General features: G+C 73.4%; 97 protein-coding genes and 1 other RNA gene (1 of these 98 running past the window's edge). 32 read left to right on the forward strand and 66 right to left on the reverse strand.

Annotated elements, in window-relative coordinates:
* Positions 1-160: 160 nt before the first annotated feature.
* Positions 161-1,588, forward strand: a complete 1,428-nt coding sequence (locus IG64_RS14120) for a DHA2 family efflux MFS transporter permease subunit (RefSeq protein ID WP_037855682.1) — start codon at positions 161-163, stop codon at positions 1,586-1,588.
* Between the two features lie 133 nt (positions 1,589-1,721).
* Here the strand turns inward: IG64_RS14120 and IG64_RS14125 are convergent, their stop codons facing one another.
* The 5 genes from IG64_RS14125 to IG64_RS14145 form a co-directional block, all read right to left on the reverse strand.
* On the reverse strand, positions 1,722-2,420 hold the full coding sequence (locus tag IG64_RS14125) for a TetR/AcrR family transcriptional regulator (RefSeq protein ID WP_037855684.1): 699 nt from the start codon (positions 2,418-2,420) through the stop codon (positions 1,722-1,724).
* A 133-nt stretch (positions 2,421-2,553) separates the two neighbouring features.
* Positions 2,554-3,372, reverse strand: a complete 819-nt coding sequence (locus tag IG64_RS14130) for an SDR family NAD(P)-dependent oxidoreductase (RefSeq protein ID WP_037855685.1) — start codon at positions 3,370-3,372, stop codon at positions 2,554-2,556.
* An 89-nt stretch (positions 3,373-3,461) separates the two neighbouring features.
* Positions 3,462-4,214, reverse strand: coding sequence for an SDR family NAD(P)-dependent oxidoreductase (locus IG64_RS14135; RefSeq protein ID WP_037855687.1), 753 nt, complete (start codon positions 4,212-4,214; stop codon positions 3,462-3,464).
* A 128-nt stretch (positions 4,215-4,342) separates the two neighbouring features.
* Positions 4,343-5,392, reverse strand: a complete 1,050-nt coding sequence (locus IG64_RS14140; RefSeq protein ID WP_051812899.1) for an aldo/keto reductase — start codon at positions 5,390-5,392, stop codon at positions 4,343-4,345.
* A 581-nt stretch (positions 5,393-5,973) separates the two neighbouring features.
* On the reverse strand, positions 5,974-6,588 hold the full coding sequence (locus IG64_RS14145) for a TetR/AcrR family transcriptional regulator (RefSeq protein WP_037855689.1): 615 nt from the start codon (positions 6,586-6,588) through the stop codon (positions 5,974-5,976).
* A gap of 139 nt (positions 6,589-6,727) precedes the next feature.
* On the opposite strand from IG64_RS14145, the gene IG64_RS14150 reads away from it, so the two are divergent.
* Positions 6,728-7,738: a hypothetical protein gene (locus IG64_RS14150; protein WP_051812901.1), complete on the forward strand. Its 1,011-nt coding sequence runs from the start codon at positions 6,728-6,730 to the stop codon at positions 7,736-7,738.
* A gap of 353 nt (positions 7,739-8,091) precedes the next feature.
* Positions 8,092-8,817, forward strand: a complete 726-nt coding sequence (locus IG64_RS14155) for a class I SAM-dependent methyltransferase (RefSeq protein WP_420709925.1) — start codon at positions 8,092-8,094, stop codon at positions 8,815-8,817.
* Between the two features lie 13 nt (positions 8,818-8,830).
* On the opposite strand, the gene IG64_RS14160 is transcribed toward IG64_RS14155, so the two are convergent.
* Both IG64_RS14160 and IG64_RS14165 read right to left on the reverse strand, forming a co-directional pair.
* On the reverse strand, positions 8,831-9,463 hold the full coding sequence (locus tag IG64_RS14160; RefSeq protein ID WP_037855691.1) for a response regulator transcription factor: 633 nt from the start codon (positions 9,461-9,463) through the stop codon (positions 8,831-8,833).
* 425 nt (positions 9,464-9,888) lie between these two features.
* Positions 9,889-11,298: a sensor histidine kinase gene (locus tag IG64_RS14165; protein ID WP_037855692.1), complete on the reverse strand. Its 1,410-nt coding sequence runs from the start codon at positions 11,296-11,298 to the stop codon at positions 9,889-9,891.
* 694 nt (positions 11,299-11,992) lie between these two features.
* Here IG64_RS14165 and IG64_RS14170 point away from each other — a divergent pair.
* Positions 11,993-12,895: a MaoC/PaaZ C-terminal domain-containing protein gene (locus IG64_RS14170; protein WP_037855694.1), complete on the forward strand. Its 903-nt coding sequence runs from the start codon at positions 11,993-11,995 to the stop codon at positions 12,893-12,895.
* Between the two features lie 149 nt (positions 12,896-13,044).
* On the opposite strand, the gene IG64_RS41580 is transcribed toward IG64_RS14170, so the two are convergent.
* Together IG64_RS41580 and IG64_RS43255 are read right to left on the reverse strand one after the other, a co-directional pair.
* Positions 13,045-13,203 (reverse strand): hypothetical protein, encoded by a 159-nt coding sequence (locus IG64_RS41580; RefSeq protein ID WP_199811587.1) that lies wholly within the window; start codon positions 13,201-13,203, stop codon positions 13,045-13,047.
* Between the two features lie 105 nt (positions 13,204-13,308).
* Positions 13,309-15,024: a hypothetical protein gene (locus IG64_RS43255; protein WP_037855696.1), complete on the reverse strand. Its 1,716-nt coding sequence runs from the start codon at positions 15,022-15,024 to the stop codon at positions 13,309-13,311.
* Positions 15,025-15,540: 516 nt separating this feature from the next.
* Here IG64_RS43255 and IG64_RS14180 point away from each other — a divergent pair.
* The 3 genes from IG64_RS14180 to IG64_RS14190 all read left to right on the forward strand — a co-directional run bounded on the left by IG64_RS14180 (position 15,541) and on the right by IG64_RS14190 (position 18,685).
* Positions 15,541-16,398 carry a Nif3-like dinuclear metal center hexameric protein gene (locus tag IG64_RS14180; RefSeq protein ID WP_037855698.1) on the forward strand — a complete coding sequence of 286 codons (858 nt, stop codon included), beginning with the start codon at positions 15,541-15,543 and terminating at the stop codon, positions 16,396-16,398.
* A complete protein-coding gene (locus IG64_RS14185) occupies positions 16,395-17,138 on the forward strand; it encodes a zinc ribbon domain-containing protein (protein ID WP_199811593.1) in 744 nt (247 codons plus the stop codon). Before IG64_RS14180 ends, IG64_RS14185 begins: the two co-directional genes overlap by 4 nt.
* 65 nt (positions 17,139-17,203) lie before the next feature.
* Complete coding sequence (locus tag IG64_RS14190) at positions 17,204-18,685, forward strand: bifunctional RNase H/acid phosphatase (protein WP_037855912.1); 1,482 nt, start codon at positions 17,204-17,206, stop codon at positions 18,683-18,685.
* On the opposite strand, the gene IG64_RS14195 is transcribed toward IG64_RS14190, so the two are convergent.
* Together IG64_RS14195 and yaaA are read right to left on the reverse strand one after the other, a co-directional pair.
* A complete protein-coding gene (locus IG64_RS14195; protein WP_037855701.1) occupies positions 18,660-19,307 on the reverse strand; it encodes a bifunctional 4-hydroxy-2-oxoglutarate aldolase/2-dehydro-3-deoxy-phosphogluconate aldolase in 648 nt (215 codons plus the stop codon). The two genes, IG64_RS14190 and IG64_RS14195, sit on opposite strands and share 26 nt — an antisense overlap.
* 170 nt (positions 19,308-19,477) lie before the next feature.
* A complete protein-coding gene (yaaA, locus tag IG64_RS14200; protein ID WP_037855702.1) occupies positions 19,478-20,275 on the reverse strand; it encodes a peroxide stress protein YaaA in 798 nt (265 codons plus the stop codon).
* 411 nt (positions 20,276-20,686) lie between these two features.
* Between yaaA and rnpB the strand changes: the two genes are divergently transcribed.
* Positions 20,687-21,091: RNase P RNA component class A (gene rnpB, locus IG64_RS37620), an RNA gene on the forward strand.
* 156 nt (positions 21,092-21,247) lie between these two features.
* Here the strand turns inward: rnpB and IG64_RS14205 are convergent.
* Positions 21,248-21,655: a MazG-like family protein gene (locus IG64_RS14205; RefSeq protein WP_051812903.1), complete on the reverse strand. Its 408-nt coding sequence runs from the start codon at positions 21,653-21,655 to the stop codon at positions 21,248-21,250.
* 254 nt (positions 21,656-21,909) lie between these two features.
* Positions 21,910-22,461 (reverse strand): DoxX family membrane protein, encoded by a 552-nt coding sequence (locus IG64_RS14210; RefSeq protein ID WP_037855704.1) that lies wholly within the window; start codon positions 22,459-22,461, stop codon positions 21,910-21,912.
* 120 nt (positions 22,462-22,581) lie between these two features.
* On the opposite strand from IG64_RS14210, the gene IG64_RS14215 reads away from it, so the two are divergent.
* The 3 genes from IG64_RS14215 (at position 22,582) to IG64_RS14225 (ending at position 25,655) form a co-directional block, all read left to right on the forward strand.
* Positions 22,582-22,908 (forward strand): hypothetical protein, encoded by a 327-nt coding sequence (locus tag IG64_RS14215; RefSeq protein WP_037855918.1) that lies wholly within the window; start codon positions 22,582-22,584, stop codon positions 22,906-22,908.
* 69 nt (positions 22,909-22,977) lie between these two features.
* Entirely contained in the window at positions 22,978-24,087 is a 1,110-nt protein-coding gene (locus tag IG64_RS14220; protein WP_078883995.1) for an aldo/keto reductase, read from the forward strand.
* A gap of 371 nt (positions 24,088-24,458) precedes the next feature.
* Positions 24,459-25,655 (forward strand): D-alanyl-D-alanine carboxypeptidase family protein, encoded by a 1,197-nt coding sequence (locus IG64_RS14225; RefSeq protein WP_420709930.1) that lies wholly within the window; start codon positions 24,459-24,461, stop codon positions 25,653-25,655.
* 309 nt (positions 25,656-25,964) lie between these two features.
* Here the strand turns inward: IG64_RS14225 and IG64_RS14230 are convergent, their stop codons facing one another.
* Positions 25,965-26,723 (reverse strand): SDR family oxidoreductase, encoded by a 759-nt coding sequence (locus IG64_RS14230; protein ID WP_037855705.1) that lies wholly within the window; start codon positions 26,721-26,723, stop codon positions 25,965-25,967.
* 106 nt (positions 26,724-26,829) lie between these two features.
* Positions 26,830-27,930, reverse strand: coding sequence for a Gfo/Idh/MocA family protein (locus IG64_RS14235; RefSeq protein WP_078883997.1), 1,101 nt, complete (start codon positions 27,928-27,930; stop codon positions 26,830-26,832).
* A gap of 89 nt (positions 27,931-28,019) precedes the next feature.
* Here IG64_RS14235 and IG64_RS14240 point away from each other — a divergent pair, with 89 nt between their 5' ends.
* From IG64_RS14240 to IG64_RS14250, 3 genes are all read left to right on the forward strand, one after another.
* On the forward strand, positions 28,020-29,405 hold the full coding sequence (locus IG64_RS14240) for a multidrug effflux MFS transporter (protein WP_051812905.1): 1,386 nt from the start codon (positions 28,020-28,022) through the stop codon (positions 29,403-29,405).
* Positions 29,402-30,532: a serine hydrolase domain-containing protein gene (locus IG64_RS14245; RefSeq protein WP_078884009.1), complete on the forward strand. Its 1,131-nt coding sequence runs from the start codon at positions 29,402-29,404 to the stop codon at positions 30,530-30,532. The genes IG64_RS14240 and IG64_RS14245 overlap by 4 nt, the downstream gene beginning before the upstream one ends.
* Before the next feature lie 61 nt (positions 30,533-30,593).
* Positions 30,594-31,604: a small ribosomal subunit Rsm22 family protein gene (locus tag IG64_RS14250; RefSeq protein ID WP_037855925.1), complete on the forward strand. Its 1,011-nt coding sequence runs from the start codon at positions 30,594-30,596 to the stop codon at positions 31,602-31,604.
* A gap of 112 nt (positions 31,605-31,716) precedes the next feature.
* Here IG64_RS14250 and ddaH read toward each other — a convergent pair whose 3' ends face one another.
* A complete protein-coding gene (gene ddaH, locus IG64_RS14255) occupies positions 31,717-32,538 on the reverse strand; it encodes a dimethylargininase (protein ID WP_420709927.1) in 822 nt (273 codons plus the stop codon).
* Positions 32,539-32,803: 265 nt separating this feature from the next.
* Here ddaH and IG64_RS14260 point away from each other — a divergent pair, with 265 nt between their 5' ends.
* Both IG64_RS14260 and IG64_RS14265 read left to right on the forward strand, forming a co-directional pair.
* A complete protein-coding gene (locus IG64_RS14260; RefSeq protein ID WP_037855708.1) occupies positions 32,804-33,430 on the forward strand; it encodes a TetR/AcrR family transcriptional regulator in 627 nt (208 codons plus the stop codon).
* A 267-nt stretch (positions 33,431-33,697) separates the two neighbouring features.
* On the forward strand, positions 33,698-34,450 hold the full coding sequence (locus tag IG64_RS14265) for a bifunctional DNA primase/polymerase (protein WP_037855711.1): 753 nt from the start codon (positions 33,698-33,700) through the stop codon (positions 34,448-34,450).
* A gap of 170 nt (positions 34,451-34,620) precedes the next feature.
* On the opposite strand, the gene IG64_RS14270 is transcribed toward IG64_RS14265, so the two are convergent.
* Genes IG64_RS14270 through efeO form a run of 4 tightly spaced genes read right to left on the reverse strand, consistent with a single transcriptional unit; the run spans position 34,621 to position 38,904 of the window.
* A complete protein-coding gene (locus tag IG64_RS14270) occupies positions 34,621-35,640 on the reverse strand; it encodes a hypothetical protein (protein ID WP_051812907.1) in 1,020 nt (339 codons plus the stop codon).
* A complete protein-coding gene (efeU, locus tag IG64_RS14275) occupies positions 35,600-36,472 on the reverse strand; it encodes an iron uptake transporter permease EfeU (RefSeq protein WP_037855717.1) in 873 nt (290 codons plus the stop codon). The genes IG64_RS14270 and efeU overlap by 41 nt, the downstream gene beginning before the upstream one ends.
* 4 nt (positions 36,473-36,476) lie before the next feature.
* On the reverse strand, positions 36,477-37,742 hold the full coding sequence (gene efeB / locus IG64_RS14280) for an iron uptake transporter deferrochelatase/peroxidase subunit (RefSeq protein WP_037855722.1): 1,266 nt from the start codon (positions 37,740-37,742) through the stop codon (positions 36,477-36,479).
* A 10-nt stretch (positions 37,743-37,752) separates the two neighbouring features.
* On the reverse strand, positions 37,753-38,904 hold the full coding sequence (gene efeO, locus IG64_RS14285) for an iron uptake system protein EfeO (RefSeq protein WP_037855725.1): 1,152 nt from the start codon (positions 38,902-38,904) through the stop codon (positions 37,753-37,755).
* Between the two features lie 222 nt (positions 38,905-39,126).
* On the opposite strand from efeO, the gene IG64_RS14290 reads away from it, so the two are divergent.
* Positions 39,127-39,780: a PhzF family phenazine biosynthesis protein gene (locus IG64_RS14290; RefSeq protein WP_037855727.1), complete on the forward strand. Its 654-nt coding sequence runs from the start codon at positions 39,127-39,129 to the stop codon at positions 39,778-39,780.
* 502 nt (positions 39,781-40,282) lie between these two features.
* On the opposite strand, the gene IG64_RS14295 is transcribed toward IG64_RS14290, so the two are convergent.
* From IG64_RS14295 to map, 4 genes are all read right to left on the reverse strand, one after another.
* A complete protein-coding gene (locus IG64_RS14295) occupies positions 40,283-40,861 on the reverse strand; it encodes a hypothetical protein (protein ID WP_158771569.1) in 579 nt (192 codons plus the stop codon).
* Between the two features lie 5 nt (positions 40,862-40,866).
* Positions 40,867-42,753, reverse strand: coding sequence for an alpha/beta hydrolase (locus IG64_RS14300; protein WP_037855729.1), 1,887 nt, complete (start codon positions 42,751-42,753; stop codon positions 40,867-40,869).
* Positions 42,754-42,758: 5 nt separating this feature from the next.
* Positions 42,759-43,136: a hypothetical protein gene (locus IG64_RS37615; protein WP_158771571.1), complete on the reverse strand. Its 378-nt coding sequence runs from the start codon at positions 43,134-43,136 to the stop codon at positions 42,759-42,761.
* Positions 43,137-43,851: 715 nt separating this feature from the next.
* Complete coding sequence (gene map, locus IG64_RS14310; RefSeq protein WP_037855732.1) at positions 43,852-44,709, reverse strand: type I methionyl aminopeptidase; 858 nt, start codon at positions 44,707-44,709, stop codon at positions 43,852-43,854.
* Positions 44,710-44,767: 58 nt separating this feature from the next.
* Between map and IG64_RS14315 the strand changes: the two genes are divergently transcribed.
* Positions 44,768-45,022 carry a hypothetical protein gene (locus tag IG64_RS14315; RefSeq protein WP_037855735.1) on the forward strand — a complete coding sequence of 85 codons (255 nt, stop codon included), beginning with the start codon at positions 44,768-44,770 and terminating at the stop codon, positions 45,020-45,022.
* Between the two features lie 72 nt (positions 45,023-45,094).
* On the opposite strand, the gene IG64_RS14320 is transcribed toward IG64_RS14315, so the two are convergent.
* The gene (locus IG64_RS14320; RefSeq protein WP_037855929.1) at positions 45,095-46,360 is read right to left on the reverse strand and encodes an MFS transporter; all 1,266 of its coding nucleotides are present in this window, start codon (positions 46,358-46,360) and stop codon (positions 45,095-45,097) included.
* 648 nt (positions 46,361-47,008) lie between these two features.
* Positions 47,009-47,608, reverse strand: a complete 600-nt coding sequence (locus tag IG64_RS14325) for a hypothetical protein (protein ID WP_037855737.1) — start codon at positions 47,606-47,608, stop codon at positions 47,009-47,011.
* Between the two features lie 140 nt (positions 47,609-47,748).
* On the opposite strand from IG64_RS14325, the gene npdG reads away from it, so the two are divergent.
* Positions 47,749-48,453, forward strand: a complete 705-nt coding sequence (gene npdG, locus IG64_RS14330; RefSeq protein WP_037855739.1) for an NADPH-dependent F420 reductase — start codon at positions 47,749-47,751, stop codon at positions 48,451-48,453.
* Between the two features lie 115 nt (positions 48,454-48,568).
* The gene (locus IG64_RS14335) at positions 48,569-48,754 is read left to right on the forward strand and encodes a hypothetical protein (protein ID WP_037855740.1); all 186 of its coding nucleotides are present in this window, start codon (positions 48,569-48,571) and stop codon (positions 48,752-48,754) included.
* Positions 48,755-48,977: 223 nt separating this feature from the next.
* On the opposite strand, the gene IG64_RS14340 is transcribed toward IG64_RS14335, so the two are convergent.
* On the reverse strand, positions 48,978-49,778 hold the full coding sequence (locus tag IG64_RS14340; RefSeq protein ID WP_037855741.1) for a site-2 protease family protein: 801 nt from the start codon (positions 49,776-49,778) through the stop codon (positions 48,978-48,980).
* 413 nt (positions 49,779-50,191) lie between these two features.
* Between IG64_RS14340 and IG64_RS14345 the strand changes: the two genes are divergently transcribed.
* Positions 50,192-53,608 carry an AfsR/SARP family transcriptional regulator gene (locus IG64_RS14345; protein ID WP_037855743.1) on the forward strand — a complete coding sequence of 1,139 codons (3,417 nt, stop codon included), beginning with the start codon at positions 50,192-50,194 and terminating at the stop codon, positions 53,606-53,608.
* A gap of 31 nt (positions 53,609-53,639) precedes the next feature.
* On the opposite strand, the gene IG64_RS14350 is transcribed toward IG64_RS14345, so the two are convergent.
* From IG64_RS14350 to IG64_RS14375, 6 genes are all read right to left on the reverse strand, one after another.
* Positions 53,640-54,455, reverse strand: coding sequence for an ABC transporter permease (locus tag IG64_RS14350; protein WP_037855745.1), 816 nt, complete (start codon positions 54,453-54,455; stop codon positions 53,640-53,642).
* On the reverse strand, positions 54,452-55,477 hold the full coding sequence (locus tag IG64_RS14355) for an ATP-binding cassette domain-containing protein (RefSeq protein WP_037855931.1): 1,026 nt from the start codon (positions 55,475-55,477) through the stop codon (positions 54,452-54,454). The genes IG64_RS14350 and IG64_RS14355 overlap by 4 nt, the downstream gene beginning before the upstream one ends.
* A 492-nt stretch (positions 55,478-55,969) precedes the next feature.
* Positions 55,970-57,190, reverse strand: coding sequence for an MFS transporter (locus IG64_RS14360; RefSeq protein ID WP_037855747.1), 1,221 nt, complete (start codon positions 57,188-57,190; stop codon positions 55,970-55,972).
* 90 nt (positions 57,191-57,280) lie between these two features.
* Positions 57,281-58,339, reverse strand: coding sequence for an endonuclease/exonuclease/phosphatase family protein (locus IG64_RS14365; RefSeq protein WP_037855749.1), 1,059 nt, complete (start codon positions 58,337-58,339; stop codon positions 57,281-57,283).
* 195 nt (positions 58,340-58,534) lie between these two features.
* Positions 58,535-59,251 (reverse strand): TetR/AcrR family transcriptional regulator, encoded by a 717-nt coding sequence (locus tag IG64_RS14370; protein WP_199811588.1) that lies wholly within the window; start codon positions 59,249-59,251, stop codon positions 58,535-58,537.
* Positions 59,252-59,320: 69 nt separating this feature from the next.
* Positions 59,321-60,919 carry an MFS transporter gene (locus IG64_RS14375; protein WP_199811589.1) on the reverse strand — a complete coding sequence of 533 codons (1,599 nt, stop codon included), beginning with the start codon at positions 60,917-60,919 and terminating at the stop codon, positions 59,321-59,323.
* A gap of 270 nt (positions 60,920-61,189) precedes the next feature.
* Between IG64_RS14375 and panB the strand changes: the two genes are divergently transcribed.
* Positions 61,190-62,068 carry a 3-methyl-2-oxobutanoate hydroxymethyltransferase gene (gene panB / locus IG64_RS14380; protein WP_037855754.1) on the forward strand — a complete coding sequence of 293 codons (879 nt, stop codon included), beginning with the start codon at positions 61,190-61,192 and terminating at the stop codon, positions 62,066-62,068.
* Between the two features lie 88 nt (positions 62,069-62,156).
* Here panB and IG64_RS14385 read toward each other — a convergent pair whose 3' ends face one another.
* The 4 genes from IG64_RS14385 to IG64_RS14405 form a co-directional block, all read right to left on the reverse strand.
* The gene (locus tag IG64_RS14385; RefSeq protein WP_037855934.1) at positions 62,157-63,911 is read right to left on the reverse strand and encodes an NAD+ synthase; all 1,755 of its coding nucleotides are present in this window, start codon (positions 63,909-63,911) and stop codon (positions 62,157-62,159) included.
* A gap of 524 nt (positions 63,912-64,435) precedes the next feature.
* Complete coding sequence (locus IG64_RS14395; protein WP_037855759.1) at positions 64,436-66,382, reverse strand: S53 family peptidase; 1,947 nt, start codon at positions 66,380-66,382, stop codon at positions 64,436-64,438.
* Between the two features lie 284 nt (positions 66,383-66,666).
* On the reverse strand, positions 66,667-67,410 hold the full coding sequence (locus IG64_RS14400) for a DUF305 domain-containing protein (RefSeq protein WP_037855761.1): 744 nt from the start codon (positions 67,408-67,410) through the stop codon (positions 66,667-66,669).
* Positions 67,407-68,177 carry a DUF3105 domain-containing protein gene (locus IG64_RS14405; RefSeq protein ID WP_037855763.1) on the reverse strand — a complete coding sequence of 257 codons (771 nt, stop codon included), beginning with the start codon at positions 68,175-68,177 and terminating at the stop codon, positions 67,407-67,409. The genes IG64_RS14400 and IG64_RS14405 overlap by 4 nt, the downstream gene beginning before the upstream one ends.
* A 290-nt stretch (positions 68,178-68,467) precedes the next feature.
* On the opposite strand from IG64_RS14405, the gene IG64_RS14410 reads away from it, so the two are divergent.
* Entirely contained in the window at positions 68,468-68,923 is a 456-nt protein-coding gene (locus IG64_RS14410; protein ID WP_037855765.1) for an RrF2 family transcriptional regulator, read from the forward strand.
* A gap of 387 nt (positions 68,924-69,310) precedes the next feature.
* Here the strand turns inward: IG64_RS14410 and IG64_RS14415 are convergent, their stop codons facing one another.
* Positions 69,311-70,519, reverse strand: coding sequence for a globin domain-containing protein (locus tag IG64_RS14415; protein ID WP_037855767.1), 1,209 nt, complete (start codon positions 70,517-70,519; stop codon positions 69,311-69,313).
* Positions 70,520-70,858: 339 nt separating this feature from the next.
* Between IG64_RS14415 and glnA (IG64_RS14420) the strand changes: the two genes are divergently transcribed.
* Complete coding sequence (gene glnA, locus IG64_RS14420; protein WP_037855769.1) at positions 70,859-72,220, forward strand: type I glutamate--ammonia ligase; 1,362 nt, start codon at positions 70,859-70,861, stop codon at positions 72,218-72,220.
* Positions 72,221-72,326: 106 nt separating this feature from the next.
* Here the strand turns inward: glnA (IG64_RS14420) and IG64_RS14425 are convergent, their stop codons facing one another.
* The 3 genes from IG64_RS14425 to IG64_RS14435 are packed head-to-tail and all read right to left on the reverse strand — an operon-like array spanning position 72,327 to position 75,593.
* The gene (locus tag IG64_RS14425; RefSeq protein WP_051812914.1) at positions 72,327-73,388 is read right to left on the reverse strand and encodes a TolB family protein; all 1,062 of its coding nucleotides are present in this window, start codon (positions 73,386-73,388) and stop codon (positions 72,327-72,329) included.
* On the reverse strand, positions 73,385-74,737 hold the full coding sequence (locus IG64_RS14430; protein ID WP_078883999.1) for an MFS transporter: 1,353 nt from the start codon (positions 74,735-74,737) through the stop codon (positions 73,385-73,387). Before IG64_RS14430 ends, IG64_RS14425 begins: the two co-directional genes overlap by 4 nt.
* Position 74,738: 1 nt before the next feature.
* A complete protein-coding gene (locus tag IG64_RS14435) occupies positions 74,739-75,593 on the reverse strand; it encodes an alkaline phosphatase family protein (RefSeq protein ID WP_037855941.1) in 855 nt (284 codons plus the stop codon).
* Between the two features lie 299 nt (positions 75,594-75,892).
* On the opposite strand from IG64_RS14435, the gene IG64_RS14440 reads away from it, so the two are divergent.
* Positions 75,893-78,901 (forward strand): bifunctional [glutamine synthetase] adenylyltransferase/[glutamine synthetase]-adenylyl-L-tyrosine phosphorylase, encoded by a 3,009-nt coding sequence (locus tag IG64_RS14440; RefSeq protein ID WP_037855771.1) that lies wholly within the window; start codon positions 75,893-75,895, stop codon positions 78,899-78,901.
* Between the two features lie 43 nt (positions 78,902-78,944).
* Here the strand turns inward: IG64_RS14440 and IG64_RS14445 are convergent, their stop codons facing one another.
* The 6 genes from IG64_RS14445 to IG64_RS14470 all read right to left on the reverse strand — a co-directional run bounded on the left by IG64_RS14445 (position 78,945) and on the right by IG64_RS14470 (position 86,148).
* Entirely contained in the window at positions 78,945-79,781 is an 837-nt protein-coding gene (locus IG64_RS14445) for a phosphatase PAP2 family protein (protein ID WP_037855773.1), read from the reverse strand.
* 120 nt (positions 79,782-79,901) lie between these two features.
* Complete coding sequence (locus IG64_RS14450) at positions 79,902-80,930, reverse strand: LacI family DNA-binding transcriptional regulator (protein WP_267883405.1); 1,029 nt, start codon at positions 80,928-80,930, stop codon at positions 79,902-79,904.
* Between the two features lie 25 nt (positions 80,931-80,955).
* The gene (locus tag IG64_RS14455) at positions 80,956-82,620 is read right to left on the reverse strand and encodes a glycoside hydrolase family 13 protein (protein ID WP_037855775.1); all 1,665 of its coding nucleotides are present in this window, start codon (positions 82,618-82,620) and stop codon (positions 80,956-80,958) included.
* 118 nt (positions 82,621-82,738) lie between these two features.
* Entirely contained in the window at positions 82,739-83,659 is a 921-nt protein-coding gene (locus tag IG64_RS14460; protein ID WP_037855776.1) for a sugar ABC transporter permease, read from the reverse strand.
* 12 nt (positions 83,660-83,671) lie between these two features.
* The gene (locus IG64_RS14465; RefSeq protein WP_199811590.1) at positions 83,672-84,670 is read right to left on the reverse strand and encodes a carbohydrate ABC transporter permease; all 999 of its coding nucleotides are present in this window, start codon (positions 84,668-84,670) and stop codon (positions 83,672-83,674) included.
* A 188-nt stretch (positions 84,671-84,858) separates the two neighbouring features.
* The gene (locus tag IG64_RS14470) at positions 84,859-86,148 is read right to left on the reverse strand and encodes an extracellular solute-binding protein (RefSeq protein ID WP_037855779.1); all 1,290 of its coding nucleotides are present in this window, start codon (positions 86,146-86,148) and stop codon (positions 84,859-84,861) included.
* A 611-nt stretch (positions 86,149-86,759) separates the two neighbouring features.
* Here IG64_RS14470 and pulA point away from each other — a divergent pair.
* The gene (gene pulA / locus IG64_RS14475) at positions 86,760-92,216 is read left to right on the forward strand and encodes a pullulanase-type alpha-1,6-glucosidase (RefSeq protein WP_037855780.1); all 5,457 of its coding nucleotides are present in this window, start codon (positions 86,760-86,762) and stop codon (positions 92,214-92,216) included.
* A 70-nt stretch (positions 92,217-92,286) separates the two neighbouring features.
* The gene (locus IG64_RS14480) at positions 92,287-92,643 is read left to right on the forward strand and encodes a 5-carboxymethyl-2-hydroxymuconate Delta-isomerase (protein WP_037855782.1); all 357 of its coding nucleotides are present in this window, start codon (positions 92,287-92,289) and stop codon (positions 92,641-92,643) included.
* Here IG64_RS14480 and IG64_RS14485 read toward each other — a convergent pair.
* The 10 genes from IG64_RS14485 to IG64_RS14525 form a co-directional block, all read right to left on the reverse strand.
* The gene (locus IG64_RS14485; protein WP_078884001.1) at positions 92,640-93,332 is read right to left on the reverse strand and encodes a TetR/AcrR family transcriptional regulator; all 693 of its coding nucleotides are present in this window, start codon (positions 93,330-93,332) and stop codon (positions 92,640-92,642) included. The genes IG64_RS14480 and IG64_RS14485 overlap by 4 nt on opposite strands.
* Before the next feature lie 90 nt (positions 93,333-93,422).
* Positions 93,423-95,345 carry a hypothetical protein gene (locus tag IG64_RS14490; RefSeq protein WP_037855787.1) on the reverse strand — a complete coding sequence of 641 codons (1,923 nt, stop codon included), beginning with the start codon at positions 95,343-95,345 and terminating at the stop codon, positions 93,423-93,425.
* A gap of 49 nt (positions 95,346-95,394) precedes the next feature.
* A complete protein-coding gene (locus IG64_RS14495) occupies positions 95,395-95,907 on the reverse strand; it encodes a tetratricopeptide repeat protein (protein WP_234438515.1) in 513 nt (170 codons plus the stop codon).
* Between the two features lie 102 nt (positions 95,908-96,009).
* Positions 96,010-96,663: a response regulator transcription factor gene (locus tag IG64_RS14500; protein ID WP_037855790.1), complete on the reverse strand. Its 654-nt coding sequence runs from the start codon at positions 96,661-96,663 to the stop codon at positions 96,010-96,012.
* On the reverse strand, positions 96,648-97,931 hold the full coding sequence (locus tag IG64_RS14505) for a sensor domain-containing protein (protein ID WP_037855792.1): 1,284 nt from the start codon (positions 97,929-97,931) through the stop codon (positions 96,648-96,650). The genes IG64_RS14500 and IG64_RS14505 overlap by 16 nt, the downstream gene beginning before the upstream one ends.
* A gap of 187 nt (positions 97,932-98,118) precedes the next feature.
* On the reverse strand, positions 98,119-99,129 hold the full coding sequence (locus IG64_RS14510) for an NAD-dependent epimerase/dehydratase family protein (RefSeq protein WP_037855795.1): 1,011 nt from the start codon (positions 99,127-99,129) through the stop codon (positions 98,119-98,121).
* Positions 99,130-99,226: 97 nt separating this feature from the next.
* Entirely contained in the window at positions 99,227-99,862 is a 636-nt protein-coding gene (locus IG64_RS14515; RefSeq protein ID WP_037855798.1) for a winged helix-turn-helix domain-containing protein, read from the reverse strand.
* A gap of 120 nt (positions 99,863-99,982) precedes the next feature.
* Positions 99,983-100,105 (reverse strand): hypothetical protein, encoded by a 123-nt coding sequence (locus IG64_RS42845; protein ID WP_267883406.1) that lies wholly within the window; start codon positions 100,103-100,105, stop codon positions 99,983-99,985.
* Between the two features lie 129 nt (positions 100,106-100,234).
* Entirely contained in the window at positions 100,235-101,272 is a 1,038-nt protein-coding gene (glnII, locus tag IG64_RS14520) for a glutamine synthetase (RefSeq protein ID WP_037855799.1), read from the reverse strand.
* A gap of 287 nt (positions 101,273-101,559) precedes the next feature.
* A complete protein-coding gene (locus IG64_RS14525) occupies positions 101,560-101,922 on the reverse strand; it encodes an arsenate reductase family protein (protein ID WP_037855801.1) in 363 nt (120 codons plus the stop codon).
* Between the two features lie 243 nt (positions 101,923-102,165).
* On the opposite strand from IG64_RS14525, the gene IG64_RS14530 reads away from it, so the two are divergent.
* Both IG64_RS14530 and IG64_RS14535 read left to right on the forward strand, forming a co-directional pair.
* Complete coding sequence (locus IG64_RS14530; protein WP_037855804.1) at positions 102,166-103,059, forward strand: polysaccharide deacetylase family protein; 894 nt, start codon at positions 102,166-102,168, stop codon at positions 103,057-103,059.
* 204 nt (positions 103,060-103,263) lie between these two features.
* Positions 103,264-103,584 (forward strand): hypothetical protein, encoded by a 321-nt coding sequence (locus IG64_RS14535; RefSeq protein WP_037855806.1) that lies wholly within the window; start codon positions 103,264-103,266, stop codon positions 103,582-103,584.
* A gap of 445 nt (positions 103,585-104,029) precedes the next feature.
* On the opposite strand, the gene IG64_RS14540 is transcribed toward IG64_RS14535, so the two are convergent.
* From IG64_RS14540 to IG64_RS14555, 4 genes are all read right to left on the reverse strand, one after another.
* A complete protein-coding gene (locus IG64_RS14540) occupies positions 104,030-105,214 on the reverse strand; it encodes a winged helix DNA-binding domain-containing protein (protein ID WP_037855809.1) in 1,185 nt (394 codons plus the stop codon).
* A 108-nt stretch (positions 105,215-105,322) separates the two neighbouring features.
* Complete coding sequence (gene pspAB, locus IG64_RS14545; RefSeq protein ID WP_037855810.1) at positions 105,323-105,907, reverse strand: PspA-associated protein PspAB; 585 nt, start codon at positions 105,905-105,907, stop codon at positions 105,323-105,325.
* 2 nt (positions 105,908-105,909) lie between these two features.
* On the reverse strand, positions 105,910-106,833 hold the full coding sequence (gene htpX, locus IG64_RS14550; RefSeq protein WP_037855811.1) for a zinc metalloprotease HtpX: 924 nt from the start codon (positions 106,831-106,833) through the stop codon (positions 105,910-105,912).
* 81 nt (positions 106,834-106,914) lie between these two features.
* Positions 106,915-107,172, reverse strand: a complete 258-nt coding sequence (locus tag IG64_RS14555) for a hypothetical protein (RefSeq protein WP_037855812.1) — start codon at positions 107,170-107,172, stop codon at positions 106,915-106,917.
* 279 nt (positions 107,173-107,451) lie between these two features.
* On the opposite strand from IG64_RS14555, the gene IG64_RS14560 reads away from it, so the two are divergent.
* The gene (locus IG64_RS14560) at positions 107,452-107,715 is read left to right on the forward strand and encodes a hypothetical protein (RefSeq protein ID WP_037855813.1); all 264 of its coding nucleotides are present in this window, start codon (positions 107,452-107,454) and stop codon (positions 107,713-107,715) included.
* 108 nt (positions 107,716-107,823) lie between these two features.
* Here IG64_RS14560 and glnA (IG64_RS14565) read toward each other — a convergent pair whose 3' ends face one another.
* Entirely contained in the window at positions 107,824-109,233 is a 1,410-nt protein-coding gene (gene glnA, locus IG64_RS14565) for a type I glutamate--ammonia ligase (RefSeq protein WP_037855814.1), read from the reverse strand.
* Between the two features lie 206 nt (positions 109,234-109,439).
* On the opposite strand from glnA (IG64_RS14565), the gene IG64_RS14570 reads away from it, so the two are divergent.
* On the forward strand, positions 109,440-109,907 hold the full coding sequence (locus IG64_RS14570) for an RDD family protein (protein ID WP_037855815.1): 468 nt from the start codon (positions 109,440-109,442) through the stop codon (positions 109,905-109,907).
* A 96-nt stretch (positions 109,908-110,003) separates the two neighbouring features.
* On the opposite strand, the gene IG64_RS14575 is transcribed toward IG64_RS14570, so the two are convergent.
* The 4 genes from IG64_RS14575 to lipB form a co-directional block, all read right to left on the reverse strand.
* Positions 110,004-110,705: a DUF4191 domain-containing protein gene (locus tag IG64_RS14575; RefSeq protein ID WP_037855816.1), complete on the reverse strand. Its 702-nt coding sequence runs from the start codon at positions 110,703-110,705 to the stop codon at positions 110,004-110,006.
* Positions 110,706-110,779: 74 nt separating this feature from the next.
* Entirely contained in the window at positions 110,780-110,980 is a 201-nt protein-coding gene (locus IG64_RS14580; protein WP_037855817.1) for a hypothetical protein, read from the reverse strand.
* 274 nt (positions 110,981-111,254) lie between these two features.
* A complete protein-coding gene (gene lipA, locus IG64_RS14585) occupies positions 111,255-112,241 on the reverse strand; it encodes a lipoyl synthase (RefSeq protein WP_037855819.1) in 987 nt (328 codons plus the stop codon).
* A 154-nt stretch (positions 112,242-112,395) separates the two neighbouring features.
* On the reverse strand, positions 112,396-113,193 hold the full coding sequence (gene lipB / locus IG64_RS14590) for a lipoyl(octanoyl) transferase LipB (RefSeq protein WP_037855820.1): 798 nt from the start codon (positions 113,191-113,193) through the stop codon (positions 112,396-112,398).
* 244 nt (positions 113,194-113,437) lie between these two features.
* Between lipB and IG64_RS14595 the strand changes: the two genes are divergently transcribed.
* Positions 113,438-114,713, forward strand: the 5' portion of a protein-coding gene (locus IG64_RS14595) for a hypothetical protein (RefSeq protein ID WP_037855822.1). Its footprint extends 260 nt past the window's final position; only the first 1,276 of its 1,536 coding nucleotides appear in the window; the start codon lies at positions 113,438-113,440; the stop codon falls past the right edge of the window.

Consider the following 114,713-nt stretch of genomic DNA (forward strand, 5'->3'; position numbering starts at 1 on the left):
GTCCGGGGTGGGAGGGCAGGGTGCCGGGAGGAGTGGGGGAGTCCGGGGAGGGGGGAAGGTGCCACGGGGGGGCGGGCCGAAGACGTAGGTCCGCGGGACCAGGCGGGACGGCGCGAAATCCCGATGCAAGGGGCACGAGCGGCTTGAGACCATGACATCCATGCTCGAAGCCGCCGGTCTCACCCCGACCGCCCCCCGCCGCACCCCGCCGCCGCCCACCTGGCTCGTCATCGCCCTCGCCTGCGCCGGGCAGTTCCTCGTCGTCCTCGACGTGTCCGTCGTCAACGTCGCCCTGCCCTCGATGCGCACCGACCTGGGACTGAGCGGGCCGGGCCTGCAGTGGGTGGTGAACGCCTACGCCATCGCGTTCGCCGGGTTCATGCTGCTCGGCGGCCGGGCCGGCGACCTCTACGGGCGCAAGCGCATGTTCCTGGTCGGGCTCGGCCTGTTCACGCTGGCCTCGCTCGGCGGCGGCCTCGCCCAGGAGGGCTGGCAGCTGCTGCTCGCCCGCGCCGTGCAGGGACTCGGCGCCGCCGTGCTCGCCCCCTCCACGCTGACCCTGCTCACCGCCGCCGTGCCCGAGGGGGCCGCCCGCGCCCGGGCCATAGCCACCTGGACGGCGGTCGGCGCGGGCGGCGGCGCCGCGGGCGGCCTGGTCGGCGGGATCCTCGTGCAGGGCCTGTCGTGGCGGTGGGTCCTGCTGATCAACGTGCCGGTCGGCGCCGTCGTCCTGGCGGCCTCCGCGCGCCGGCTGACGGAGAGCCGGGCCGGCGACCGCAGACGGCTCGACCTGCCGGGCGCGCTGCTGGTCACGGCGGGCCTGGCCACCCTCGCGTACGGCATCTCACAGACCGAGGCCGAGGGCTGGACCGCCGCGGCCACCCTGGTCCCGCTGCTCGGCGGACTCGCCCTGGTCGCCGCCTTCCTCGCGGTGGAGGCGCGCACCGCCGCCCCGCTGATGCCGCTCGCCCTGCTGCGGGTGCGCTCGGTGGCGTCCGCGAACGCGGCGATGCTCGTCTCCGGCTCGGCGATGTTCTGCATGTGGTTCTTCATGACGCTGTACGCGCAGAACGTCCTCGGCTACTCCCCGCTGGACGCCGGACTCGCCCTCGTCCCCAGCTCGCTGGCCGTCGTCCTCGGCTCCAAGGTCGCGCCGCGCCTGATGCGGGCGGCGGGCGCGCGCAGCGTCGCCGTGCTGGGCACGCTGGTGGCGGCGGCCGGGTTCGGCTGGCAGTCGACGATGCGGGCGGACGGGGCGTACCTGACGGCGATCATGTTCCCCGGGATCCTGATGATGCTCGGCGCGGGCCTGGCCGGGACACCGCTGGCCGCGCTGGCCACCTCGGGCGCCGCCCCCGGCGACGCCGGGCTGGTCTCCGGGCTCATCAACACCTCGCGCACCATGGGCGGCTCGCTCGGCCTCGCGGTCATGTCCACCCTCGCCGCGGCCCGCACCGCCGGACGCACCACACCGGTGGGTCTCACGGAGGGGTACGCCCTGGTCTTCCGGACCGGCACCGCCGTCCTGCTCGCCGGGGCGCTGCTGATGCTGGTGTGGCTGCCGCGCGCGGCACGGAGGGCGCCCTGAGCAGCGGCTGCCCTCGCGGACCGCTCGCCGCCTCTCCGCCGGCCGGGCACAGGGCGGCCCCGCGCACGGCGGTGATACGCCGACGAGGGGCCCGGCGCCGTGGACACCCTCCTGGATCCGGCGCGCCCTGCCGTCAGGTGGCCCGTTCCCCCGCCCGTTCCTCCAGGTCGAGCAGTCCGGTGGCGGCGACATGGAGGGTGCGGCCCAGCCGCTCGGCGAAGTCGACCTTCGTGGAGGCGAGTTCGGGGTCGCGCTGCGCTTCGACGACGGCCTGGGAAGGATGGGCGAAGGGCCACAGTCCGGCCGTGGACACCACGGTGATGGAGACCAGCTCGCGGGCGGCCGCGGGGCTCAGGGCGGTGATGTGCTCGCGCAGCAGCTCCGCCAGAGCGCCCAGCAACCGGCCGTGGGCCCGCTTGAAGTCGCGCGCCGACTCCGCGGAGATGTTCCGTTCGAGTTCGGAGCCCAGCGAGCTGAGCAGTTCGCACAGCAGGGTCCGGCGGCCCAGGGACCGGGCCAGGGCCTGCGCCACGACGCGGGGCGATGCGGCTCCGGTGCTTCCGGCGGACGCCAGGTCGGCGGGCAGCTCTTCGATCCACCGGGCCAGGTCGCGGTTGAGGAGTTCGAAGAAGACCGCCTCCCTGGTCTCGAAATAGCGCACGACGTTCGTCTTCGACAGCCCGACGCGCCTGCTGAGTTCCCGCAGGCTGATGTCGCTGACGGGCATCTCCGCGAGGAGTTCCGCGGCGGCCGCGAGGATGGTCCGCTTCCGGATCTCGCGCTGTTCGGCGCTGCGGGCGCGCTGGAAACCGGTCGGCCGGTCGTCTGTCATCGTCGCTTCCTCGGGAACTCTCGCGGCTCACCGCTGTGCCGCTCGCGGTAACCCTACGACCTGCCGGTGCCGCCGGGAGCGGCGGCGCCGGCAGGGGAGCGGTGAGCCCGGGTGCCGGGCCCACCACCGGGCGTCACACGGATTCGCTCACGTGTCGCCACTTGGCGTCCGACGCGGCGAGGGTCTTGGCGGCGAACCGGCCCACCTCGACGGCGTCCTTGCCGAGCAGCAGGTGCAGCGGCGGCTCCTCGGCCTCCACGATGTCCAGCAGGACCTGGGCGACACGGGCGGGGTCGCCGCTCTGCTTGCCGTCCGAGGCCCGCTGGCGGGCGATGGCGGGTTCGACGACCGGCTTGTAGGGGTCGCTGACCGGCGGAGTGGCCATGGAGGAGCCGGCCCAGTCGGTGCGCATGGCGCCCGGCTCGGCGACGGTCACCTTGACACCCAGAGGGGCGACTTCCTTGGCGAGGACCTCGGAGAAGCCGCCGACCGCCCACTTGGCCGCCTGGTAGGCGCCCAGACCGGGGCCGCCCACGCGCCCGCCGACGGAGGAGATCTGGATGATGTGCCCGCGGCCCTGCGCACGCAGGACGGGAAGGGCGGCCCGGGTGACGTTCACCACGCCGTAGAGGTTGGCGTCGATCTGCGCGCGGAAGGCCTCGTCGGTCATGTCCTCGATGGCCGCCATGTCGGCGTAACCGGCGTTGTTGACGACCACGTCCAGGCGGCCGAAGGCGTCGACGGCGGCCCGGACGGCCCGGCGTGAGGCTTCGGTGTCGGTCACGTCCAGGGTGACCAGGCGGACCTTGTCACCGTACTCGTCGGCGAGGTCGGTCAGGGGCGCGGTGCGCCGGGCGGTGGCGACCAGGTTGTCGCCGGCCTTGAGGACGGCCTCGGCGACGGCCCGGCCCAGTCCGCGGGAACTGCCGGTGACCAGCCAGGTCCTGCTCATGATGGTGCCTCGATTCTGGGGGGTGGGAGGGTGTCTGTCGGAATGGGGTGGAGGGGGAGCCCGAAGGCTCGGGCGGGAGGGGGGCGGGGTCAGATGAGGAATCCGCCGTCGACCGCGAGGTGAGCCCCGGTGACGTAGGAAGCCTCGTCGGAGAGCAGGAAGGCGGCGGCCTTCGCCACTTCCTCGCCGGTGCCGAGCCGGCCGGCCGGGATCTTCCCGGCGATCTTCGCGACCTCGTCGGGATTGCCCTGCTGACGGGGTACCGGGACGACGCCGGGCTGGAGTTCGTTGATGCGGATGCCGTGCCGGGCCCAGTCGGCCGCCGCGGCGCGGGTCAGCCCGCGGATGCCGTGCTTGCTCGCGCTGTAGGCGGCGCGGTGGGGCAGACCGCGGTCGGCGAACACGCTGGAGATGTTGACGATGGCCCCGCCGCCGGCCGCTCTGATGGCCGGGATCTGGTACTTCAGCCCGTGGAAGACGCCGGAGAGGTTGATCCCGATCGTCTTGTTCCACTCCTCCTCCGGCAGGTCGCAGACGTCGTGGTGCACGCCGGAGGTGCCGGCGTTGTTCACGGCCAGGTGCAGGGCGCCGAAGTGGCGGACGGTCTCGGCGACGGCGTGCTCGACGGCACGCGGGTCGCTGACGTCGCAGGGAACGGCGAGCGCCTTGCCGCCCGCCCCGGTGATCTCCTCGGCGAGTTCCCTGAGCGGCGCCTCCTGGCGGCCGAGCAGGGCGACGGCGGCCCCGCGCGCGGCGAGCAGACGGGCGATGGCGGCGCCTATGCCGCTTCCGGCGCCGGTCACGAGCGCGGTCTTGCCGGCGAACTGGGCTTCATGGTCCATGAGGTGTGCTCCTTGTCTGTGAGGCGGCCGGGGGATGACCGGCCGGGGCGGGCGGCTGAGCCGAGCGGCCGGGGCGGGGGCCGTGGCGGCCGCTGCGGCCCCCCGCGCGGGCTGTTCCGCGCCGGGCGTCACTTCGCGGTCTCGTCCGCAAGCGTGTTGAGGGCCCCGTACCGGCCGCCCTTGATCCGAGCGGGGTCGAACATGTCGCTGAGGCGGGCCACGTCGTCGGCGCTGAGCCGGACGGAGGTGGCCGCGAGGTTCGCGCTGATGCGGGCCGGACGTCTGGAGCCGGGGATGGGGACGATGGCGTGGGGCCGCGCCAGCAACCAGGCGAGAGCGATCTGGCCGGCGGTGCCGCCGGTGCCCGCGGCGAACTCCTCCAGCTCGGCGACCAGCTGCCGGTTGTGCTCGAAGTTGTCGCCCTGGAACTTGGGCAGGGTGGAGCGGAAGTCGTCCCGGCCGAACTCGGTGCCGGGGGCGAAGGCGCCGGTGAGCATGCCGCGGCCCAGCGGGCTGTAGGGCACCAGCGTGATCCCGAGCCGCCTGCACTCCGGCAGGACTTCGGCCTCGACGCCCCGTTCCCACAGCGAGTACTCGCTCTGCAGGGCGGCGACGGGATGAACCGCGTGGGCCCGCCGCAGGACCTCCGGGGTCACCTCGCTCAGCCCGATCGCACGCACCTTGCCCGCGGCCACCAGTTCGGCCATGGCGCCCACGGTGTCCTCGACGGGGACGGCGGGATCGAGCCGGTGGTAGTAGTACAGGTCGATCCGGTCCGTGCCCAGCCGCTTCAGGCTCGCCTCGCAGGCGGCCCTCACGTACTCCGGACGACCGTCGAAGAAGCTGCGGCCCCCCGGGCCGGGGCGCGCCGAGAACTTCGTCGCCACGACCGCCCGGTCGCGCCGTCCCCGAAGGGCGCGCCCCAGCAACTCCTCGTTGTGGCCGAACCCGGCGACCGGACCGCCCGGAGTGGCACTGCTCGCACCGTAGTAGTCCGAGGTGTCGAACAGCTCCACTCCGAGGTCGATCGCACTCCGGATGGTGGAGACCGAGGTCTCGGGATCCGCCTCGCCGTAGAACTGCGACATCCCCATGAGCCCGAGCCCGACGGGCCGCACCGAGATGCCGGATCCGCCCAGGGGTGTCCGGGCTGTGTGCGCGGTGCTTTCGATCGACACCTGAACCCACCTTCGCTCGTACCGTCGGCGACCTATAAGAGGCCACTGGAACTTTATGAGGACGAAGTTAACAGACCACTGGCCTCTTGTCGAGCGGGGAGGGTGCGAAGGGCTGCCGCGTCCGGTCGCGCGACCGGGCGGAGGCGGGGTGTTTCCGCTCGATGCGGGCGGCGCCGGAGCGCGGAACCAGGCGCCCCCGGCCGACGACGTCATGTCGGCGGCTCGCGGGCCGGTCGCTGGGCAGGGGGTGACTGAAGGCGTGGGGCGCCGGGTCAAGTCCCGGCCCGGAGCCGGGTGTTCGCCGCTGCCCGTGGTGCAGGCCGGGGGTGACGGCCGGTGTGAGGTGCTGCCTCGGCCGCTGCCGGGGCCGGATCCTGCCGGCCCCTCCGCGGCCCGTAAGTCCACTCGGGGGTTCGGCGGCGGGCGCTGTTCCCGGCCGGGGCGCCGGGGTGCCGGGTCGTCGGGGCCGGGTGCGGGCCGCCTCGGCCGGGTGCGCCCGACCGTCTCGGGCGGGGGTGCTGGACCTGTCGGTCAGGGCGCCGGGCCGTCTTCCGGAGGGGCCGGCGGGCGGGTGCGCGTGGTCAGTGCGACAGGAGCGCCGACGACGCCTGGGCTTGGAGCCATGCTGTCGCCTGGGCGTGGGGCCAGCCCATCTCCCTCATGGTGCTCCAGGCGGAGATGCCGAAGTAGAACCACATGATGTCGCGCGTCTGCCGGCGGGTCAGTCCGGCGCGGACTTCCCCGAGGTCGAAGAGCCGGTCGGCGATGACGTCCAGGACGCCCCGGTAATGCTTGATCTTGTATTCGGCGGCGCCGGCCACGTCGGCGTCGGAGTTGCGGGCGTCCAGCAGCACCGTGAGCGTCTTGGCGTGCCGCTCGATCACCTCGCCGGTACCCGCGGCCGTCAGCCGCAGGATCTCCTGACCGTCGTCGGCCGCCAGCACCTGCTGCCGGGTCAGCTCCGCCCGCTCGTCGCCGGCGCTGTCCGCGGCCAGGGCCAGGATCAGGGCGGACTTGCCGCCGATGCTGGCGTACACCGTGTTCAGCGCGACGTCGGCCTCCGCCGCGATGGCGGCGAGGCTCACCCGGCCGTATCCCCGCTCCGCGAAGAGATCCCTGGCCGCGTCGAGGATCGCCCTGCGGGTCTGCTCCGCGTTCTGGGCGCGGAGCCGGGAGGTGTACGCGCGCGGGCTCATGGGAGAGATCGTACCCAGCGCCGGGTTCGCCGCATGTCGGGAACATTGAGTGTATGTTCATTACTATGAAATCGGCCCGAAGGCGCCGCGTGTGCGGTGCCGTGGCAGCCGATGCCCCTCTGACAGGAAGCGGAAAGTCATGAGAATCAGACTGGCTGTGCTCGCCTGCGCCGTCACGGTCGCGGCGGCGACCGCCGGGCCGGCCCTCGCTCAGGCCTCCGCCCAGGCAGCGTCGCGGCCGACGAGCGGCCCTCGCATAGCCGCCCACTTCGACCTGCCGCACGGCCAGACCCCGGAGAACATCGCTCTGGAGCCGGACGGCACAGCTGTCGTCACCTTCGCCGCCGCCCGCCAGGTGGCCGCCGTCAGCCCGCGGGGCGTCACCCGGATCCTGGCCACCCTTCCCGCGCCCGCCGATGGCGGCGCGCACACCCCGAGGCTCGGCTTCGCCCTGACCGCGGGTGTCGTCCGGGCCCACGACGGAACGCTGTACTTCCTCTACGCCAGCGGCACCGCGGACCTGACCGGCCTGTGGCGACTGCGTCCGGGCCACGCCCCGCACCGCATCGCGGCACTCCCCGCCGACGGACTTCCGAACGGGCTGGCATTGGACGAGCGCCATGACCGGCTCTACATGGCGGACTCCGCGCTGGGAAAGATCTACACGGTGCCCACCAGGGGCGGTACGCCCACCACGTGGTCCGCCGCTCCCGAACTCGCCCCGGCCGGCTTCCTGGGCGTCAACGGCCTGAAGGTCCACCAGGGCGCGCTGTGGGCGACCAACCTGGACCGGGGCACCGTGGTGCGCATCCCGTTCGGCCCCGGGGGCCGGCCCGGACCCGTCAGGATCACGGCCAGGGGGCTGGCAGGCATCGACGACTTCGCCTTCACCGGCCGGGGGGACGAGATCCTGGCCGCTCTCGACGGCCCCGACGAAGTCGTGCTCGTCCAGCCGGACGGCACCTCCACGACCGTGCTCACCGGCGCGGACGGCCTCCAGAACCCGACCTCCGTCGCGGTGCGCCGAAACGTCGCCTACATACCCAGTGCCGCCTACGCCACCGCCTCCGACCCCAACCTCCTGATCGCTCCCGTGCCGGGTCCCGAGGGCAGCACCGGGCACACCCCTGACCACCGCCGGCCGCGGTAGAAAGGAGGGCCGGCGCGGGGGAGACAGGTGCCGGCAGAACCCTGGGCGCGGCCCCCGACGGGACTTCGGCGGGCCGGCGGCACGATCCCCCACCGGGCCCGCGCCACCCCCGCACCGCCCCGCACAGGGCGTGCCGCGCTCGCCGGGAAAGCCCATCTGACCTGGGCTTTCCGGCCGTCCGCCGCTACGGTCGCGGTACCGGAACGGGCCCGGCGGAGGGCCCGGTGAGAGGGGGAGCCCGCATGGGCCAGGACACGGACCGGCACACGGAGCGGAGCGCGAACGCAGACGGGGACGCAGACGGGGACACGGGCGGGGGCGCGGACGGGGACGCGGCCCGTGACATCCGTACCGTGGACGACGTACTCCGGCTGCTGGACGGGCTGTTCGCGCCGGACGCCGACCGGTGGTCGGACGGCGCGGCCGGCTGGTGGGACGGCTTCTACGCCGACCGGACGCGGCCGGTGCCGTTCTTCGCCGCCCGGCCGGACGAGAACCTGGTGGAGTGGCTCGACTCCGGGCTGATCGACGGCCGGCGTGCGCTGGACCTCGGGTGCGGGCCGGGCCGCAACGCCCTGCACCTCGCGGCGCGCGGCTTCGAGGTCGACGCCGTGGACCTGTCGCCGGCCGCCGTGGCGTGGGCGCGGGAACGGGCCCGGGAGGCCGGCGCCGAGGTGCGGTTCCTGTGCGGGGACGCCTTCGCGGCGGCCGGCGACCGGCTCACCGGGCCGTACGACCTGGTCTACGACTCCGGCTGCTTCCACCATCTGCCACCCCACCGCAGGATCAGCTACCTCGCCCTGCTGGAGCGGGTCCTCGCCCCCGGCGGCCGGTTCGCCCTCACCTGTTTCGCCGCCGGTGCCATGGGCTGCGAGCTGCCCGACGCCGAGCTGTACCGCACCTCCCGGCTGCACGGCGGCCTCGCCTACACCCCCGGATCGCTGCGCCGGATCTTCTCGGGGCTGCGGGAGGTGGAGCTGCGCCGGATGCGTGACGAGCCGGACGGATCGCCGTGCTTCGGGGAGGACTTCCTGTGGACGGCACTGTTCCGGAACGAGCCCGCGGGCGCCGGGACCTGACCTCCCGGTCCCTCTACAGCCACCCCTGCTGCCGGGCCTCGCGCACCGCCTCCATGCGGTTGCGGGTGCCGGTCTTGCCGATGGCCGAGGAGAGGTAGTTGCGGACGGTGGACTCCGACAGGTGCAGCTTCGCGGCGATGTCGGCGACCGTCGCCCCGTCCGCGGACGCCTTCAGCACGTCGCACTCGCGGACCGTCAGCGGGTTCGGACCGGCGCTCAGCGCGGCGGCGGCGAGGGCCGGGTCGACCACCGTCTCGCCCGTCAGCACCCGGCGGATCGCGGCCGCCAGCTCCTCCACCGGCCCGTCCTTGACCAGGAACCCCGCAGCGCCCGCCTCCATCGCCCGGCGCAGGTAGCCGGGCCTGCCGAAGGTGGTCAGGATGAGCACCCGGCAGTACGGCGCCTGCTCACGCAGCTCGGCGGCGGCGTCCAGACCGCTCCTGCCCGGCAGTTCGATGTCCAGCAGGGCCACGTCGGGCCGGTGGGCCAGCACGGCGTCCACGATGGCGTCCCCCGCCGCCACCTGGGCGACGACCTCCATGTCCGCCTCCATGCCGAGCAGCAGGGCGAGCGCGCCCCGCATCATCCCCTGGTCCTCGGCGAGCAGGACGCGGACGGACTTGGCGGGCCGGTGGTCCCGGGGCATCTCGTTCACGGACCAAGGGTAGGGAGTCGCGGCGGCGCCTGCCGGGGGAGTACGGGGAGTGCCGGGAGTACGGGGGAAGCGCATCGGGGCGTCCGCCCGGCACCGCGCCGGTGCACGGGGCTCCGGCGGCCGGGCGGCGACCGCCTTTCGCCGGCGACCACCGTACGTCGTCGCCCGCCGTGCACCGGCGGCGGCAGTTCAGCAGCCCGCCACGTCTCCGCTTCCGGGCGCGGCACCCGCGGCACCCGCGGCACCCGCGGCACCCGCCGCGCTCATGCTGCCAGACGGTGCTCGTGCTGCTCCCCGCGCTCGCGGTGTTCACCTGCTCGGGGCGCTGGCCGCGCCACCCGCGCTCGTGCTGCTCCCCGCGCTGGCCGCGCTTGCGGCGCTCGTGCTGCTTCCCGTGGTCCCCGTGCTCGCGGTGTTCACCTGCTCGGGGCGCTCGCCGCGCCACCCGCGCTCGTGCTGCTCCCCGCGCTGGCCGCGCTCGCGGCATTCACGCTGCTCTCCGTGGTCCCCGTGCCCGCGGCCTTCACGCCGCTCCCCGTGCTCGTCGCGGCGGCCAGGGCCGCGGCCGTCAGTTCCTCCGTGCTCGTGGGGAGCCGCGCGGTGACCGTGAAGCCGCCGCGCGGTGACGGGCCCGCATCGAGCGAGCCGCCCGCCGCCGCGAGGCGTTCGGTCAGGCCCTTGAGGCCGGTCCCGCCGATGCCGGGCACGGCCGGCTGGACCACGGCCGGCACGCCGCTCCCGTCGTCCGCGACCGTGAGGCGGACGTGCTCGGCCCCGCCGGTGACACTGATCTCGCAGCGGCCCGCACCGCTGTGGCGGACCGCGTTCGTCACCGCCTCGCGCACCACCCAGCCCAGCAGCGCCTCCGACTGCGGCGTCAGCGGCGGCCCCGAGCGGCGGACGACGGGCTCGATGCCGGCGGCGCTCAGCGCCGACCGCGCCCGGTCCAGCTCCGTGCTCAGGCTGCCCTCGCGGTAGCCGGTGACCGCCTCGCGGATCTCGGTGAGCGCCTGCCGGCCGACCGACTCGATGTCGGCCACCTGCGTCAGCGCGGCGTCCATGTTCCGGGGAGCCAGGCGCCGGGCCGCCTCCGACTTCACGACGATCACCGACAGGGTGTGGCCCAGCAGGTCGTGCAGGTCGCGGGAGAACCGCAGCCGCTCTTCCTCCACCGCCCGCCGGGCCAGTTCCTCACGGGCCGCCCGCAGCTCCCGTACGGCCTCGCTCAGGCTCAGGATCGCGGCGGTCACCATGGTCGACAGGAACGTGGCGTAGGCGATGTTGATGCCGTCCCAGCCCTCGTGGAAGGCGGCGACGCAGCCGGAGAAGACGGCCAGCGCCATGCCGGAGCGCCCCAGCCACGGGCCCCGCAGGATCGCGCCGGTCGCCAGCCCGAACAGCGGGAAGAACAGCAGCCAGTTGCCGCCGTAACCGAGCCCCAGCGCGGTGGTGACCACGCCCATCAGCACCAGCGCCGTCCGCGTCGCGGTCGCCGCCCGCCGCTTCCTGTCGAACGCGTTGAAGACGACGTAGATGTAGAGCGAGTTGAAGGCGAGCAGGCCCAGGCCGCCTATCCACGGGTTCGGGGTCTCGCCCTGGAAGATGTTGGAGAGCGAGCCCAGCCCCATCAGCAGCCAGGGCAGCAGGGCGAAACCGGAGGGCGGCGGCCCCGGGTTCTCCGGCACCTGCCCCGCCTTCTGCGCGGCCCGCCACTCGGCCTTGAGGTGCTCCTTGTTCGCCTTCCAGTGCCGCTGCGCCTCCCGCGCCTCGCGGACGGCCTCCCGCCACGACCGCGCGTGGCAGGAGATACTGCGCCTCCAGCTCATGTTCCGTTCCCCCCGAGTGTCAGACGGTTCCCGCGTTGCGGCGGTTCGACAGCACAGCGTACGAACCGAACGCCACGAGCCCGGCCGCAGCAGCAGCGCGGTCAGCGCCCACCGCCACACCGCCGGCCGCACGCCGTTGACCAGACCGCCGCCGGCAGCACCGCGCAGAGGGCGGGCGGCACGGTCTCCGCCCCGGTCAGCGCGCGGCCGGTGGCCACCTGGCGCGAGGTCATCGGCGTCACCCTGAGCGGCCGTCCGCCAGGCCCGGCCGCTGCCGGTGCCGCTGTCGGTGAACAGCAGGTACATCCTCACCGGAGCGGCGATCGAGCCGATCACGGACCCGGCGTCGCGCAGCGTGCGGCGTCCTTCCAGTCCAGCGAGGCCGGGTCGACCTCCGGGCTCGGTACCGCACCTCCCCCGGAAGGACACGGCACTTCGTGTCTGCGTCATGACAGCCACGCTACGGATCCGGGCGGGGCGTACGGCAGATGCGCATGTACGGAGCCGGACGGGACGTCCGCACCACGCCGGGCAGGACAAATGTCCCGGGCCCGCCGGGCCGGACGAATGCCGCGGGCGCGCCGGGCCGGACCAAGGTCCCGTGTGCGCCGGGCTGGATCGATGCCGCGGGTGCGCCGGCGGCCGGGCCGCCGGGAACTTCACGGGCCGCGAGCGCGGGGTGTACAGAGGGCGCATGGCCATCGACGCAGCCCGTGCCCTCGCGGCCGGACCCCGCACCCGTGAGATCTCCTGGACGCCCCGGGACGTGCAGCTCTACCACCTCGGCCTCGGCGCGGGCGTCCCCGCGACCGGCCCCGGCGAACTGCGCTACACCCTGGAGACCCGGCTGCACGTCCTGCCCAGTTTCGCCACCGTCGCCGGCGGCGGGGCGCCCGGAGTGATCCGCGCCCTGTCCGTGCCCGGCGTCGACGTCGACCTCGCCCGGGTGCTGCACGGCGGTCAGGCGCTGACCGTCCACCGCCCGCTCCCCGCCGCGGGCACCGCCACCGCCACCAGCGAGATCACCGCCGTGTACGACAAGGGGACGGCGGCCGTCCTCGTCCTGCGCACCGAGGCCGCCGACCCCGAGGGGCCGCTGTGGACCGAGGAAGCGCGGATCTTCGTACGCGGAGAGGGCGGATGGGGCGGCGACCGAGGGCCCTCCGCCCGGCCCGGCGCGCCCCGCGGTGAGCCCTCGCGCACCGTGCGCCGCCCGGTGCGCGAGGACCAGGCCCTGCTGTACCGGCTGACCGGCGACGACAACCCGCTGCACGCCGACCCCGGCTTCGCGCGGGCCGCCGGGTTCGGCCGTCCGGTCCTGCACGGCCTGTGCACGTACGGCATGACCCTCAAGGCGGTCGTCGACACGCTGCTCGGCGGTGACGTGAGCCGGGTGCGCTCCTTCACCACGCGCTTCGCCGGGGTCGTGTACCCGGGCGAGACCCTGTGCGTCCGCATGTGGCAGGGGCAGGGGCAGGGGCAGGGGCAGGGGCAGGGGCAGCGGCGGGAGCGGGGCGGTGTGGTGCGGGTGGCGGTGAGCGCGGTCGAGCGGGACGACGCGGCCGTACTGGACGACACGGTCGTCGAGTACGACTGAGCCCGGCCGGGGGCTGCGCCCGTGCCGAGGCGCCACCCGTGCCCCCGGTGCGCCGGGCCGGAGGCATCGTGTCCCCGGTGCGCCGGGCCGGGACGCGGAACGGCCCCGTCCTCCGGGGAGGACGGGGCCGCGTCTCGCTCTCCGTGCCGTCAGGCCGCCATGTCGGTCTGCCCGTCGCCCGTCTTGCGGTGCCGGCCGCTGGGGGCCGTCTCGCCGTCTCGGGAGGAGACCGGGCCGCGGTGCTTGCCGTGGCCCTCCGCCTCCTGGACATCGGTCGTAAGCGGCTGGGTCTTGCTGGCGTCGCTCATCGGAAAGAACTCACCCCGTCAACATCATCTTTCGTACAGCCGGGCGAGTTTAACCGGCACACCTCGGGCGAAATCCAGGCGGACGCGCCAACCGGCACGACTTCGTTACCTGGCCGCCATGCGCCCCGTGACCCGCCCTGTCATCCGCCCTGTGAGCGCGGCCTGTTGCAGGGTTACGGGCCGGGGAACGACGGGTGACGGAGGTTCCTGTTCCGGGAGTGGGCGGGGCTCGATGAGCGGCGGGAGGGGGCCGGCGGCGGGGGCCGCGGCCGGGGGGAGCGGGCCGGCGGCCCGCGGATCCGCCGCCTCCGGAACCGGACTCTGCGGGTGCGCGCTCCCGTCGTGCGGGACGGGTGTGTCCGGTGCCTGTGCGGGCGGGATCTGTGTGGCCCGGGTGTGTGCGCCCGGGGCCTGTGCGTGCGCGGTCCCCGTGCCCGGAGTCCGTGCGTCGGGGACCTGCGGGCTCGCGGCGCCGTGTGAACCGTCCCGCGGCTCGTCGTCCGGCGCGCCCGCGGGGGCCGGGAGCGACGGGTTCGAGGACGCCGGGTCCGGCGGCATCGGGGCCGGGAGGGCCGACGTCCGGTGCACCGGCACCCACCGTGCCCCCCGGATCACCGGGGACGGCCGGCGAGCCGCCGGGAGCGGCACCGGAAGCGGCGCCGGAAGGGGGGCGAGGCCCGTGGGCCCGGTCGCCGGAGCACCGGACGGCACCCCGGGCGCAAGGGCCGGGGGAAGAGCCGTCCACGCGTCCGGCGCCTGACTTCCCGGCGCGGTCCAGCGCGCCACCCCGCACGGCACCGCGGCCGTGCTGAACGGCAGCCGCAGCGTGCCCTCGGCCGTCCACACCCCGGCGCCGGCCAGCCACCCCTCGGGCGCGGGGACATGCCGCACCCGCCGCTCCGCGGGCCGCCACACCCCGACCCAGCTGCCGAACGGTCCGTCGCAGCGCAGCGCCACCGCGCAGTGCTCCGGGGTCAGCACCTGTCCCGGCTGGATCGCGAACGGCGTCACCGCGCAGTCGGGCACCCGCAGGCACTGAGGGAACCGCACCGGCAGGGTGCTGCCGAGCACGCCCCAGCCCAGCCGGTACCGCCCGGGGGAGGGCGCGTCCGAGCGGATCAGCAGCAGTCCGCTGTCGGGGTCGGCCAGCAGCAGCCGGTCGTCGCTGTGCGGGGCGAGCTGGAGCAGCGGGGTCACCTCGCCGCCGCCACCCAGGTCGACCACGACCGCCTTGGTGCGCCCGGCCGCCCGCCGGTCCAGGGCGAGCATCCGCCCGGCCCGGTCCAGCCAGACCCCGCCCGAGCAGTGGCCCGGCACCTCGGCCACCATCTCGGGCCCGAAGGCGCCGCCGGCCACCAGCCACACCGCCGAGGACCGCGGCCCCGCCGCGAGCGCGTACGCCCGCTCGCCGCCGGGAGCGCAGGGCAGCAGCCGCATCCCGGTGTGCTCCGGGCACTCGACCGCGCCCAGGGGCAGTTCGCCGGTGGCGGGGCCGGTCGGGTACAGCAGGGAGAAGGTGTGGCGGCCCGCCACCAGGCGCCGGATGAGGACCCGGCCGTCGCCCATCGGCTGCACCTCGGTGCCCGGTTCCTCGGGCTGGTCGGCCGGCAGCGGCACGGCGTACGGCTCGGGGCCGTCCAGCGTCCAGCGCTCCGGGTACCAGGAGTCGCCGCTGCGGGCGAGCCGTGCGGCGTAGGCGCCGTCCGCCGTGATCGCGCAGGCCGCCGCGGGTCTCGCGCCGTCCGCGCCGACCGCCGACGGCGGCGGGGCGCCCTCCTGTTCGTGTGCTGCCGAGAGCCCCGGAGAGGCACAGACTGTCATCGCTCGGTCACCTCCTGTGAGGACGCTAGTTTTCGTACGCACAGACGGAGGACCGGCGGGCGGGCGCTTCACACATACGGGTGGCCAAGGAACGATTCGCCTGAGAAAAGCGGAACGTTTGTGCTGGAGAAGTACGAAACCTCTGTGCGACCGATCCCGGCTCCGGTCCCGGTTCCGATGCCGGCTCCGGTTCGCTCCGGCTCCGGCTCCGGTCCGGTTCCGGCTGCGATCCCCGGTCCGGTCCGGTCCAGTTCCGGTTCCGGCTCCCATCCCGGCTCCGGCTCCGGGCCGACCCCGTCCCGGCCCCGCACCGAACCCGGGTGGCCCCGGGCCGGACCCGGGCGAGTCCGGGACCTGACCCGGCGGAGACCCGGGCGCGACCCGGGTGGCGCGAGGCGTCCCCTCCTGGACCGGGACCCGGGCGGGACCCCGGCAGGGTCCCCGGGGCGGGGTGGGCCCCTCCGGGGCGGGCGGCGCCGGTTCAGCCGCGCCGAACACCCAGGTAGCCTTGCACCCGTGCCCCGTCTGTCTGAAGTCATCACCGCGCTGGAGACCCTGTGGCCCCCCGAGCGGGCCGAGTCCTGGGACGCGGTCGGCACCGTCGCGGGCGACCCCGGCCAGGAGGTCGGCCGGGTCCTGTTCGCCGTCGACCCGGTCCAGGAGATCGTCGACGAGGCGGTGAAGCTGGGCGCCGACCTGCTCGTCACCCACCACCCGCTCTACCTGCGCGGTACGACGACCGTGGCGGCCTCCACCTTCAAGGGCCGGGTCGTGCACACCCTCATCAAGAACGACATCGCCCTGCACGTCGCCCACACCAACGCGGACACCGCCGACCCGGGCGTCAGCGACGCGCTCGCCGGAGCGCTGGACCTCAGGGTCGTACGGCCCCTCGTCCCGGACCCGAGCGACCCGGAGGGCCGCCGGGGTCTCGGCCGCGTCTGCGAACTCGACCACCCGCTGACCGTGCGCGAGCTGGCCGCCCGCGCCGCCGAGCGGCTGCCCGCGACCGCGCAGGGCATCCGCGTCGCCGGCGACCCCGACGCGGTCGTCCGCACGGTCGCCGTCAGCGGCGGCTCCGGCGACAGCCTCTTCGACCACGTACGGGCGGCGGGCGCGGACGCCTTCCTCACCGCGGACCTGCGCCACCACCCGGCCTCGGAGGCCCGCGCCCACAGTCCTCTCGCGCTGCTCGACGCGGCGCACTGGGCCACCGAGTGGCCCTGGTGCGAGCTGGCCGCAGCCCAGCTCGACGAGATCTCCGACCGGCACGGATGGGGCCTGCGCGTCCACGTCTCCAAGACGGTCACCGACCCCTGGACCGCCCACGCGGCGTCCATCACCACCGACGAACCCATGGGAGCCCCCAACTGAACGCCGCGCCCGCCGACCAGATCCGACTCCTCGACGTCCAGGCCCTCGACGTCCGCCTGCAGCAGCTCGCGCACAAGCGGAAGTCGCTGCCCGAGCACGCCGAGATCGAGTCGCTGACCAAGGACCTCACGCAGCTGCGCGACCTGCTCGTGGCCGCGCAGACGGAGGAGAGCGACTGCGCCCGCGAGCAGACCAAGGCCGAGCAGGACGTGGACCAGGTGCGCACCCGCGCCGCCCGCGACCAGCAGCGCCTGGACTCCGGTGCGGTCACCTCGCCCAAGGACCTCGCCGGCCTCCAGCACGAGATCGCCTCGCTCGCCAAGCGCCAGGGCGACCTGGAGGACGTCGTCCTGGAGGTCATGGAGCGCCGCGAGTCCGCGCAGGAGCGCGTCGCCGAGCTGACCGAGCGCGTCGGTTCCGTCCAGGCGAAGGCTGACGACGCCGTCGCCCGCCGCGACGCGGCCTTCGAGGAGCTGGACGGCGAGGCCGCCACCGTGGCGAAGGAGCGCGAGGTCGTCGCCGCCTCCGTCCCGGCGGACCTGCTGAAGCTCTACGACAAGCTGCGCGAGCAGCAGGGCGGCATCGGCGCGGCCAAGCTGTACCAGCGCACCTGCCAGGGCTGCCGCCAGGAGCTGGCCATCACGGAGCTGAACGAGGTCCGCGCCGCCGCCCCGGACACGGTCGTCCGCTGCGAGAACTGCCGCCGCATCCTGGTGCGCACCGCCGAGTCCGGTCTCTAGACGCGCAAGGGGCCGCTGAGGTGCGGGAGTCGGACGTGCCGGAGTCGGACGTGCCGGAGTCGGGCGTGCGGGAGTTCGTCGTGGAGGCCGACGGCGGGTCGCGGGGCAACCCCGGGCCCGCCGGCTACGGCGCGGTGGTGCTCGACGCGGCGACGGGCCAGGTGCTGGCGGAGACCGCCGAGTACCTGGGCACCGCCACCAACAACGTCGCCGAGTACCGGGGCCTGCTGGCCGGCCTGCGGGCCGCGCACGCCCTGGACCCGGCGGCGACGGTGCACGTGCGCATGGACTCCAAGCTCGTCGTCGAGCAGATGTCCGGCCGCTGGCAGATCAAGCACCCGGACCTGCGTCCGCTCGCCACCGAGGCGGCCCGGGTGTTCCCGGCCGGGCGGGTCGGCTACGAGTGGATCCCGCGCGAGCGCAACAAGCACGCCGACCGCCTCGCCAACGAGGCGATGGACGCGGGCGCCCGGGGCGAGCAGTGGTCGCCGCCGGCGTCACCGTCGACGGCGGAACCGGACGCCGGCGCACCCGGAACCGAGGCGCCCACCGCCACCGGGAACGCGCCCACGACGCACCCGTCCGCCACCGCAGGGGCCGCCGTAGCGCACGGCGCCGAGGCACCGGGCACGCCCACCGGACCGGCCGGATCCGCTACGGCCCCCTCCGGAACGGCCCCCTCCGGGCCGACCTCCTCCGGGCCGACCTCCTCCGGCGCCGCCGCCGACCCGCGGGCGGCTGCCGCCGGCGGTGCGCAGTCCCGTACCGTCGCTCACGCTGCCCAGCCCCCTGCCGCCGCCGACGCGCAGACCACCGCCGGCGCCGCCGCGAAGGCTGCCGCGGACGTGCGGGCCGCTCGGGCGGTCGCCGGTGCGGGGGCCGCCCGGCCCGTCGCCGCGCCCGGGTGGGCACCGGCCGACCTCGGGGCGCCCGCCACGCTCGTGCTGCTGCGGCACGGGGAGACCCCGCTGACCCCGCAGAAGCGGTTCTCCGGAAGCGGCGGCAGCGATCCGTCGCTCTCCGCCATCGGCCGCGAGCAGGCGGAGAAGGCGGCGGTCGCGCTCGCCCGGCGCGGCACGGTCCAGGCCGTCGTCTCCTCCCCGCTGGCCCGTACCCGCGAGACGGCGGCGATCGTCGCCGCCCGCCTCGGCCTGCCGGTGACGGTCGACGACGGGCTGCGCGAGACCGACTTCGGGGCCTGGGAGGGGCTCACCTTCGGCGAGGTGCGCGAACGCCACCCCGAGGACCTGAACGCTTGGCTGGCCTCGCCGGACGCCGAACCGACCGGCGGCGGCGAGAGCTTCGCGACGACCGCCGTCCGGATCGCAGCGGCCCGCGACCGCCTGGTCGCGGCGCACGCCGGCCGCACCGTCCTGGTCGTCACCCATGTGACGCCGATCAAGACGTTCGTACGCCTGGCCCTCGGCGCCCCGCCGGAGTCCCTGTTCCGCATGGAACTCTCGGCGGCCTCGCTGTCGGCGGTGGCGTACTACGCGGACGGCAACGCGAGCGTCCGGCTCTTCAACGACACGTCCCACCTGCGCTGAGCCGGGCCGCCTCGCGGGCCAGTCGTTCGATCCGGGCCCAGTCGCGGTCGGCGAGCGCGTCCGCCGGGACCATCCAGCTGCCGCCCACGCAGCCGACGTTGGGCAGCGCGAGGTAGTCGGGAGCCGTGCCGGGACCGATGCCCCCGGTCGGGCAGAACCGCGCCCCGGGGAGCGGACCGGCCAGCGACTTGAGGTAGGCCGTGCCGCCCGCCGCCTGGGCCGGGAAGAATTTCATCTCGCGCACACCGCGCTCCAGCAGTGCCACGACCTCCGAGGCGGTCGACACCCCGGGCAGGTACGGCAGCCCGGACGCGGCCATGGCCGACAGCAGGGTGTCCGTCCACCCGGGGCTGACCAGGAAGCGCGCGCCCGCGTCCGCGCACCGGGTCACCTGCGCGGGCGTGACGACCGTACCGGCGCCGACCACCGCGTCCGGCACCTCGGCGGCCATGGCCCGGATGCCGTCCAGCGCGGCCGGTGTCCGCAGGGTCACCTCGATCGCGGGCAGCCCCCCGCCGACCAGCGCCCGGGCGAGGGGTACCGCGTCGGCGGCGTCGTCCAGCACGACGACGGGCAGAACGGGGGCGAGGTCCAGTACGGAGGCAGGCAGAGATGCGGGCATGGCGCCATCCTGCCGGGACCGAACAACATGCGCAAAGCCCGTTGCGCATGTTGCAACGCCAGGTGAGGGGTGGCCCGTCGGTGCCTGGAGGCTTCCGCAGGGCCCGGGGTTCTGCCGCCGGGCCAGGCGACGGCGGGACGGCCGGGGACGGGCAGGTCCTCCGAGGGGCGTCAGTGCACCTCGGTCACCAGCACGTCCAGCGACCAGGGCCGTCCCGCCGCCGTGGGAGCCTGCGCCTCCACCTCGTACCCGAGGTCGCGCAGCGCCTCCACCAGCTCGCCGGGACCCTGCGGGACGGCTCCGGCGGACAGCAGGCTCCGGACGATCCGGCCCTTGGTGGCCTTGTTGAAGTGGCTGACGACCTTCCGGGTGGGCGCGTGCAGCACCCGTACGGTCGCCGTCCGCTCCGCGACCTCGCCCTTCGGCTTCCACGCGGCGGCGTACGCGGCGGAGCGCAGGTCGAGCACCAGCCCGCTCCCGGCCGCCTCGGGCAGTACCGAGGCCATCGGCGCGCGCCAGTGCGCGCCCAGCGCGCCGAGCCCGGGCAGCTTCACCCCCATCGAGCAGCGGTAGGAGGGGATCCGGTCGGTCACCCGGACCGCGCCCCACAGCCCCGAGAAGACCAGCAGCGAGCGGGCCGCGCGCCGCTTGGCCGCGGTGTCGAGGGAGGCCAGGCCGAGGGCGTCGTAGAGCACGCCGGTGTAGATCTCCCCGGCGGGCCGGGTCCCCGCCGTGCGCAGTCCGGCGTTCTTGGCGACCTCGCCGCGCAGCCCCTCGCTCAGTCCGAGCACCTCGCGCGCCTTGTCGTTCTGCGCGGGGTCGAGGTCACCGGAGCACAGGCCGACCAGCTCGTCGAGCACGGCCGTCCGGGCCTCGGTCAGCCCGGGCAGCGACAGCGACTCCAGGCGCAGCGGGGCGCCCCGGCCGGAGGCGGCCTTGCCTTCGGAGGGCGGCAGCAGGACGAGCACGGGTTCTCCTTCGGGTAGGGCTCCCGGCCAGCGTACGGGCAGCGCGCGGCGCCTTCGGGCGCGGGCGTCCGGGGGGCCGTCGGCCCCGGCCGAGGGCGGCCACCAGCCGGTCCGTCGGCGTGGAAGCGGGCGACGCGGACCGGGCGCCGGCGGCCGAGGAACGTGGTGTGCGCCACGGGCTCGGTGAGTCCGAGGGTGAGGGTGGTCTGCCCGTTCACCGCGAGGCCGCGTTCGCCCTCGGCCCGCCGTGACTCCGGTGTGCACGTCTCCCGCCGGACAGACGTTACAGACGTTGACGTCGCGACGAGGTCGAGCGCGCAGGCAGGGCCGTCTGACCACTGTTCCGGCGCCACGGCCGGCGGAGCGGCGACCGGCCCCCGTCGCGCCCGGTATCATGGTCGGCACGGCAGACGAGCCGGGCGGACGGCCGCGTGAAGTTCCCGTCAGGGAACCTCCCGAGGAACGTCCGGGCTCCACAGGGCAGGGTGATGGCTAACGGCCACCCGGGGTGACCCGCGGGACAGTGCCACAGAAAGCAGACCGCCGGACGCTTCGGCGCCCGGTAAGGGTGAAACGGTGGTGTAAGAGACCACCAGTGCCCAAGGTGACTTGGGCAGCTAGGTAAACCCCACCCGGAGCAAGGTCAAGAGGAGCGCCCTGAAAAGCGCTCTGCGCGGACGTTCGAGGGCTGCCCGCCCGAGTCCGCGGGTAGACCGCACGAGGCCGGCGGCAACGCCGGCCCTAGATGGATGGCCGTCACCGGAGGGCCCGCGAGGACCCCCGGTACAGAACCCGGCGTACAGCCCGACTCGTCTGCCCCTCACGCTCGTGGGCCCTGCCGGCCGTCGCCGCCCCAGGGAGCGGTGCGACGAGGCTCGCGCCGAGGGCGCACTCGGCTCCGGCGGGACTCGGGCTCCGGCTCAGGGAGTTCGGGGCGTGATCATGCCTCGTCGCTCCGGCGGCGTTCCAGGCCTACGGCCTCGAACTCGTCCGGGGAGGCCCCGTCCCGGCGTCCCGTTCCCCTGCCCTCGCCTCCGTCGGTCCGGCCGGGCCCAGGGACCGTTCCCTGACCCTCGCCAGGTGGTGGGCGAAGACCTCACCGGCGTCCGGGGTGAGGGTGCGCAGGGCCACCATGGCCGTGATCACCACGTCGCACAGTTCCGCCTCGACGTCCTGCCAGGTGTGCGTGGTGCCCTTGCGCGGGTTCTGGCCGGTCGCGCCGATGACCGCCTGGGCGGCCTCGCCGACCTCCTCGGAGAGTTTCAGCATGCGCACGAGGAGCGTCTCGCGGGAGCCGTGCGGGCGGTGGCCGTCGAGCCAGGCCGACAGGGCGTCGATGGTCGCCCAGGGCTCGGCGGCGGGGTGATCCGGGTCGGTCATGGGCGCAGCATCCCACGGTCCGGGACCGGATGGTCCCGCAACGGACGGTCCTGCAACGGACGCTCCCGGCGCGCGCAGTCCCGGCACACCAGGCCCGGAGCGGACAGGCCCGGACCGGACGTCCCCGCACGGACGATCCGGCACGGACGGCCCGCACGGACGGCCCGCACGGACGGCCCGGTACGGCGGTCCCGGTGCAGGTGGCCCCAGTACGGGAAGAACCTGCAGGTGGCCCAAGGGAAGAACCGCGGCGGCTAGCCCTCGCCCTCGAACAGGGCCTCCTGCCGGCCCTCCTTCTCCCGGCGCAGGTGCCGGGCGCGGACGCCCAGGACCACCGCCGTGCCCGCGGCCGTCGCCGCGATGGCGGCGGGCACCATCCAGCCGCGGTTGACCGCGTGGCCGAGGGCGTGGTCCAGGGAGAGCCGGCCGGGACCGGTGATCGCGAGGCCGGTGGCGGTGAGGCCCAGCGAGGCGGCGTACTCGTAGCCGCCGCCCTGGGCGAAGAAGCCGCTCGGGGCGTGCACCGCCGCGGCGCCCGCCATCGCACCGGCCGCGGCCGAGCCCGCCGCCGGGGTGGCCAGGCCCAGCGCCAGCAGGAGACCGCCGCCCGTCTCCGCCACTCCCGCCGCCATGGCGCTCGCCTTGCCCGGGCGGTAGCCGACGGACTCCATGAACCGGCCGGTGCCCTCCAGGCCGGCCCCGCCGAACCAGCCCAGCAGTTTCTGCGCGCCGTGCGCGGCCAGGACGCCGCCGGTCCCCAGCCGGAGCAGCAGCAGACCGAGATCACGGCGGTCGTAACAGGTCACGGCGACTCCTCGGGAGAACCGGCAACACCGGTGAACACCCTGCCACCGGCCGGGCCCGCCGGCGCGTCCTGCGTGCCGTTCGGGTGGCAGGGTGCCGTGAGCGGTGTGACGCTGGCCGACATGACGATTCAGACCGCCAAGCTCAGCGACCCGGCCGTCCGCGCCTTCGTCACCGCCGTCAACGCCCATGACCGCGAGGGGTTCCTGCACCTCCTCGCGCCCGGCGCCACCATGTCGGACGACGGCCGCGACCGCGATCTCGCCGAGTGGATCGAGCGGGAGATCTTCTCCACGCACGGCCACCTGGAGGTCGACAACGAGTCCCGCGGCGGCCGCGCCTTTCTCGCCCGCTACCGCAACGACACCTGGGGCGAGATGCGCACCCGGTGGTCCTTCACCGTCACCGACGACGGGCGGATCTCGCGGTTCGAGACCGGGCAGGCCTGACCGGCCGGGAGCGGACACCGCGCGCAAGCCTTGCCTTCGGGTGCGCTTCAACTCCTAACGTCCCCGGGCATGGAGAACACCAGCAGCACCGATTTCCCCTCCACGGGGACCACCGCCTCTTCTTCCGCAGGGTCCGCCGCCTCGGCTGCCCCCGGCGCTCCCGGGGCCCCCGGCTCCGCGGAGTCCACCGCCTTCACCGGTACCAGGACGCTCGGCCGCAGCGGCATCGAGGTCAGCGCGCTCGGGTTCGGCTGCTGGGCCGTCGGCGGGGAGTGGCAGACCCCGGACGGACAGCCCCTCGGCTGGGGGAAGGTCGACGACGACGAGTCCGTGCGGGCGATCCACCGGGCCCTCGACCTCGGGGTCACCTTCTTCGACACCGCCGACGCCTACGGCTGCGGGCACAGCGAGCGGCTGCTCGGGCGGGCCCTCGGCCGGCGCCGGGACGAGGTCGTCGTCGCGACCAAGTGGGGCAACCTCTTCGACGAACGGACCCGGACCGCGGACGGCCAGGACGCCACCCCGGCGTACGCCCGGCGTGCGCTCACCGCCTCCCTCGCCCGGCTGGGCACCGATCACATCGACCTCTACCAGTTGCACATCTCCGACGCCGACCCCGACGCCGCCGCCGAACTCCGCGACGCCTGCGAGGAGTTCGTGCGCGAGGGGCTGATCCGCGCGTACGCCTGGAGCACCGACGACCCCGGCCGCGCCGCTCTCTTCGCCCAGGGGCCGCACTGCACGGCCGTCCAGCACGCGCTCAACGTGCTCCAGGACGCGCCCGCGGTGCTCGCACTCTGTGAGGAGGCGGGGCTGGCGAGCGTCGACCGCAGTCCGCTCGCCATGGGTCTGCTCACGGGCAAGCACACCGGCCAAGCGCCCCTGGAGGCGGGGGACATCCGCAGCCGCCCGCCCGCCTGGCTGCCCGGCTTCCGGGCCGGTGCGGGCGCCGATCCGGCGTGGCTGGCGCGGGTGGAGGCGGTGCGGGAGGTGCTGACCAGCGGCGGCCGTACGCTCGCCCAGGGCGCCCTCGCCTGGCTCTGGGCGCGCAGCCCGCGGACCGTGCCGATCCCGGGCTTCCGCTCGGTTGCCCAGGCCGAGGACAACGCGGGCGCCCTCGCGAAGGGCCCGCTCACCGCGGAGCAGCTCGCGGAGGTGGAACGACTTCTCGGAAGATGAGGCCGCCACGCCCCGGGCAGCGGGAAGAGGGCTTACGGAAGGGGCGTGCGGAAAGCGGCGTGTGCGAGACGGCGCGCCGGGGTGGTGAAGGGGGGCGGGGGGGCGCGGCAGCGGAGAACGGCGTGCGGGGGGAGCGCGCGGGGGAAGCGTGAGGGAGCGGTGTGCGGCGTGCGACCGGGTGAGCGACACGAGTGACACGACATCCCTCCTTCGGTGATCTTTTGATCAGCCTTTGAAGACCCGTCGTGCACCGGCCCGCTCTCCCTTTGTACGGTCCCGGGGTGCGCGATTCCTCTCCGTCCCCCCGCTCTTTCCGGCCCGCCTCCCCGTCCGCCCCGCCGCTTCCGGTGTCCGCGCCGTCCCGGCGGTCCCTGCTCGCCGCCCTGGCCGCCGCGGCCCCGGTGGCCGTGGCGGCGGGCGGCCGGGCCTCGGCCGCCGCCCCTGGCACTCCTGCCGTGCCCGCGGCCCCCGCCGCGCCCGTCACCGTCATCGGCGGCGAGCGGCTGGCCCGTGCCGGGGTGCAGGTCCGGGGGGTGAGCGGCCTGCCCGGCAGACTCTCCGCCCGCGCCTGGCTCGTCGCCGACTGGGCGACCGGCGAGGTACTGGCCTCCTACCGCGCCCACCAGCGTCTCGCACCCGCGTCCACGCTGAAGATGCTCTTCGCGGACACCGTGCTGAAGAAGTTCGACCGCACCGAGCGGCACACCGTCACCGCCGCCGAACTGGCCGACATCCCCGCGGGTTCCAGCCTCGTCGGCATCCAGGCCGGGACCACGTACACCGTCGAGCAGTTGTGGCAGGGCGTGTTCCTGCGCTCGGGCAACGACGCGGTGCACGTGCTCGCGCACATGAACGGCGGGGTCGCCCGCACGGTCGCCGAGATGCAGGCCAGGGCGGAGGACCTGCAGGCCCTGGACACCCACGTGGTCAGCCCGGACGGGTTCGACCACCCGGGCCAGATCTCCTCGGCCTACGACCTGACCCTGTTCGCCCGGCACGGGCTGCGCAACGCCGACTTCCGCGGTTACTGCGGCACCCGCACCGCGGACTTCCCGGCCGGCGGGAAGAAGACGTTCCAGATCCAGAACACCGACCGCCTGCTGACCGGTGCGTGGGGCCTGAAGCCGTACGAGGGGATGATCGGGGTGAAGAACGGTTACACCAGCCACGCCGGGAACACCTTCACCGGGGCAGCGGTCCGCGGTGGCCGCACCCTGCTCGCCACCGTGATGCACCCCGGGGCCGGCAGCAACGCCGTCTACGAGGAGACCGCCGCCCTGCTCGACTGGGGCTTCGCGCAGGGCGGTTCGGCGCGGGCCGTGGGCACGCTGGTCGAACCGCTGAGCGAGGGCGGCGCGAAGGCGGGCGGCGGCGCGCCCGGCACCAGGGCGGCGGCGGGTTCCGGCGCGGGGGCGGCGGGGCCGGCGGCCGACGGCGGGCCCTCGGCCTGGCGGCTGCTGGAGGGGGCGGGCGGTACGGCCGCGCTGCTCGCCGGCGGGGTGTGGGCGGTGCGCAGACGCCGGGCGGCGGCGCGGGCGGCGGACACGGGCGGCCGTCACCGACGGTGAGGGATCGGCCGCCACCGCTGTCGCGGCGCCGAGGGTCCGAGATGCGATCTGCACAACCGGAATCGACAATTCCGTGCCGTCCAGGCCGGTGGACGGCATATGCTCGACATCTCCTTCACCAGAGCTTCACAGTTGGGGCATCGAGCGTCCGTCACCGCGGCCGTCCGCCGCCCCCGTCGGCCACATCCAGGGGAGGGGATGCGGCAGCCGTTCCACCGCACCGGCTGGGGGTGGACCCCGCGCGGGACGCGGGATGCGCACCGGCGCGTGGAACGGCTGCCGCGCACACCGGGCGTGCGCCCCTTGCGCTCAGCCCCGGCCCACGTAGGGCATCGTCGTCGCCAGCACCGTCGCGAACTGCACGTTGGCCTCCAGCGGCAGTTCCGCCATGTGCCGCACCGTGCGCGCCACGTCCGCGACGTCCATCACCGGCTCCGGTGCCACCTCGCCGTTCGCCTGGAGGGCGCCGGTCCGCATCCGGGCCGTCATGTCGGTGGCCGCGTTGCCGATGTCGATCTGCCCGACCGCGATGCGGTACGGCCGCCCGTCCAGGGAAAGGGCCTTGGTCAGGCCGGTCAGCGCGTGCTTGGTGGCGGTGTACGGCGCAGAGTGCGGGCGGGGCGCGTGCGCCGAGACCGAGCCGTTGTTGATGATCCGGCCGCCCTGCGGGTCCTGCTCCTTCATCTGCCGGTACGCCGCCTGCGCGCACAGGAACGCCCCGTTGAGGTTGGTGTCCACCACGTGCCGCCACGCCTCGTACGACAGGTCCTCGACGGGCACGCCGCCCGGGCCGAACGTGCCCGCGTTGTTGAACAGCAGGTCCACCCGGCCGAACCGGTCCACGGCCGCGGCGAACAGCGCGGTCACGTCCTCGGGGCGCGCCACGTCCGTGGGCACGGCGAGCGAGACGGCCCCGGGGGTGAGGGCCGCCGTCTCCTCCAGGGGCTCCGGGCGCCGGCCCGCCAGGACCGCGGACCAGCCCGCGCCGAGCAGTTCCACGGCGACGGCCCGGCCGATGCCGGAGCCCGCCCCGGTCACCACGGCGATCTTCGATGGGGTGTCAGTCATGGCACCGGAGCGTACGAGCCCGGTCCGCCATGCGGAATCCCGCGTCCGCCATACGGATGCCCGCAGCAGGGGGTGCGCCGGCCGGCACCTCCGGCCGGCCGGCGTCTCACACGAGCGCGGGTGCGGACCGGGACTCGGGGTCCGCCGCCTCCCCGGGGTAGCGCACCCCGATCCGCTCCCGCACCGCGTCCAGCGTCCGCATCACCGCGAGCGTGCCGTCCAGCGGCACCACCGGCGACTCGGTCTCGCCCGCCCGCAGCGCGCGCATCACCTCCAGCGCCTCGTGCCGCATGCTGGTGCGCGGGCCGTCGGCCGGGTCCGCCGTGAACTCCTCGGGGTCGCGGCCGTCGCGGTGCAGCACGAAGCGCTCCGGGTGGAAGAAGCCGGACGGCACGTCGATACGGCCGCGGGAGCCGGTGACGGAGGCGGTCGTCCCCGTACCGCCGGTGATGGAGCAGTGCACCTGGGCCAGCGCCCCGCCGTCCCAGGAGAGCAGCGCGCCGGTCTGGAGGTCGACGCCCTCGGGCGAGAGCACCGCCTTCGCCGTGACGTCCGAGGGCTCACCGAGCAGCAGGTGGGCGAAGGACACCGGGTAGACACCGAGGTCGAGCAGTGCCCCGCCACCGAGTTCCGGGTCGCGCAGCCGGTGCGCCGGCGGGAAGGGCCCGGCCAGCCCGAAGTCGGCCTGCACGGTGCGCACCTCGCCGATCGCCCCGTCGTCGACGAGCGCCTTCAGCCGCCGCACCAGCGGGTTGCAGTACATCCACATGGCCTCCATCAGGAAGCGCCCGTGACGGCGGGCCAGCGCGACGAGTTCGGCGGCCTCGCGCAGGTTCAGCGTGAAGGGCTTCTCGCACAGCACGCCGCGCCCGGCCTCCAGGCACAGGCCCGCGGCGGCGCGGTGGGCGACGTGCGGAGTGGCGACGTAGACGACGTCGACGCCGGGGTCGTGCGCCAGTTCCTCCCAACTGCCGTACGCCCGCGGGATCCCGAACCGCTCCGCGAACGCCTCGGCGGAGTCCGCACGGCGGGAGGCCACCGCCACGACCTCGGCGTCCGGCAGGTCCACCAGGTCCGCGGTGAAGGCGGCGGCGATCCCGCCGGTGGCGAGGACGCCCCAGCGCACCTTCTCTTCCGCCCGGCCGGACGCTCGGCCCGGCGCCCCGCCGGACGTTCCAGCGGACGCCTCACCGGATATTCCAGGCATTACCGGACCCCATCCTCGCTCATGCGTTCCTCGGCACGGTGTACGAGCTGAGAGCATAGGTGGCGGACCAGCCGGAGAGGGAGGGACACATGTCCGAGGGTGGGGCGTCGGCACCGCACAGGACGGCCGCGGGGGAGGCGGCCGTACCGAAGCCGAGGCCGCAGGCCGTCCCGCCACCGCCGTCACCGACGCCTGCCCCGCCGGACCGCGCCGCCCGCCGGACCGGGCTGCTGGTGACGCTGATCCTCGGCAGCCTGACCGCCACCCCGCCGCTCGCGATGGACATGTACCTGCCCTCGCTGCCGGAGGTCACCCGGTCCCTGCACGCGCCCGCCGCGACCGTCCAGCTCACCCTCACCGCCTGCCTGGCCGGCATGGCGCTCGGGCAGATCGTCGTCGGCCCGATGAGCGACCGGTGGGGCCGCCGCCGCCCGCTGCTCGCCGGTCTCGCGGTCTACGTCCTCGCCACCGCGCTGTGCGCGCTCGCGCCGAACGTCGAGATCCTGGTCGCCTTCCGGCTGGCCCAGGGCCTGGCGGGCGCGGCCGGCATAGTGATCGCCCGGGCGGTCGTCCGCGACCTGTACGACGGCGTGGCCATGGCCCGGTTCTTCTCCACCCTGATGCTGATCTCCGGTGTCGCGCCGGTCGTCGCACCGCTCATCGGCGGGCAGATCCTGCGGGTGACGGACTGGCGGGGCGTGTTCGTGGTCCTCACCGTGGTCGGCGCGCTGCTCGGCGCGGTGGTGTGGACCAGGCTCCCGGAGACCCTGCCGCCCGCCGAACGCCACGAGGGCGGCATCGGCGAGGCACTGGGCTCCATGCGCCGGCTCCTCGCCGACCGCGTCTTCACCGGCTACATGATCGCGGGCGGCTTCGCCTTCGCCTCCCTGTTCGCCTACGTGTCCGCGTCGCCGTTCGTGATCCAGGAGATCTACGGCGCCTCGCCGCAGACGTTCAGCCTGCTGTTCGGGCTCAACTCGATCGGCCTGGTCACCGTCGGCCAGATCAACGGCAAGGTGCTGGTCGGCCGGGTCCGCATGGACCGGGTGCTGGGGGCCGGGCTCGTCGTCGTCATCGCGGCGGCGACCGCCCTGCTGCTGATGGCGGCGGGCACCTTCGGGCAGGTGGGCCTCGTGCCGGTGGCCGCCGCGCTGTTCGTGCTGATGTCCGCGATGGGCATCACCATGCCCAACACCCAGACGCTCGCGCTGATGCGCACCAGGCACAACGCCGGTTCCGCCTCCGCGCTGCTCGGCACGTCCTCCTTCCTCATCGGCGCGGTCGCCTCCCCGCTCGTCGGGATCGCCGGGGAGCACACCGCCGTGCCGATGGCCGTCGTCCAACTGGCGGCGGCGCTCGTCGCGCTGGGCTGCTTCGTGGGAATGTGCCGCCCCTGGGACACGGCCGCGGCGGATCCGGCGCACGGCCCAGCGGGAGCAGGGCGGACACAGGAAGCAGAGGGAGCGGAGAGCTGAGCGCGTCGAGACTGCGCCGGGACAGCCCGCGGAAGGCCGGGCTCGACCCCGCCGAACTGCGAGAACTCGTCCACGAGGTGCACGCCCTCACCGCCGGGAGACGCCCCTGGGCGGCGGGCGCCGTCGTGGTGGCCGGGCGCGGCCCGGTGATCGCCGTGGAGGAGGCGGCGGGCTGGGCCGTGCGGTACGCCTCCTACGACCCCGACACCGACCGCGGTGTCGAACTGCCGCCCCGGGCACGGGTCCCCATGACCGTCGCCACCCCCTTCGACCTGGCCTCCGTCACCAAGCTGTTCACGGCGGTCGCCGCGATGCAGCAGATCGAGCGGGGCACGCTGGGCGTCGACGCGCGCGTGGGGGCGTACCTCCCGGAGTTCCACGCCGCCGCCGCGCACGGCGTCACCGTACGGCAACTGCTCACCCACACCTCGGGACTGCGGCCCGAGATCCCGCTGTACGACTGCCCCGACCACACCGCCCGGCTCGCGCGGCTGCGCGCCGAGCCGCCCGTGGGGGTGCCCGGCACCTACACCTACTCCGACCTCAACCTGCTGCTCCTGCAGCACGTCCTGGAGCGCATCACCGGCCGTCCCCTGGACGACCTGGTCCGCGAGGGGATCACCCGCCCGCTCGGCATGACGGACACCCGCTTCGGTCCCTGCCCCGGCGCGGCGGCCACCGAGGACCAGCGGCGGCCCTGGGCCAAGGCGGACCGGGGGATGCTGCGCGGTGAGGTGCACGACGAGAACGCGTGGGCGCTGGGCGGAGTCGCCGGGCACGCGGGCCTGTTCTCCACGGCGGGCGACCTCGCGGTCTTCTGCCGCGCGCTCCTGGCCGGCGGGTCCTACGGGTCCGCCCGCATCCTCGGCCCCGACTTCGTCGAACTCCTCCTGACCCCGCCGGGGCTCGGCTTCGCCGTGGACCAGCCCTGGTTCATGGGCGAGCTGGCCGGACGGGGAGCGGCGGGCCACGCCGGCTTCACCGGCACGTCGGTGGTCCTGGACCCGGCGACGGACACCTTCCTGGTGCTGCTGGCCACCACCGTGCACCCCCGCAGACGGCGCCCCGACAACCGGCCGCGCGCGGCGGCGGCCACCCGCCTCGCCCGGGCCGTGCGCGGGACCTGAGCGCGGGCCGGGGCCCGGCGCCGGGGCCCGAGCACCCCGCGCGGGCTGAGAGAATCGCGTGGTGAACGACGTCGTACTTCCGTCGGAGACCCTCCGTGCCGCGCTCTCCGGGCTGCTCGACGGGCTGCCGCCGCGGCAGGCCGCGGGGGCCGTGGAGCGGCTGATCGCGAACTACCGCGGCAGCACCCCGACCGACGCCCCGATCCTGCGGGACCGCGCCGACGTGGCCGCCTACGCCGCGTACCGCATGCCGGCCACCTTCGAGGCGGTACGCGCGGCACTGACGGCGTTCGCCCGGACCGTCCCCGGCTGGACGCCCGCCGACCACGTCGACGTCGGCGGCGGGACCGGCGCCGCGACCTGGGCCGTCGCCGCCACCTGGGCCGGCGAGCGCCCGGTGACCGTGCTCGACTGGGCGGAGCCCGCGCTCGCCCTGGGCCGGGAGATCGCCGCCGCCCACCCGGACCTGCGCGCCGCCCGCTGGCAGCGGGCGCGCATCGGCGCGGCACTCGACCTCGGCACGGCCGACCTCGTCACCGTCTCCTACGTCCTCGGCGAACTGACCGGCCAGGACCGGGCGGCCGTCGTCGACGCCGCCGCGCGCGCCGCGCGGACCGTCGTGGTCGTCGAGCCGGGCACCCCCGACGGCTACGCCCGCGTCATCGAGGCCCGTGACCGGCTCGTCGCGGCCGGCTTCCGCATCGCCGCGCCCTGCCCGCACAGCGCCGCCTGCCCGATCGTGCCGGGCACCGACTGGTGCCACTTCTCCGCCCGGGTCAGCCGCTCCTCGCTGCACCGCCAGGTCAAGGGCGGCTCCCTCGCCTACGAGGACGAGAAGTTCGGCTACGTCGCCGCCACCCGCCTGCCCGACGCCACGCCCGCGCCCGCCCGCGTCGTACGCCGCCCGCAGATCCGCAAGGGGCAGGTCCTGCTCGACCTGTGCGAGCCGGACGAGCAGCTGCGCCGCCGTACGGTCACCAAACGCCACGGCGACCTGTACAAGGCGGCCAGGGACACCGACTGGGGCGACGCCTGGCCGCCGGACGGCACTGCCGGCGGCCCGGACGCGTGACCGCGGCCCACCGGCCGCACGCGCGGCTGCGCCCCACCGCCGGGCCGCCGCACCGCGGGCCCGCGGGCAACGGCCGGGACGCCCGGCCCCGGCCCGCACGCCCGGCTCCCTCTCAGTCGCGCAGCTCCAGCGAGCAACACTTCACCCCGCCGCCGCCCTTGCGCAGTTCGCTCAGGTCCACACCGACCGGCGTGAAGCCGCGGTCCCGCAGCGCCCCGCACAGTCCGGCAGCCGCCTGCGGCAGCACCACGTGCAGACCGTCGGACACGGCGTTCAGCCCGAAGACGGCGGCGTCCTCCTCGCTCGCCACCAGGGCGTCGGGGAAGAGCCGGCGCAGCACCTCCCGGCTGCCGGGGGAGAAGGCCGCCGGGTAGTACGCCACCTCGTCCGCCGCGTCGTCGAGGACGGCGAGGGCGAGCCCGAGGTGGTAGAAGCGGGGGTCGACCAGTTCCAGGCCGACCACCGGACGGCCCAGGAACTCCTGCGCCTCGCCGTGCGCGAGCGGGTTGGTGCGAAAGCCCCGCCCGGCCAGCAGCCAGGAGGAGGTGACCGCGAAGTCGCCCTCGCCCTCGTTGATGTGCACGGGCACGTGCAGGTGCGCGAAGCCGTTCCCGGCGAACCACCGCAGGTGCGCCTCGGCCTCCGGCTCCCGCCGCGCGTGGGCGAACCGGGCGCCGAACACCCGCCCGTCCACCACGAGGGCGCCGTCCGCCGTGAACACCATGTCCGGCAGCCCCGGCTCGGGAGCCAGCACCTCCACGGTGTGCCCCAGGGACCGGTACACCTCGCGCACCTGCTCCCACTGGGCCAGTGCCAGTGCCGCGTCGACCGGCTTGGCCGGATCCGCCCAGGCGTTGTCGGCGCAGGTGACGGAGAAGTGCGCGGGCGGGCACATGAGATAGCGCCGGGGACGGGCGCTGCGGGAACGGACCAAGGCGGGCTCCTCGGAGAGATACCACAGGGACGGGGACGTCGTACCCGCGTGCGGAACAGGGACGCCGTACCCGCGTGGCCGGTGGCCGGGTCGCTTGCTGCCATGGTGCGCCGGGCACGGCCGTCGCGCGCGGGCCGGGGGGCGGCCTTCGCCCGCGCGGGTGGCGAGGGACGGCGGGGCGCCGTACGGGACCCGTCCCGGCGGCGCTCCGGCGGCGGGCCCGGCGGCGAGACGCCCCGTCTCACCACCCTGCTACCGTCGGGCCATGGTCAAGAAGCCCGCCCCCGACGCCGCCCGCCGCAGTGAGAAGTCCCGCCGTGCCATCTACGACGCCGCGCTCGCGCTCGTCGCCGAGGTGGGGTACCCGAGGACCACGGTCGAGGGCATCGCCGCACGGGCCGGGGTCGGCAAGCAGACCATCTACCGGTGGTGGCCGTCCAAGGCGGACGTCCTCCTGGAGGCCTTCCTCGACCTCTCCGAGCAGGGCGCACGGGTCAGCGGGGAGAAGCTGGGGGAGACGCGGGGCGGCATCCCGGACACCGGCGACCTCGCCGCCGACCTGAAGGCCGTGCTGCGCGCCACCGTCGACGGGCTCCTCGACCCGAAGTTCGAGGCGCCCTCGCGCGCGCTGGCCGCCGAGGGCCTGGTGAACGAGCCGCTCGCCCGCGAGCTGGTGGCCCGGCTCCTGGAGCCGCAGCTCCAGCTGTACGTGCGCAGGCTGCGCTCCGCGCAGGCGGCCGGAGCCGTGCGCCCCGACGTCGATCCGCGCATCGCCCTGGAACTCTTCGTCTCCCCGCTCGCCCAGCGCTGGCTCCAGCACACCGGCCCCCTCTCCTACGCGTACACCGACACCCTCGTCGACTACGCGCTGCACGGACTCGCCCCGCGCTGAACCCCCGGCGCCGCCCGCGCCGAGCCCCCCGGCGGCCCCGCCCGGCCCCAGCGCACGACGGCCTTGCACCACCGCCGTGCGCCCGCGCTGCGCCCGCGCTGCGTCAGACCGCGCCCGCGCTGCGCCTGCGTGCTCCGCCCCGCGCGAAGCGGCCGCCGCTCCAGCCCGCAGGACCCCGGATACCGGCTCCGGTCACCGAAGGCGCAGGATGGTGGGACCATGGGAGGCCATGGAGCATGCTGTCCAACCAGCGAGGCGAGGGGATAGATGAGCGGCGCGGAGTTCGGCGGCCGTACCGGCCGACAGGGCAAACTCTCCCAGTGGCTGCGCGGACGCCGCCCGAAGGAGGCCGCCGGGGACGGCGGCCGGGAGGCCCTGCTGCTCGCCGCCGCCGGCGCGGGCCTGCCGCTGGCGCCCGCCGCGCACCCGGGATCCGGTTACGGCTGTTCCTGCGACCGCGTCGGCTGTCCCACGCCCGCCCGGCACCCGGTGTCGTTCGCCTGGCAGACGCAGTCCACGACCGACCGCGCGCAGGTCGAGCGCTGGGCCAGGCACCAGCCGCAGGCGAACTTCATCACGGCCACCGGCATGACCCACGACGTCCTCGACGTGCCGCTGGAGGCCGGACAGGAGGCGCTGGAGCGGCTGCGGGCCACCGGCGTCGACGTCGGCCCGGTCGCACGGAGCGACGACGGCCGCATGCTGTTCTTCACCCTCACCCGCGGCACCCCCGAGGACGAGGACGAGTGGTGGCCGTGCGAGCTGGACTGCCACCCCGAGACCATGGACGAGCACCCCGGCCTGCGCTGGCACTGCCGCGGCTCCTACGTCCTCGTACCCCCGGCCCGGCTGCCCGGTGACGAGGGCCGGGCGGTGCGCTGGGTCGAGGGCCAGGGCCCGGAACACGCCCTCCCGGACCCGCTCACCCTGCTGGAAGCCCTCACCGACGCCTGCGCCCGCCACACCGCCGACGACAGCGACCCGGGCCACGCGCACACGGCCTGGCCCGTACGCCACTGACCGGGGACGGCCACTGAAGCGGGGACCGCCACTGAGCGCGGACGGGAACCGACCGCCGAGGCAACCGACCGCGGACGGCCCCGAGCCCGCGCGCCCCGGCCTCCTGAGCCCCGGACTCCCGCTCCGCTCCCTGTCCCCTCGACGTCCCCTCGACGGGAACCCGGCGCGCGTCAGCCGCCCTGCGCCGACGTCATGCCCTGCACACGGCCCACGACCGACACCTTCTTGCCGCCCGCACCCGCTCCCGTGCCCGCGCCCGTGGCCGGGTCGAGAGCCACTTCGCTGGAGACGAACTCCATCGTCAGCGACTGCTTGATCTCACCCTTGGTGAGCGCCCGCACGCCCTTGTTCGGCGTCGGCACCGAGGCACCCGAGGCGGCCGTCTGCTTCTGGTAGTGGTGCGTGGCGAAGAACACCAGGGCCCCGCCGTCGGCCGTGCGCAGCGCCAGCGGGGCGTAGTCGCCGCCGGTCAGCGGCTCGTCGATGTACTGCGTGGCCAGCCCCGGCCGCACCGCGTTCTTCGCGCGCAGCGCACGCCAGCCCGAGGTGTGCACCCCCGCGGCGAACGTGTCACCGCCGTCCTTCAGGTACGTCGCGTAACCGCGGCTCAGCCCGCCCGGCGCGGCGGCCAGCCCGGCGGCGCCGGCGGGCACGGCCTCGGCCCAGCCGTCCTCGTCCTCACGGAACTTCGGCACCCCCTCGGGGGCCACCAGGGTCAGGTACGCCACCTGCCACTTCTCGGTGAGCGCGTGCCGGGTGAACACCAGCAGCCAGCGTGCGCCGCCGCCCTTGCTGCCCTTCGCGTCGGCGAGGAACCAGCGCGGCCAGCCGGCCTTCTTGGGGATGGTGAACTTCGCGTCCGTCAGCTTCAGCGGCGCGTGGGCGGTGTTGCCGCCCGGGCTGTTGATGTGGCCGGCCTTCAGCCGGGCCGCGTCGATCGCGCCGAACGCGCCGGTGACGTGACCGGCGTCCAGCGAACTGTCGTACGCCTTGTCGGCCTTGTTGTACGCGGCCGTGAACTGCGCCAGCGCCGTCGCGGCCTCGGCCCGCGTGGCCGAGGGGAGCACCTCGCGCTCCCCGTGCACCACCACGCACCCGCCGGCGGTCAGCGCCAGCGCGGTCACGGAGGCCGCCAGCGCGGCCGTGCGCTCAAGCCTGCGAAGCCTTCGAGGGCCGCGACCCCTGCTCATCAGCTACCGTCACCTTCCCCTTCCCGGAGGCGAACCCTACCGGGGCGAAGAACACGGTGAGCGTCGGGACCAGGTACAGCAGCCACACCGTGACCTGGAGGACGGTCGGGTCCGGCTGGAAGTTGAACACGCCCTTCAGGAGCGTGCCGTACCAGCTGTCCGGCGGGATGGTGCCGGAGACGTCGAAGGCCAGGTTCGTCAGCCCCGGCAGCCAGTCCGCCTCCTGGAGGTCGTGGAAGCCGTACGCGAGCACGCCCGCCGCGACCACGACCAGCATGGCGCCGGTCCAGGTGAAGAACTTGGCCAGGTTGATCTTCAGCGCGCCCCGGTAGAACAGCCAGCCGAGCAGGACCGCGCTGGCGATGCCGAGGGCCACGCCGATCAGGGGGCGCGGGGTGCCGTCGGAGGCGGCGTGCACGGACGCCCACACGAACAGGGCCGTCTCCAGGCCCTCGCGGCCCACCGCCAGGAACGCGGTGGCGACCAGCGCGCCGGTGCCCATGGCGAGGGCCGCGTCCAGCTTTCCGTGCAGCTCGGACTTCAGGTGCCGGGCGGTGCGCCGCATCCAGAACACCATCCACGTCACCAGGCCGACCGCGATGACGGACAGCGAACCGCCCAGCGCCTCCTGCGCCTCGAACGTCAGCTCCTGCGAGCCGAACTCGAGGACGCAGCCGAAGCCCATCGCGATGGCGACCGCGATGCCGATGCCGGTCCAGATCGGCCGCAGCGCGTCCCTGCGGCCGGTCTTGACCAGATAGGCGATGAGGATGCACACGACGAGGCTGGCCTCCAGCCCCTCGCGCAGACCGATCAGATAGTTGGAGAACACGGACCTACGCCTCCTCGGACAGCAGTGTGCGGCCCCACCAGTCGTCCGCGTCGCGGACGCCGGGCGGGATCGCGAAGACCGCCGAACCCACGTGCTGGATGTATTCGTTGAGCGCGTCGTGCGCGGCCAGCCTGCGCTGGAGCGGGATGAACCCCGTGCGGGGGTCGCGCTGGTAGGCCAGGAAGAACAGGCCCGCGTCGAGGCGGCCCAGACCGTCGGTGCCGTCGGTGAAGGAGTAGCCCCGGCGCAGGATCGTGATCCCGCCGTTGGCGTCGGGGTGCGCGAGCCGGACGTGCGCGCCGGGCTTCATCGCCTTCAGGAACGGCTCGTCGTGCTCCTTGGCCTTGCCGGCCGGCGCCCCCTCGCCCTTGTCCCGGCCGAAGACGTCCTCCTGCTCCTGCAGCGAGGTCCGGTCCCAGGTCTCGATGTTCATCCGGATGCGCCGGGCGACGAGGTAGGAACCCCCGCTCATCCAGGCGTCCTCGGCGCCGCCGTCCCCGTCCCCGGCCCACACGAACTTCTCCAGCCGGTCCGTCTCGGTCCCGGCGATGTTGCGCGTGCCGTCCTTGAAACCGAAGAGGTTGCGCGGGGTCTGGGAGCCGGGGGTGGTCGAGGAGGTCTTGCCGAAGCCGAGTTGCGACCAGCGGATGGCGACCTTGCCGAAGCCGATGCGGGCCAGGTTGCGGATGGCGTGCACGGCGACCTGCGGGTCGTCCGCGCAGGCCTGGATGCACAGGTCGCCGCCGGTGCGGGTCCGGTCGAGGTTGTCGCCGGGGAACCGGGGCAGGTCGACGAGGGCCGCCGGGCGCTTCTCCCTCAGCCCGAACTTCTCGAACAGCGAGGGCCCGAAGCCGAGGGTGAGGGTGAGCCGGGAGGGCGGCAGACCCAGCGCCTCGCCGGTGTCGTCCGGGGGCGCCTCGGCGAGCCCGCCGTAGGCGCCCTCGCCGACCGCCTTGCCCGCCGTCATCCGGCGCGCGGCGGCCGTCCAGTCCTTCAGCAACTGCACGAACTCGGCGCGGTCGTCGGTCTTCACGTCGAACGCGGCGAAGTGCAGCCGGTCCTGGACGGGCGTGGCGATGCCCGCCTGGTGGGCGCCGTGGAACTCCACCGCGCCGGACTCGTCCGGACCGGAGGCGTCCGCGCCGTCCCCGTTCTTCGCCAGCGCCACCGCGCCGCCGGCCGCGACGGCGCCGAGCGCGAGCCCGGCCCCGCCCCAGCCGATCAGCGCCCGCCGGGACGGGGCGGTGCCCTGCGTCTGTTCCTCTGCCATGACCCCGCCCCTACTTCTTCACCACGGCGACGGCGAGCTTGGACAGCGGCTCGGCGAGTGCGTTCACCGCGTCCGACAGCTCCTTGCGGCCGTCCTTGCCGACCGTGTCGTAGGAGACGAAGTCGTACTGCGTCTTGTCCGAGCCCTTGGTGCGGTAGCCGTCGAGGAGGGTGTCCAGCGCGCCGAACTGCTTGTCGAGTTCCCTGGTGAGCGCCGGGTCGTTCTTCGCCGCGACCGGCTTGAGCAGGTCGTACGCCTTCTGCGCGCCCTCGACGTTGCCCTTGAAGTCGACCAGGTCGGTGTGGGCGTAACGGTCCTCCTCGCCGGTCACCTTGCCGGTGGCGACCTCGTCGAGGAGTTCCTTGGCGCCGTTGGCCATGGAGGTCGGGGTGATCTCGGCGGTGCCGACCCGCTTCTGCCAGTCCTTGAGGTCGGTGACGAGCCGGTCGGCGAGGGTCTTCTCCTCGGCGCCGATCTTCCCGTCCTTGAACAGCGACTTCTCCAGCCGGTGCCAGCCCGTCCACTGCTGGCCGTCCTCCAGGCCGTCCTCGCGCACGTCGACCTTGGGGTCGATGTCGCCGAAGGACTCGGCGACCGGCTCGGTGCGCTCCCAGCCCAGGCGCGAGGGCGCGTAGGCCTTCTTGGCGGCGGCCAGGTCCCCGGCCTTGACGGCCTTCACGAACGCCTCGACGCGGGGCAGGGTCTCGTCGGCCTGGTCCTGCGCGTACTGGCGGTAGTCGGCGACGGCCTTGTCCAGCCGGGGGTCGCGCGCGGCGGCGGCGCCCTTGCCGGTGACGGTGAGCTTCTGGCGCACGCCGTGGCCCTTCATGCCGGGACGGCAGGCGATCTCGTACGAGCCCGGCTTGACCTCGGCGGTCAGCGTGTACTTGGTGCCGGGGCCGATGTTCTCCTTCTCGGAGACGATCCGGTCGTCCGGGAAGACGATCTCCACCTCGGTCGCCCGGGATCCCTTGTTCTCTATCTTCAGCGTCACCTGGCCGGCCGGGACGCTCTTCGCGGACGTCTCGCACGTGGAGTCGGCCGCGGTCACCTGGATCGCGTCGCCGTCGGAGGCGTCGCTCTTGGCGGTGCAGGCCGTCACGGCGGTCAGAGCGGCCGCGGTGGCGGCGGCGGTGACGACGGAGAGTCGGACGGCTCGCATGCAGGCTCCAGGTGAGAACAGTTGGTGAGGCTGCCCTAACTTACCCGAGGCTTACCTCACCTCCACCCGTCCGGTCCGTGATTCAGCTCGCATCGGCTGCCCGCAAAGATCACAGGCACGGCTTGATCTCGACACCGCAAAGGGGAGGTCACGCAACGGCAAATCACCGGTAACGCGGGTCCGGCGCCGGGTCCCCGGCCCCGCTGGTGCTTCAATTCCCCGGTGACTGACTACGACGTGCTGCGCGTCTTCTGCGGCCCGCGCGGCGGCTACGGCAACGAACTGGGCGTGGTCCGCGACGGCGCCCTGCTCCCCGGCCGCGACGACCGCCAGGCGTTCGCCGCCGAACTCGGCTTCAGCGAGACGGTGTTCGTCGACGACCCCGAGCGCGGCGTCATCGACATCTACACCCCCACCCTGCGCCTGCCCTTCGCCGGTCACCCCTGCGTCGGCACCGCCTGGCTGCTGGACGTACCGGAACTGGTCACCCCGGCGGGCCGGGTCGGCGCCCGCATGGACGGCGAGTTCACCTGGATCGAGGCCCGCCCCGAGTGGGCCCCGCCCCGCACCCTGCGCCAGTACGCCACCCCCGCCGAGGTCGACGACCTTCCCGTCCCGCCGCCCGGCGAGTGGATCTACGCCTGGTCCTGGGAGGACGAACCGGCCGGCCGCGTCCGCGCCCGCGCCTTCCCCGGCCGCGGCGACGGCATCGACGAGGACGAGGCCACGGGTGCGGCGGCCCTGCTGCTGACGGCCCGACTGGGCCGCGCCCTGAACATCACCCAGGGCTCCGGCTCCCAGATCCTGACGGCACCCCAGCCGGAGGGGTGGGTGGAGGTCGGCGGGCGGGTGGTCCTTGAGGGGCAGGAACGCTGACCGGTGCCGGGCTACGACTAACGATTCGGTCCCACCGGCCGCCGCTATTGCGGTGCAGGTCCGGCTTGAGAGCGGACCGGCAGAGCGTCAGATGCCGTCGAGCGGGTCGGTTGCGTACTCCCCACGCTCTCCCGGCACATTCGTCGGTATCGACCTCACGCAGCTGCAGGATGTGGTCCGTCTTGACGTGGCGGGCCGAGGAGTGTCCGAGAATTGCGGGGAACGGTGCTTCGAGGGCGCCGTGGTCGTCCTCAAGGCTGCCGCAGCTGTGAGAAGCGAAGCGAGAGCAGCGGCTCGGGCGGGTGAGTAGGCGCTCAGACGACCGGTGGTCTCATCGGCACATCGTTCCCTCCGAGGAGGCGATTGATCTCGGTGGCGTGCGGATGATCCGGCCGATGCTCCGCTGCACTGCGGTGAGAACGAGGGCCTGGCGCCTTGCCACTGTCCGTGACGTCGCACCGGCACCCGCTGCTGGAGTGCGGCATGCCCTAACGGTGCGACGTCAGAACTCCTTGCGAAGGTCCGTACCCTCGGGCGCTCGGAAGCAGCCGGATACGACAGTGACCTCGATCCTGGGGTTCGATTCGTGAAGGTGGGTGGGAGTGGCCACCACGAGTACAGCGTTCACCGAGTAGGGCTCGGTCTTTGAGTCGGCCGTGAGCTCGATGACCTTTGCCTTGCTCTTATTGGGGCCGTAATCGACGATCTTCCAGCCGTGCTCGGGCAAATTCTCCCGCAAGCGCTGGAATCCCTGCTTCAGTTTCTCTTCCGACACCTGGTAGAGCGACCAGGGGTGGTGCATTCGGTAAAGATGATCGGAATCCTTGTCACAGAGAGAGACGCCAGCACCCCCCTCGGTCGTCTTGCCTTCTTTGACCCCGATCATGTCGAGGATCTGACTGGAGAAATGGTTGGCCTGTGTCCTGGCTTTGTCCACGGCGAGGGTCGTCGGCTTGGGATCTTTTCCGGAGCCGGACGCATCGTTGCTAGTCACGTCTTTCGAGCATCCCGTCACGAGGAGGGGCAGGGCAAGCACCGCAGCGGCAAGAGCACGTTGACGACGTAGCAGAGGTTTCATCATCGGACTCACTTTTCTTCCGTAACCAGGTCGTACTGGCCCACGACCACCCGGGCTTGATTCTGCAAAGATCTCGAATCCTCGTCCCAGTAGCCGCTGTGCCCGCTCGTATTGACCTCCATCCGATTCCCCCCGAATGCCTCGTCGGACGGAATGGTCGTAATGTAACCGGCATTGTAGGGAATCCCGTGGTAGTACTCCGCCCCCCACTTCTGTCCTCCCAGGAACTGTTTGCCGATGTAGGGAACCGGGTCGTCACTGGCGGCTTCGGACCATACATGATCCTTGCCCACGCCCAGGTCGCTCGCGTCGCCCACCAGCATGCCCGGACTGCCGGCAACCACGATGTCGTTGGCAGCGATGTGGTGCTCCTTGGCGGCAGCGCCGACGACGGTGGTGCCATAGCTGTGGGCGATCAACGTCGTGTGGTTCGACGGCGTGCATGCCTCAGAGCCGCTACGGGCCGTCTGCAGGCCGTCCAGGAAGTTGTTGAGCGTGGGAGCCGCGGCGAAGGCATAGCTCGGCGAAGGGGCTTCGGTGAAGACGTTCTGCGGGGCGTCGTAGCCGATCCAGGTGATGGTGGACGTGGACTTGTCGGGTGCCATCTGGTGCGTCTGTCGCCACGTGTCCGTCATCCGCTTGATGTCGCCGCCGGCCTTCGCCAATTGCGCCCCCGTCCCGGGCACATACACGGCCGTGTTATCCGCTGTGTCCGGGTTGCCGTTGGCGATGATCGCGTGTCCGAGGCCTTTGGTGTCGAAGCCGAGCACGTACGCCTGCGGCAGGGCGGGCTTGCCGTTCGGTCCGGGCACGCCGCTTGCGTCCAGCCTGGCCTGGATATCGTCCATGCCGCTGAGCATGTCCCGCACCCGCACACCGCCGGCTTTCTGCCACTGCTGCCAGATCGGGTTGACGACGGCTGAGGGAGGATCACCGACCCGGACGTACTGTGGCGGCTCGGGGCCCAGCCGCTCGTACTCCTGGGCGTACTGGGCCCGTGTTTCCGCCAGCACCATCCGGTTGGAGGTGTCACGTACCTCGGACGGCAGGCCGTCGAGCGCGCCGATCTCGGCCGGATAGAGCGTCGCGTACTCATCGCGCTGCTCGTCGGTGAGGCCGTCCCACCACTTCCTGTTCTCGGCGGGAGACTTCCGGTGCGGGATCTTCTTCTCGTCGAGGTGGTCGCCGACGGTTTTCTGCACGGCCTGCAGGTCCTCGGCCGCGTCGATCAGCATGTCATCGGTGACGTCGAGCCCGCCCGGAGCCTTGAGCTTGCGGAGCACGGATGCATAGCGCGCGTCGATCTCGCCCGCCTCGCGCACAGCGCTCGCGATCTGTTCCGCGACGCTCTCGGCCATGGCCATGATGGCATTGCCGCTGCCTTCGCCCTTGCCCGGCAGGTAAGGGACCGGCGCGCCCGCTCGCGCTGTGCCACCGCCCTCACCGGGGGCGAACGGCGTGGCAGGTCCTGCCTGCCACGCACCTGGGGCGTACGGCCCGTAAGGGACGGGCGCCGGGGCGCCGTCCTTCGCAATGGGCGGGGGATACGTCACCGAACCGTCCTCGTTCACTGTGAACTTGTACGTCTCGGCGGCTTCCAACGCCTGCTTCAGCTTTCGCTGCGGGCCTTCCAGGCCGGCGGCGAGGGACTCAAGAGTCGTCCGGATCAGACCGCACTCACCGTGGATGTACTGGTAGTTGCGACTGAGCCGGTCCAGGTCACTGGCCGCCTTGGTGGCCGTCTCCCCCTTCTGGGTGGACCGGACTGGAATCGTCATCTCCCGGTCGACCCGAAGGCGGGCGGCGTCCGCGCGGCGACTCACCTTGCCCCATCCGTCGGCGGCGTCCCGGTACTCCGACAGCTTCAGGTCCCGAAGTTGCTGCCATGTGGCCACCGGCCTCACCTTGCCCAATCCGGGCGGTTGCCCACGTGAACTCCACTCACCCGGCCTGCGGCGTGCTGGTCGACCTCACCGAAGTGCTTCCCGGTCTTGGCCAGGGTGGCGTGCAGTCGGCCGCATTCGTCTCGGACAGCGGTGAGCCGAGCAACCCAGATGGCACTGATCTCGTTCAGCGCGGCCGTACAGTCGAAACCCTCGGTGCCACTCGTTGAGCCGGTGCCGGCCTCCTCAAGGTCGGTCAGGCCGTTGTTGGTGGTGGTGTGCAGTTCGTCCGCCACGCCAGACGCGCTCGTCCACGGTGTCTTGCTGATCCTCAGATCGGCGTCGCCGCCCCCGGCGCCACCGCTTGCCCCGCCGTTCACGCTCGCCAGTTGCATGCGGCTGTGTCCCGCATCGTCGGAGCGGGGCGGAACGCCTACGGCCTTCTCCCAGTCAAACCCCACGCGCTTGTCCTCCCCACGCCATGCGTGGCCCTCCCCGTGTCTGGTCGTACGTCGCCGAGATGCTGCGAACGCGCGCTATCGCGGTGCTGTGGCAGTTGAGAGGCATCGTAGTAACGCTGCGTCGAGCGCCCCATCCGTATCAGCCACCAGCCCGTGTGAGTATGGGTACTCAGACAGCGCCAGATCCTCGATCGGACGGGGGCAGGTTGTCCGGTGGACCGGCGGTCCGTACGACGAAGGCGTGACCCATGGGCGGGGTAGTGCCGTTGACCTGGGGTGCGCGCGGCCGTGGGGAGCGCCGCTGCGGTTGTCCGACGCTTTCGGACGACGACAGCAACCGCGGTCCCTGCTCCGCTCACGACCTGACCGCCGCACGCCATGACGGCATCATCGAAGCAGCCCTCGCCGATGGCGGACGGTGCTGGGCGGACAGGGCGTACCAAGGCTCCGGCGGAACCGTCCGGGGCCCCTTCCGGGGCCGACGTCGTCAAGAGATGGGAGCGCCGCCCACGGCGCCGCCCCTCCGAGATCCGCTGTCTCGGTGAGCAGGCCATGGCCGCTTCAAGAGCCGGCCCACGCGTCAACGTGAGGTTGGAGAAGGCTCACTCTCTCGCCTTACGCACGTTCACCTCCGCAGGCGAGCCCGGGACTACGGCAGCGTCAGGATGTCCGCGCCCGTTTCCGTGACGACCAGGGTGTGCTCGAACTGGGCCGTGCGCCTGCGGTCCTTGGTGACGACGGTCCAGCCGTCGTCCCAGACGTCGTACTCGATGGTGCCCAGTGTCAGCATCGGCTCGATGGTGAACGTCATGCCGGGCCGCATGACCGTGGTGGCGTGCGGGCTGTCGTAGTGCGGGACGATCAGGCCGGAGTGGAAGGACGTGTTGATGCCGTGGCCGGTGAAGTCGCGGACCACGCCGTAGCCGAAGCGCTTGGCGTAGGACTCGATGACCCGGCCGATGATGTTGATCTGCCGGCCCGGCCTGACCGCCTTGATCGCCCGGTTCAGGGCCTCGCGGGTGCGCTCCACCAGCAGGCGGCTCTCCTCGTCGACGTCACCGACGAGGTACGTGGCGTTGTTGTCGCCGTGCACGCCGCCGATGTACGCCGTCACGTCCAGGTTGACGATGTCGCCGTCGCGCAGCACCGTCGAGTCGGGGATGCCGTGGCAGATCACCTCGTTGACCGACGTGCACAGCGACTTGGGGAAGCCGCGGTAGCCGAGGGTGGACGGGTAGGCGCCGTGGTCGCACATGTACGCGTGGGCCACCCGGTCCAGTTCGTCGGTGGTGACGCCCGGCGCGATGTGCTTCGCCGCCTCCTCCATCGCCTGCGCGGCGATCCGCCCGGCGACCCGCATCGCCTCGACGGTCTCCGGGGTCTGCACCTCCGGCCCGGTGTACGGCTTCGGCGCGGGCCTGCCGACGTACTCGGGGCGGCGGATGTTTCCGGGCACGGAACGGGCGGGGGACAGCTCCCCGGGGACGAGCAGCGACTGGCCAGACATGCCGGTGAGTCTATCGAGCGCCGATGGGGGAACATGTCGGTGGCGAGAGGAGCTGGTCATGGCCCTGTTCAAGAAGCGCACCGCGGGCAAGCCGGGCGAGTGGTTCTACTGCCTGGAGCACCAGAAGGTCGAGGAGGGGCCCGAGTGCCCGGCCAAGGACCGGTTCGGTCCGTACGCCTCCCGGCAGGAGGCGCAGCACGCGATGGACACCGCCCGCGAGCGCAACCTCCAGTGGGAGACCGACCCCCGCTGGCACGACGCGCCGGCCGGCGGCGAAGGGGAAGAGGGCGGGCGGGGCGGCCCGCAGAGCTGACCGGACGGCACCGGGGGCGGGCTCCCGGCGGCACCGGTGGCGGCGGTGACGGGAGCCTGGCGCGGCGTTTGCTCAGGACGGTGCCCCTACGGCGGCCGCGCGGTCCTCGCGCAGCCGCACCGCGTGCTCGTTCGTCCGGGCGTCGTACCTCATCAGCCCCGGCAGGCACAGCGCCAGCAGCCCCACCGCGCCCGCGCACAGCACGCCGCCCGACCACACGGACGCCCGTACGCCCCACCACGCGGCGACCGACCCGGAGCGGACCTGCCCGAGCTGCGGCCCCACCGAGTACGACAGCAGTTCGATCCCGGCCAGCCGGCCGCGCAGCGCGTCCGGGATGGTCTGGTTCCACATGGCGCCCCGGAAGATCCCGCTCACCATGTCGCAGCCGCCCGCCACGGTGAGGCACAGCAGCACCAGCCAGACGTCGCCGGCGAGTCCTGCGGCGGCCACGGAAAGCCCCCACAGCAGCGCCGCCAGCACCACCGTCCGGCCGTGCCGGTGCACCCGCGAGGTCCAGCCGCTGGTCACGCTGACCAGCAGCGACCCCAGCGGCACCGCCGCGTACATCAGACCCAGCGACCAGCGGGCGTGCAGCTCGTCCGCGAGGAACGGCAGCACCGCCAGCGGCATCGCCAGGAACATCGCGGCCAGGTCGACCGCGTACGTCCCGAGCAGCTCCTTGCGGCCCCACGCGTAGCGGGCGCCCTCGGCGATCGCCCGCAGCGACGGCTTCGCGGCCTCGTGCGCGGCGGGCTGGGCGGCGATCCGGACGACGAGGACCACCGAGACGGCGAAGGTCGCCAGGTCGGCCGCGTAGGCCGGGGCGAGGCCCGCGTACGCCACGATCACGCCCGCCACCGCCGGGCCCGCCACCCCGCCCACGGTCCAGCGCAGCGAGTTCAGCGCGGTCGCGGCGGGCAGGTGATCGTGGGCCACGATCCGCGGCCACAGCGAGTCCAGCGCGGGCCGCTGCACGGCGGTCAGCGCGGAGGACAGGGCGGCGACCGCGTACAGCGGCCACACCGCCGGGTGCGGCAGCAGTGCGTCGAACAGCAGTCCGGCGCTGAGCAGGCCGAGCCCGGCCTCGGTCCACAGGATCAGCCGCCGCTTGTCCGCCGCGTCGGCGAGCGCCCCGCCGTAGAGCCCGAACACGATCAGGGGCACCAGCTCCACGGCCCCGATCGCGCCCACCGCCGCGGCGGACCCGGTCAGCTCCTTCATCTGCACGGGCAGCGCGACGAAGGTCAGGAACGTCCCGAAGTTGGAGATCAGTCCCGACACCCACAGCCTGCGGAAGTCCCGGGAGGCCCGCCACGGCGCGAGATCGGGCAGCAGCGCCCGGAGCCCGGCGGGCGGGGCGGGGGGCGGGGCAGGGGTGCCGACGGCGGCGTCCGCGGGGGCGTCGGTGGGTGGTGCGAGGGGAGGCCCGGCGGGCGGCGCGTCACAGGGCGGCGCGGAGGACGCCGCGGCGGGCACGGCCGGGGAGGGGGCGGGGGAGGGCGCGGGGCCGTGGTCGGTCACGTCGGGTCATGCTCGGGCGGACGCCGGACGAGGGGCAACCGGTTTTCCGGGAGGCGGACGGAACCCGTGCCTGGTGCGCCGTCCGGCCCCCTACGGGACGCGCTGCCCTCGTCCGCCGTCGCCTGCCCCCGACGGGCGCGTCGCCCGGCTTCGTGCGGGGCGCGTCGCTCAGCCTCGTGCCGGGTGCTTCACCCCGGCTCCTGCAGGGCGCTACACCCTGCCTTCCGCCCGGGGCGAGCTGCCGGTTCCTGTTGGGTCGTGCCGCCCTCGTATCTGCCTGGCGTGCCGCCCACCTTCGTGCCGGGCGCTTCACCCCGGCTCCTCCCGGTGCGGTTCCTGCCGGGAGCGTCACCCTCGCTTCCGTCGGGCGCCGCGCCCTTCGTCCTGCCGGGAGCGTCACCCCGGCGGCTGCCGGGCCGGGCGTCCTGCCTCCCGCCCGGTGCGGTCGCCCCCTCCGCTCGGTCACCAGCGCGCAGGCGGTGGGGCCGTCAGGGTCTCCGCGAGCCTCGACAAGCGGTCCCGCCACCGGCCGCGTCCCCGGGGCCCGGGCAGGGGGTTCTCCCCGGCCGCCGCGCTGACCAGGTGCTGCACGGTGTCCAGGTCCAGCTCCGCGTCGTCCGGCACCGCCAGCGTCTCGTGGGCCATCGCCGCCAGCTCGCCCCCGCCCGTGCCCAGTGCCAGGACCGTCGCCCCGGCCCGCCGTGCCGCGTGCACCCGGGGCAGCAGCGGCTCGGGCTCCCCGGGCGCCACGACGAGCAGCGTCTCGCCGCGCCGGGCGGCCTCCAGCCGGCCGAGCCCGACCGCGAGGTGCGCCGGATCCGCGGGGCACGCGCCGTGCCGCACCAGGGTGGGGACCAGCTCGGGCGTGCCCGACCAGGCGGCCTCGTCCACCAGGTGCGCCGCCAGGTGCCACGGCTCGTGGTCCGGGGTGCCGACCAGCAGCAGCCCGCCCCCGTGCGACACCACCGAGCCGCGCAGCGCCCGCGCGAAACGCCGGGTGGTGTCCAGCCACTCGGTCCCGGCGAGCACCTCGCGCAGCAACGCGACCCGTACGGCGTCCATACGAGCGCATGGTGCCCCAAACCGCCGCGCCGGATGCGGAGTTCGGCCGGGATTCGCCCGCACCGGGGACACCGCGCGGGCCGCGGTGACGCGGCTCACCTGAGCGGGTGGGGGCCGGGCTGCGGACGTAGAGTCGGCCCATGACCTCTAGCGACAGTGCACAGAAGGCCCCCGCCAAGAACCCCTGGGACCTGCCCGACGTCTCCGGGCTGGTCGTCGGCGTGCTCGGCGGGACCGGCCCGCAGGGCAAGGGCCTGGCCTACCGGCTCGCCCGGGCCGGCCAGAAGGTGATCATCGGCTCCCGGGCCGCCGAGCGGGCGCGGGCCGCGGCGGAGGAGATCGGGCACGGCGTCGAGGGCGCGGACAACGCCGAGACCGCCCGCCGCAGCGACGTCGTGATCGTCGCGGTGCCCTGGGAGGGCCACGGCAAGACCCTGGAGGCGCTGCGCGGGGAACTGGCCGGCAAGCTCGTCGTGGACTGCGTCAACCCGCTCGGCTTCGACAAGAAGGGCGCCTACGCGCTCAAGCCCGAGGAGGGCAGCGCCGCCGAACAGGCCGCCGCACTGCTCCCGGACGCGCGGGTCACCGCAGCCTTCCACCACCTGTCGGCCGTCCTCCTGCAGGACCCGGAGATCGAGCGGATCGACACCGACGTGATGGTCCTGGGCGAGGAGCGCGCCGACGTGGAGATCGTCCAGGCGCTGGCCGGCCGTGTCCCCGGCATGCGCGGAATCTTCGCCGGCCGGCTGCGCAACGCGCACCAGGTGGAGTCGCTCGTCGCCAACCTGATCTCGGTCAACCGCCGCTACAAGGCGCACGCGGGTCTGCGGCTCACGGACGTCTGAGCCGTCCCCCGCGCCCCGGCACGCCCCCGCACCGGTCCGGGGCACGGATGGGGGACACTGGTCGGCGAAGCAGTTCCGAGCAGTGTCCCCGTGTTCCCGACAGGAGCCCACCGTCATGCCCCGCCTCGCCCTCTACGCCCTGATCGTCTGCGTGCTCGCCGTAGCCGCGGCCGTCGTCTCCTTCGTGCAGGGCAGCTGGCTGGGGGTCGTGTGGATCCTGCTGGCGGGCCTGTCGTCCAACATGACCTGGTACTACGCGCGCCGGGGCCGGGCGGCCCGCGGCGGCTCCGTCACCGGCTGACCGACGGCCCCCTCACCGGACGGCCGGGCACCAGCGGCACCGGCCGGCCGGGGGCGTACGCGGCACCGGACGGCCGGGCCTCCACGGCACTCGCGGGCCGAAGTCGTCCGTCGCTCGCTGCCCCGCAGCCCGTCGGCCGAAGTCGTCCGTCGCCCACCGCCCCGCGGCCCGCCGTCACCCGCGGGCCACAGTCCGCCGTCGCCCACCGCCCCGCGGTCCGCCGTCACCCGCCGGCCGAGCAGAAGTCGCTCGGGCCCTCCCAGAAGCGGTACAGGGCCTGGCCGCAGTACTGCTCCAGGTCGCCGACGCCGAGATGGCGCATGACCGCGTGGATCACGTCGAAGAACGCTCCGTTGACCGCCGGCACCCACAGCAGTACGAAGACGAACAGCAGTCCGAACGGCGCGAAGGGCTCCACCTGCCGCTTCACCCCGTACGACAGCCAGGGCTCGATCACGCCGTAGCCGTCCAGGCCCGGGACCGGGAGGAAGTTCAGGATCGCCGCCGTGACCTGGAGCAGGGCGAGGAAGGCGAGCGCGTAGCGGAAGTCGGCCGGCACGCCGTCCAGCGCGTGCAGCCAGAACGGGGCCGTGCACACCACCGCGAACAGCACGTTCGTCAGCGGGCCCGCCGCCGAGACCAGGCTGTGCCGCCAGCGGCCCGGGATCCGGCCCCGCTCGATGAAGACCGCGCCGCCCGGCAGACCGAACCCGCCCATGATCACGAAGATCACCGGCAGCACGATGCTCAGCAGCGCGTGCGTGTACTTCAGCGGGTTCAGCGTGAGGTAGCCCTTCGCGCCCACCGTGATGTCCCCGCCGTGCAGCGCGGTGCGGGCGTGCGCGTACTCGTGCAGGCACAGGGAGACGATCCAGGCGGCCGTCACGAACAGGAAGACCGCGACGCCCGGCCGCTCGGCGAACCCGGTCCAGGTGGCCCACCCGGTGACGGCGGTGACGGCCAGGATCCCCACGAAGACGGGACTGATCCGGCGGTCGCTGCGGCGGGCGGTGGCGGTGGTCATGGGCGGGGCGCTCCTGGGGGCGGTGTGGGTGCCGCCGTGCTCGGCGGATGGGATCGACCGTACCGGTGGTACCGGGGGAACGTCCGGCGGAGAGCCTTCGGTTCCTGGTGATCGGCGGGCGGGAACCGACTCGGCCAGGGAGGTGTCGTGGCCATGACCGAGGAGTGGGCGGCAGACGCGTCGAGGCCGTTGGCCTGCCCAGGCGGCCGCGGCTCCGCCTGACACGGAACGGGCTCATGGTGGTCGCCTGTCCCGCCACCGGCACGAGGAGCCGGGTGTCTTCGGGGGCGAGATCCGGATCCCCGTCGGCGAGCAGACCCTGACGCTCGATTACTCCCCGTTCGTACGGATCTGCGGCAGGCGCGCCCGGTCGCGGGGAAACCCCGAGCGGCGTTCCCGCGTCCCCGGGGACAATGGACCCCGTGCGCTACCGCATCCTCGGCACCACCCAGGCGTTCCGCCCCGACGGCACCCCCGTCCCGGTCGGCGGGGCGCGGCTGCGTGCCCTGCTGACCGTGCTCGCCCTGCGGGCCGGCCGGACGGTGGCGGTGTCCGTGCTCGTCGACGAGGTGTGGCTGGAGGAGCCGCCCGCCGACGCCCCCGCCGCGCTGCAGGCGCTGGTCGGGCGGTTGCGCCGGGCGATCGGGGCGGACGCGGTGGCCTCCGCCGAGGGCGGGTACCGGCTCACCGCGGCGCCCGACGACATCGACCTGCACCGTTTCGAACGGCTGGCCGGCGAGGGCCTGTCCGCGCTGGCCGACGGCGACCCGGCGAAGGCGGCCGTCGTCCTCGACGACGCCCTCGCCCTGTGGCACGGCCCGGCTCTCGCCGACCTGCCCGACCGCACCGCCGAGGCGGCCCGCTGGGAGACCCGCCGGCTGGACGTGCACCGGGCGCGGCTCGCCGCCGCCCTCGCCCTCGGCGACGCCGAGCGCGCGCTGCCCGAGCTGACGGCCCTGTGCGACACCCACCCGCTGGACGAACCCCTCCAGGCCCTGCGGCTGCGCGCGCTGCACGAGGCGGGCCGCACGGCCCAGGCGCTGGCCGCCTACGCGGACGTACGGCAGCTGCTCGCCGATCGTCTGGGTTCCGACCCCGGGCCCGAACTGCGCGCGCTGCACGAGCGGTTGCTGAACCCGGAGGCGCCCGCCGCGGGCGGCCGGCGGTACGGCCCCCCGGCCCGCACCGCCGCGACCGCCATCCCCGCCACACCGGCCGCTCCCGCCGAGTCCTTCGCGTCCGCCGCGTCCACGTCACCACCCGCCGAGTCCACGACGCCCGACGCGTCCACCGCGTCCCCCGCCTCCGCCGTGCCCCCGAGCAACCTCCGCGCCCGGCTCACCTCCTTCGTGGGGCGCGAAAGCGACATCGAGGCGCTCGGCGCGGACCTCGGGACCGCCCGCCTGGTCACGCTGCTCGGGCCCGGCGGGGCCGGCAAGACCCGGCTGTCGCAGGAGGCCGCCGAGGCCCTGCGGCCGGCCCCGCGCGACGGGGTGTGGCTGGCCGAACTGGCCCCCGTCGACGACCCGGACGCCGTGTCCGAGGCCGTACTGACCGCCGTGGGCGCCCGCGAGACCGTGCTCTACGGCGCCGGCGCGGAGGAGATCCGGGCCGCCGTCGCCGACCGCCACGACGACCCGGTCGAACGGCTCGTCGAACACTGTTCCCGGCGCCGGATGCTCCTGCTCCTGGACAACTGCGAACACGTCGTCGACGCCGCCGCCCGCCTCGTCGCGGAACTCCTCGCCCGCTGCCCCGGCCTCACCGTCCTCGCCACCAGCCGCGAACCCCTGGGCGTGCCCGGCGAAGTGCTGCGGCCGGTGGACCCGCTGCCCGAGCCGGTCGCGCTGCGCCTGCTCGCCGAGCGCGGCGCGGCCGTACGGCCCGGGTTCCGCGTGGACGCCGACGAGGACACCGCCGCCGCCTGCGCCGAGATCTGCCGCCGCCTGGACGGCCTGCCGCTGGCCATCGAACTCGCCGCGGCCCGGCTGCGGATGCTCACCCCCCGGCAGATCGCCGACCGGCTCGACGACCGCTTCCGGCTGCTCACCTCCGGCAGCCGCACCGTCCTGCCCCGCCAGCAGACCCTGCGTGCCGTCGTCGACTGGTCCTGGGACCTGCTCGACGGGGACGAGCGGGACGTGCTGAGCCGCCTGTCCGTCTTCGCCGGCGGCTGCGACCTCGCCGCCGCCGAGGCCGTGTGCGGGCCCGCCGCCTTCGACGCGCTCGGCTCCCTGGTCGACAAGTCGCTGGTGGTGGCCGCGCCCGCCGCCGACGGCGAGATGCGCTACCGGCTCCTGGAGACCGTCGCCGAGTACGCCGGTGAGCGGCTGGAGGAGTCCGGTGGGCGCGCGCCCGCCCGGCGCGCCCACCTCGTGCACTACCGCGAACTCGCCCGCACCACCGACCCGCTGCTGCGCGGCCCCGGCCAGCGCGCCGCCATCGCCCGCTTCGAGCTGGAGTACGAGAACCTGCGCACCGCCCTGCGGCACGCCGTCGCCACGCGCGACGAGCAGGAGGCGCTGTGCCTGATCCACTCCCTGTGCCGTTACTGGCAGATGCGGGACGTGCGCATCGAGACCCGCAACTGGTGCGCCGAGGTGATGGAGTTCAGCCCCGACCCGTTCACCGAGCCGGTGCGCCGCGCCGGCCCGGTGTGGGAGCGCTGCACGGACGCCCCGCCGCCGATGGCCGACGACGTCCTCGCCGAGGCCCGCCGCGGTCTGCACCTCCTCCACCTCGCCTGCATGGACACCGAGATGGATGCGTGGCAGACCCCCGAGGCGCAACGGAAGCTGCGCGTCATCACCCAGGTCTACGAGCCCGGCCTGCCCCAGACCTGCCGCCACCCCGGCATGCTGTGGTTCCTCGCCGTGGTGCTGAGCGGCGACATGGAGCGGCTGCGGGCCGTCCTCGACGCCTGCGTGGACACGTGCCGCGACGCCCCGGGATTCGACTGGGAACTGGCCGGCGCCCTCCAGATGCGGGCCAATCTGCTGGCCAACCGCAGCGACTGGACGGGTGACGCCGTCCGCGACGCCGACGAGTCGCTGGAGATCTTCCAGCGGCTCGGGGACGCCTGGGGCACCGCCGAGGCGCTCGCCGCACGCGGCGAGGCCCACGAACGCGCCGGGCACCACCGCAGGGCCGCGGCCGACTACGAGACGGCCGTGCGGCACGCCGACCGGCTCAGCGCCTGGGCGCAGGTGGCGGTGTTGCAGGCCAGGCTCGGCAGCTGCCTGATCCAGGCCGGCGAGAGCGAGCGGGGCGAGCGGCTGCTGCGCGAGGTGATCGAGGGAAAGCAGGGGGCCTCGAACGAGGCGATGCCCGCCGCCCGGCTCTTCCTCGCGGGCTGGCTCGGCATGACCGGCCGCGTACCCGAGGCACGCGAGCAACTGCGGGTGCTGCGCGGAGAGTTCGGTATCTCGCACTTCGTCCTGTTCGACGCCTTCATCCTCGGCGCCGAGGCGTGGCTCGACGCGGTCGACGGGCAGGCGGAGGAGGCCCTGGCCAAGGTGCGCCAGGCGCTGCGGCGTGCCGACGACCCGCTGTCCCGGGCCGTCGCGCCGCACATGCGCTCGGTGTGCCTGACCACCGGTGCGATGGCCCTGGCCGGGCTGGACGGCGGGGGCCGGGCCCGCGACGCCGCCCGCTGCCTGGCCGCCGCCGACGCCCTGCTGCCGGCCGGTCACTTCGTCTCCGGCCTGGAGCGCCACGTCCGCGACCTGGTCGTGGAGCGGATCAGAGGCGTCCTCGACGAGGAGGAGTTCGCGGCGGCGTACGCCGAGGGCGGCGGCCTGTCCCCGGAGGAGGCCGCCGCCCTGGTCTGAGACCGGGGCTTCAGGTCCCGGCGCCCCGGTCTCAGGTCTTGGTGCGGAACTTGTGGATGGCGAGCGGGGCGGCGACGGCGGTGATCGCGACGGACCAGGCCACCGTGATCCACAGGTCGTGCGCGACCGGTCCGCCCAGCATCAGGCCGCGGGCGGCGTCGGCGAGGGTGGAGAGCGGGTTGTAGTCGGTGAAGTGCTGGAGCCAGCCCGGCATCGACTGGGTCGGCGCGAAGATCGACGAGCCGAACTGGAGCGGGAAGAGCACCAGGAAGCCCATCGCCTGCACGGACTGCGCGTTCTTCAGCATCACGCCGAGGGTGAGGAACACCCACATGATCGACGAGGCGAACAGCGCCGACAGGCCCACGGTCGCGAACAGGCCGGGCCAGTTGCCGATGTGGAAGCCCACCAGCACCGCGACGATCATCAGCACGGCCGTGGCGAAGACCATCCGGAACAGCTCGACCGCGATCTTCGCGAACAGCACCGAGCCGCGGCCGATCGGGAGGGACCGGAAGCGGTCCATGACACCGCTGTTGAAGTCCTGGCTGAAGCCCGTGCCGACCCCCTGGGAGAGCGTCATGCTGTTCATCGCCAGCATGCCGGGGATGACGTACTGGACGTACTGCTTCTGGCCGCCGCCCAGCGCCTGTCCGATCGAGCCGCCGAAGACGTACACGAACAGCAGGGTGAAGACGATCGGCATCAGCAGCGCGTCGAACATGGACTCGGGGTCCTGGCGGATCCACAGCAGGTTGCGGCGGATCAGCGCGCCGGTGTGCCGCAGGTGCCCGCGCAGCGGGATACGGACGTCGGGGGCGGGGGCGTTTGCGGTGACGGCGCTCATACGGCGACCTCCTCGCGGTCGTCGCTGGGGCGGGCGTCCTGCGGGGCACTGGCGCGGTGGCCGGTGAGAGACAGGAAGACCTCGTCCAGACTGGGGAGTTCGGTGGTGATGGAGCTGATGGTGATGCCGCGCGCGGTGACGGCGCCGACCACGGCGGTCAGCTGCTCGTCGCTGAGGACCGGCACGAGCAGGGAGCCGTTCTCGGAGTCGACGACGGTCGTCGCCAGTCCGGTGATGCCCAGCTCGTCGAGCATCCCGGCGAGCGGGCGCAGTTCTCCCGCGTCGGCCGGCTTCACCCGCAGGGTGCGTCCGCCCACCTTCGCCTTGAGTTCCTCGATGCCGCCGTTCGCGATGACCTTGCCGCGGTCCACGACGGTCAGTTCGGAGGCCAGTTGCTCGGCCTCCTCCATGTACTGGGTGGTCAGCAGGACGGTCACCCCGTCGCCGACCATTGCCTTGACCTCGTCCCACACCTCGTTGCGGGTGCGGGGGTCGAGGCCGGTCGTCGGCTCGTCCAGGAAGAGGACGGCGGGCCGGCCGATCATCGAGGCGGCGAGGTCGAGGCGGCGCCGCATACCGCCGGAGTACGTGCGCGCCGGGCGCCGGGCCGCGTCGGTGAGCGAGAACCGCTCCAGCAGCTCGTCGGCGCGGGCGCGGGCGTCCTTGCGGGACAGGTCGAGCAGCCGCCCGATCAGGTACAGGTTCTCCCAGCCGGGCAGCTTCTCGTCGACGGAGGCGTACTGCCCGGTGAGCCCGATCACCCGGCGCAGTTGCCGGGGCTGCCGTACGACGTCGTAGCCGGCCACGGTGGCCTGGCCCGCGTCGGGCGTGAGCAGGGTGGACAGGATCCGTACGAGGGTCGTCTTGCCGGCCCCGTTGGGCCCCAGCACACCCATCACGGTGCCCTCGCGCACGTCGAGGTCCACACCGTCGAGCGCCTTGGTCTCGCCGTAGTGCTTGACCAGTCCCCGTACCGTCACGGCGTCGCCCGCGCCGCCGGGGTTCTTGTCGATTCGCGTCATGCCGAAGACGATCCCACCCGCCACCGACAAACCACCGACAGTCCACCGACGCCTGCGCCCGGCCCCGGCAGAACACCGACAGGACGACCTGCGACGGCCCCGTGACCCCGGGCCCTGACTTCCGTGCTCCTGTGGCTCCTTTGCCCCTGTGGCCCCCCGTGGGCCCGTGGTCCGCAGGGCTCGTCACGGTCCGCATGACCCCTCACGGTCCCCACGGGCCCGTCTCGGGCACCAGAACCCCGGGCCGGCGCGCCGACGCCCGGCCGCCTGTGCTGCGGCCGGGCGTCGGGGGAGGGGTGCCGGTTGCCGGTTCCCGGTGGGCGGGTGGTTGGCGTCGGCCGTGGGCGAGCGGGGTCGCCCGTCGACGGCCGACGCCAACCGGCCGGGCGTGGCGGTCGCCCGGGGGTGGCGGGTGTCCGGGGGTGGCGGGTGTCCGGGCGCAGTGGGCGGCCCGGCCGTGTGCCACGGCCGGTGACCGCGGCCACGGGTTCCTCAGCGGTGCAGTGCCTCCGCCGGTTCCGGGACGTGGCCGGTGACGACCCGGGCGGGGTGCGCCGGTTCCGGGCGCCGGTGGTCGACGGCGTAGGAGACGGCGGCCACGGCCAGGCCCAGCACCGCCAGGACGGCACCGGCGAGAGCCGGGGAGGTCGCGCCGAACCCGGCGGCCAGGGCGAGGCCGCCGATCCACGCGCCGCCCGCGTTGGCCAGGTTGAACGCGGCCTGGTTGGCCGAGGAGGCCAGGGACGGCGCCGCCGACGCCTTCTCCATGACCATGAGCTGGAGCGGCGAGCCGGTGACGAAGGCGGCCGTGCCGAGCAGGGTCACCGCCAGGGCGGCGCTCCACTCGGCCCGCATCAGCAGCGGGAAGAGGAACAGGACGACCGCCAGCGAGGCGAGACCGCCGAACAGGGTGCCCCGCAGGGAGTGGTCGGCCAGCCGCCCGCCGAGCAGGTTCCCGGCCGTCGCGCCGACGCCGAACAGCGCCAGCAGCAGCGTCACGCTGGTCTCGGCGTACCCGGCGGCGCCGGTGAGCATCGGGGTGATGTAGCTGTAGGCGGCGAACAGCGCGCCGAAACCGGCCACGGTGGTCAGCAGGGCCAGCCAGACCGGGAGCGAGCGCAGGGCGGCCAGTTCGCCGCGCAGGCCGGAGGCGGGGGCGGCGTGGGCGTGGTCGCGGGGGACGAGCAGGGCGAGGGCGGCGATGGCCGCCACGCCGATCGCGCTCACGCCGAGGAAGGTCGCCCGCCAGCCCAGGTGCTGGCCCATGAGCGTGGCGACCGGGACCCCGGCGACGTTGGCGACGGTGAGGCCGAGGAACATCAGCGACACCGAGCGGGCCTTGCGCTCGGGCGGCACCATGCCCGTCGCGACCACCGCGCCGACGCCGAAGAAGGCGCCGTGCGGCAGACCGCTCAGGAAACGGGCGGCCAGCAGCCAGCCGTGCCCGGGGGCGAGCGCGGAGAGCGCGTTGCCCACGACGAACAGGGCCATCAGGCCGATCAGGACGTACCGGCGGGACATCCGCGCGGTGAGCGCGGCCAGCAGCGGTGCGCCGATGACCACGCCCAGCGCGTACGCGGACACCAGGTGGCCGGCGGTGGGGATCGAGATGTGCAGGTCGTCCGCGACGTCGGGCAGCAGGCCCATCATCACGAACTCGGTCGTGCCGATGCCGAAGGCGCCCACGGCGAGGGCGAGCAGGGCCAGGGGCATGAGAGACCTTTCGGGGTGGGGTTCCGTACAGCGTGCGCGTTTTATGTTCAGCTGCGGAACAAAGTCTCTCGGGCCTGGTATTCCGGCAGATTACGAGCCGGTTGCCGATGTGGTGACCTTCACACGCGCCGCGATCGGCAGGTGGTCGCTGCCCGTGCGCGGCAGCGTCCAGGAGCTTACCGGTTCCACACCCCTGACCATGATCTGGTCGATGCGGGCCATCGGGAACGACGCCGGCCAGCTGAAGCCGAAGCCGCTGCCCGCCGCACCCTGCGTGGAACGCATCTGCGAGGTGATCGCGCCCAGCGAACGGTCGTTCATCGTGCCGTTGAGATCACCGAGCAGCACCACCCGGGGCAGCTTCTCGTGCGCGATGGCCGCGCCCAGCGCGTTGGCGCTCTGGTCACGCTGCGAGGCGGTGAACCCGGCGTTCATCTTCACCCGGACGGAGGGCATGTGGGCGACGTACACCGCGACCGCCCCCTCGGGCGTCGCCACCGTCGCGCGCATCGCCCGGGTCCAGCCGAGCCGGATGTTCACCGGCCTGACCGCGCTGAGCGGATACCTGCTCCACACGCCCACCGTGCCCTCCACGGCGTGGTACTTGTACGCCGACGCCAGCGCCCTCTCGTACACGGGCACCGCCGAGGCCTTCAGCTCCTCCAGCGCGAGCACGTCCGCGCCGGACGCCGCGACCTTGCGGGCGGTGGCGGTCGGATCGGGGTTGTCGGCGTTGACGTTGTGCGTGGCCACCGTCAGGTCGCCGCCCCCGCCGGTCTTCCCGGTGACCAGGCCGCCGAAGAGGTTCAGCCAGACGGCGACGGGCAGCACCAGCGCGATCAGCGCGGTCGCCGACCTGCGCACCAGGGCCAGGACGAGCAGCACCGGGACCAGCAGACCGAGCCAGGGCAGGAAGGTCTCGGTGAGACTGCCGAGGTTGCCGACGCGGTTGGGGATGTGCGAGTGCAGCAGCATCACCAGCGCCAGCAGCACCGCCAGCACGGCCGGCACGATGCCCCGGCGCCAGATCCGCCGGTCGCCGCGCCAGCCGCCGAGGAGCCGGTCCACCAGGCGCCGAATCCGGTTCTTCGCACGCTCGGGTCCCGAGCCGTCGTCGTCCGTCTCCGTCAAGAACGCCTGCTGCGCCATACCGTCGCCTCACTGCCTGCCGTGCACACCGTTCACCCCGTGGGCTACGACCCTAGGGGATGATCGGTTCCGATCCTGCCGTCCATGACGGCCGTACGGGCACGAGGACGAACGGGGCGGCGCGGGGAGTTCCGGTTGGGGCGCCCCGGACGTGGTCTGTGACGAAACGGGCACATTACGGGGGGAGGGGCAGGTTCAGGTCCGAGTGACCGGCGTGGCCCCGTTCGCCGCTCCGGCCGGGTCCAGGGTGCCGGCCGCGCCGGGCCCGCCCGGGTCCCGCGGGGAGCGGGTGTGCCGCGGGAGGGGCCGGAGCCCTTCGAGGACCGTGTCCACTATCTGCTCGGCCAGCCCCTCGGGCAGGTCCGCGTCGGGCCGCATGACGCTGCGCACCAGCATCGGGCCGACGAGGAGGTCGGTCAGCAGTTCGATGTCGACGTCGGTGCGCAGTTCGCCGTTGAGCTGGCCGCGGCGCAGGACCTCGATCTGGAGTCTGCGCCGGGGTTCGACGACGGTGGTGTGGTAGGCGCACCAGATCTTCGGACTGGACTTCATCTGGGCGTACACGTTGTGCAGGAGCGCCGAGGAACGGCTCACCAGTCCCCGGCGGCGCAGTTGCTCCAGGAGGGCGACGAGGTCGTCGCGCATCGAGGTGCCGGGCAGTTCCGCGTCGGGCGGCTCGGCGGCGCGCACGACGTCGACGAACAGCTCTTCCTTGCCGCTCCAGCGGCGGTAGATGGTGGCCTTGCCCACGCCGGCCGTGCGGGCGATGCGCTCGATGGAGAGTTCGGCGAGCGGCACCCCCTCCTCCAGGAGCTTCATCACCCCCTCGACGATGGCGCTTTCCACCGCCTCGCTCCGGGGCCGGCCCCGTGCGGGGAACCCGGGAGCGGTCTGGCTGTCGGCGAGGCTCACCTGAGACGTCCTTTCGTCGTACCGGGTCATTGTCCCCGCCGGTCCTCCCGTCCCCCCGGGTGCTCCGGGTCAGTCGGCCGCCGCGACCAGTTCCGGTTCCTCCCGGTCCTGGGGCCGCTTCGGTGTGCGGCCGGGCAGGAACACGGCGACCACGACCGCGCCGGCCAGCGCGACCACGGTGCCGCACAGCGAGGTCACGTGCATCGCGTGCAGGAAGGCGCTGTTGGCCGGGTCGACCAGTGCCTGCCCGCGCGGGCCGAGCTTCGCGGCGACGCCGAGCGTGGCCTCGATGGACTCCCCGGCGGTGTCCCGCAGCGCGGGCGGCAGCATCCCGAGCCTGCCCTCGATGGAGTCGCGGTACGCCGTGGAGAGCACCGAGCCGAGCACCGCGATGCCGAGCGCGCCGCCGACCTGGCGGAAGGTGTTGCTCAGCGCGGAGGCCGAGCCGGCCTTCTCGCGGGGCAGGGCCTGCATGATGACCACGCTGGTCGGGGTCATGATGTGGGCCATGCCGGTGCCCATGAGGAAGAAGACGACCTCCAGCACCCAGATGGGCGTGTCCGCCTCGAAGCCGGCGAACGCGGCCAGCATGCCGGCCAGCACGACGAGACCCGCCGTCGTGGTGGCCTTGTAGCCGAAGCGGTCGACGACCAGCCGGGCCCGCGGTGCGAAGATCATCTGAGCGGCGGCCAGCGGGATCATCAGCAGGCCAGACTCCAGCGGGGAGTAGCCGCGCACGCTCTGCGTGTAGAAGACGGAGAAGAACGTGACGCCCATCAGGGCGAAGAAGACCAGCGCGATGGCGGCCATGGCGGCCGAGAACACCTTGTTCCTGAAGTAGGTCACGTCCAGCGACGGGTGGTCGCTGCGCTTCTCGAACACGATGAACGCCGCGAGGACGGCGACACCGGCGACGATGGCCGCCAGGACGGTGCCGTTGGTGAAGTCGGCCAGTTCGCCGCCCTTGATGATGCCGTAGACCAGCAGCACCAGGCCGACCACGGACAGGACGACGCCGATGGGGTCGAGCCGCCCGGGGCGCGGGTCGCGGGAGTCGGGCACCAGCCACACCATCAGCACCACCGCGGCGATCACGATCGGCACGTTGATGAGGAAGACCGAGCCCCACCAGAAGTGGTCCAGGAGCAGACCGCCGGTGATCGGTCCGATGGCGATGGCCAGGCCCACCCCGCCGGCCCAGATGCCGATGGCCTTGGGCTGCTCCTCGCGTTCGAAGACGTTCATGAGGACGGCGAGGGTGGCAGGCATGACGAACGCGGCACCCAGCGCCATCAGGGCGCGGTAGGCGATCAGCTGGCCCGGGGAGCCGGACTCGGCGGCCAGGGCCGAGCCGATGCCGAAGACCACGAGGCCGCCGAGCAGGACCTTCTTGCGGCCCACCCGGTCACCGACGAGGCCGGCGGTGAAGAGCAGGCCGGCGAAGACGAGCGTGTAGGCGTTGATCGCCCACTCCAGCTCGCTCTGGGTCGCGCCGAGACCGGTCGGGGCCTGAGTCGAGATCGTCTTGATGGCGACGTTCAGGATCGAGTTGTCGAGCACCACTATCAGCAGGCTCAGCATCAGCACGCCCAGGATCGCCCAACGGCGGCGGTGCACCGCTTCCGGCGTCCGGGGACCGGTGTCGGCGCGGTCGGCAGGAGTAGTCATGTCACCGAGCGTAGGACATTTTCGATACGAGACCGTCTCGTATCGAAATTTTTTACCCACGCCTTACGGGCAGGGGCCTTGCCGTGTCCCGCCAGGGGGCACGCGCTCGCCGCGCGCACGGACCACCGGGCGGCCGGGGCGCGGAGCACAGTCGGCCGGGACGCGGAGCACAGGGGGGTGCTCTGGTCCACCGCGGCCGCAGGTGCCACCATGGAGGGGAGTCCGGGGACGCCGTCAGGGCGCCTCGAGATGACTGAAGGAGCCGTTGCAATGACGCAGCTTCCGGCTGCCCAGCCTGCACAGAAGAGCACCTCCGACGGCAGTGGCAAGACGCTGTACGGAGGCAAGGGCACCCGCCGCATCACCGTCCGCGACCTCGCCCTCGCCAAGGAGCGCGGCGAGAAGTGGCCCATGCTCACCGCCTACGACGCGATGACCGCGTCCGTCTTCGACGAGGCCGGCATCCCGGTCGTCCTGGTCGGGGACTCGGCGGGCAACTGCCACCTCGGGTACGAGACGACCGTGCCCGTCACCCTCGACGAGATGACCATGCTGTCGGCCGCCGTCGTGCGCGGCACCCGGCGCGCCCTGATCGTCGGCGACCTCCCCTTCGGTTCCTACCAGGAGGGCCCGGTGCAGGCGCTGCGCTCGGCCACCCGCCTGGTGAAGGAGGCGGGCGTCGGCGCCGTGAAGCTGGAGGGCGGTGAGCGCTCGCACGAGCAGATCCGCCTCCTGGTGGAGTCCGGCATCCCGGTCATGGCGCACATCGGCCTGACCCCGCAGTCCGTCAACGCCATGGGCTACCGCGTCCAGGGCCGTGGCGAGGAGGCCGCCCAGCAACTGCTGCGCGACGCCAAGGCCGTGCAGGACGCCGGCGCGTTCGCCGTCGTCCTGGAGCTGGTGCCCGCCGAACTGGCGGCCGAGGTGACGCGGATGCTGCACATCCCGACCGTCGGCATCGGCGCGGGCCCCGAGACGGACGCGCAGGTCCTGGTCTGGACCGACATGCTCGGACTGACCGGCGGGCGGGTGCCCAAGTTCGTGAAGAAGTACGCCGACCTGCGCACGGTCATGGGCGAGGCGGCCAAGGCCTTCGCGGAGGACGTCGTCGGCGGAACGTTCCCGCTGGAGGAGCACTCCGTTCACTAGACCACTGCGGTGACACCGAGGAGCCCCGGCCGGTCCTCCCCCGCCGGCCGGGGCTCCTGCCGCGCGCTGCGGCGCTCGCGCCGGGCCGTCAGGCGTGCTCGCGCCAGCCGTTGGTGATCGGCAGCCTGCGGTCCTTGCCGAAGCCCTTCGCGGAGATCTTGGTGCCCGGCGGGTACTGGCGGCGCTTGTACTCGGCCCGGTCGACCATCCGCAGCGTCTTGACGACCAGCTCACGGTCGTAGCCCGCCGCGACGATCTCGTCGGCGCCCCGGTCCCGGTCGACGTACAGCTCCAGGATCGCGTCGAGCACCGGGTAGTCCGGCAGCGAGTCCGTGTCCACCTGCCCCGGGCGCAGCTCCGCGCTCGGCGGCTTGCTGATGGAGTTCTCCGGGATCGGCGGGGTCTGGCCCCGCTCGGCGGCGGCCCGGTTGCGCCACTCGGCGAGCCGGAAGACCGACGTCTTGTACACATCCTTGATCGGACCGTAGGCGCCCACCGAGTCGCCGTACAGCGTGGAGTACCCCACCGCCAGCTCCGACTTGTTGCCGGGGGCGAGGACGATGTGGCCCTCCTGGTTGGAGACCGCCATCAGCAGCGTGCCGCGCAGCCGCGACTGGAGGTTCTCCTCCGCCAGGCCGGTCAGGCCGAGCGAGCCCATGTACGCGTCGAACATCGGCTCGATCGGCACGGTGCGGAAGTGCAGGCCGGTGCGCCGGGCCAGCTCGGCCGCGTCGTCCCTGGAGTGCTCGGAGGAGTACTTCGACGGCATGGAGATGCCGTACACGTTCTCCGCGCCGACCGCGTCGCAGGCGATCGCCGCGACGAGGGCGGAGTCGATGCCGCCGGACAGGCCGACGAGGACGGAGCGGAATCCGTTCTTCTGCACGTACGCCCGCAGGCCCACGACCAGCGCCGAGTAGACCTCCTCGTCGTCGTCCAGGTGGGCGGCGTGCCCGGCGGTGCGCTCCGGCGCGTAGGCGGGCAGCGGCTCCTCGGACAGGACGACGCGGTCGATGCGCAGCCCGTCGTCGACCACGCCGCCGGGCGCGTCGGCCGCCGCGGCCGGCAGGTCCAGGTCGAGCACGACGCAGCCCTCGGTGAACTGCGGCGCCCGCGCGATCACCTCGCCGTCCGCGCCGACCACGATCGAGTCGCCGTCGAAGACCAGTTCGTCCTGCCCGCCGGTCATGGCCAGGTAGGCGGTGGTGCAGCCGGCCTCCTGGGCCCGCTTGCGCACCAGCTCCAGGCGGGTGTCGTCCTTCTCCCGCTCGTACGGGGAGGCGTTGACGGAGAGCAGCAGACCCGCGCGCGCGGTACGCGCGGCCGGGACGCGCCCGCCGTCCTGCCACAGGTCCTCGCAGATCGCGAGGGCCACGTCGACGCCGTGCACGCGCAGGACGGGCATGGTGTCGCCGGGCACGAAGTAGCGGAACTCGTCGAAGACGCCGTAGTTGGGCAGGTGGTGCTTGGCGAAGTTCAGCACCACCCGGCCGCGGTGCAGCACCGCCGCCGCGTTCTGCGGGGCGCCGGCCGGCATGCCGTACTTCGGCTGGGCCGTCTCGCAGCGGTCGAGGTAGCCGACGACGACCGGCAGCTCGCCGAAGCCCTCCTCGGCGAGCCGGGCGGCGAGGGCGCGCAGCGCGGCGCGGGACGCCTCCACGAAGGACGACCGCAGGGCCAGGTCCTCGACGGGATACCCGGTCAGCACCATCTCCGGGAACGCCACGAGATGCGCTCCCTGCTCGGCGGAGTGCCGGGTCCAGCGGACGACCGCCTCGGCGTTCGCGGCGAGGTCACCGACACGTGAGTCGATCTGGTTCAGGGCGAGACGTAGTTGAGGCACGCGCACCAGTGTAATCGTCAGAGCGACGCGATGGGGTGCCGGGCAGTGTGTGCCGCCCCACGCCCACCCCACCGGGCCGACCACGCACGCGGACTGTGCACCGCGGACTGTGCACCTCGGACCGCCGCACCCGCGGCGCCCCGCCCCGCCCGGCCGTCCCGCGCGCCCCGCCCGCGCCCCGCCTCACGCGGTCGGGCGCGCCATGCGGTCGGCCGCGCCGCGTGCCGTCCCCCGGACCGCTGCCCGCTGCCCGGTGCGCGCTGCCCGCTGCCCGGTGCGCGCAGCGGCTCGGGCGGCAGCGGTGGCCGGCCCGCCGGCCGGTGTCTTCCGCGCCGCTCCCGCGGGTCACCTGCTCCTGCCCGGCCGTCCCGGGGGCGTGGCCGGTGCCGTCCCGTGGGCGCCGTCCGTCCCGCGCGGAGGAGGGCCGGCGTCCGTACCGCGGTCGCGGGGCGCGCGGGTGCCGTACACGCACGCGCGCCCGCCCCTGGGTGCAGGAGCGGGCGCGTGACCGGTGCCGGTACGGGTCAGTGACGGCGACCGTAGGAGTCGACGTAGCCCTTCGCGGGCGAGCCGACGCCGGTGACGTCGTCGTAGCCCTTGACGGCCTTGAGCGAGCTGTCCTTGCCGAGGCTGCGGACGGAGACGCTCAGACCACCGGTGGCGTCGACGCCGTTGACGAAGTCGACGCGCGCGACCGCGAGGTCCTTGCCGGTCGGCTGGTCCACCACGTCGTGGTACAGCTCCGAGCCGTACTTCGAGTAGATCGCCGGGTTGGCGAAGCCGATCGCCTTGCCGCCCTGGGCCTGCTGGGCGAGGGCCTGGACGGCCGCGATGACCGGCGCGGCCAGCGAGGTGCCGCCGATGCGGTACTCGGCGTACTGCTGCGACCCGTCGGGGAAGGTCTGCGTCTGGCCGACGAGGAAGCCGGTGTTCGGGTCGGCGATGGCCGCGATGTCCGGGACGACGCGGTTGCCGGCGGCGTTGTTGGCCGTGGCCAGCGCGCCGGGGACGACGCCCTTCTGGTAGTACGGCTGCGGAACGGTCTTGCTGGTGCCGCCGCCCGCGCCGGAGGTGTAGGCGCCGGGGAAGCCCTCCCAGCTCTTGCCGTCGGCCGACAGGGTCGCCTTGTCGGTGCCCCAGCCGGTCTCCCACAGGTACTTGTTCCCCTTGCCGACGGCCAGGGAGGTGCCGCCGACCGCGGTCACCCAGGCCGAGTTGGCCGGGGTGTCGACCTGCTTGGTGCCGGTGTGGGCGACCTCGTCGCCGTTGTCACCGGAGGAGAAGTAGAAGCCGATGCCCTCCACCGCGCCGAACTGGAACACCTGGTCGTAGGCGGCGGCCAGGTCCGGCGTCTGGTTGGCCTCGATGTCGCCCCAGGAGTTGGAGACGATGTCGGCCAGGTGGTCGTCGACGACCTTGCTGAGCGAGTCGAGCAGGTCGTCGTCGTAGCAGGAGGCGGCGCCCACGTAGGTGACGTCCGCGTCCGGCGCGACCGCGTGCACGGCCTCGACGTCGAGGGTCTCCTCGCCGTACCAGCCGGCCGCCCCGCACTCCTCGGTCTTCGTGTACTGCCCGGGGAGCACCTGGCGCAGCTGGCCCGTCTTCCACGCCTTGTCGCCGTTCTTCTTCGCGTACGAGGCCGCGTCGAAGGCGATGGTCGGGGAGGCGTAGGCGTCGGTGATGGCGACGCGGACGCCCTTGCCGGTGTACTTGCCGGCGCCGTAGGCCGAACGCAGCTGCTTGCCCGTGTAGCCCTTGACGGCGTACGGGATCTTCTCGCCGTAGGCGGACGGCAGCGTCTTCGCGATGTTCGAGCCGTAGTACGAGGAGAACGGCCCGGAGTTCTTGAACACCGCGTCCGGCGGCGGCAGCTGGTCCTTGTGGTCGGACTTGTGCGGGGCGTTGTCCAGGCCGGTGACGGTCAGGACCGTGCTCCGCAGGCCCGCCGGCACGGACGCCGACTGCGCCGGCGCGCGGTAGGTCTTCGAGCCCTTGGCGAAGTTGTGCATCTGGGTGCCGAACGCCTTCTCGGCGGCGGCGACGTCACCGGAGACGGCGACGTAGTGAGCAGTGACCGAAGTGACCTTCAGACCCGCCGACTTCAGCCAGGACGTGACGGCGGCCACCTGGGCCTTCGTCGCACCGAAACGCGCCTGCGCCTCCTGGGCGCTCAGGTACTTGCCGTACTGCGGCGAGGACGGGTCGGCGACCGCCTTGGCGTACTCGGCCAGGCCCGCGGCGTCGCGGCCGGCCAGGTACACCCGGGCGTTGACCGGGGCGCTGTTCGCGGTGGCGCCCTTGTCCGCCTTGGCCGTCGCCCACGCGGGCTTGGTGCCCGCGATCGCGTGGCGGGCGTCCGGGTGGCCCGCGGCGTGGGCCGCGGGTATGCCGAGCACCAGCGCACCGGCGACCATCGGCAGTGTCGCTGCCAGGCTCACTCCGGTACGCACGGTGGCGCGGTTGGATCTCATATAACCCCCTGCGATGCGGATCGCATGTAACGCAATGAGTGGTGGGACCTCGCGTGATCCGCATGCCGGCCGCGGCGGTTCGGCCCCTGAATGGATCACACGATCGAGTGCCACTCTTCCCGAAGAACCGTTCATGCCAGGGGAATGGTCAGGCCAAGAGAAGCCCAAGGAACCGTCAGGACCGATGTATAGGGCATGAATTGCGGTCTTCGTTCCCCGGATTCCGGTCGCCCGTCGTCAGGAAACGGGCGCCGTACGGGCGGGGGACGGGGGTCGCCGGGACCCTAACGGGACGTCGCGCCGCGCGCGTTGAGCATGTCGGCCATGAGCCGGATCTCCGACTGCTGCGCGTCCACCATGCCCTGCGCCAGTCGCTTCTCCACACCCACCGTGCACCGGACGGCGCACGCCTGCGCCATGTGGATGCCGCCTCGGTGATGGGCCGTCATCAACCGGAGGTAGAACACCTCGGCCTGCCTGTCCCGGAGCCGGCCGAGCTTCCTCAGCTCGGTGTCGGTGGCCATGCCGGGCATCAGCGCCCCGTCCGCTGCGTCCGACCCGTCCTTTCCGTCGGCTCCGGCGGTACCGCCCCCGGCCGTACCGCCCCCGGCGGAAGCGGTGCTCCCCATTCCCATCCACGCCATCGGCGGGTCCGCCGAGACCTTCGGCAGCCCCCACAGGTCCAGCCAGCCCAGCAGCATGCCGCGCTGGTTGGCCTGGGTCTGCGCGATGTCGTAGGCGAGACGGCGCACTTCCGTGTCGCTCGTGCGGTCGCGCACGATGTACGACATCTCCACGGCCTGCTGGTGATGGACCGCCATGTCCCGGGCGAAACCGGCGTCCGCGGACGAGGCGGCCGGGACCGCCAGGGCCGGGGCCGTGGCCGCCGGGGCCTGTCCGCGTGCCTGAGCCGTCGCCGGGACGGCCGCACCGCCGCCGGACCCGCCCGCGGCGGCCGCGTAGGTGATCGCCCCGGCCGCGACCACCGCCGTGGCGACGGCGCCCGCGACCAGCCCGGCGACCCTCACCGGCCCACCCCGCCCGTGCAGGCGGCGCCCGGCTCCGGTGTCTGCGGGCCCTGGACGAACTTGGCGAGGAACGCGTCCACGGCAGGGTCGGCCGCACCCGTCACCGTGCGCTGGTGCGCCCAGGCCGAGAGCATGACCGGGTCCTTCTGGCCGGGCACCGGGCTCATCAGCGTGTACGGCGTGCGGCGGACCTTCGCCGCGAGCGCGGCCACATCCGCCTTGGACGCCTGGGCGTTGTACGTCACCCAGACCGCGCCGTGCTCCAGGGCGTGCACGGCGTGCTCGTTCTTCAGCGGGGCCGTGTAGACGTCGCCGTCGCAGTTCTGCCAGACCGGGTTGTGGTCGCCGCCGACCGGGGGCTCCATCGGGTAGGTCACCGGGGCGGTGGTATGGGTGCGGCCGAGCGTGCCCTGCCAGGTCCGCACGCCGTCCGCGCCCGTGACGAAGCGGCCGGGACCGCCCTTGCCACCCTTGCCGTTCCCCCCGCTCGCATCCGCCACGTCCTGGCCGTTCTTGCCGCTCATGCCGCTCACACCGGTCGGCGTCGCCGCGGACGCGCTCGCCTTCGCGACCGGTGCGGTGTCGTCGGACCGTGACTGGACCAGCACCACACCGCCGACGGCCAGGCCCGCGACGACGACCACGCTCGCCGCGATGGCCAGGAGGCGGTTGCGGCGCTCCCGGGACCGGTCGGCACGGCGCATCTCCTCGATGCGCGCCTTGCGCTGCCCGGCTGCGGTGCTGTCCGGCTTCTTGGCGGAGCCCATGGGGGAGTCCTTCGTGTCACGGTCGGATGGAGCGGGACGGGGGAGCGGGGAGCGGGTGCGCCGAGGGTGGGGCGTGCTGATGGTAGTGGGGAGGGCGGGGCGCGGGGGAGACCGGGAAGCGCCAGAGGCGAACGCCGGTGGGCTGCGGGGCGGAGTCGAACGCTGGTGGGCTGCGCGGCGAACGTGAGCATCGGTGGGCTGCGGGGCGGAGTTGTGCGCCGGTGGGCTGGGCGGTGAACGTGAGCGCGGGATAAGTTGAACCGCAGATGCGCATTATCTAGGCTTGCCGCATGCGGCTGCTGCGCTCCACCGACATGGCGCTGCGCGTCCTGATGAGGCTCGCCGTCGCGGGCGGGTCCAGCCCCACGACCCGGGAGGTCGCGGCGGACATGGGCGTGCCGTACACGCACGCCGCGAAGGTCGTCGCCGAACTCCAGCACCGCGGGCTGCTCGCGGCCCGCCGCGGCCGGGGCGGCGGCCTGACCCTCACGGAGGCGGGCCGCGGGGCGTCCGTCGGCGCGATCGTGCGCGCACTGGAGGGCGAGGGCGACGTCGCGGACTGCGAGGGCCCGAACCCGTGCCCGCTGAACTCCGACTGCCGCCTGCGCGGCGCCCTGCGCCGGGCCCAGGAGGCGTTCTACGCCGCCCTCGACCCGCTCACCGTCGCCGACATGGTCGCTTCCCCGACGGGCCCGCTGCTGCTGGGCCTGCCGAGCGCGCGGCGACCGGCCGGAACGGAGGACTGACCGGAACCGGCAGGCGTCCCGGCGCCCCCGCCCCATCTGAAACTCTGGCCCCACGAGCCCCCACGAGCCCCCGCGGCCCACCGGCCCCACGTGAGCCCCCGCGGCTCACCCGGCCCCATCTGGCCGCTGCGCCCCACGGCCCCCCATCCGATCCCCGACGGGGCGACGGGCCGGCTGGCGGCCGGCGAGCAGGAGGTCGGTGAGCGGCAGGCCGGTGAGCGGGAGGCCGGCGAGCAGGAGGCCGGGCAGGCGGACGGGAACGGAAAAAGCCGGCCGGAGGCGGTCGGGGGGAACCGCTTCCGGCCGGCGGCTTTCACACCGGGCCGGCCCGCGTGGCCGTCAGGTCAGGCGGCCGTCAGGCCACGCGACCGCCGGGCGGTACGGCTCTCAGGCCGCCTCGGTGGCCTCCTTGGCCAGCCACAGGTCCGGACCGAAGACCTCGTAGTGGATGTCGGCGGCGGCCACACCCTTGGCGAGGAGCTGCTCGCGCACCGCGCGCATGAACGGCAGCGGGCCGCACAGGTAGGCCTGGGTGCCGGCCGGGACCTCGACGTCGCCGAGGTCGGCCAGGCCGGGCCGGCCCGCGCCCGCCGCGTCCTCGTCGTACTGCTCGTAGAAGAAGACCGTGCGCGCGTCCGCCAGCTTGGCCGCGTACGCCTCGTGGTCGGCCCGCAGGGCGTGCGCCGCGGGGGACCGGTCGGCGTGCACGACGGTCACCGGGGCGCGGTGGCCGTCCTCGGCGAGCTGCTCCAGCATGGCGATCATGGGGGTGACGCCGATGCCCGCGGAGGCGAGCAGCAGCGGCGCGGCGGTGTCCTCGAGGACGAGGTCGCCGTAGGGGGCGGAGAGCTGGAGGACGTCGCCCTCGCGCACGTGGGCGTGCAGGTGGTTGGAGACCTCGCCGTCGGGGGTCCTGGCGTCGCCGCTCACCCGCTTGACGGCGAACTGCCGCTCCGGGGAGCCGGGCGCCGCGGTCAGGCTGTACTGGCGGATCTGCCGGGCGCCGTCCGCGAGGGTGACGCCGACGGAGACGTACTGGCCGGCGCGGTAGCCGGGCACCGGGCCCCCGTCGGCGGGGCGCAGCCTGAAGGTGGCGACGTCGGCGGTCTCCTCGATCCGCTGGACCACCTTCCACTCGCGCCAGCCGGTCTGCTCGCTCTGCTCGTACAGCCGCTTCTCGATCGCCATGAGGGCGTTGGCCATCAGCCAGTAGACCTCGGTCCAGGCGGCGGCGACCTCTTCGGTGACGGCGTCGCCCAGGACCTCGGCGATGGCGGCGAACAGGTGTTCGTGGACGATCGGGTACTGCTCGGGAACGATGCCGAGGGAGGCGTGCTTGTGGGCGATGCGGTGCAGCATCAGGTCGGGGCGCTGGTCCGGGTTGTTCACCAGGTACGTCGCGAAGGCGGCGATGGAACCCGCGAGGGCCTGCTTCTGGGCGCCGGAGGCCTGGTTGCCGCGGTTGAACAGGTCGCGCAGCAGTCCGGGGTGTGCGTCGAACAGCTTGGCGTAGAACAGCTCGGTGATCTCGCCGATGGCACCGCCGACGGCGGGCAGGGTGGCGCGGACGGTGGCTGCTGACTGTTCGGACAGCATCGTGACTCCTCGAAGGCTCGACCGGATCGCTCGACAGTTCGATCGCTCGACTGAGAGGAACGGTATTGAAACTTGCATTTGAGATGCAAATTAAACGGGCGTGGCGTCGCTCACTCCCGGAACGACTCGGCCATTACGAGGGGGCCGCTCAGGAGGCAAGATGGGCGGCAGGGCAGTGCACCGCCCGTCCGCGCGGCGTTCGGCCCGGCGGCCACCGGACGATCAAGGTCCGCAACGCGCGTGAAACGCTGGTGTGGTGTGATGCTCGCGTGCCCGACCGCCTCCCGTGCCGACGTACGGACACAGGCGGCCTGACCAGCAAGGATGGGGAAGCGGAAGATGGACAAGCAGCAGGAGTTCGTGCTCCGGACGTTGGAGGAGCGCGACATCCGGTTCGTACGCCTGTGGTTCACGGACGTGCTGGGCTTCCTCAAGTCCGTGGCCGTGGCCCCCGCCGAGCTGGAACAAGCCTTCGACGAGGGCATCGGCTTCGACGGCTCCGCCATCGAGGGCTTCGCGCGCGTCTACGAGTCCGACATGATCGCCAAGCCGGACCCGTCCACGTTCCAGATCCTGCCCTGGCGGGCGGAGGCCCCCGGCACGGCCCGCATGTTCTGCGACATCCTCATGCCGGACGGCTCCCCGTCCTTCGCCGATCCCCGCTACGTCCTCAAGCGTGCCCTCGCCCGCACCTCCGACCTGGGCTTCACCTTCTACACCCACCCGGAGATCGAGTTCTTCCTGCTGAAGAACCGCCCGCTGGACGGCTCCCGCCCCACGCCCGCCGACAACTCCGGCTACTTCGACCACACCCCGCAGGCCATCGGCATGGACTTCCGCCGCCAGGCGATCACCATGCTGGAGTCGATGGGCATCTCGGTGGAGTTCTCCCACCACGAGGGCGCGCCGGGCCAGCAGGAGATCGACCTGCGCTACGCCGACGCGCTCTCCACCGCCGACAACATCATGACGTTCCGCCTGGTCATGAAGCAGGTCGCGCTGGAGCAGGGCCTGCAGGCGACCTTCATGCCGAAGCCGTTCTCGGAGTACCCGGGCTCCGGCATGCACTCCCACCTCTCCCTCTTCGAGGGCGACCGGAACGCGTTCTACGAGTCCGGCGCCGAGTACCAGCTCTCCAAGGTCGGCCGTTCCTTCATCGCGGGCCTGCTGCGCCACGCGGCGGAGATCTCGGCGGTCACCAACCAGTGGGTCAACTCCTACAAGCGCATCTGGGGCGGCAGCGAGCGCACGGCGGGCGCCGGCGGCGAGGCCCCGTCCTACATCTGCTGGGGCCACAACAACCGCAGCGCCCTGGTCCGCGTCCCGATGTACAAGCCCGGCAAGACCGGCTCGGCTCGCGTCGAGGTCCGCTCGATCGACTCCGGCGCGAACCCGTACCTGACCTACGCCGTCCTGCTCGCCGCCGGCCTCAAGGGCATCGAGGAGGGCTACGAACTCCCGCCCGGCGCCGAGGACGACGTCTGGGCCCTCTCCAACGCCGAACGCCGCGCCATGGGCATCGAACCCCTCCCGCAGAACCTCGGCGAGGCCCTGACCCTCATGGAGAACAGCGACCTCGTCGCAGAGACCCTCGGCGAACACGTCTTCGACTTCTTCCTGCGCAACAAGAAGCAGGAATGGGAGGAGTACCGCAGCGAGGTCACGGCGTACGAGCTGCGGAAGCATCTGCCGGTGCTGTAGGCGCGCGGTGGTGACGCACGGTGGGGGCGGCGGGCCCGATGCGCCGCTCCCACCGGCAGGTCCGGCTGGGGCAGCACCGAGGGCAGGGCGAGGAGCGGCCTGCCCGTCAGTGCCTGGAGTCCGGGGCCGGCGCGGCCGGGACCGCCGGTCGGCCGGTGAACGCCGGTGACAGGGCCGCCGTGCTGATGCGGTGCGAGTGGCCTGTGCCGTCGGCGGGGACCGAGTACAGGTCCGCGCCGTAGTCGCCGGGCAGGGCGTAGACGATGGTCCGGGGGTCCTGCCAGACCGCCTGGTCGTCCACGCTCCTGGGTTCCGCCAGGGGCGTTTCGCGCATCGTCCGCAGGTCCAGGACGTACAGGTGCCAGGGGGCGTCCCCGGGCAGGCCCGGTACCCGTTTCTTGTAGGCGACGCGCGTGCCGTCCGGGGACAGGGACGGGCATTCGACGTTCTCGTGGACCGTGGTGAGGGTGTGCGCGGTCAGGTCGCCTCTCACCAGGTAGGTCTTGCCCTTCGTCGCCAGCGTGGCGTAGAACGTGCGGTCGTCCGGTGCGAAGGTGACGCCCCAGAAGTTCACGTCGGGGGACGTGTAGGGGCGGCCGTCCTTGACGATGCGGAACGTCTCCAGGGTGGGGGTCAGCCGCCCCGTGCGGACGTCCACGATCGCGGCGCGGGTCGAGAAGTCCGTGCCCGCGTACGAGTCTCCGCCCACGAACGCCGTCCATGCCGCGAAGTGGCCGCTGGGGGAGACGCGGGCGCGCGACGGGATGCCGGGGACGTCGTATCGCGCGCGCTCCTTGAGACGGGCGTCCAGGATCAGGGCGCGGTAGGTGTCCGAGACCGGGCCGTGCACCGACTGGAGGCACACTCCGGTGCCCGCGGCCGCGTGGAACCGCAGGCACTTGACGCCCGAGGCGGTGCGCGGGCCGGCGGGGTCGGCGGACGGGACCGTCGTCAGTTCGTCGCGGTGCGGGCCCCACGCCATGTTGCGGAAGACCATGCGGCCGGGGGCCGTCAGGGCCACCTCGCCCGGCGACACCCGGGGGCCTGCGGCCTGCGGCAGGCCGCGGCGGTCCGCGCGGGCCGTGGCGTGCAGCACGGCGGCCACGGCCACCGCCGCCAGGACGAGGACCGCCCCGAGCAGGATCAGGATGCGGGCGCGTGCCGTCATGCCGGTGCCGTTCCTTCCGGGCGGGGGCGCAGGGAACAGGAGAGCACCGCGCACGCCGCCAGGGTCAGCGTGGACGCCGTCAGCGCCGTGCGGTCGCCCCACAGGGTCCACGCCGCCCCGAAGACCAGCGAGCAGACGAAGCGGGTCGTGGCCTGGCCCGTCTGGACCAGGGCCAGGCCCGAGGAGCGCAGTTCCGGTGGTACGCCGTCCGAGGCCGCAGCCATCAGGACGCCGTCCGTCGCCGCGTAGAACGTGCCGTGCAGGAGCAGGACCGCGTACGGCAGCGCCGTGCCGTGCCAGGCGGTGAGCAGCAGGGCGTAGGCGAGCAGCAGGGCGCCGTGGCCGGCCACGAAGACCGTCCAGCGGCCCACCCGGTCCGCCAGCCGGCCCAGCGGGACCGCCAGCAGCAGGAAAGCGGCCGCCGTGCCCAGCGGGAGCAGCGCGAACCAGCGGTCGGGGACGCCCAGGCGGCGCTGCAGCAGGAGGTAGACGAAGGAGTCGCTGACCGTGGCCAGGCCCAGGAGGAGGGCGCAGAGGGTGATCCGGCGCAGGTCACGGTGGCGGAGCAGGGCGAGGGCCGCGCGCAGGGTGGGGGGCGCGGGCGGGGTGAGGGGCGTCGTGGGCGGGGCGGGCGCCTCACCGGGGGCGGGGTGTTCGCGCGGGGGCTGTGCCGGGGGACGCCCGGCCTGCCCGGACGGTACGAACAGGACCAGGACCACCACCCCCACCGCCGCCACGCAGAAGCTCACCGTGAAGACCGCGTCGTAGCCGTCCACCGTCGCCCGCAGGATCCAGAACGCCGCCAGCGGGCCCAGCAGCGCGCCCGCCGTGTCCATCGCGCGGTGGACGCCGAAGGCGCGGCCCCTCGTCCCGGGGGTGCTGGACAAGGAGATCAGCGCGTCGCGCGGGGCCGTGCGCAGGCCCTTGCCGGTGCGGTCGGCGGCCAGGACGAGGCCGATGGGGGTGAGGCTGTGCACCACCAGCAGCAGCGGCTTGCACAGCGCCGAGATGCCGTAGCCCAGCCCGGCCACCCGCTTGTGGCCGCCCCTGCCCCGGTCGGCCAGGTGGCCCCCGGCCAGCCGGACCAGGGCCGAGAAGCCGTTGTAGACGCCGTCCAGCAGGCCGAAGCCCAGCGGGGAGAGCCCGAGGCCCGTGACCAGGTACAGCGGCAGTACCGCCGTCACCATCTCCGAGGACACGTCGGTGATCAGGCTGACCGTGCCCAGGGCGAGGACCGTGGGGGCGACCGCGGCGCGGCGCCGCCCGGGACCCGGCCGGGCGGCGCCTTCCGCGGACGCCGGTGCGTGCGCGGCACCCGGGGTGCCCGCGCGGCTGTCCGCTACGTACATGTCAGGACGCCCAGACGCCGGTGATGTCGTGGGCGTTCGCCGCGTTGCCCGCGTGCGTGCTCAGGCGCTGCGTGTCCTCCAGGGTGCGCAGCAGGTCGTAGTGGTTGTAGGTGGTGGCGCTGGTCGAGCCGGCGGCGACCGGCTGGCCGTACAGGACGGTGGGGATGCGGTTGCCGCTGAGCTTGTCGTCCTCGTCGAAGGTGACGACGAGCAGGCTGTTGTGCGTCTTCGCCCAGGCGGCGTACGCGCCGAGGTTGTTCTTCAGCCAGGTGTCGCCCGTGGAGACCGAGCAGTCGTGCATGTCGCTGCACAGGTTCGGGGTGACGAAGGACAGCTGGGGGAGCGTCGAGTAGTCCGTCGGGAACTGCGCGAACGTCTTGGCCGACGACGTCGGTACGTTGCTGAAGCCGAACCACGGGTTGTGCTTGCGGGCGTACTTGCCGCTGCTGCACGTCGTCGAGCCCTGGCTGGGCAGTGTCTCGTTGTAACTGGCCCAGCTGCGGCCGGCGGCGAGCTGCTCGGAGGCCAGGTTCGGGGCCGAGGAGAAGCCGGGCGTGTAGCAGCTGTCGTCGGTGACGCCCTGGGTGGAGCCGGAGAACAGGGCGAAGTAGTTGGGCTGGCTCGGGTGGGTCTCGGCGTAGGCCTGGGTGAGGTTCGCGCCGCCGGACTTGAGGGAGTTCAGGTACGGGGCGCTGGAGGAGCCGATCACCTGGCTGTAGGCGTGGTTCTCGAAGACCACGACGACCACGTGGTCCGGAGCGGGCACCGCGGTCGCGGCCTGCGCGGACGGGGCGCCGCCGCCCAGGCCCGTCCACAGGCCGGCCGCCGCGGCCGCGAGGGCCGCGGCGGACGCCAGGGCGGCGCGGCCGCGGCGCGGCGCCCGCCTGCCGGGGCCGAGGGGACTGCCGCAACGGCTGTCGGCAGCGAGGGGACTGTCGGACACGGTTACCTCCGGGGAATGAGGAGACTCGGCGGGGGAGAGCATGCACACGCCAAAGTGATGCCGCGCCGCCGTGCCCGGCCCAGCGGGTGAAGAGCAGGTGAACTGCTGACGCACGGCCCCCTCCCGGACAGCCGGCGCCCCGCTCCGCAGCCGCGGGGGGAGTCTCCCGCTACGCTCTGGCCAGGACCACCTAGATCCGACGGGAGGCCGGGATGACGGCGCCGGGGCGCAGGAGCAGTACCTTCACTCGGCTGCTGCGGCACGGCTTCACCGATGCCCTGGCCGCCGAACGGCTGCTGGACAGCGCCGAGCTGGCGCCGGTGCGCAACGACCCGGTGCTGCTGGAGGCGCTCGGCGCCACCGCCGACCCGGACCTCGCCCTGGGCGGGCTGGTGCGCCTGCTGGAGGCCCAGCCCTCCCCGACCGCCCGGCGGGAACTGCTCGACACGCTGATAGCGGCCAAACCGCTGCGCGACCGGCTGCTCGGCGTGCTCGGCGCGTCCGCCGCGCTCGGCGACCACCTCGCCCGGCACGCCGGGGACTGGCGCGCCCTCGTCACCTACGAGCCGCAGGACCTGCACCCCGGGCTGGCGGAGTTCGAGCGCGGCCTCGCCGAGGCCGGTGACCCGGTCGCGCTGCGCGTCGCCTACCGCCGCTGCCTGCTGTCGATCGCCGCGCGCGACGTGTGCGGCACCACCGGCGTCGCCGAGACCGCCGCCGAACTGGCCGATCTCGCCACCGCCACGCTGCGCGCCGCGCTGCGCATCGCGGCCGCCGAGGCGCCCGAGGACGCCGCGCTGTGCCGGCTCGCCGTGATCGCCATGGGCAAGTGCGGCGGCCACGAGCTGAACTACGTCTCCGACGTCGACGTCATCTTCGTGGGGGAGAGCGCGCGGGAGGACGGCGGCGACGAGACCGCCGCGCTGCGCGCCGCCACCCGGCTGGCCTCGCGGATGATGCGCGTCTGCTCCGAGACGACCGTCGAGGGCAGCATCTGGCCCGTCGACGCCAATCTGCGGCCCGAGGGGCGCAACGGCCCGCTCGTACGGACCCTGAGCAGCCATGTCGCCTACTACCAGCGGTGGGCGAAGACCTGGGAGTTCCAGGCGCTGCTGAAGGCCCGCCCGGTCGCCGGGGACGAGCGCCTGGGCGCGGAGTACGTCGCCGCGCTCTCCCCGCTGGTCTGGCAGGCCGCCGAGCGGGAGAACTTCGTCGCCGACGTGCAGAAGATGCGCCGCCGGGTCGTGGAGAACATCCCCGTCGGCGAGGTCGAGCGCGAGCTGAAACTCGGGCCCGGCGGGCTGCGGGACGTCGAGTTCGCCGTGCAGCTCCTGCAGCTCGTGCACGGCCGCGCCGACGCCTCCCTGCGCAGCGGCACCACCCTGGACGCGCTCCAGGCCCTCGCCGCGGGCGGCTACGTCGGCCGCGCTGACGCGGGCCGGCTCGACGAGGCGTACCGCTTCCTGCGCTTCATGGAGCACCGCATCCAGCTCTACCGGCTGCGCCGCACCCACCTGCTGCCCGAGGACGACGCGGACCTGCGCCGCCTGGGCCGCTCGCTCGGTCTGCGCGCCGACCCGGTGGCCGACCTGACGCGCGAGTGGAAACGGCACACCGGTGTCGTACGGCGCCTGCACGAGAAGATCTTCTACCGGCCGCTGCTCGACGCCGTCGCGCAGCTCGCCCCCGGCGAGGTCCGGCTCAGCACCGAGGCGGCCCGCGAGCGGCTGGTCGCGCTCGGGTACGCCGACCCGGCCGCCGCCCTGCGCCACCTGGAGGCCCTCGCCTCCGGCGTCACCCGCAAGGCCGCCATCCAGCGCACCCTGCTGCCCGTGCTGCTGGGCTGGTTCGCGGACTCCGCCGACCCGGACGCCGGACTGCTCAACTTCCGCAAGGTCTCCGACGCGCTCGGCAAGACTCCCTGGTACCTGCGGCTGCTGCGCGACGAGGGCGCCGCCGCCGAGAACCTGGCCCGCGTCCTGTCCGCCGGACGCCTCGCCCCCGACCTGCTGATGCGGGCACCGGAGGCGGTGGCGCTGCTCGGCGACGGCGGCGGCGACGCGGGCGGCCTCCGGCCGCGCGGCCGGGCCCAGCTGGAACAGGAGATCCTCGCCGCCGTCGGCCGTGCCGAGAGCGCCGAGCAGGGCGTCACGGCCGCGCGCGGGGTGCGCAGGCGGGAGCTGTTCCGCACCGCCGCCGGCGACATCGTCGGCTCCTACGGCACCGAGGCCCAGCCCGCCGCGACCGACCCGGGCCCGCTCGTGGACCGGGTGGGCGGCGCGGTGTCGGACCTGACGGCGGCGACGCTCGCCGGCACCCTGCGGGCGGTGGTGCGCGAGGGGTGGGGCGACACGCTGCCGACCCGGTTCGCCGTCATCGGCATGGGCCGCTTCGGCGGTCACGAACTGGGCTACGGCTCCGACGCCGACGTGCTGTTCGTGCACGAGCCGCGCGAGGGCGCCGGCGAGCGGGAGGCCGCCGACGCCGCCCACCGCGTGGTCGCCGAGATGCGCCGGCTGCTCCAGATCCCGAGCGCCGACCCGCCGCTGCTCATCGACGCGGACCTGCGTCCCGAGGGCAAGTCGGGACCGCTGGTGCGCACCCTCAAGGCGTACGAGGCCTACTACCGGCGCTGGTCGCTGGTGTGGGAGTCGCAGGCGCTGCTGCGGGCCGAGCCGGTGGCCGGGGACGAGGACCTGGGACGGCGGTTCACCGCGCTGATCGATCCGCTGCGGTACCCGGCGGGCGGCCTCGGTGAGGACGCGGTGCGCGAGATCCGGCGGCTGAAGGCCCGCATGGAGTCCGAGCGGCTGCCGCGCGGCGCCGACCCCAAACTGCACACCAAGCTCGGGCCCGGCGGTCTCTCCGACGTGGAGTGGACCGTGCAGCTGCTGCAGCTGCGGCACGGCGCCGAGGTGGCGGGCCTGCGCACGACCCGCACCCGGCAGGCGCTCGCCGCGGCACGGGCGGCCGGTCTGGTCTCCGAGGAGGACGCCGTCGTCCTGGACGAGGCCTGGCTGCTGGCCACCCGGGTGCGCAACGCGGTGATGCTGGTACGCGGCCGGGCGGGCGACACGTTCCCCACCGAGTCGCGGGAACTGGCCGCCGTGGGCCGCTACCTCGGCTACGGACCCGGTCACGTCGGCGACATGCTCGACGCCTACCGGCGCACCGCACGCCGGGCCAGGGGCGTGGTGGAGTCGCTCTTCTACGAGATGTGAGGCCGGGGGCCCGGGCCCCGCCCCGGCCCACGCCCCCTGGCGCCTACGCCCCCGCCGCCTGCCAGGCCGCCCTCGGCAGGGCGTGCGGCAGGACGCCGTACCAGGCCCGCGCGGCGGTGAGGCCGAGGGCGAGGCAGAGGACTCCGCCGACCGCGTCCAGCCAGAAGTGGTTGGCGGTGGCGACGATGACGACCAGGGTCGCCGCGGGGTAGAGGGCGGCGAGGACCCGCACCCACGGCACGGTGGCCAGGGCGAGCAGGGCCAGACCGCACCACAGGGACCAGCCGATGTGCATGGACGGCATCGCGGCGTACTGGTTGGACATGTGCTTGAGGTCGCCGGAAGCCATGGAGCCCCAGGTGTGGTGCACCTGGACGGTGTCGACGAAGCGGCCGCCCGCCATCAGACGCGGCGGCGCCAGCGGGTACAGGTAGTAACCGAGCAGGGCCGTGCCGGTGGTCGCGAAGAGGGCGAGGCGGGCCGCCGCGTACCGGCCGGGATGGATGCGGTAGAGCCACACCAGGACGCCCACGGTGATCACGAAGTGCAGGGTCGCGTAGTAGTAGTTCATGCCGACGATCAGCCAAGTCACCGAGTTCGCGGTGTGGTTGACGGCCTGCTCGACGGCGATGCCCAGGTGGTGCTCGGTGTGCCAGACCCAGTCGGCGTTGCGCAGGGCGGCCGCCTTCTGCTCCGGGACCGCGTTGCGGATCAGGGAGTACGTCCAGTAACTCACCGCGATCAGCAGGATCTCGAACCAGAGGCGGGGCCGGCGCGGGGCCCGCGGCCGGCGGGCGGGCGGGGTGCGCCCGCCGACCGTGACGGGGTACGGAAGGCCCTTTCCGGGACCTTCCGGTCGAGTCACGGCCGTATCACCCATAGGCACAGAGTGTGCCAGAAAAGCCCCCTCCCGCCGGTGATCCCCCGGCCGGGTCCCGCGCGCATGTTCCGCGGCGGGCGCGGGCGCGGGGACGGGGCGGCGGCGAGAGGGAGGGCGGGGTCAGGAGCGGGGCTTGGGCGCCGACGCCGTCGAGCCGCGGACCACCAGCTCGGGCATGAACACGAACTCGCTGTGCGGCGCGGGCGTCCCGCCGATCTCCTCCAGCAGCGTGCGCACCGCTGCCTGGCCCATCGCCGGGACCGGCTTGCGGACCGTGGTCAGCGGCGGGTCGGTGAAGGCGATCAGCGGGGAGTCGTCGAAGCCGACGACCGAGAAGTCCCGGGGGACCGCCATGCCCTGCTGCCGGGCCGCGCGGATGGCACCGAGCGCCATCATGTCGCTGGCGCACACGATCGCGGTGCAGCCACGCGCGATGAGCGCCGTCGCCGCGGCCTGGCCGCCCTCCAGCGTGTACAGGGAGTGCTGGACCAGCTCCGTCTCCACGGCGTCGGGCGCCAGGCCCAGCTGGTCCTGCATCGCGCGCACGAAGCCCTCTATCTTGCGCTGCACCGGCACGAACCGCTTCGGCCCGAGGGCCAGACCGATCCGGTGGTGGCCCAGGGAGACGAGGTGGGTGACGGCCAGCGTCATCGCGGCCCGGTCGTCGGGGGAGATGAACGGCGCCTGCACCTTCGGCGAGAAGCCGTCGACCAGCACGAACGGCACGCCCTGGGCGCGCAGCCGTTCGTAGCGCTCCATGTCGGCCGTGGTGTCCGCGTGCAGCCCGGAGACGTAGATGATGCCCGCGACCCCGCGGTCCACCAGCATCTCGGTCAGCTCGTCCTCGGTGGACCCGCCCGGCGTCTGGGTGGCCAGCACCGGGGTGTACCCCTGCCGGGTCAGCGCCTGCCCGATCACCTGGGCGAGCGCCGGGAAGATGGGATTCTCCAGCTCCGGGGTGATCAGGCCCACCAGGCCCTCACTGCGCTGGCGCAGCCGCACCGGACGTTCGTAGCCCAGAACGTCGAGTGCGGCGAGCACGGACTGGCGGGTGGTGGCGGCGACGCCCGGCTTCCCGTTCAGGACGCGGCTGACGGTCGCTTCGCTCACCCCCGCCTGCGCAGCGATGTCGGCAAGCCGTGTGGTCACAGGAGTGGACTGTACCGGCTGCATCTCAGACTGCCCACCAGACGGCGCAGTCCCCGGGAAGTTGCGTCAAGTCGGTGCCGGGCTCCACGTCGGAGCTGGCGAGCAGGAGTGTGCCCGGTGTGGCCACCGTGACCGGTGCGGCGGTCAGGTTGACCGTGCACACGAAGGAGCCCTCGTCGGTGTCGCGGCGGAAGGAGAGCGTGCCCTCGGGGCCGTCCAGCCAGGTGATCTGGCGGCCGGCGCCCAGCGCGGGGTGCTCGCGGCGGACGGCGAGCGCGCTGCGGTAGAACTCCAGCGTGGAGTTGGGGTCGCCCTCCTGCGCCTCGACGGTCAGGGCGCGCCAGCTCGCGGGCTGCGGCAGCCAGCTCGGGCCGCCCTCGACGGGGCCGAAGCCGAACGGCGGGAGCTGCCCGGACCACGGCAGGGGCACCCGGCAGCCGTCGCGGGTGCCGTCCTGGCCGGAGCTGCGGAAGAACGCCGGGTCCTGGCGGACCTCGTCGGGCAGGTCGACGACCTCGGGCAGACCCAGCTCCTCACCCTGGTAGAGGTACGCCGACCCGGGCAGCGCGAGCATCAGCAGCGTCGCCGCCCGGGCCCGGCGCAGACCACGCGCCTCGTCCCCTTCCGCGAGGCGCGTGGAGTGCCGTACGACGTCGTGGTTGGAGAGCACCCAGGTCGCGGGCGCGTGCACGGCGTTCATGGCGCGCAGCGAGCGGTCGATGACGTCGCGCAGCTCGGCCGCGTCCCAACCGGTCGTCAGGTACGAGAAGTTGAACGCCTGGTGCAGCTCGTCGGGGCGCAGGTACAGGGCGCTGCGCTCCACGGTCGGCGTCCAGGCCTCGGCGACGGCGATCCGGTCCCCGGCGTACTCCTCCAGGATCCGGCGCCAGCTGCGGTAGATCTCGTGCACGCCGTCCTGGTCGAAGTACGGGACGGCCTGCGTGCCGAGCAGCTTGACCTGCTCGTCGTGGCCGATGTCGGGCAGACCGGCGGCCTTGACCAGACCGTGCGCCACGTCGATGCGGAAGCCGTCGATGCCCAGGTCCAGCCAGAACCGCAGGATGGAGCGGAACTCGTCGTGCACGGCCGGGTGGTCCCAGTTGAAGTCGGGCTGTTCGGGCGCGAACAGGTGCAGGTACCACTGGCCCGGGGTGCCGTCCGGCTCGGTGACCCGGGTCCAGGCCGGTCCGCCGAAGATGGACTCCCAGTCGTTGGGGGGCAGTTCGCCGTTCCCGCCCTTGCCGGTGCGGAAGTGGAAGCGGTCGCGCAGCGGGGAGCCGGGGCCCTCGCGCAGCGCCTGCTTGAACCACTCGTGCTGGTCGGAGCAGTGGTTGGGGACCACGTCGACGATGACCCGCAGACCCAGCGCGTGGGCGTCGCGGACCAGGTCGTCGGCGTCGGTGAGGGTGCCGAACATCGGGTCGATGGCCCGGTAGTCGGCGACGTCGTACCCGGCGTCGGCCTGCGGGGAGGCGTAGAAGGGCGAGAGCCAGACGGCGTCGACCCCGAGCTTCTTCAGGTACGGCAGACGGGCGCGGATGCCGGGCAGGTCGCCCATGCCGTCGCCGTTGCCGTCGGCGAAACTGCGCGGGTAGACCTGGTAGATGACCGCGTCGCGCCACCACTCCCGGCGCCCGGAGGCGGCGGCGGAGGCTTCGGTGGGGACTGTGTCGGTGACGTGCTGGGTCATGGATTCCCTTAAGGGGTACGAGGGGAACGACGAAGGCGCTGGTCCGGCGGGCGGGGCCGGGGCGGCGGCGGGGCGCGCCGCCGGCTGGCCCGGCGGGCGGCCGGGGAGCCGGGTGCGCTCAGGACTTGGTGCCGCCGGCCGTCAGCCCGGAGACCAGGCTGCGCTGGACGAGCATGAACACGAGGGCCGCCGGGATGGTGATGATGATGGCGGTGGCGGAGGTCCACGCCCAGTCGGGGCGCTGGTCCTGCGCGAAGGTGCGGATGCCGACGGCGAGCGTGTAGTGGTCGGACTGCATGAACTGCGTCGCGTAGGCGACCTCGCCCCAGGCGGTGAGGAAGCTGTAGAACGCGGTCACCGCCAGGCCCGGCTTGGCCAGCGGCACGATCAGCCGCCAGAAGGTGCCGATCGGGGTGAGCCCGTCCACCCGGCCCGCCTCGTCTATCTCCTTGGGGATGGTGTCGAAGTAGCCCTTCATCATCCAGGCGCAGAACGGCACCGCCGTGGTCGCGTACGCCAGGATCAGCCCGAAGTAGTTGTCGAGCAGGTGCAACTCGGACATCAGCAGGTACAGCGGCACGATCAGTACGATACTGGGGAACATCTGGGTGACCAGGAACGTCCACATCAGCTGCCGGCTGCCCGGGAACCGCATCCGGGACACGGCGTATCCGGCGGTCGAGGCGAGGAAGACGCCGAGCACGGTGGTGCCGCCCGCCACGATGACGGTGTTCAGGAACCACTTGGCCAGGTCCGAATGGGCCAGGACGTCGCTGTAGTTGTGCAGGCTCAGGTGCTTGAACACCTGCCCCGGCTCCTGCCAGGCGTTCTTCGGGCCGAGCGAGATGAACAGGATCCACACCACGGGGAACGCGGCGATCACGGTGGCGAGGATCAGCGTGCAGTGCAGGACCACGGAGGCCCAGGGGCTGCGCTCCTCGCGCCCGCGCACCTTGCGCGGAGGCGCGTCGGCGGCGGTGGGGCGGGCGGGGGCGGCAGCGGGCGTGGCGGCGCCGGTCTCGTGCGTTGCTGCGGTCATGGCGGTGGCTCCTTACGCCTGCTCGGACTTCAGGGTGCTGCGGCGGTAGAAGGTCGAGAAGGCCAGCAGGAGAGCGAGGATGATGATGCCGTAGGTGGCCGCTCCCGCGTAGTCGGAGATCCCGTTGAAGGCCTTGTGGAAGGCGAAGGTGACGAGGATGTCGGTGTCGCCGGTGGTGTTGTTGCCCAGCAGCAGGTAGATGACGTTGAACATGTTGAACGTCCAGATGCAGCCCAGCAGGATCACCGTGCTGGAGACCGGCTTCAGGCCGGGCAGCGTGACGTTGACGAAGCGCTGCCAGGGCGAGGCGCCGTCCATCTCGGCGGCCTCGTACAGCTCCTTGGGGATCGACTGGAGTCCGCCGAGCAGGGCGACCATGTTGAAGGGGATGCCGATCCAGACGTTGACCATGATGACGGCGATCTTCTGGGCCAGCGGGGTGCCCAGCCAGTTCTGCGCGGGCAGGCCGAAGGCCGTGATGATGTCGTTGAAGACGCCGTACTGGGAGTTGAGCATCAGCCGCCAGGCGAAGACGCCGATGAACGACGGGACGGCCCAGGGCAGGATCAGCATCGCCCGGTAGAAGCCGCGCAGCCGCATCTCGCGGTTGAGCAGCACGGCGAGCGCCATGCCGAGGCCCACCTGGAGCACCACGCAGGACACGGTCCACACGACCGTCCACACCAGGCGCGGGTAGAAGTCGCCGTCCGCGCCCGACAGGACGTGCCAGTAGTTGTCGAGGCCGACGAAGTCGTAGGTGGCCGGGCGGTGGAAGGCGCCGATGGTGGTGGCGACGTTCGACTCGTTGGCGTTCGTCAGCGACTGGTAGAAGCCGTACCCCAGCGGATACAGGACGAGCAGGGTGATGACGATGGCGACCGGGGCCACCATGGCCCAGGCGTACCAGTACTTGTCCCAGGATCGCCTGAGCGCCGAGGGGCGGGCCGGGCGCGGGGACCTGTCGCCGCTCGCTGTCTTGTGGGTCTGTCCGGTGCTCGCTGCGGTCGTCATACTCATCGGCTCTTTCGCGGACGAAGTCGGGTGGTTCCGCAGCCCCGGGGAGCCCCGGTCGGGGCGGCAGCGGGGAGGTCCTTTCCCCGGGGCTGCGTGTCCTTCGGTTGCCGTAGGGCTACAGCGGGCCGCCGCGCGGCCACGGCCGGCTGCCGTACGGCGGCGGCAGGGCCTGCGGCGGGTGCGGGTCAGCCGATGGAGAAGCCGGGCAGGAGCTTCTGGAACTCCTTGGCGGTGGCGTCGAGGCCGCCCTTGACCGACTGGTCGCCCTGGAGGATCTTCACGTAGTTCTGCTGCAGCGGGGTGAAGAGCGAACCGACCTGCGGCAGGGCCACGCGCGGGCGGGCGGTCTGCTCCAGGATCGGCTTGAAGCCGGCGATCTTGGCGTTGGCGGTGACCGCGCCGGTGTACGCCGACTTGCGGGTCGGCAGCGTGCCGGTGCCCTTGGCGATGGCGATCTGGCTCTCGGTGGAGGTCATGAACTGCGTGAACAGGTAGCTGGCGTCCAGGTTGCCGGAGCCCTGGTAGACCGTGAGGTTGTGGCCGCCGGTCGGGGCCTGGGCCTTGCCGCCGGCGCCGGCCGGGACGTTGGCGAAGCCCAGGTTGGACTCGTCACCCTTGAACGCCGAGCCGGTCAGGTCGTCGCTGACGGACCAGGGGCCCTGGATCAGCATGGCGACCTTGCCGTTCTTGAAGGCCGTCTGCATGTTCTGGTAGGCGTTCGCGAAGTCGACCTTCATCGAGGCCTCGTCGTTGATCTTCTTCGCGGTGGTGAGCGCGGTGACGGCGGCGTCGTTGCTGATGGTGATCTTCTTGCCGGACGGGTCGGCGAGGTCCGCGCCGTTGCTGTAGAGCAGCGGCAGCAGGAAGTAGGAGTCCGGGTTGACGTAGGTGCCGTAGGCCCCGGTCTTCTGCTTGATGGTCTTGGAGTCGGTGATGAACTCGTCCCAGGTGGCAGGCGGCTTGTCGATGCCGGCCTGCTTGAGCAGCTTCTTGTTGTAGAGCAGGCCCAGCGTGTCGGTGACCGACGGGACGCCGTAGGTCTTGCCGTTGTACTTGGCGGTGCTCAGCGGCGTCGCGTTGAAGTCGGAGGCGTCCTTGAGGGCCGGGGTGCCGTCCAGCGGGGCGATGTAGCCCAGCGAGGCGTACTCCGCCATCAGGCCCACGTCGGTGCGGACCACGTCGGGCGCGCCCTTGCCGCTCTTGGCGGCCGACTTGAACTTCTGCTCGACGTCGGTGAACGGAACGCTCTGGTAGTTCACCTTGATCTTCGGGTACTTGGCCTCGAACTGCTTGACCAGGGCCTTGTACGTCGGGGCTTCGGTCGCCGCGTCCGAGGTGTCCCAGTACGTGATCGTTCCTGAGATGTCCTTGGGGTCCTTCGGCTTGCTCGACGAGTCGCTGCCCGACCCGCCGCAGGCCGAGGCGGCCAGCGCGACCACGGTGACCGCGGCGGCGATCGATATGCCACGTCGCATATGAACTCCCTAGAAGTGGGTGCCCGGATCATCCCTTGGGAGGACCGCGGGTGCCGTCTGTCCCAATCGACGGCCGCCGGGCGCGGGAGGAACGTAGCAAGACTGCAATCCCTTGCGAAAGACGTTGCAAGAAAATTTCCGCAAGGTCCTGCAAGCGTGACGTTTTCGTTACCGCCAGGTGTCGGGATCGGTCGCGGGCGGTCACATGTCGCGTCGCACGATAGCGGGCGGCGCGCCCGCCGGGGAGAGGCCGCGCCATGGGCCGCCCCGCTCTCCGCCTCGGCTTTCCGCGCGGCGCCGCCGACGCCCCCTCGGCGCGGTTCCCTCCCGCCGCGCGCGCCGTGCGCGGGGCGCCCGCGCCCCCGTCGGCGGACGGTCCGTCAGGGCGCCCCGCTCCCATGCCTCGCAGCGGCGTGACGGCCGGCCGAAGCCACAGCCCCGAAGGAGGGGGAGCGTCAGGGCTGCGTCGTGAAATTTCTTGCCACGGTTTTCAAGACCCTTGCTGTAAACGATTCGTCAGGGATACGGTCACGCCCGGCGTCCGGCCACGAAGCCGTACCGCGGCGCGGGCACGGACCCGATCGAGCCGTCATCGCAAGGAGTTCACGCTCGTGATACCCAGATGGCCGGCGCCCCTCGGGCGCCGCTTCCACCAGGGCGGGCAGAGCGGACGGGGCAGACGCGTCGCGGCCCTCGCCGTCGCCGCACTCGCCGCCACCCTCGTCCAGCCGCAGGCCGCCGGGGCCGCCGCGCCCGCCCCGCCCCCCGCGCCGCCCTCCGACGCGCGACTCGCCGCCGTGCCCGCCCGGCACGACGCCACGCGCGAGCAGTTCTACTTCGTCATGCCGGACCGTTTCGCCGACGGGGACCCGTCCAACAACCGGGGCGGACTGACCGGTTCCCGCCTGGCCACCGGCTACGACCCCACCGACAAGGGCTTCTACCAGGGCGGTGACCTCAAGGGCATCACCCAGCGGCTCGACTACATCAAGGGCCTGGGCACCACCGCCATCTGGCTGGCGCCCATCTTCAAGAACCGGCCCGTGCAGGGCACCGGCAGCGCCGCCTCGGCCGGGTACCACGGGTACTGGATCACCGACTTCACCCAGGTCGACCCGCACTTCGGCACCAACGCGGACCTCTCCGCCCTCATCGCCAAGGCACACGCCAAGGGCATGAAAGTCTTCTTCGACGTCATCACCAACCACACCGCCGACGTCCTCACCACCACGGACGCGTCGCACGCCTACCTGTCCAAGGGCGCCTTCCCGTACCTGACCGAGGACGGCAGGCCCTTCGACGACACCGACTACGCGGACGGCACCAGGAAGTTCCCCGCCGTGGGCACCTCCTCCTTCCCGCACCCCCCGGCCGTCGCCGCCGCCGAGAAGAACCTCAAGGTCCCCTCGTGGCTCAACGACCCGACGATGTACCACAACCGGGGTGACTCCACCTTCGTCGGCGAGAGCGCCCAGTACGGCGACCACACCGGCCTGGACGACCTGTGGACCGAGCGTCCCGAGGTCGTCAGCGGCATGGAGAAGATCTACGAACGCTGGGTGCGCGACTTCGACGTCGACGGCTTCCGCATCGACACCGTCAAACAGGTCGGCATGGAGTTCTGGACCCAGTGGGCCACGGCGCTCGACGCCTACGCCGCCCGGCACGGCCGCAAGAACTTCTTCATGTTCGGCGAGGTCCTCTCCTCCGACGCCTCCGTGACGTCCCCGTACGTCACCCAGGGCCGCCTGGACGCCACCCTCGACTTCCCCTTCCAGGACGCCGCCCGCGCCTACGCCTCCCAGGGCGGCAGCGCGGGCAAGCTCGCGGCCGTCTTCGGTGACGACTACAAGTACACGACCGACAAGGCCAACGCGTACGAGCAGGTCACCTTCCTCGGCAACCACGACATGGGCCGCATCGGGTCCTTCCTGAAACAGGACGACCCGAAGGCCTCCGACGCCGAACTGCTGCGCAGGGACCGCCTCGCCAACGAGCTGATGTTCCTCAGCCGCGGCAACCCGGTCGTCTACTACGGCGACGAACAGGGCTTCACCGGCGCGGGCGGCGACAAGGACGCCCGCCAGACCATGTTCGCCTCCAAGGTCCCCGACTACCTCGCCGACGACGAGATCGGCACCGACCGCACCCACGCCGACGACTCCTACGACACGAGCGCGCCCCTGTACCGGCAGATCGCCGGCCTGTCCCGGCTCCGCAAGGAGAACCCGGCCCTCACCGACGGCGTCCAGACCGAGCGGTACGCGGCCGACGGCGCCGGCGTCTACGCCATGACCCGCACGGACGCCGGGAGCGGCGCCGAGTACGTCGTCGCCTTCAACAACGCCACCGAGGCGAAGACCGCCACCTTCGCCACCGGCTCGGCCGGCATGACCTACCGGGGCATCTACGGCACCCGCGCCACCGTGACCTCCGGTGCCGACCACCGGGTCACCGTCACCGTCCCGGCCGGAGCCGCCGTCGTCCTCAAGGCGGCCGGACGGCTCGACGCGCCCGCCGCCAAGCCCGCCCTCACCCTGACCGCCCCGGCCGCCGGAGCCACCGGCACCGTCGGCCTGAGCGCCGGCGTCACCGGCGGACAGCTCGACCGGGTCGTCTTCGCCGCCCAGGTCGGCAACGGCCCCTGGAAGGTGCTCGGCTCCGCCGACCACGCCCCGTACAAGGTCACCCAGACCCTCGGCAAGGACGTACCGGCCGGAACCGCGCTGCGCTACAAGGCGGTCGCCGTCGACTCGGCGGGACACACCGCGAGCGCCACCGCCGCCTCCGCCACCGGCACCCCGCCACCCCCCGAGGTCCCCACCGCCTTCTCCCGCGACTACGCGGTCGTCCACTACAAGCGCACCGACGGCGACTACGCCAACTGGGGCCTGTACGCCTGGGGCGACCTCGCCGACGGCGAGGCGACCACCTGGCCCGCCACCCACCCCTTCACCGGCCGGGACGCCTACGGCGCCTTCGCCTACGTCAGGCTGAAGCCGGGCGCCTCCAGCGTCGGGTTCCTGGTCATCGACAAGGACGGCGACAAGGACGTCTCCGCCGACCGGACCGTCGACGTCACCAAGACGGGCGAGGTCTGGATCCAGCAGGGCGACGCGAGCGTACGGACCGAACGGCCCACCGCCGACTACCCGGCGCAGGACCAGACCAAGGCCGTCATCCACTACCACCGCGCCGACGGCGACTACGACGGCTGGGGCCTGCACGTGTGGACCGGCGCCGCACAGCCCACGGACTGGTCGAAGCCCCTCACGCCGGTGCGCACCGACGCCTACGGCGCCGTCTTCGAGGTGCCCCTCGCGGACGGGGCCACCAGCCTCAGCTACATCGTCCACAAGGGCGACGAGAAGGACCTGCCCAACGACCGCTCGCTCGACCTCAAGGCCGCCGACGGCCACGAGGCGTGGCTGATCGCGGGCCAGGACGGCACCCTGCTGCCGCAGCCCGCGGGCAGCGCCACCGCCCTGGACCTGTCCACCTCCAAGGCCGTCTGGATCGACCGTGACACGGTCGCCCTCAACGGCTCCGCCGGTGCCGCCTCCACCCAGCTCGTCTACTCCCGCGACGGCTCGATCACCGTCAAGGACGGGACGCTGACCAGCGACGACGAGCGCTGGCTGCGACTGGGGAAGACGACGCTGAGCGACGCCCAGAAGGCGAAGTTCCCGCATCTGAAGGACTACACCGCCTGGTCCGTCGACCCGCGCGACCGCGGCCGGGTCCGCGAGGCGCTGCGCGGCCAGGTCGTCGCCTCCCAGCGGGCCGCCAACGGGGCCGTGCTCACCGCGACCGGCGTCCAGCTCGCGGGCGTCCTCGACGACGTGTACGGCACCGCCGCGGCCGGGACCCGGCTCGGTCCGGTCTTCCGCCACGGACGGCCCACCCTGAGCGTGTGGGCGCCGACCGCGCAGAGCGTCGCGCTCGAACTGGACGGCAGGACCGTCGCCATGCGCCGCGACGACGCCACCGGCGTGTGGTCCGTGACCGGGCCGGCCTCCTGGAAGGGCAGGCCGTACCGGTACGCGGTGAAGGTGTGGGCGCCCAGCGTCCGCGCGATCGTCACCAACAAGGTCACCGACCCCTACTCGCTCGCCCTCACCGCCGACAGCGAGCAGAGCCTCGTCGCCGACCTGGACGACCGCCGGCTCGCCCCGAGCGGCTGGTCGCACCTGGCCAAGCCCAAGGCGGTGCCGCTGCGCGACGCGCAGATCCAGGAACTGCACATCCGCGACTTCTCGACCGCCGACAAGACCGTCCCGGCCCGGGACCGGGGCACCTACCTGGCCTTCACCGACCGCTCCGGCGACGGCTCCCGGCACCTGCGCGAGCTGGCGAAGGCGGGCACCTCCTACGTCCACCTGCTGCCGGCCTTCGACATCGCCAACGTGCCGGAGAAGAAGTCCGAGCAGGCCACCCCGGCCTGCGACCCGGCCTCCTACCCGGCCGACTCCGACCAGCAGCAGAAGTGCGTCGCCGCCACCGCCGCGAAGGACGCCTACAACTGGGGCTACGACCCGTACCACTACACGGTCCCGGAGGGGTCCTACGCCACCGACCCGGACGGCACGGCCCGCACGGTCCAGTTCCGGCAGATGGTCCAGGCCCTCAACCAGGACGGGCTCAGGGTCGTCATGGACGTGGTCTACAACCACACGGCGGCCAGTGGCGAGGCCGCCACGTCCGTCCTGGACCAGGTCGTGCCCGGCTACTACCAGCGGCTGCTGGCCGACGGCTCGGTGGCCAACAGCACCTGCTGCGCGAACACCGCGCCCGAGAACACCATGATGGGCAAGCTCGTCGTCGACTCGGTCGTCACCTGGGCCAAGGAGTACAAGGTCGACGGCTTCCGCTTCGACCTCATGGGCCACCACCCCAAGGCCAACATCCTCGCGGTCAGGAAGGCACTGGACGCCCTCACGCTCGAGAAGGACGGCGTGGACGGCAAGAAGATCATCCTCTACGGCGAGGGCTGGAACTTCGGCGAGGTCGCCGACGACGCCCGGTTCGTGCAGGCCACGCAGAAGAACATGGCCGGCACCGGCATCGCCACCTTCTCCGACCGGGCCCGTGACGCGGTGCGCGGCGGCAGCCCCTTCGACGCCGACCCCGGCGTGCAGGGCTTCGCCTCCGGCCTGTACACCGACCCCAACTCCTCCACGGCCAACGGCACCGAGGCCGAACAGAAGGCGCGCCTGCTGCACTACCAGGACCTGATCAAGGTCGGCCTGAGCGGCAGCCTCGCCACGTACCGCTTCACGGACTCCGGCGGCAAGGAGGTCACCGGCGCCCAGGTCGACTACAACGGCGCGCCCGCGGGTTACGCGGCCGCCCCCGGCGACGCCGTCGCCTACGCCGACGCCCACGACAACGAGACGCTGTTCGACACCCTCGCCTACAAACTGCCCAAGGACACCTCCGCCGCCGACCGCGCCCGGATGCAGGTCCTGGCCATGGCGACGGCCGCCCTCTCGCAGGGACCCGCGCTCTCCCAGGCCGGCACCGACCTGCTGCGCTCCAAGTCGCTGGACCGCGACTCCTTCGACAGCGGCGACTGGTTCAACGCCGTCCACTGGGACTGCGCGGACGGCAACGGCTTCGGCCGCGGCCTGCCGATGGCGGCCGGCAACCAGGCCAAGTGGCCCTATGCCAAGCCGCTGCTGACCTCCGTCAAGGTCGGCTGCCCGCAGATCCGGGGCGCCTCGGCCGCCTACCAGGACCTGCTGCGGATCCGGACGAGCGAGCGGGCCTTCTCCCTCGCCACGGCGGGCCAGGTGCAGTCCCGGCTCTCCTTCCCGCTCTCCGGCAAGGAGGAGACGCCCGGCGTGATCACCATGCGGCTCGGCCACCTGGTCGTGGTCTTCAACGCCACGCCGCAGCGGCAGGACCAGCGGGTCCCCGCCCTGGCCGGCGCCCCCTACCGCCTGCACCCGGTGCAGGCACGGGGCACGGACCCGGTGGTGAGGACCTCGTCCTACGCCCCGTCGACCGGCACGTTCACCGTGCCGGCCCGCACGGTCGCGGTCTTCACCGACCAGGACAGGGCCTAGCGGCCCGGCACGATCCGGACGCGAGGCCCTAGGGTGACCCCGTCACCGTAGAAGCAGAACAGGAGTGCTCATGCCGCAGATCACCGTCGACTACTCCGAGCAGTTGGCGGAGGCCTTCGACCGGCGTGCCTTCGCGCGGGACGTGCACGCACGCACCGTCGAGATCGCGGACGCCAGGCCCCAGGCCTGCAAGACGCAGTTCCGGCGCACCGAGGACACCACCGTCGGCCCGGACACCGAGGGACACGCGATCGTGCACGTGACCGTCGGGCTGCTGGCCGGGCGCACGGAGGAGACCAAGGCGCGCCTGGCCGAGGCGGTGCTCGACGCGGTGCGCGCCCACGTGAAACCGGCTGGGGACCTGGCCCTGCACGCCTCGGCCGAGATCCGCGACCTGGAAGCCTCGTACCGCAAGTTCGACAACTAGGGCGCAGCCAGTTCCAGGAGCCGGCCGAGCAGGTCCCCGAAGGGGCCGTCGGCCGGCTCCGCCGTGAAGACGCCGCGCAGCAGCGCGGCCAGCTCCCCGTCGTGGGCGGCGGCGACGGCCATGAGCGCGGCGAAGTCGTGCACCAGCTGGACCTCCAGCTCCGCGCGCGGGATGCGGCGCCCGTCCAGCCAGATCAGCGCCGTCGACTCCGCCAGCGAGATCCACGAACGCACCACCAGCTCCAGCCGCGCGGGCGGCACCTGGACGTCGAGGTGGGCGAGGATCTGGTCGTAGGCGGCCTGCCGTACGGCGTCGATGAGCGCGTAGGCCGTGCTCGAACCGACCGCCGGGCCGCCGCGCATCAGGGCCGAGAAACCGGGCCCGTGCTCGTCCACGAAGTCGAAGAAGCGGCGCATCACGCGCAGCAGCCGCGCGCCCAGCGGTCCCTCGCGCGGCTCCGTGAACCGGCCGGCCAGATCGTCGGCGGCGCGCTGCAACGCGGCCTCGTACAGGCTGATCTTGCCGGGGAAGTAGTGGTAGACCAGCGGGCGCGATATGCCCGCCGCGGACGCTATCTCGTCGATGGAGACGTCCTCGGGAGAGCGCCGGCTGAACAGTTCGAGGGCGACGCCGATCAACTGCTGCCGTCGCTCCTCGACTCCCATCCTGCGGCGCACCCCGGTAGTCATGAACCCACCCTACCGATCGGATCCGGCCGCGAACGATCAGGACCGGACGAGGTGCTCGTCCCGGGGATCCGGGGTCTTCCTTTCCGGGTCCTAGTGCAGTGCCTCCAGCGAGCCGCCGTCCTCCAGCGTGCCCTTCAGCTGCGCCTGTGCGCCCTGCCGGGCCCGGGCGGTGAGCAGGTTGCCCCGGGCGGTCGCGGTGACCCCGCCCGTCGCGGTGACCGAGGCCGTGTCCTTGCCGCCGGCCGCGAGCAGGTACCAGGTGCCGGCCCGCGACTTCCACAGCACCCCGGCCAGGACGTGCGGGTCACGGGCGCCGCACGCCGGTACGTCCTCGGCCTTGGCGGTCACCGCCCCGTACGTCGCGCCGGGCACGCGGACCTGGGCGAGCACCCGCGGGCCGGCGCCCCGCCAGGTCTCGGCCCGGGTGCACACCCACGCGGCCGTGCCGTTCGCCCCGGGCAGCGGCTGCTCGGCGAACTGCCAGGCGTTGACCGACCGCACGCCCTGCCCGCGCACCGCACCCAGCGAACAGGCGAACGGCGCCCAGGTGCGCAGCGCCGCCGTGCCCGCGGCCCCGTGCGGGGCGGTCGGCCTGCCCGTGGTGAGGCGGGCGGGCACCAGCTCGCCCAGATCGCTCAGCACCTGCGAGCCGCCGTCGCCGGTCAGCTGGAGCACCCGCCACGAGGTGCAGGCCCCGGTCTGCTGCGCCGCGCCGGCCAGCGGCCCGGTCACCCCGTCCGCCGACAGGCCCAGGTCCAGCGCGGCCGACGCGGGCTTCAGCAGATCGCGCTGGGCCGCCTTGCGGACCCAGGGCGCCGTCAGGTAGCGGACGTTGCCGTCGGAGCGGGCCAGCACCACCGCGGACGCCTCCGCGCCGCTCGCCCCGTCGGCCCGGGCGAAGTCGAGGGCCGCCCCGGCCGTGGAGTCATCGGGCTCGGCGTAGCGGACGACGCGCAGGCCGTCGTAGAGGATCACCACGTGCGCGGCGTCGACGTCCCCGGCGTACAGGAGCTGCGGCGGCCCGGCGGGGGCGCCGGACGCGGTGCCGGGCGTGGCCGAGACCCGGACGGAGCCGCCGGAGCGGGCCCAGACGGCCAGCGCCCGGCGCAGCAGGGCCGTGTCACCGGTCAGGTTCCCGCGCGCCGGCCACACGGAGAAGTCCAGCCGGCTGGAGGTCCGCCAGGTGGCCGGTCCGATCCTGGTCAGCCGGCCCGGGTCCAGCGCCGCCTCGGCGGACGGGTTCTGCGCGTAGGCGGGGGCGGCGGCGCCGTCCGGGCCCCAGCCGCCGCCGGGCAGCGCGACCAGCGCGCCGCACACGGCGAGCGCCGCGGCGGCGGCGAGCGCGGCCCTGGTGTGCTGTCTGCGCCGCACCAGGTCGGTGGGCCGCGCCTGCAGCGAGCACGGGTCGAACTCGGGGGACTCCAGCAGCGCGTGGTGGGCGGGCACCTGCTCCGCCTGGCGCAGCGCGGCCCCCGGATCGGCCACGCCCGCGGCCGACAGCACCTCGCGCACGGCGGTGTCCGGCAGCCGCTCCAGGCCGCGCAGGACGTAGGCCGCGCGGGCCGGAGCGGTCAGGGACGACAACTGCTGGTCGAGCAGGAGTTCGTCGGCCCCTCCCGAGCGCGGGAAGAGACGCAGACCCCACACCTGCGGCAGCAGCGGCGGCAGCGGGCGGCGCCGGGGCCACCGGCCGCGCCCGGCCGCCCGGCCCGCCTCCAGGGCCGTACGGAGCACCCGGAGGCGCAGGTAGGTGTAGCCCAGGTCGCCGTCGCGGCCGGTGGACTGGGCCGGGATCGCGGACGCGCAGGAGCGGCCCCGGGGCAGGGCGCGCTGCACGAGGGAGTGCGCGAGCAGGACGCGCCGGCCGCGTCCCCGGCCCGACGGCAGCACCAGGTAGGCGAGCCGGACCAGCCGGGGGTAGTGCTCGACGAGGGCGGCTTCGGCCTGTTCGACGCCGACGGCGGGGCGGGAGGCGGACGAGGGGCGGCGCGGGGCGACATCCTGTGACTGCACGTTCAGCAGAACGAGCGAATCGGCGGTTGGTCACCGCCGCCCGGTGGGGTCAGGCCTGGCGCCCGTCGTCCGGATTCACCAGGAGGCGTGCGTAGTTGGCCATGGAACGCTGGTAACGGGGCAGGTGGGGCGCGAGGGCGCCCAGCACGAGGGACAGGCCCTCGCGGTCGCGGCCCAGGCTCGACAGGCACAGCGCGAGGCACGCCCGCACCGCGTCGTCCAGCTCGTCGCCGGGCGCCTCCAGTTCGGGGGTGAGCAGTTCGACGCCCTCCTCCGGCTGCCCCAGGTTCCGCAGCGAGCTGGCCAGCTGGATCTTCGCGCGGCGGCCCCGGTAGCCGTCCAGCCCGCGCGCCAGGGCCTCCCGGTACAGCGGCACGGCCCGGTCCGGGTGGCCGGTGGAGTCCCAGGCACTGGCCTGCTCGAACGGCCCGACCGGGCTGTCGCCCGGCAGTTCCGCGACGAGCGCGTCGATCTGCGCGCGGAAGGCGGGGGCCCCGCTCTCGGGGAGGTCGCCTGTGCGGGCCCAGACGGCGGCCACGCGGTCTTCCCAGTCCTGGTTCATCGGCCCACTTTCGCACATGTGTCCCTGGCGGGCCGGGGATTCGAGCGGGGCGCGGCCCCCGGCCCGTGAACCGCCGTGCGCCACAGGCGGACCGGGACGGTGTCAGCGGTCGCGGTCGAGGTGGGCCAGGACGGCCAGCACACGCCGGTTGTCGTCGTCGGAGACCTCCAGGCCGAGCTTGGCGAAGATGTTCGAGGTGTGCTTGGCGATGGCCCGTTCGGTGACGACGAGCTGGGCGGCGATCGCCGTGTTCGAACGTCCCTGCGCCATCAGCTCCAGCACCTCCAGCTCACGCGGCGTCAGCCGGGACAGCCGCCGGTCCGGGCCCGCACGCCGGGCCAGCAACTGCTGGATGACCTGCGGGTCCATGGCCGTACCGCCCGTGGCGACCCGGCGCACCGCGTCCACGAACTGCGCCGCGTCGAACACCCGGTCCTTGAGCAGGTAGCCCACCGCGCCGGCGCCGTCGGCCAGCAGCTCGCGCGCGTACAGCTGTTCCACGTGCTGGGAGAGGACCAGCACCGGCAGCCCGGGCCGCTCCCGCCGGGCCGTGAGCGCGCACTGCAGCCCCTCGTCGGTGTGCGTGGGCGGCAGGCGCACGTCGACCACCGCGACGTCCGGCTCCAGTTCGCTCAGCGCGCGGGCCAGCTCGGGGCCGGACCCGACGGCCGCCGCGATCTCGAAGTCATGGGCTTCCAGGAGCCTGACCAGCCCGTCACGCAGCAGGAACAGGTCTTCGGCTAGGACAACGCGCACGGAATCTCCATGGTGACCATGGTGGGGCCGCCCGCGGGACTGCTGACGGCCAGGACGCCGTCGAATGTACTCAGCCGCCGCTCGACGCCGGCCAGTCCCGAACCGGCCCCGACGGCCGCGCCCCCCTTGCCGTTGTCGGTGACCGTGAGGCGCAGCATGCCGTCGCCGTGGTGCAGGTCGATCCACACGCGCTGCGCGTCGGCGTGCTTGACGGCGTTGGTGAGCACCTCGCTGAGCGCGAAGTACGCCGCCGACTCCACCGGGGCGTCGGCCCGGCCCGCCAGGTCGACCGTCACCTCCGTGCCGACGGGCATCCGCAGGGCCAGCGCACGGACCGCGTCGCCCAGACCGCGCTCGGCGAGCACCGGCGGGTGGATGCCGCGCACCAGGTCCCGCAGTTCGGCCAGGGCGTCGGCGGAGTTCTTCCGGGCCTGCGCCAGCAGTTCCTTGGCCCGCTGCGGATCGCGGTCGACGAGCGTCTCCACGGTGCCCAGGTCCATGCCCATCGCGATCAGCCGGGCCTGCGCGCCGTCGTGCAGGTCGCGTTCGATGCGCCGCAGTTCGGCGGCGGAGGTGTCGACGGCGTCGCGGCGGGTCTCGGTGAGCACCCGCACCCGCTCGGCCAGCTCACCGCCGCCGAGCACGGCCCGGGTGAGCCGGAAGTGCCCCTGGAGCAGCAGCGGGGCGAGGTACCAGGCGGCCACCAGGAGGGCGGCCCCGAGGGCGGCCGCGCCGAGGGCGGTGGCCTGCCCCGAGACCGGCACGAACGCGTACCAGTACCCGACGTGGGTCCCGTCGGTGACCGCCCGCCACAGCCCCGCCGCCAGCACGAACCCCTCCAGCGGGTAGAGCACGAGGACGGCGGGCAGCAGCGCGGTCACGAACCCGGCCGTCATGTCGGCCGGCAGCCAGCGCAGGTCCCGCCAGGTCGCCGGGTCGCCGAGCATGGCGGTGGTGCGCCGCAACGGGCCGGCGCCCTCGGGCAGGGGGCGGTAGGCGCGCGGGATCCTTACGCCGGCCCACTCGGCGGCCCTGACCCGCCGCCGGTCGGCGAACCTCCGTACGGCGTCGAGCACCAGCGGTGTGGTGAGGACGCCCACGCCGAGCGGGACCAGGGCGATCGACAGGACCGCCGACACGAACAGCGTGAGCGATCCGGCGAGCGAGACGACGGCGAGGAGGAGTCCCCGCAGCCCCGCCGTGACGACCGTCCGTACCCGCCCGGCCATGTCCCGGCCGCCCCCGCTGTTCCCGCTCTTCGTCTCCATGCCGTCAGTCTGGCCCGCTCCCCGGGCCCCCGTCACGGGGCCGGCCCCCCGTGCCGGGAGTGTCGTCGGCACCACCCCCCGGGACCCGGCGGACGGCGGAGGGCCCGCCGCCCGGGGCGGGCACGGTACTGGCGCAGCCCGCCCCGCTGCCGGGGCGGGTGCGGCACCGGCGGGACCTGCCGCCGTGCTACGGCCGCTCCAGGCCCAGGACCTTCGCCTCCACCGCCGGGTCCAGGCCGACCGGGGGGAGGTCCGGGCGCTGCGGCGCGGTGCCGCCGACGGAACGCAGCCACTCCCAGGTGTCGGCGACCGTCTCGGCGACCGGGCGGCAGCGCAGCCCCGTCGCGACGGCGCGGGAGACGTCGGCGGCGTGCAGGGCGTCGTGCATGTCGCTGCCCGGGGGCACCCACACCGGGAGCTGGGTCCACGGCTCGATGCCCGCGCCGAGGACGGTGCCGGGATCCGTCCAGCGCAGCTCCGCGCCGGCGCCCGTCACCTCCGCGCAGGCCTCCAGCAGCGAGCCCATGGTGGCGTGCCCCTGCGGGCTCATGAGGTTGTACGGCCCGCTCAGCTCCTGCTCCACCGCCCCGAGGATCCACCCGGCGAGGTCGCGCACGTCGACGTACTGCAACGGCAGGTCGCGCGGGCCGGGCGCCAGGACGGGACCGCCCCGGGCGATCCGGCCGAGCCACCAGGGCAGCCGGCGCATGTTCTCGTACGGCCCGAGGATCAGTCCCGAGCGCACCAGCACCGCGCGGTCGTCCCCGAACGCGCCGGCCGCCGCCAGTTCGCCGCCCAGCTTGTCCCGGGCGTAGTCGGTGGCGTCCGCGTCCGCGGCGGCACCCTCCACCAAAGGCGCGTCCTCGGTGTACCCGGCGGGCGGCGCCCAGGCGTACACCGAGCACGTCGACACGTAGACGTACCGCCCCGCGCGCCCCCGCAGCAGGCGCGCCGCGTCGTGGACCGGGCGGGGCGCGGCCGACCAGGTGTCGACGACCGCGTCCCACTCGCCGTCGTCGGCGGCGAGGGCGGCCAGCCCGTCGGGCGCGGTGCGGTCGCCGCGCAGCGCCCGCACCCCGGGGACGGGGTCCGGCAGCCGTCCCCGGTTCAGGACCGTCACCTCCCAGCCGCGCCCGACCGCCGCCTCGACGACGGCCCGCCCCGCGAAATCCGAACCACCCAGCACCAGAAGTCTCATACCGGTGACTGTGCCCGGCCGGGCCCCGGGAGGGAACAGGCCTCTGCTGTCGGCAGAGCCGCGGCCGGCCCGCGGGCCGGTTCAGCGGCTGGTCAGATCAACGGCCGGTCGGCGGGACGTACTTGTAGCCGACCCGGCGCACCGTCCGGATGGCGCCCCGGTGTTCGGCGCCGAGCTTGCGGCGCAGCCGGGCCACGTGGACGTCCACGGTGCGGCCGTCGCCGACGTGGCCGTAGCCCCAGACCGTGGTGACGAGCTGGTCGCGGGTGTGCACGCGGTGCGGGTGCGCCACGAGGTGCGCCAGCAGCTCGAACTCCAGGTAGGTCAGGTCGAGTTCGCGTCCGTCGACGCGGACGACGCGCCGCACCGGGTCGACCCGGACGAGCGGGTCGCCGCCGCCGGTGCCGGTCTCGGCGGCCGCCGCGTCCGGTGCGGTGCCGGGGGCCGGCAGGGCCTGCGGCTGGTCCGGCACGGCCACCGGGGCGAACGGCGGCTGCTGGTCGGCCGGGACGAGCACCAGGTAGCCGACCATCGGCGGCCGGCCGGGCAGGGCGGGCAGCGCGTGCGGCGGGGCCGGCAGCCAGGTGGCGCCCGGGGGCAGGAAGTCCGCCACCTCCACGACCTCGTCCCGGTCCACGGCCCGCAGCCGGTGCCGGGCTGCGGGGGGAGCGGGGGAGGGGGAGGCCGGGGCGGCGGGGAGGGCTGCGGTGGTCAGGGAACGAGTGGTCGCCATGAGAGGTCAGCTCTTTCGCGCGAGGAGTTCGTCGGACGAGGCGGCGGCCGCGAGTTCATGGTCGGGCGCGCCGGGGGACGTACGTCGTTCCGCGCTGGCCGAAGGCCGGGGTGTACGGCTTCAGAGGGCCCGCGCGTTCGTCGCGCGGCAACACACCCGGTCGAAGTCGTGGTGCTGACGGGAAGGCCAGAACGGCTCGAGGTCATGGCGACCCGTCGCGGTGTGCTTCTGGAAGCTGGCCATGTGTCCATTGAAGCAGACACCGCGCCCGGACAGGACCCTCCTCTCACAGCGTGGACGGTTCCCGGACGGCCGCGAGGGCGCCCACCCGGCGGTGGGCGCCCTCGCAGGAGCGTGCGGGCCGGAGCCGGCTCAGACCTGGCCGGCCTTCTCCAGCGCCGTGCAGCAGGTGTCGACGAGCAGCCGCGTCACGACGTACGGGTCGACGTTGGCGTTGGGGCGGCGGTCCTCGATGTAGCCCTTGCCGTCCTTCTCGACCTGCCAGGGGATGCGGACCGAGGCGCCGCGGTCCGAGACGCCGTAGGAGTACTTGTCCCAGGGGGCGGTCTCGTGCAGGCCGGTGAGGCGGTCGTCGATGCCGGCGCCGTAGTTCTTGACGTGGTCCAGCGGCTTGGAACCCTCGCCGAGCGACTCGCACGCGGTGATGATCGCGTCGTACCCTCCCGGGCCCTCGCGCATGGCCCTGGTGGAGAAGTTGGTGTGCGCGCCGGCGCCGTTCCAGTCGCCCTTGACCGGCTTGGGGTCGAGGGTGGCGGAGACACCGAAGTCCTCGGCCGTGCGGTAGAGCAGCCAGCGCGCCACCCACAGCTGGTCGGCGGCCTGGAGCGGGGCGAGCGGACCGACCTGGAACTCCCACTGGCCCGGCATGACCTCGGCGTTGATGCCGGAGATGCCCAGGCCCGCCTTCAGGCAGTTGTCCAGGTGGGCCTCGACGATCTCGCGGCCGAAGATCTCGTCGGCGCCGACACCGCAGTAGTAGCCGCCCTGCGGGGCCGGGAAGCCGTTCTCCGGGAAGCCGAGCGGGCGGGCGCCGCTGAAGAAGGTGTACTCCTGCTCGATGCCGAAGACCGGCTCCTGCGCGGCGAACCGCTCGGCCGTCCCGGCGAGCGCGGCCCGGGTGTTGGACGCGTGCGGGGTGAGGTCGATGTCGAGGACCTCGCACAGGACGAGGACGTCGTCGCCGCCGCGGATCGGGTCCGGGCAGGAGAAGACCGGCTTGAGCACGCAGTCGGAGGAGTGCCCCTCGGCCTGGTTGGTGGAGGAACCGTCGAAGCCCCACAGGGGCAGCGCGGCACCCTTGGCGTCGTCGCCGAGGATCTTCGTCTTGGAACGCAGCTTGGCCGTCGGCTCGGTGCCGTCGATCCAGATGTACTCGGCCTTGAAGCTCACGGGCCCTCATCCTTCGGGGTGTCACGGGCGCACTCGCGGGCGCGGTGGTACGGCCGGCGGCGCTGCGGCACTCGGGCGCCGCGGTGGATGGCCGCAGCCTGGCAACGGCCGGTTTCCCGGCCGTTGCCCGACTGTGAACCCCGTGTTACCGGTGTGACCGGCGGGCGCCCGGCCGCCGCCGCGCCCGGCCACCGCGCCCGGCCACCGTGCCCCGCTGACCGCTGACCGCTGACCGTGCCCGCCGCACGCTTCCCGCTTCCCGCTCCCCGTGGCGGGAGAGGGGCGGCTCAGCCGCGGCCGAGCGCGTCCCGGACGGCCTCCTCCGTCCGGGCCACCAGCGCCGTGCCGTCGTCGGCCGTGATGATCGGGCGCTGGATCAGCTTCGGGTGCGCCGCCAGCGCGCCGATCCAGCGGTCGCGCGCCGCGGCGTCCCGCGGCCACTCCCGCAGCCCCAGCTCCTTCGCGTCTGCCTCCTGGGTGCGGGTGATGTCCCACGGTTCGAGACCGAGCCGGTCGAGCACCGCCCGGATCTCGTCCTCGGTCGGTACGTCCTCCAGGTAGCGGCGCACGGTGTACTCGGCGCCCTCGGCGTCGAGCAGGCCGATCGCGCTGCGGCACTTCGAGCAGGCCGGGTTGATCCAGATCTCCATACGGCCACGGTAGCCGCCGCACCCCGCCCCGCGGGACGCGCTCGCACGCGCGGCCTGCGGTGCGCGCCCGCGGGAGCGCCCTGCGGACGCGCACCGGACACACCGGCCGCGACGCGCACCGAGCACACCGGCCGCGACGCGCACCGGTCGCACCCGCCGGGACGGCACCGAACGCGCGTGCGACACGTCTTCAGGGGTGCCAGTACGGCACATCCTTACGCACTTCAGAGGGAGAACGGCGCGGTGAAGCGGCACACCAGGAGGAGCAGGTTCTACGGAGCGCTGGCGGGCACGGCCGCCCTGGCGCTGGCGGCCGGCGGCTGCGGCACGGGCGGCGGCGGGGACACGGGCGCACGGCCGGGCGACGGCGCCGGGTCCACCACCTCGGCGCGGCGCCCCGCACCCCCGACGGGTTCCGACCGTGACGCGGCCGGCGTCTCCGCCGCCGCCTGGCACAAGTGGGGGCTCAAGCCCCTGCCCGCCGCCCCGCGGCCGCCGGCCGACAAGCCCGTCAAACTCTCCGCACACGGAACCGTCCCGGTCCTCACCCACATACCGACCGAGCAGAAGATCGTCTTCGTCACACTCGACGACGGGCAGGAGAAGGACCCCGCGTTCATCCGGATGATGCGGGACCTGAAGATACCGGTCACGATGTTCCTGATGAACGACGCGGTGAAGTCCGACTACGCGTACTTCAAGCCGCTGCAGGAGATGGGCAACCACATCCAGAACCACACCCTGCACCACCCCGTCATGAACACCCTCCCGCTCTCCCGCCAGAAGCAGGAGATCTGCGGCGACCAGGAGATCCTCACCCGGAAGTACGGCACCGCGCCGCTGCTGTTCCGGCCGCCCTACGGCGCGTACAACACCGACACCAGGGCCGCGGTGAACGCCTGCGGGCCCCGGGCGATCGTGTGGTGGCGGGAGTCCATGCAGATCCGCAACATGCAGTACCAGACCGCGGACAAGAAGCTGCGCCCCGGCGACATCATCCTGGCCCACTTCCGCGGGCCGAGCGAACTCAAGGGCACCAGCATGACGAAGATGTTCGCCAACCTGCTCAGGCGCATCCAGGAGCAGGGGTTCGCCGTGGCCCGGCTGGAGGACTACATCCAGCCGCCCGCCCGGTGACGTTCTGTTCGATTTTTCTCCCGCCTCGTGCGACCCGTGGGAACCAGTGCTGACGGGCCGCCAATTGCCTTCCTCACCAGGGGATTTCGGCATCGCTTCCGCCCTCCCGTTGTCAGTGCCCGGCAGTAGAATGGAGGCAGTGTTCGAGGGAGTCGCCGGGGGTTCGGACCCCGGTCGGCACCCGCTCGCGACAGGAGGATGCCTGTGCCCGCTGCCGCACTGAAGCCGAAGCCGAAGTCGTTGCCGACCCAGTCCACCGCGAAGCGTCCCGTCCTGCTCGACCAGCCCTACGCACCCGTGCACAAGCGCCCGTTGCCGCCCGGGCGCCCGCGTGAGTGGTACATCACGCACAACCGGCGCCTGAAGGCGATGCGGCTCGCCATCGCCCTGCTCGACTCCGGTGTCCACCAGCCGGGCCAGGCCCGCGACGAGACGATACGGAGCACCGCCGAACTCATCGGCGTGCACCCGCCGTCGGACACCACCTGCCACATGGTCCGCGCCCTGATGCGCTACGCCCGCTGACCCGCCACCGGGTGCCCCGCGCGAACGGGGCACCCGCCCACGGCCCGGCACCCGCGCGATGACCGGGCCGGTGTCCGCGCGCACGGCGGTACGGGCGCCCGCACCACAGGCTCCCGTATGCCCACCGGCGCCCGTACGCCCGACCCTGCCCCGTCGGCGCCCGCCCGAAGCCGCCCGTCGGCGCCTGCACCGTCTGCCTCCGCGCGTCGGTGCCCGCACGCCCCCACCCGGCACCGGCGCCCGCCCGAACCCGTCCGCAGGTGCCTGAACGCCCGATCCGACCCCGCCCCGGTCGGCACCCGCCCGAAGCCGCTCGCCCGCCCGAAGCCGCCCGTCGGCTCAGCGCGCCCGCGCGCCGGTGTCCGTGCCCGCCACGGCCCGCCTCCGCGCAGGTCCGCCTCCGCGCGTGAGCCGGGAGCCGGGCCCACGCGCCCGGCCCGCCTCCTCAGACCGCCCCCGCCAGCTCCTTCTCCAGGGGCGTGCGGAAGCGCGGTGTCACCCGCGTCGGGCCCAGCAGGGCGCTCAGGGCCTCCGCCCGCTCGGCGACGGCCGTCTCCGCCTCCCGGCCCACACCGTCCCGGTCCAGGATCCGCCAGACGATCTCCCCGTCCGGGCGCTGCGCCCAGGCGCCGATCACCCGGCCGTTCCACCACACCGTCGGACCGATGTTGCCGCTCCTGTCGAACAGGGCGGGCCGCAGCTCGGGCGCGAGATACCAGTCGCGTCCCTGCCAGCCCATCGCCGTCGGATCCAGGCCGGGCAGCAGCGCCGCCCAGGGCTCCGGCGGTACGGCCACCGGGTCCGTGTCACCGTCGACCACGTACCCCGTGCCCTCGTCCAGGGAGACCTCCTGGGCGCCCATCGCGGTCAGCGCCCGGCGCACCTCGGTCACCCGCCACCCGGTCCACCACTTCAGGTCGGCCTCCGTCGCCGGGCCGCACGCGGCGAGCCAGCGGCGCAGCAGCTCCCGCTGGGCGTCCGCGACGTCCAGTTCGGGGTGCGGCGGCGCGACGGCCCACCGGAACTGCGAGGAGATCCAGGAACCGACCGGCCGGCCCCGCACCACCTTCCCCTCCACGCCCAGCAGCCGCAGCAGCCGGGAGGAGACCGTGTGCACGCCCTCGTAGCTCTTCCCGGCGGAGTGGGCGAACTGTTCGCGCAGGCGCGGCTCGTCCCGGGTCAGTTCGGCCGCCGTGGCCTGGCCGCGCCGGGCCAGCGCCGCCAGCAGGGACTTCTCCACGTCCTCCAGCCAGGCCGCGTCCGGCGCCCCCGCCTTCGCCATGTCCTTGAGCAGCGCGGCCCGGGCCCGGGCGGCGACCGCGATGCCGGTGGAGGCGTGCACCACGGCGGTCAGCTCCGCGGGGAAGACGAACACCGTGTGCCGCATGCCGTGCATGCGCACCAGGGTGCGGTCCTCGTAGAGCGCGCGTTCGGTCACCGCGACCGCCTCCGCCGGGTCCGCCAGCCGCGCGGCCACCCCCAGGTGCACCGTCGCCGGGTCCGAGCCGTGCAGCGCCACCAGGGAGTCCGCCACCTCCTCCGCCCGTGCCGCCCGCGCCCCGGTCGCCAGCCGGTGCCGCAGCCCCAGCCGGGCCCGCCGCTCGGTCACATCGATGTGCCGGTTCCCCATCGCCCCTCCACCGCGCTCGTCCTCCACGGTCATCTTCGCCGACCCCACTGACAACCGGCCCCCCTGACAACCGGCCCCACTGACCGACTCCGCTGACCGGCCCCGCGGTCACAGTCCCGGCGCCCCCCACACGGGGAACCAGCGGCTCAGGTCCTGCTCGACGCGCAGGTCACCGGCGAGTGCCGCCTCGACCCGGATCTCCAGGGCGTTGTCGCGGCGGCGGTCCTGGCCGGGCAGCGGGGCGAACGGATAGTAGGTGCCCCGCTTGTACAGGTACACCAGGGCCAGCCGGCGGCCGGCGCCGTCGTCGAAGCCCGCCAGGGAGCACAGAAGCTGGGGGCCGAAGCCGTTGGCCTCCATGGCGCTGTTCACCGCGTGCAGGTCGTTGACGAGGTCGGGCAACTGGTCCGGGGTGCGGCGGGAGACCAGCCAGGAGTAGCCGTAGGAGTCCCGGGTCAGCTCCACCGGCGGGCCGGAGCGGTCGGTGTCCGCGTCCAGGAGGTCCCGGACCTCGCGGTGCGTCTGTTCGAAGGCCGCGCCCTCCACGGTGGCGAAACACACCGCGCCCCGCCCGGTCGGGGTGAACCCGGCCGCCGCCTGCAGCGTCACCGCCGCGGACGGCAGCGCGAAGAGCTGATCGAGGTCGGGCAGGGCGGGCTTGGTGCGGCCGAACAGGGTGTCCCAGAAGCCCATCCTCAGCCCGCCTTCCCCGGCGTGGCGGCCTCACCCAGCTCGGCGGAGATCCGCCCCAGCTGTTCGAGGCGCTGCTCCAGGCTCGGGTGGGTGGAGAAGAGCCGGGCGATGCCGGGGTCGGAGCCCAGCGCGGGCGTGAAGTAGAACGCGTTGAAGGCCTGGGCGGTGCGCAGGTCCTCCGAGGGGATCCGGGCGATGGTGCCCGTGACCTTGGTGAGCGCCGAGGCCAGCGCGGAGGGCCGCCCGGTCAGCAGCGCCGCGGCCCGGTCCGCGGCCAGCTCGCGGTAGCGCGACAGCGCCCGGATCAGCAGGAAACTGATCGCGTACACGGCCGCCGACACGCCCATCACCATGGCGAACAGGGCCAGGGTGTTCTGGTCCTTGCGGCCCCGCCCGCCGAAGACCTCCGAGTAGAAGGCGAACCGGACCACCAGCCCCGCGAGCACGCCGAGGAAGGACGCGACCGTGATCACGGCGACGTCCTTGTGGGCCACGTGCGACAGCTCGTGGGCGAGGACGCCCTCCAGCTCGGCGGGCTCCAGGCGCCGCAGCAGGCCCGTGGTCACGCACACCACCGCGTTGTCCGGGTTGCGGCCGGTCGCGAACGCGTTGGGCATGTCCATGTTGGACACGGCGACCACCGGCTTGGGCATGTCCGCGATGGCGCACAGCCGGTCGACCACGGCGTGCAGCTCGGGGAACTCCTCGCGTTCCACCACCCGGCCGTGCATCGCGAACAGCGCGATCCGGTCGGAGAACCAGTACTGGGCGATGAGCACACCGGCCGCGATCACCACGACCAGCACCCACGACTTCAGCAGCACGATCAACGCGGCGACGAACGCCACGTACAGCAACCCGAGCAGGAACAGCGTGAGACCCATGCGCACGGTCAGCCGCCGGTCGCTCCCGAAGCGGCTCTGCATCTTGCATCACCCCGCAGTCAGGCACTCGTCCCGACATCCAGTGTGCACCTGGGAGAGCGCGCGGGACCGGTTGCTCGCGGCTCAGTGCAGCGCGCGGATCCGGGCGTAACCGATGAGGACGATCAGGGTGGCGACGCAGCCGAGGACCACGGCCGTGGACGCCCACGAGGAGCGGCGGGGGGCGGCGGGGCCGGGGTCGCCGCGGAAGGGGACCGGCCGGGGCGGATTGTCCTTCCAGCGCGCGGCGAGCATCCGGGCCCGCGCGGAGGGCTCCTTGTGCTCGGCGGCGCTCACCCACCGGTGGTCGAACACACGCTCGAATTCGTCGCGTCCGGACATCCCCGTCACTGTTCCTGCCTCTCGGTGCTCCCCGGCCGCCGGCCGGGCGACGGCTTCCGTCAGTAGGAGACACGCGGGGCGCCGGAAGGTTGCACGGCGGCCGGAGAAGCCCGTGACGTGCCGCGACGCGGACCGGGGCGGGCCCGCCGTCCCTCGTTCGGCTCAAGATGCTGAGTCGTCGGGGGGAAGCTAGCCTCGTTGAGTGTGATCGCGCTGCGGCCGCGGCCTTCCGTCACGTTCCCCGAGAAGCTGTACGAGTGGGTGGAAGGAAGGTATTCCATGAAAGCACCACGCGCGAGGCGTCTGTTCGCACTCTCCACCGCCGGCGTCCTGCTGGCGGGCGGCGCGGCGATCGGCGCGGCGGGCACCGCCTCGGCGGCCACGCCCCAGACCACCTCCGTCACGACCAACCACGGCTGCGGCTGGTGGAGCAGCAACTGCTACGGCCACCGCGACGGCCGCGGCGCCCTCTACGGCCCCGGGTACGGCTACGGCTACGGCTTCGGCTACAACCAGAGTTCCGTCGTCGTGATCGTGCTGTGACGCCGGCGGCCCCGGGCCGGCACCACCAGCGAGAACCGCCCCCCGTGCGACAGACGCACGGGGGGCGGTTCCACGGTGGCACCGGCACGGGGCGCCGGGCGGGGTCCGTCACACGTCGAAGTACAGCTCGAACTCGTGCGGGTGCGGGCGCAGCTGGAGCGGGGCGATCTCGTTGGCGCGCTTGTAGTCGATCCACGTCTCGATCAGGTCGGGCGTGAACACGTCGCCCTGGAGGAGGAACTCGTGGTCGCGCTCCAGGCGGTCCAGGACGGCGCCGAGGGAGGTCGGGACCTGCGCGACGTTCGCGTGCTCCTCGGGAGCGAGCTCGTAGAGGTCCTTGTCGATCGGCTCGGCCGGCTCGATCTTGTTCTTGATGCCGTCCAGGCCCGCCATCAGCAGGGCCGAGAAGGCCAGGTACGGGTTGCCGGAGGCGTCCGGGGCGCGGAACTCCACGCGCTTGGCCTTCGGGTTCGAACCCGTGATCGGGATACGCATCGCGGCGGAGCGGTTGCGCTGCGAGTACACCAGGTTCACCGGGGCCTCGAAGCCCGGCACCAGACGGTGGTACGAGTTCACCGTCGGGTTGGTGAAGGCCAGCAGCGACGGGGCGTGCTTGAGGATGCCGCCGATGTAGTAGCGGGCGGTGTCCGACAGGCCCGCGTAGCCGGCCTCGTCGTAGAACAGCGGGTCGCCGTTGCTCCACAGCGACTGGTGCACGTGCATGCCCGAGCCGTTGTCACCGAAGATCGGCTTCGGCATGAAGGTCGCCGTCTTGCCGTTCTTCCACGCCACGTTCTTCACGATGTACTTGAAGAGCTGGAGGTCGTCCGCGGCGGCCAGCAGCGTGTTGAACTTGTAGTTGATCTCGGCCTGGCCGGCGGTGCCCACCTCGTGGTGCTGGCGCTCGACCTTCAGACCGGACCGCTCCAGCTCCAGGGAGATCTCGGCACGCAGGTCGGCGAAGTGGTCGACCGGCGGGACCGGGAAGTATCCGCCCTTGTAGCGGACCTTGTAGCCGCGGTTGTCCTCCAGCGCACCGGTGTTCCAGGCGCCGGCCTCGGAGTCGATGTGGTAGAAGGACTCGTTCTCCGCGGTCCGGAAGCGGACGGAGTCGAAGACGTAGAACTCGGCCTCGGGGCCGAAGAACGCGGTGTCGGCGATCCCGGTGGAGGCCAGGTACGCCTCGGCCTTCTTCGCCACGTTGCGCGGGTCACGGGAGTACTGCTCGCCCGTGATCGGGTCGTGGATGAAGAAGTTGATGTTGAGCGTCTTGTCCCGGCGGAACGGGTCCACGCGCGCGGTGGACAGGTCGGGGCGCAGGGCCATGTCCGACTCGTGAATGGCCTGGAAACCACGGATCGAGGATCCGTCGAAGGCCTGCTCGTCGTCGGGGTCGAACGCCTCGGCGGGCAACGTGAAGTGCTGCATGACGCCCGGCAGGTCGCAGAAGCGGACGTCGACGAACTTGACGTCCTCGTCCGCGATGAACTTCTTGGCCTCGTCGGCGTTCTGGAACATCCAGCTCCTCCTACTCCCGACCGTCCCGCCGGGGTGGTAGATCGTTCGTGCGGCCAGTGCGGTGGCACACGGTGCCTCGACCCTAGGGACGGGTGATTTCCCGGGCGTGACCCATTTGTTTCGCAGAAGTTAACCGGCCCGGGCGGGGTCACGGCGCGGACACCCCGGCCGCCTTCCTCCCTCCAGCCTCGCAGTACCGTGGACGGGTGGACAACAGGCAAGCAGTGGGATCGTGGCTCTCGGGGCCGCGCGCCGCCATGGAAGACGCGGGTGCCGACCTCGGTTACCGGGGCGAACGGCTGGGACTGCCCGAGGAAGGACCCGGCTCGATCGCCCGCCCGGGCAGGCGGCTCGGGGCCATCGCCGTCGACTGGGCCCTGTGCATGCTGATCGCATACGGCCTGATCACCCACGGCTACCGGCAGGCCACCGGCAACTGGGCGCTGCTCATCTTCTTCGTGCTCGGCGTCCTCACCGTCGGCACCGTCGGCTGCACCCCCGGCAAGCGCCTGCTCGGCCTGCGCGTGGTCGCCCTGCGCACCGGCGGCGTACAGCCGCTGCGCGCCCTGCTGCGCACCGTCCTGCTGTGCGTGGCGATCCCCGCCCTCATCTGGGACCGTGACGGCCGCGGCCTGCACGACCGGCTGGCGGGGACGGTCGAGGTGCGGATGTAGCGTCCACGCGAAGACGCCGTACGTACGACGAGGGGGCGCCCGGAGTGATCCGGGCGCCCCCTCGTCGTACGACGTCTCGGGCCGGCTGGCGGAAGGTCAGCGGGCCTTCGGGCCGCCCCGCGGCATCCGCATGCCCTTGGGCATCGGGCCCTTCGGCACGGGCATGTTGCTCATCAGGTCGCCCAGGGCGCGCAGCCGGTCGTTGGTGGCGGTGACCTGCGGGCCGGTCAGCACGCGGGGGAACTTCAGCATGGTCGTGCGCAGCTTCTTCAGCTCGACCTGGCCCTCGCCGGTGCCGACGATCACGTCGTGCACGGGCACGTCCGCGACGATGCGGTTCATCTTCTTCTTCTCGGCGGCGAGCAGGGACTTCACCCGGTTGGGGTTGCCCTCGGCGACCAGGACGATGCCGGCCTTGCCGACCGCGCGGTGCACCACGTCCTGGCTGCGGTTCATGGCGACGGCCGGGGTGGTGGTCCAGCCGCGGCCGACGTTGTCCAGTACCGCGGCCGCGGCGCCGGGCTGGCCCTCCATCTGTCCGAAGGCGGCGCGCTCGGCCCGCCGTCCGAAGACGATCGCCATCGCGAGGAACGCGAGCAGCAGGCCCAGGATGCCCAGGTAGACGGGGTGGCCGATCAAGAAGCCGATCCCGAGAAGGACACCGAAGACGACGATGCCGACGGCCGCGAGTACAAGACCGATCTTCGGGTCGGCCTTGCGGGTCATCTTGTACGTCAGAGCGATCTGCTTCAGTCGCCCCGGGTTGGCAGCCTCGGCTGCGGGTTCCTTCCTCGCCATGCCACGAAGTCTACGTGGCCCCGGGAGTGACCGACGACGCAGTCTCCGCGGGGGAGCGTGCGGCCTGCGGCAGGCTAGGGACCCACGGCGGTGAACCGGTCGAGGGCGCGTTCGGCCTCGACGCGGTCCTTGGCGCGGCGGCGGTCCTCCAGGACGGAGGTCCAGGCGTTGCGCCGGGCGGTGCGCTGGCCGCCGCTCATGAGCAGCGACTCGACCGCACGTAGTGCGTCCGTGAAGGACGGGATGGCTGTGGCGCGAACGGGCGCGGCCTGCATGGTGGAGGTCCCCCCTCGTAACGGCTCCGGGTGCGCGTGGCGTGAGTCCAGGGTCACTGACTGGTGTTACCAGGGCGTGACCGACCGGTCAAACAGGGATGAAGCCCTGGCACCGGGGGCCGAACGGGCGACGCGGCCCCCGCCGGCGCCCTCATCTGCGGCGACGGCCGGAACCGCGTCGTACCGGCCACTACTGGGTAGTAGGTTCTTGTGCGCGAATTCACACAGTCTCTGCGGCCGGGCGGGGCACGGCCTGTGACGGGAGGTCAGGCGGTCAGACGGCCTGCGCGGCGACGACGGAGTCGGCCGGCTGCGGAGCGGCCGCACGCTGTTCGATCGCCATCCCGTACAGCCGCCCGGCACGGTAGGAGGACCGTACCAGCGGTCCGGACATCACGCCCGAGAAGCCGATCTGCTCGGCCTCCTCCTTCAGCTCGACGAACTCCTGCGGCTTCACCCAGCGCTCCACCGGGTGGTGGCGCACGCTCGGGCGCAGGTACTGCGTGATGGTGATCAGCTCGCAGCCCGCCTCGTGCAGCTGCTTCAGCGCCTCGCTGACCTCCTCGCGGGTCTCGCCCATGCCGAGGATGAGGTTCGACTTGGTGACCAGCCCGACGTCGCGGGCCTCGGTGATCACCTTCAGGGAGCGCTCGTAGCGGAAGCCGGGGCGGATCCGCTTGAAGATCCGCGGGACCGTCTCGACGTTGTGCGCGAAGACCTCCGGACGGGAGGAGAAGACCTCGGCCAGCTGCTCGGGGACCGCGTTGAAGTCGGGGGCCAGCAGCTCGACCTTCGTACGGCCGCCCTCGCGCCCCGCCGTCTGCGCGTGGATCTGGCGCACGGTCTCGGCGTACAGCCAGGCGCCGCCGTCCTCCAGGTCGTCGCGGGCGACGCCGGTGATGGTGGCGTAGTTCAGGTCCATGGTGACCACGGACTCGCCCACCCGGCGCGGCTCGTCGCGGTCCAGCGCCTCGGGCTTGCCGGTGTCGATCTGGCAGAAGTCGCAGCGCCGGGTGCACTGGTCGCCGCCGATGAGGAAGGTCGCCTCGCGGTCCTCCCAGCACTCGTAGATGTTCGGGCAGCCGGCTTCCTGGCAGACCGTGTGCAGGCCCTCGCTCTTCACGAGGTTCTGCATCTTCGTGTACTCGGGACCCATTTTCGCCCGGGTCTTGATCCACTCGGGCTTGCGCTCGATGGGGGTCTGGCTGTTGCGGACCTCCAGGCGCAGCATCTTGCGTCCGTCGGGTGCGACTGCGGACACGTCGGCTCCCTGTAGCTTCGATTCTTCGGCGTACACCAGGGTACGCCCGTGATTGTTGCGCCCGGTCGGTGAGGGCAACCCCGGGACCCGGGAGATCATTCCCGCCGCCGGCCCGTGCCGGCCTTGGCGGCCCACGCCGTCCGGCGGGCTCCCGTCAGGCGGTCGCCTTCTCGATCACGCGCGGCTTGAGGTCGGCGTTCTCCAGCACGTCCCGCAGGTGGCGCTCGACCACCGGCAGCACCTCGTCGAGGGTGACGTCACGGCCCAGCTCGCCCGCGAGCGAGGCGACACCGGCGTCGCGGATCCCGCACGGGATGATGCGGTCGAACCACTTCATGTCGGGGTTCACGTTGAACGAGAAGCCGTGCATGGTGACGCCCTTGGCCACGCGGATGCCGATCTGGGCGATCTTGCGGTCCTCGCGGCGCTGGCCCGCGTTGGAGGGGGCGTACTCCGGACCGTTCAGACGCGGGTCGAACTCGTCGTCGGTCAGGCGCGGGTCGAAGTCCAGGGACAGCCCGCCGAGCGCGGGCCGCTGCTCGACGGGGTCGCCGAGCACCCACACGCCGCTGCGGCCCTCGACCCGGGTGGTCTCCAGCCCGAAGTCGGCACAGGTGCGGATCAGCGCCTCCTCGAGGCGGCGTACGTGCGCGACCACGTCCACCGGCCGGGGCAGCTTCTGGATCGGGTAGCCGACCAGCTGGCCGGGGCCGTGCCAGGTGATCTTGCCGCCGCGGTCCACGTCGATGACGGGCGTGCCGTCGAGCGGGCGCTCGCTGTCCTCAGTGCGCCGGCCGGCCGTGTAGACCGGAGGGTGCTCGAGCAGCAGCACGGTGTCGGGCACCTCGTCCGCGAACCGGGCGGCGTGCACCCGGCGCTGCTCGTCCCAGGCCTCCTGGTAGTCCACGGCCTCGGCACCGAATCCCCTGCGGACGAACCGCAACTCACTCACGGCAAGCGCCTCCCTGGAAGGTCGTCAGGCACGTAACGTGCCCACGCCACTGTACGTCCGGCCGTCACGCGTCAGCCGCGCGGGCAATCCTCACACGATCGGATGAATGCGTGCCGAACTCTGCGGTCGGCCGCTCACTCTCCGCTACATTCACGCCGTTCATGAGGCCATAAGGGCTGCTCACAGGCAATCCGGGCACCACGCGGCCGCGTGCAGGCCCGAAAGGCAGGAGACCGCACCGCAGATGACGGAACGACCCGCGCAGCGCACTCCCAACCGCCAGCTCGCCGCGCTCATCGCAGAAGCGGGGTTCTCCAACGCAGGTCTGGCCCGTCGTGTGGACCAGCTCGGCCTCGAACACGGCCTGGACCTGAGATACGACAAGACGTCGGTCACCCGCTGGCTGCGCGGCCAGCAGCCGAGGGGCACCACGCCGGCCCTCATCGCGGAGGTCTTCACCCGGCGCCTGGGCCGCCGCCTGACCGCGCAGGACCTCGGCCTCGACGCCTGTGCCCCGGTCTACGCCGGGCTGGAGTTCGCCGCCGCCCCCGAGGAGGCCGTCGACATCGTCAGCGGACTGTGGCGCAAGGACTCCGGGAGCCACGCCGAACTGCGCAAGATCGCCTTCACCCCGGCCGGTCTGGTGGTGCCCAGCCGTGACTGGCTGATCGGGCGGGCCGACGACCGGGTCGCCCGGGCCGTGCCGCCCGCCGCCGCCCGGGTCCCCGCCCAGGGCCGGACCGCCGCCGCGCCCGCGCCCGCGCTCGCCGCCACCGGCCGGCCCGCCCCCGGTGATCCCGGATCCGGCCGGCCCGTCTCCGGCGTGCCCCGCCAGCGCGGCCGGGCCGAGCGCCCGCAGACCGAGCGCGAGACGGTGCAGCGGGTCACCGCGGGGGACATCGCCGCGCTGCGCTCGGTCGGCGAGCTGTTCCGCGGCATCGACGACATGTACGGCGGCGGCCACGCCCGCCAGGCCCTCGTGCGCTACCTGGAACACGAGTGCGAGCCGATGCTGCGCGGCAGCTACGGCGAGCAGACCGGCCGCCGCCTGTTCGCGGCGGCGGCCGACCTCACCCGGCTCGTCGGCTGGACGTCGTACGACATCGCCGCGCACGGGCTCGCCCAGCGCTACTTCGTCCAGGCCCTGCGGCTCGCCCAGGCCGCCGGGGACCGGCCCTACGGCGCCTACGTCCTGGTCACCATGAGCCGCCAGGCCGTCTACCTCGCGCACGGGCGGGAGGCCGTCCAGCTGGCGCGGGTGGCCCAGCAGGGCCTCGGCAGCTCGGCGCCGCCCGCCGTGCAGGCGCTGCTGCACGCCGCGGAGGCGCGCGGGCACGGGGTGCTCGGCGAGGTGCGGGCCTGCACCGCCTCGCTGGCACGTGCCGAGCGCGCCCTGGAGGCGGCCAGGCCCGGCGACGAGGTGCCCGCGTGGGCGCGCTCCTTCGACGAGGCCCAGCTCGCCGGCGAACTCGCCCACTGCCACCGGGACCTGCAGCAGCACCGCGCCGCCGCGCAGCACG

Origin of the sequence: Streptomyces sp. NRRL S-340 (assembly GCF_000720185.1) — a bacterium.
GTDB lineage: Bacteria > Actinomycetota > Actinomycetes > Streptomycetales > Streptomycetaceae > Streptomyces.

Bases quoted from the DNA above. Each gene is read 5' to 3' on its own strand.
- IG64_RS14120 (WP_037855682.1), top strand. From the start codon at position 161: ATGCTCGAAGCCGCCGGTCTCACCCCGACCGCCCCCCGCCGCACCCCG.
- IG64_RS14125 (WP_037855684.1), bottom strand. From the start codon at position 2,420: ATGACAGACGACCGGCCGACCGGTTTCCAGCGCGCCCGCAGCGCCGAA.
- IG64_RS14130 (WP_037855685.1), bottom strand. From the start codon at position 3,372: ATGAGCAGGACCTGGCTGGTCACCGGCAGTTCCCGCGGACTGGGCCGG.
- IG64_RS14135 (WP_037855687.1), bottom strand. From the start codon at position 4,214: ATGGACCATGAAGCCCAGTTCGCCGGCAAGACCGCGCTCGTGACCGGC.
- IG64_RS14145 (WP_037855689.1), bottom strand. From the start codon at position 6,588: ATGAGCCCGCGCGCGTACACCTCCCGGCTCCGCGCCCAGAACGCGGAG.
- IG64_RS14150 (WP_051812901.1), top strand. From the start codon at position 6,728: ATGAGAATCAGACTGGCTGTGCTCGCCTGCGCCGTCACGGTCGCGGCG.
- IG64_RS14160 (WP_037855691.1), bottom strand. From the start codon at position 9,463: ATGCCCCGGGACCACCGGCCCGCCAAGTCCGTCCGCGTCCTGCTCGCC.
- IG64_RS14165 (WP_037855692.1), bottom strand. From the start codon at position 11,298: ATGAGCTGGAGGCGCAGTATCTCCTGCCACGCGCGGTCGTGGCGGGAG.
- IG64_RS14170 (WP_037855694.1), top strand. From the start codon at position 11,993: ATGGCCATCGACGCAGCCCGTGCCCTCGCGGCCGGACCCCGCACCCGT.
- IG64_RS41580 (WP_199811587.1), bottom strand. From the start codon at position 13,203: ATGAGCGACGCCAGCAAGACCCAGCCGCTTACGACCGATGTCCAGGAG.
- IG64_RS43255 (WP_037855696.1), bottom strand. From the start codon at position 15,024: ATGACAGTCTGTGCCTCTCCGGGGCTCTCGGCAGCACACGAACAGGAG.
- IG64_RS14195 (WP_037855701.1), bottom strand. From the start codon at position 19,307: ATGCCCGCATCTCTGCCTGCCTCCGTACTGGACCTCGCCCCCGTTCTG.
- IG64_RS14205 (WP_051812903.1), bottom strand. From the start codon at position 21,655: ATGACCGACCCGGATCACCCCGCCGCCGAGCCCTGGGCGACCATCGAC.
- IG64_RS14215 (WP_037855918.1), top strand. From the start codon at position 22,582: ATGACGATTCAGACCGCCAAGCTCAGCGACCCGGCCGTCCGCGCCTTC.
- IG64_RS14220 (WP_078883995.1), top strand. From the start codon at position 22,978: ATGGAGAACACCAGCAGCACCGATTTCCCCTCCACGGGGACCACCGCC.
- IG64_RS14230 (WP_037855705.1), bottom strand. From the start codon at position 26,723: ATGACTGACACCCCATCGAAGATCGCCGTGGTGACCGGGGCGGGCTCC.
- IG64_RS14235 (WP_078883997.1), bottom strand. From the start codon at position 27,930: ATGCCTGGAATATCCGGTGAGGCGTCCGCTGGAACGTCCGGCGGGGCG.
- IG64_RS14240 (WP_051812905.1), top strand. From the start codon at position 28,020: ATGTCCGAGGGTGGGGCGTCGGCACCGCACAGGACGGCCGCGGGGGAG.
- IG64_RS14260 (WP_037855708.1), top strand. From the start codon at position 32,804: ATGGTCAAGAAGCCCGCCCCCGACGCCGCCCGCCGCAGTGAGAAGTCC.
- IG64_RS14265 (WP_037855711.1), top strand. From the start codon at position 33,698: ATGAGCGGCGCGGAGTTCGGCGGCCGTACCGGCCGACAGGGCAAACTC.
- IG64_RS14270 (WP_051812907.1), bottom strand. From the start codon at position 35,640: ATGAGCAGGGGTCGCGGCCCTCGAAGGCTTCGCAGGCTTGAGCGCACG.
- efeB (WP_037855722.1), bottom strand. From the start codon at position 37,742: ATGGCAGAGGAACAGACGCAGGGCACCGCCCCGTCCCGGCGGGCGCTG.
- efeO (WP_037855725.1), bottom strand. From the start codon at position 38,904: ATGCGAGCCGTCCGACTCTCCGTCGTCACCGCCGCCGCCACCGCGGCC.
- IG64_RS14295 (WP_158771569.1), bottom strand. From the start codon at position 40,861: ATGATGAAACCTCTGCTACGTCGTCAACGTGCTCTTGCCGCTGCGGTG.
- IG64_RS37615 (WP_158771571.1), bottom strand. From the start codon at position 43,136: ATGCAACTGGCGAGCGTGAACGGCGGGGCAAGCGGTGGCGCCGGGGGC.
- map (WP_037855732.1), bottom strand. From the start codon at position 44,709: ATGTCTGGCCAGTCGCTGCTCGTCCCCGGGGAGCTGTCCCCCGCCCGT.
- IG64_RS14315 (WP_037855735.1), top strand. From the start codon at position 44,768: ATGGCCCTGTTCAAGAAGCGCACCGCGGGCAAGCCGGGCGAGTGGTTC.
- IG64_RS14325 (WP_037855737.1), bottom strand. From the start codon at position 47,608: ATGGACGCCGTACGGGTCGCGTTGCTGCGCGAGGTGCTCGCCGGGACC.
- npdG (WP_037855739.1), top strand. From the start codon at position 47,749: ATGACCTCTAGCGACAGTGCACAGAAGGCCCCCGCCAAGAACCCCTGG.
- IG64_RS14335 (WP_037855740.1), top strand. From the start codon at position 48,569: ATGCCCCGCCTCGCCCTCTACGCCCTGATCGTCTGCGTGCTCGCCGTA.
- IG64_RS14340 (WP_037855741.1), bottom strand. From the start codon at position 49,778: ATGACCACCGCCACCGCCCGCCGCAGCGACCGCCGGATCAGTCCCGTC.
- IG64_RS14345 (WP_037855743.1), top strand. From the start codon at position 50,192: ATGGACCCCGTGCGCTACCGCATCCTCGGCACCACCCAGGCGTTCCGC.
- IG64_RS14350 (WP_037855745.1), bottom strand. From the start codon at position 54,455: ATGAGCGCCGTCACCGCAAACGCCCCCGCCCCCGACGTCCGTATCCCG.
- IG64_RS14355 (WP_037855931.1), bottom strand. From the start codon at position 55,477: ATGACGCGAATCGACAAGAACCCCGGCGGCGCGGGCGACGCCGTGACG.
- IG64_RS14360 (WP_037855747.1), bottom strand. From the start codon at position 57,190: ATGCCCCTGGCCCTGCTCGCCCTCGCCGTGGGCGCCTTCGGCATCGGC.
- IG64_RS14365 (WP_037855749.1), bottom strand. From the start codon at position 58,339: ATGGCGCAGCAGGCGTTCTTGACGGAGACGGACGACGACGGCTCGGGA.
- IG64_RS14375 (WP_199811589.1), bottom strand. From the start codon at position 60,919: ATGACTACTCCTGCCGACCGCGCCGACACCGGTCCCCGGACGCCGGAA.
- panB (WP_037855754.1), top strand. From the start codon at position 61,190: ATGACGCAGCTTCCGGCTGCCCAGCCTGCACAGAAGAGCACCTCCGAC.
- IG64_RS14395 (WP_037855759.1), bottom strand. From the start codon at position 66,382: ATGAGATCCAACCGCGCCACCGTGCGTACCGGAGTGAGCCTGGCAGCG.
- IG64_RS14405 (WP_037855763.1), bottom strand. From the start codon at position 68,177: ATGGGCTCCGCCAAGAAGCCGGACAGCACCGCAGCCGGGCAGCGCAAG.
- IG64_RS14410 (WP_037855765.1), top strand. From the start codon at position 68,468: ATGCGGCTGCTGCGCTCCACCGACATGGCGCTGCGCGTCCTGATGAGG.
- IG64_RS14415 (WP_037855767.1), bottom strand. From the start codon at position 70,519: ATGCTGTCCGAACAGTCAGCAGCCACCGTCCGCGCCACCCTGCCCGCC.
- glnA (WP_037855769.1), top strand. From the start codon at position 70,859: ATGGACAAGCAGCAGGAGTTCGTGCTCCGGACGTTGGAGGAGCGCGAC.
- IG64_RS14425 (WP_051812914.1), bottom strand. From the start codon at position 73,388: ATGACGGCACGCGCCCGCATCCTGATCCTGCTCGGGGCGGTCCTCGTC.
- IG64_RS14430 (WP_078883999.1), bottom strand. From the start codon at position 74,737: ATGTACGTAGCGGACAGCCGCGCGGGCACCCCGGGTGCCGCGCACGCA.
- IG64_RS14440 (WP_037855771.1), top strand. From the start codon at position 75,893: ATGACGGCGCCGGGGCGCAGGAGCAGTACCTTCACTCGGCTGCTGCGG.
- IG64_RS14445 (WP_037855773.1), bottom strand. From the start codon at position 79,781: ATGGGTGATACGGCCGTGACTCGACCGGAAGGTCCCGGAAAGGGCCTT.
- IG64_RS14455 (WP_037855775.1), bottom strand. From the start codon at position 82,620: ATGACCCAGCACGTCACCGACACAGTCCCCACCGAAGCCTCCGCCGCC.
- IG64_RS14460 (WP_037855776.1), bottom strand. From the start codon at position 83,659: ATGACCGCAGCAACGCACGAGACCGGCGCCGCCACGCCCGCTGCCGCC.
- IG64_RS14465 (WP_199811590.1), bottom strand. From the start codon at position 84,670: ATGACGACCGCAGCGAGCACCGGACAGACCCACAAGACAGCGAGCGGC.
- IG64_RS14470 (WP_037855779.1), bottom strand. From the start codon at position 86,148: ATGCGACGTGGCATATCGATCGCCGCCGCGGTCACCGTGGTCGCGCTG.
- IG64_RS14480 (WP_037855782.1), top strand. From the start codon at position 92,287: ATGCCGCAGATCACCGTCGACTACTCCGAGCAGTTGGCGGAGGCCTTC.
- IG64_RS14485 (WP_078884001.1), bottom strand. From the start codon at position 93,332: ATGACTACCGGGGTGCGCCGCAGGATGGGAGTCGAGGAGCGACGGCAG.
- IG64_RS14495 (WP_234438515.1), bottom strand. From the start codon at position 95,907: ATGAACCAGGACTGGGAAGACCGCGTGGCCGCCGTCTGGGCCCGCACA.
- IG64_RS14505 (WP_037855792.1), bottom strand. From the start codon at position 97,931: ATGGAGACGAAGAGCGGGAACAGCGGGGGCGGCCGGGACATGGCCGGG.
- IG64_RS14510 (WP_037855795.1), bottom strand. From the start codon at position 99,129: ATGAGACTTCTGGTGCTGGGTGGTTCGGATTTCGCGGGGCGGGCCGTC.
- IG64_RS14515 (WP_037855798.1), bottom strand. From the start codon at position 99,862: ATGGCGACCACTCGTTCCCTGACCACCGCAGCCCTCCCCGCCGCCCCG.
- IG64_RS42845 (WP_267883406.1), bottom strand. From the start codon at position 100,105: ATGGCCAGCTTCCAGAAGCACACCGCGACGGGTCGCCATGACCTCGAG.
- IG64_RS14525 (WP_037855801.1), bottom strand. From the start codon at position 101,922: ATGGAGATCTGGATCAACCCGGCCTGCTCGAAGTGCCGCAGCGCGATC.
- IG64_RS14540 (WP_037855809.1), bottom strand. From the start codon at position 105,214: ATGGGGAACCGGCACATCGATGTGACCGAGCGGCGGGCCCGGCTGGGG.
- pspAB (WP_037855810.1), bottom strand. From the start codon at position 105,907: ATGGGCTTCTGGGACACCCTGTTCGGCCGCACCAAGCCCGCCCTGCCC.
- htpX (WP_037855811.1), bottom strand. From the start codon at position 106,833: ATGCAGAGCCGCTTCGGGAGCGACCGGCGGCTGACCGTGCGCATGGGT.
- IG64_RS14555 (WP_037855812.1), bottom strand. From the start codon at position 107,172: ATGTCCGGACGCGACGAATTCGAGCGTGTGTTCGACCACCGGTGGGTG.
- IG64_RS14560 (WP_037855813.1), top strand. From the start codon at position 107,452: ATGAAAGCACCACGCGCGAGGCGTCTGTTCGCACTCTCCACCGCCGGC.
- glnA (WP_037855814.1), bottom strand. From the start codon at position 109,233: ATGTTCCAGAACGCCGACGAGGCCAAGAAGTTCATCGCGGACGAGGAC.
- IG64_RS14575 (WP_037855816.1), bottom strand. From the start codon at position 110,705: ATGGCGAGGAAGGAACCCGCAGCCGAGGCTGCCAACCCGGGGCGACTG.
- IG64_RS14580 (WP_037855817.1), bottom strand. From the start codon at position 110,980: ATGCAGGCCGCGCCCGTTCGCGCCACAGCCATCCCGTCCTTCACGGAC.